We start from the raw sequence: 104597 nt of genomic DNA, 5'->3' as shown, positions 1-104597 counted from the left end.
GCTTCACGGCCGAGGACTTCACCGAGGTCGCGGACGTGATCGCTGCGGCGCTGAAGCCGTCGTACGACGTGGACGCCCTGAAGGCCCGGGTCAAGACGCTGGCCGACAAGCACCCGCTCTACCCCAGCCTGTAACCGACACCCTCCCGCAGGGGCGTGCCGCATCCTCGGCACGCCCCTCCAAGTCGCACGGAGTATGGCGTGGCAATCAGCGTCTTCGACCTGTTCTCCATAGGCATCGGACCGTCCAGTTCGCACACCCTCGGTCCGATGCGCGCCGCCGGGATGTTCGTGGCCCGGCTGAAGCAGGACGGCGTGCTCGCCCAGACCGCCGCGGTGCGGGCGGAGCTGTTCGGCTCCCTCGGCGCCACCGGCCACGGCCACGGCACCCCCAAGGCGGTGCTGCTCGGCCTGGAGGGCAACCAGCCGCACACGGTCGACGTCGCACGGGCCGACCTGGACGTCGAGCGAATCCGCTCCACCGGACGCATCCGTCTCCTCGGCACCGAGATCGGTACGGCCCACGAGATCGACTTCCACGCCTCGACCCAGCTGGTCCTGCACCGTCGGCGATCACTGCCGTACCACGCCAACGGCATGATCCTCTTCGCGTACGACGGCGACGGTGTGCCGCTGCTGGAGAAGACGTACTACTCCGTGGGCGGCGGCTTCGTCGTCGACGAGGACGCCGTCGGCGCGGACCGGATCAAGCCCGACGACACGGTACTGGCCCACCCGTTCAGCACCGGCGACGAACTGCTGCGCCTCACGAAGGAGACCGGCCTGTCGATCTCCGCGCTGATGCTGGAGAACGAGAAGGCCTGGCGCACCGAGGAGGAGATCCGTGCGGGCCTGCTGGAGATCTGGCGAGTCATGGAGGCATGTGTCGCACGGGGGCTGGGCCGCGAGGGCATCCTCCCCGGCGGTCTGAAAGTCCGCCGGCGGGCCGCGGCGGCGGCCCGGGCGCTGCGCAGCGAGGGCGACCCGGCGAGCCGAGCCATGGAGTGGGTGACCCTCTACGCGATGGCCGTGAACGAGGAGAACGCCGCGGGCGGCCGGGTCGTCACCGCCCCGACGAACGGCGCGGCCGGCATCATCCCCGCCGTCCTGCAGTACTTCCTCCGCTTCGTGCCGGGCGCCGACGAGGACGGCATCGTCCGCTTCCTCCTCGCGGCGGGCGCCATCGGGATGCTCTTCAAGGAGAACGCGTCCATCTCCGGCGCCGAGGTCGGCTGCCAGGGCGAGGTCGGCTCGGCCTGCTCGATGGCCGCCGGTGGTCTCGCCGAGGTGCTCGGCGGCAGCCCCGAACAGGTCGAGAACGCCGCCGAGATCGGCATGGAGCACAACCTCGGCCTCACCTGCGATCCCGTAGGCGGGCTCGTCCAGATCCCGTGCATCGAACGCAACGGCATGGCCGCGGTCAAGGCCGTCACCGCCGCGCGGATGGCGCTGCGCGGCGACGGCCGCCACCACGTCTCCCTCGACAAGGTCATCAAGACCATGAAGGAGACCGGCGCCGACATGAAGGTCAAGTACAAGGAGACCGCCCGCGGCGGCCTCGCCGTGAACGTCATCGAGTGCTGAGGAGCCGGACGGAGCGCACGGGGACGAAGCCGGAGAAAGGGCGGCAGCCATGCTCATCGACAGCTACGGTCGCGTCGCCACCGACCTGCGGGGCGACGAGGCCGTAGGGCTGGTCCGGATCGCGGTCATCCGACTCGGCGTGGAGGAGGTCCGCTTCACCGGCGGCGAGCCGCTGCTGCGCCCCGGCCTCGCCGGGATCGTCGAGCGGTGCGTCGCCCTCGCAGCGCGCCCTGCCGTCTGCATGGCCCTGATCCGGCGGGACCGCGGCCACGACGTGCCTGAGGGCTTGGCCGCGGCTCGCGCCGCCGGGCTCACCCCGGTGAAGGTCAACGCCGTCCTGATGCCCGAAATGAACGACGACGAGGCACCCGAACTGCTCGCCTGGGCAACGGAGAAGGGCTGCGAACTCCGGTTCGTCGAGCAGATGCCGCTCGACGCCCAGCACGGCCGGCGGCGCTCACCCCCGAGCCGGACGAGGCCCGCGGCTCCGCGCTCACGGGACGCCGGCTCGTCGACGGCGGCCCGGCCCGGTCGGCGTCATCGCCTCCGTCACCCGCCCCTTCTGCCGCGCCTGCGACCGCACCCGGCTCACCGCCGGCGGCAGGTGTGCACCTGCCTGTTCGCGTGGGAGGAGGGCCGGCTCCGGCCCCGACGAGCCGTCCTTCCTCCAGCCCGACCGGCCGATGTCGGCCATCGGCGGCTGACACCCCGGGCGCAGAGCGCAACGACGTCCACAGACAGAACCAGGAGTGAGGCCATGGGACGGGTCACTGAGCGACGGCGCGTGGTCCGGGTGCGGGACGGTGCGGTGAGCACGCGTCCGGACACGCTGGTGGCGGAGGAGCCCCTGGAGATCCGGCTCGGCGGCAAGCCGCTGGCCATCACCATGCGCACGCCCGGGGACGACTTCGCGCTCGCCGCCGGTTTCCTGGTGAGCGAGGGCGTCGTGAGCCGGGCCGATGACGTGGCGAACATCGTGTACTGCGCGGGTGCCACGGACGACGGTTCGAACACCTACAACGTGGTGGACGTGCAGCTCGCCCCCGGTGTGCCGCTGCCCGACATCACGCTTGAACGGAACGTGTACACCACGTCGTCGTGCGGCCTGTGCGGCAAGGCCAGCCTGGACGCCGTACGGACCACGACGCGGTGGCCGATCGACGACACGCCACCGGTCCGGGTCGCCCCCGGGCTGCTGGCCGCCCTGCCCGACCAACTGCGAGCCGCGCAGAGGGTGTTCGACCGCACCGGCGGACTGCATGGAGGTGATCAAGTTCGTGACCCGCTTCGAAGGGCTCCACAGCCGTACCGTCCGTCCCACCTCCAGCCCCGCCCACAGCGACACCCTCGTCGGCCCGCCCCGACGCGGCCACCCGGCGCCCACAGCCGGCCCCGCCGCGTCGCCATGCTCAGCGTGCACACCTCACCCCTGCACCAGCCCGGCACCGGGGACGCCGGCGGGATGAACGTCTACATCGTCGAGCTCGCCAAGCGACTTGCCGTCACCGGTATCGAGGTGGACATCTTCACGCGGGCGACCTCCACCGCGCTACCGCCCGTCGTGGAGCTCGCCCCCGGCGTCCTGGTCCGGCACGTGGATGCCGGGCCCTACGAGGGCCTGGCCAAGGAGGACCTCTCCACCCACCTGTGCGCCTTCACGCACGGCGTGACCCGCGCCTGGGCCGACCACCACCCCGGCCATTACGACCTGGTCCACTCCCACTACTGGCTCTCCGGCCAAGTCGGCCGCCTCGTCTCCCAACGCTGGGGCGTCCCACTCGTGCACGCCATGCACACCATGGCCAAGGTCAAGAACGCCTCGCTCGCCGAGGGCGACACCCCCGAGCCGACGGCCCGCGTTCTCGGCGAGACTCAAGTCGTACGCGCGGCCGACCGGTTGATAGCGAACACCGAGAAGGAGGCGGAGGAACTCCTCCGCCACTACGACGCCGACACCGGCCGGGTCGCCGTCGTACATCCAGGAGTCAACCTGGAGCGTTTCCGCGTCGGCGCCTCCGGTGTCGAGGCCGGCCGGGCCGCGGCCCGTTCCCTCCTCGGGCTGCCGCAGGACGCGCTCATCCCCCTGTTCGTGGGACGCATACAACCGCTGAAGGCCCCGGACGTCCTGCTGCGCGCCGTGGCCCGGCTGCTGGAGCAGCGACCACGGCTGCGCGAGCGGATGGTGTTGCCGGTCGTGGGAGGGCCCAGCGGCAGCGGTATGGCGAGGCCCGAGGGACTGCAGAAGCTGGCCGCTCACCTCGGCATCTCGGACGTCGTGATGTTCCGGCCGCCGGTCCGTCACGACCAGCTCGCCGACTGGTACCGGGCGGCGTCCGTCCTGGTCATGCCCTCCCGCAGCGAGTCCTTCGGCCTGGTGGCCGTCGAGGCGCAGGCCTGCGGCACCCCGGTGATCGCTGCCGAAGTCGGCGGCTTGCCGGTGGCGGTTCAGGATGGGGTGAGCGGCGCTCTCGTGCCGGGGCACAACCCGGTGGACTACGCGGCGGCGCTGTCCGGCTTCGCCGACGACCCCCGACGCTCCAACCGGATGGGCGACGCAGCCTGGCATGCCCGCTCCTTCGGCTGGGATACGGTCGCGGCGGCGACGGCGGACGTGTACGCCGCGGTCCTGCACGAGCGTAGGCACTGCCGCATCTCGTGACTCTCCCCGTCCCACTCTCGTACGCGTACGAAGAGCTGGTCGACTTCCCGAAACGGCTCGCACTGCCCCACATGCGCGACGACCTCGGATCGGTCATCGCGCACCGACGCGACCGTGCCGCCCGCAAGCGAGTCGCCGGATAGCGGCGGTCGCTCGTCGTCCCCGGGTCAGACGATCCGCTCCCGCACCACCGGCGCCACCGATGCCGTAGGCGTCGAGGGGGGCAGGACGCCGGACGACGGGGCCTTGATCATGTGCTGCCCTCAAGAAGGCCCGCTTGGGATGGCTGATGCGTTCGCGCCGCCTCGCAGGATCAGCCCGTTGGCAGGGCGTTTCAAACGCCCTCTAGCGGCGGGCTTTTACTGCCAGTACAGGGCGTTCGGCTCCCAGCAGGATCTGCTGGGCGGTGCTGCCGAGCAAGAGTTTCCCGACGGAGGTGCGTCTGCGCAGCCCGATGACGATTACTGAGGCGTTGACTTCCTCGGCGGTTTCGAAGAGCAGGTCGGGGAGTTCACCGCGGTGTGGGGTCGTTCGGAGGTCTATGGATACGCCTGCCTGTTGTGCGCGGGCCTGGAGCATGTCGATTTCATCTGGCGCGGGTACTTCCGTGCTGACGAGGGCGCCGTCCCGGGGGGAGCTCAGGACGACAAGGGCCTCGCGTCGTCGTGCCGCTTCGTCCAGGGCGGCCGAGAACGCGGCGTTCCCTTCGAGGGTGGGCAGGTAGCCGACGAGGACGGTCATACAGGTTCCTTGCTGTGTTGGTGGTCGGTTCCGCGGTTGCGCCGGATCGCCCGGGCGGCCGGCACCAGCGCGACGGCGAGGAAGAGCGCGAACAGCGTTCCCGAGATCGGGCGGGTGAGGAAGCCTCCGGGGTTGCCTTCGAAGAGCAGCAGTGAGCGGCGAAGTGAGCTTTCCAGGAGTGATCCGAGGACGAATGCGAGGACGAGCGGGCCGGGGTCGAATCCGAGTTTCTTCATGAGGTATCCGAGGACGCCGAAGAAGACCACGAGTCCGATGTCGAAGACGCTGTTGTTGACGGTGTAGGCGCCGATGAGGGTGATGAGGACGGTGAGGGGCGCGAGGATCGTCGGGCGTACGCGCAGGATGCGTACGAACAGTCCTACGAGCGGGATGCTCATGATGAGCAGAAGGATGTTCCCGATGTACATCGAGTTCACCACGCCCCAGAACAACTCGGGGTGCTCGGTGACGAGTTGGGGGCCGGGGGTGATGCCCTGGATCAGGAGGGCGCCGAAGATGACCGCCATGGTGGCGTTGGCGGGTATGCCGAGGGACAGCAGCGGGATGAACGAGGATGTGGCGGCCGCGTTGTTGGCGGTCTCGGGTGCGGCGACACCCTCGACGGCGCCGCGGCCGAAGCGCTCCGGGGTGGGAGACCGGCGCTTTTCCAGGGCGTAGGCGGCGAGCGAGGCGAGGACCGCGCCGCCGCCGGGCAGGATGCCGAGGACGAAGCCGATGACGCCGCCCCTGCCGATCGCGCCGGAGGACTGACGCAGGTCGGAGCGGCTGGGCCAGACGTTGGCGACCTTGGTGGGGGCATGGGGTGCCCGGTGGCGTTCTTCCAGGGTGTAGAGGATCTCGCCCAGGCCGAACAGGCCCATGGCGATGGGGACGAAGTCCAGGCCGTCCGCGAGTGACAGGCTGTCGAAGGTGAACCGTTCGGCGCTGGTGAAGCCGTCTCGGCCGACGGTGGCGAGCAGCAGGCCGACGGCGGCGGCGATGAGGGCCTTGAGCATGCCGCCGCCTGAGACGGTGGCCACCAGCAGGATGCCGAGGAGCGCCAGCATCGTGTATTCGGGTGGCCCGAAGTCCAGGGCGAATTCGGCGACCAGCGGGGCGACCAGGCTGAGGGCGACGATGGCGAGGGTGCCGCCGACGAAGGAGCCTATGGCGGCGATACCCAGGGCGGTGCCGGCCTTGCCCTGGCGGGCGAGTGCGTGGCCGTCGAAGACGGTGACGACGGAGGATGCCTCACCGGGTAGGCGCAGCAGTACGGAGGTGATGGTGCCGCCGTACTGGGCGCCGTAGAAGATGCCTGCCACCATGATGATCGCGGTGACGGGTTCGAGGCCCAGGGTGATCGGAAGCAGAATGGCAATGGTGGCGGCCGGCCCCAGGCCGGGCAGGACACCGATCAGCATGCCGATGACGACACCGACGAGGCAGTACAAGAGGTTGGTCGGCTCGAGGACGACGGCGAAGCCGTCGAGCACGGGGGACACGTCCAACGATCCTCCCAGGCGGGTCGCGGTGTGCGGTCAGAACAGGTGCGGGATGGTGACCTTCAGCGCGCCGACGAACAGGGCGTAGAACGCGCAGGTGGCGGCGAGGCTGATGACGATGGAGGTCCGCCAGTTCTCCCGGCCCAGGATCCGCAGCCAGAAGAAGGCCAAAAGGGCTGTGGGGATCTCGAAGCCGATCACGCCGATGACCGCTACGAAGGCCACCATGGTCCCGACCGCCACGATCACCTGGAAGCTGGTGCGGGTGAACTGCTCGGCGTCGTCCGTGCGCCGGGCGGCGAAGGCCAGGAGCACGCCGAGAACGATCAGTGCCGTACTCACCAGGGCCGGCCAGGTGCCGGGCCCTGGTTTCGAGGGGCTGCCGATGCCCAGGCTCAGTGCTCCGGCGAGTGCCGCGCCACCGAGAAGCACGACGACGGCGGCCGTGACGAGGTTGGTCACCGTGCCCGCTGCCGGCGGCCGGGTGTCGTCGGAGGGTCCGTCGGCGGTCGACGGGTTCTCGGTGGACACGGTCCTCAGTTCCCGCTCATGTCGATCTTGTACTTGTCGGCGAGGGCGCGGTACTTGTCCAGCGAACCGGTCCACTGCTTGAGCAGCTCGGCGCCCTCGACCTCGTTGGGTGTGAGCAGCCGCTGGCTGTTGAAGTCCTGGTACTTCTTGTCCTCGAACGCCTTGCCGAACGCCGTCCGCAGCCGGTCGACGACCTCCTTGGGAGTGCCCTTCGGGGCGACGACGGCACGCGACTGCTGCACCGGGACGTCATAGCCGGCCTCGACCGCGGTGGGGATGTCGGCCATGTACGTGGGCCGCTTCTCCGCGAAGGTGACCAGTGGGGTGATCTTCCCGGCCTTGATCTGGGGCTGGGCCTCACCGAGTTGGATCGACGCGACGTCGACCTGGCCGCCCAGGACGGCGGTGAGCGTGGGGGCTCCGCCGTCGAACGGCACGGCGGTCGCCTTCACCTTCGCCTGGGAGAACAGCAGCGCCTGGCTGAGGTGGCTGCCCGTGCCGACGCCAGTCGTGCCGTACTTGATCGAGCGGTCGGCGTCGACGATGTCCTTGACCGTCTTGAAACCGGACTTGGGGCTGGCGACCAGGACATAGTCGTCCTGGGACAGGCCGGTGACGACTTCGTAGTTGTTGATGTCGACGGCTTCGTCGGCAGATACGGCCAGGGGCGTGATGTAGGCCAGCGAGCCCACGAAGAGCATGAGGGTGTGGCCGTCGGCCTTGGCGCCGGCCAGCTCCTTGGCGGCGACGGCGCCGTTGGCGCCGGGCTTGTTGACCACGGTGATGGTCTCGTCGAGGTCGGCGCCGGCAGGTTCGGCGGCCGCGCGGGCGGTGAGGTCGGTGCTGCCGCCGGGGTCCTGCCCGACGAGCAGGGTGATGGCTTTGTCCGGGAATGAGGTGTCGTCCTTGGATTCCCCACTTCCGACGTTGCCACCGCAACCGGGCAACGCGATCATGGCGGCGACCAGGGCGATCGCGGCTGTGCGGCGGTGAACCCGAAGCCTGGAGTGCATGAGCGTCTCCCTCAAGCGAGTGGGGTGGAGATGTGATGCAGATCTCGCTCCACGGTGCCGCGCAGCCTATGACCGCCTGTCATGCCTGTCCAACTCCGTTAGCGCATAGGCTGATACCTTTTTTGCATGACCTATACCTTGGAGCAGTTGCGTGGGTTGGTCGCTGTTGCCGAGGAACTTCACTTCGGCCGTGCGGCGGCACGACTGCGCATGACCCAGCCGCCGTTGAGTCGTCAGATCCAGAAGCTCGAAGCGGCCGTTGACGTGCGCCTCCTCGACCGGGACAAGCAGCGTGTGGCTCTCACGCCGGCCGGTGAGGCGTTCCTGGTCGAGGCCAGGCGCATCCTGGCGATCGCCGAGGCCGCCCCGGACCTGGCCCGCCGCATCCACTCGGGTTCCCGTGGCGTGGTGCGGCTCGGCTTCACCGCCGCGTCCACCTTCGGCACGCTCGGCCGCATCCTCAACCGGCTGGAGCAGAGCCTGCCGGAGGTCCGCATCGAGCTGTTCGAGATGGTGACGCGCGAGCAGATCGACGCCCTCGCCGGCGAGGACATCGACGTCGGGCTCGCCCGCCCGCCGTTCGACTCCGAGCTCTTCGACTCGCGCCTGATCCAGCAGGAGGCGCTGTTGCTGGCGGTGCCCGACGGACACCGGCTGACCGGCCTGGACCGGCCCGCCCGCGCCGACGACCTGGCCGGCGAACCGCTGATCTTCCACTCGCAGCGCAAGGCGCGGTACTTCTACGACCTGATGGTCAGCATGGTCCCGCTGGCCCAGGAACGGGTGGTGCACAGCGTGAGCCAGATCCTCACCATGCTGTGGCTGGTCTCCGCCGGGCGGGGCGTCGCCTTCGTGCCCGCCTCCGCCACCCTGCTCCGCATCCCCCATGTCACGTTCATCCCGCTGGCCACGCTTGTGCCACGGCCGGTCGAGCTGCATCTGCTGTGGCCGCGTCATTCGCGCAATCCCGCCCTCGCGAGGGTGCTGGCCGCGCTCGAGGACCTGGACCCGCGGGAGCACTCGAGCGGGCCGGTGCTTTCGCCCCGCGCCGGCGAGGAGACTTTGTCTCGGACGTGAACTGTGCCTGGCTGTAGCCCGGGTGGGATTCGGCGGCGGGTCACGGTGTGTTCAGGAGGAGGACGCAGGTGGCGACGGCCGTCACTGCGGCAACGCGACGGTCAAACGAAGTTGACGATCCGGCCGGCCTGCGCCCTTCAACACCGCTTATGTCCCGGGGTTTTATGAGCTTGGTCGGGTGCGCGACTGTCCTGGGGTCCGTGGCTGGGGCGCCGGTCGGTGACGGCGGTCATCCGATGCTCGGCTCAGTGCACTGTCGGAGATCTGGGCCGCCGCCCTGGTGATCCTTGTGCGCGCGGCGGTGTGCTGCGTATCTGCGGGGTGGCCGGGCCCCGGTTGACTGGTGCGGGTATCCGCTTGGCCGAACTCGTTGAAGGAGTCGTACACCTCGAACTCGGCGGCTCGGGGCGGCACACAACCTCCGGTGTCGAGGCGTCTTCGCACGACCGCAAGGGCGCAGGCCCTCCTCGTTCTCCGGTGATGAGTTTTCGCGCCCGGCCCCGTCACACCTACGACGGGACACGACGAGCCGGAAGGATGACGTGATGAGTGCGGACACGCGACTGGAGGAGCTGGGCGTGAGCGGGCTGGGCGAGGTCGACGAAGCGGCGTTCTCGGGGCTGGCGGAGCGGCACCGGCGGGAGCTGCATGTGCACTGCTACCGGATGCTGGGGTCGTTCGAGGATGCCGAGGACACCGTGCAGGAGACGTTCCTGCGGGCCTGGCGGCGGCGCGAGACCTTCGAGGGGCGGTCGACGTTCCGGGCCTGGCTGTACCGGATCGCCACCAACGCCTGCCTGGACCTGCTCGCCAAGTGCCGTCCGGAGCCCGCGACCGGCGGCGAGGTGCTGTGGCTGCAGCCCTACCCGGACCGGCTGCTCGACGAGCTGCCCGCGGGCGGCGCGGACGAGCCGGAGACCGTCGCGGTCGCGCGGGAGACGATCGAGCTGGCGTACCTGGTCGCGGTCCAGCACCTCGCGCCGCGCCCACGGGCCGTGCTGATCCTGCGGGACGTGCTCGGCTGGCCGGCGAAGGACGTCGCGGAAGCCCTCGGGGACTCCGTGAACTCCGTGAACAGCGCTCTGCAGCGGGCCCGCGCCGGCATGCGGGAGCACCTGCCCGCCGAGCGGCAGGACTGGACCGGCGGCGAACAGGACGCCGGGACGCGCGAGCTGGTGCGCCGCTACACCGACGCCAGCGTGGCCACGGACATCGACAGGCTCACCGCACTGCTGCGGGACGACGTCCGCTGCTCGATGCCGCCCACACCGGGCCTGTACGTCGGCCGCGACGCGGTGGTGAACGACTGGGTCGAGAACGGCTTCGAGGGTATGAAGGGCCTGCGCGCCGTCCCCACCTCCGTGAACCGGCAGCCCGCCGTGGCCTTCTACCTCTGGCGGCAGCGGGAGGGCGCGTACCTGCCGCTGACGATCGACGTCCTGCGTGTCACCGGCGGGGCGATCACCGAGATCGTCACGTTCCACGACGACCAGTTCCCGCGGCTCGGACTGCCGGAGCGCCTGCCCGCGGACGGCACGGAGTAGCCCGGTGCGGGCGCTCGCACTGCCGGTGCCGGGCCGAACCCGCGCAAGTGGCGGCCACGCGCCGCTAGTTGGAGTGCACCGGAGGAGAGGGACGTACCGCCGGTTCGTCCGTGTCGGCGACGGCGGTGGTCTCCCGTCGCCGCAGGCCGGCGACCAGGCCCACGATCACCACGGCGATGCCCAGCCACACCCACGGCCCCGGCACCCCGGCGCCCGAGACGGCGCCGACGACCGCCGCGGCCAGGGGCGCGATACCGGTGAGCAGCCCGGCCCGCCCGGCGCCGACGGAACGTACCGTCGAGTACCACAGGACGAAGGCGACCGCCGTCACCATCAGCGCCAGGTAGCCGGCGGCCGCCCACTGCTCCCCGGTCAACTCCCGTGCGGCCGAAGGGCCTTCCATCGTCAGGCCGAGGACGGCCAGCATCACCCCGCCTAGCCATGTCGCGTGCACGGACACCCCCCACGGTGAGTGCCGACCCAGCACCGGCACTGCGAGCAGTGTGAACCCGGCCTCGCAGGCCAGGGCCAGCGCCGCCCAGGCCACCCCGACGGCATCCGTGCGGCCCGTCCCCTGCACCAGCACCGCGCCCGCCATGACCACGGGCGCCGCGAGCAGGACCTGCCGACTCGGCCTGCGCCCCTCCAGCAGCGGGCCCACCACCCCGAGAACCAGCGGTACGCACGCCACCGCGACGGCGATCACCGCGGGCTCGGCATGCGCGACGCCCCGGACCACGGCCACGTTGAACAGCACCAGACCGCTGAGGGCGAGCCCGGTCAGCCACAGCCACTCCCGTCCGCGCGGCCACACCGGGCGGGCACCGGCGAGGCGGGCGAAGACCAGGAGGATCGCGGTCGCGGCCGCGTAGCGGACGGCCTGGGTGGTGAACAGCGGGGCGTCCACGAGATGGCGGGAGACGGTGACGCTGCTGCCGACCAGCACCATCCCGACCATGCCGGGAACGAGCTGGGCGAACGAGGCGGAAGGGGTGTCCATGCGGTCCACCCTGTCTGCACAATGGACGCCATGGGCAGATCCAAGAAGTCATCGGTCGAGGGGTCCAAAACGGGAGCGATGAGCCCCGGCCTGTCCCCGTCCCCCGCGGACCGCACGTCGGCCGTCGGTTCGGACTTCCTTCAGCTGGACATCGGTCAGGCGCCGACCGGTGGCCGTACCGCCTGGCTCGCCGACCAGCTGCGGTCTGCGATCGCCGACGGTCGGCTGCCCGTCGGAACCCGGCTGCCCGCAAGTCGGGTGCTGGCCGAGGAACTGCGCGTGACCCGGGGCGTGGTCACCGAGGCCTACCGGCGGCTCGGCGAGTCGGGGCAGATCGCCGGACGCGGCCGACTCGGCACGGTGGTCGTGGCGGCCCCCGCGGAACGGCTCCGCAGAACGAACGGCTCCGCACTCGCGGCTCGGCCCCCCGGCGAGGCCGCCACAGAGCCGCGCGAGCACCCTCACAGTCCGCCCGGCTCGACCAACCGTGAGGGCCCGCACGGTCCCACTGACCCCACACCCCGTGATCACCCCCACGACTCGCCCGTTTCCGGACCCCATGACCCCGCCCCCGGCGCCTCCATGGCCTCCGGCCCCACCCTGTTCACCTCGGCCGTCCGCGACGGCGTCGTCGACGTCCTGCGTGCCCAGCCGTGCCGTATCGATCTCTCTCCCGGCGTCCCCGACCTCGCGGCCTTCCCCCGCACCGCCTGGCTGCGCGCCGAGCGAGCCGTCCTGGCGGGAGTCACCCCGTCGGACTTCGCGTACGGCGATCCCCGCGGCGCCCTCGCACTGCGCCGCGCCGTCGTCGGCTGGCTCGCCCGCAACCGGGGTATCCGCGCCGATCCGGACGAGGTCGTGGTGGTCGCCGGTGTGGCGCAGGCCCTCGCCCTGCTGGGTCGGCTGCTGTGGGAGGAGGGGATCCGCCGTATCGCGGTCGAGGACCCCGGATCGCTGGGCGCGCGCCAGCAGTTGGAGTACGGCGGCCACACCGCCGTTCCCGTCCCCGTGGACGAGGGCGGCCTCGACGTCGGCGTGCTCCGCGCGAGCGGTGTCCGGGCGGTGCTGTCGACCCCGGCCCACCAGTTCCCGACCGGCGTGGTCCTGGACGGGGAACGCCGACGCGAGCTGCTCGGCTGGGCGGCCGACGGCGGGACGGTCATCGAGGACGACTACGACGCCGAGCACCGTTACGACCGCCCGCCGGTGCCGGCCCTGCGCTCGCTCATGCCCGACGGCGTCTGCTACGCGGGCAGCGTCTCCAAACTGCTCGCGCCCGCGCTTCGGGTGGGCTGGCTGCTCGTGCCGCCGGAGCGGCTGGACGCCGTCGTGAGGGCCAAGCGCTACGCCGACCTCGGCACCGGCATCCTCACCCAGCTGGTCCTCGCGCGGCTGATGGACTCCGGCGAGCTGGAACGACATCTGCGTCATGTCCGGCTACGTCATCGTCGGCGCCGGGACGCGATGCTGCGGGCGGTCGAGACGCACCTGCCCGGCGCCCGCGTCCACGGGGCCGCCGCCGGTCTGCACCTCATGCTGACCTTCGACGACCGGGGGACCGGCCTGCGCGACACAGACCTCGCCGCGGCCGCTCTCGCCCGGGGCGTCAAGGTGCACCCCTTGTCCTGGCACCGGATGAGCGCAGGATCTCCCGGCCTGGTCCTCGGCTACGCGGCCGGCCCCGCCCACGAGATCGACGAGGGCATCGCGCTCATCGGCGAGGCCCTGGGCGGTCTGCGCTCCGCCCGGTAAGAGCCCCGTCGGGGCGGATCACCGGCGGTCGTCGAGATGCCGCAGGAGATGGCCGGTCAGCCCGGCCAGCCGGGCCACCTGCTCGGCGGACAGCGCGTCGAAGACCAGTCGGCGGACCGTTTCCACATGTCCCGGAGCGGCCTGTTCGATGGCGGCCCGACCGGCCGGGGTGAGACGGAACGTGGCGCCGCGCCGGTCGCTGGCGCAGTCCTCCCGCTCGACCAGGCCCCGGCGCTGCATCCGGGAGAGCTGGTGGGACAGGCGGCTCTGTTCCCAGGCCAGGGCCGCGCCGAGATCGCGGGCGCGCAGTCCGTCCTCGGCGGCGTCGTGCAGTCGGCCGAGCACCTCGTAGTCGGCCACGGAGATACCGTGCGCGTCCTGGAGCTGCCGGCCCATCAGGGTCTGCAACCGGGAGTTGAGCTGCATCAGCCCGCGCCAGGCCTGCTGTTCCTCGTCGGTCAGCCACTGGGTCATGGGAGCAGTCTAGGGGAATGCATGATGGGTCATGTAAGTTGGATGATGCGTCATGGAACCGGCCGCGGCTCGGCCCGGCAGGCAGGGAGCGCCCCATGAAGACCGTCACCGTCGCCGCGTTCGGGGCGGCCCCCGTGCTGTGCGACGTCCCGGAACCGGCCGTGGGCCCGGGACAGGTCCTGGTGCGGGTGGCGGCCCCGTCGGTGAACTGGCTAGACGCGGGCATCGCCCACGGCATGTTCGCGGGCACCGCCCCGCACCGGCCGCCGATCACCCTCGGCCGTGACTTGGCCGGTACCGTCGAAGCGGTGGGAGAGGGTGTCCGCTCGGTCCGGACCGGCGACGAGGTCTTCGGAGTCGTCCCGATGGGGCACACCGGCCGCGACGGGGCGTGGGCCGAACTCATCGCGACCGGCGAGCACACCCTGGTCCGCAAGCCCGTCGGCGTCGACGCCCTGGAACTCTCGCCAGGCGACACGGTCCTCGTGCTCGGCGTGGCCGGCGGTATCGCCGTACAGCTCCCCCGCTCGGGCGGTGCGACCGTCCTTGCGCCCGGACTCCCCGAGGACGAGGAGTGCCTGCGCGGCCTCGGTGTGAGCGAGGTCCTGCCGCGCGGCGGGGATGTCGCGGCGGCCGTACGCCGGCCTCTCCCCGAGGGGGTCGACGCGCTCCCGGACGCCGTCACCCCGTACGAGATCACCCCCTATGCGCCGGCCTCGTCGAGCCGGGCGGCCGTACCAACGTCCAGTACGTCCCATGCGCGGAGATCCTCGCGCACCTCGCACAACACCCCGCCGACGGCACGGTCACCGTGGCCGTCCAGCAGACCTACGCCCTCGCCGAGGCGGCCGAGGCCCTGCGCGCGCCGGCCACCCGGCACACCGGCGGCAAGCTCGCCCTCCGCGTCGCCTGAACCCCTCAAGGAGCAGTCATGACCTCACAGTCGACGAAGCAGCGGATCGTCACCCGTGTCACCGACAAGCAGGAACTGGGCCCCGACGCCCAGGTCGACGACAAGGCCCTCGTCTTCGTGCCGACCGACCCGGCGCTGACCGACCCCTTCCTGGCCCTGGTGGAGGACCGGTTCTCCACGCCCGGCTTCGAATGGCACCCGCACCGCGGCCTGGAGACCGTCACCACGGTGGTCGGCGGTGTCCTCGAACACGGCGACAACCTCGGCCACGCCGGAGCCCTGGAGCCCGGCGAGGTGCAGTGGATGACCGCAGGCCGCGGCATCATCCACCGCGAGCTCGCCTACCGCGACGAGCACGCCCACGTCCTCCAGATGTGGCTCAACCTGCCCGCCGAGAAGAAGCTGACGCCCTCCCGGTACCAGGACCTCACCAACGCGGCCATGGCCCGCGTCCACGCGCCAGGCGTGCGTATCGACGTCCACGCGGGCACCGTCGACGGCGTCACCGGCACCGCGAACACCCATCACCCGGTGCAGGGAGTGGTCGCCACCCTTGACCCGGAGTCCTCCTACGACCTCGAAGTCCCCGCAGAACACCGCCTGTTCGCCCATGTCATGGACGGGCGCCTGCTCGTCGGCGGCCGTGAACTGCGTGCCGGACAGACCGGCTGGTCCGACCCGGTCACCGGCCCGGCGACAACCGCCCTGCAGCTCACGGCAGTCGATCCCGAGCGGCCCGCCCGCGTCATGGTGTACAGCGGTACGCCCCTGCGTGAACCCGTCGCGCTCGGCGGCCCGTTCGTGATGAACACCAAGGCGGAGATCACCAGGGCCTTCACCGACTTCCACTCCGGCGCGTTCGGCCCGGTACCGCGCCAGGCGCGTCTCGCGTACGACCGCTGAGTGGCGGAAGGCGGTCGCAGGGCCCCTGGGTAACCTGATCGCCGCCTCCGGCACGCTCTCATACTAGTGAAGTACTCGTGAAGTACTCGTGAAAGGCAGAACCCCCGCATGCCCCTCCACTGCGCCGTACTCGACGACTACCAGGGCGCCGCCCTCACCTCGGCGGACTGGAGCCCCCTCGCCGACCGGGTCGAGGTACGCACCGTCCGCGACCACATCGCCGACCGGGACAAGCTGGTCGCCGAACTCGCTGACTGCGAGGTCGTCGTGGCCATGCGGGAGCGCACGCCCTTCGACGCCGACCTCCTGAGCCGACTGCCACGGTTGCGTCTGCTGGTGACCACCGGAATGCGCAACGCCTCCATCGACCTCGCCGCGGCGGCCGCGCGGGGCGTGACCGTCTGCGGGACGGGCAGCAGCGCCACCCCGCCCGGCGAGCTGACCTGGGCCCTCCTCCTCGGTCTGGCCCGGCATGTCACCACGGAGAACCGCACCCTGCGTGAGGGTGGCCCCTGGCAGTCCACCGTCGGCCAGGACCTCCACGGCCGGACCCTGGGCGTGCTCGGACTCGGCAGGATCGGCACCCGGGTCGCCCGCGTCGCCACCGCCTTCGGCATGGAGGTCCTCGCCTGGAGCGAGAACCTCACCGCGGAGCGCGCGTCCGACGCAGGTGCCCAACTCGCCGTGAGCAAGGAGGACTTGCTCCGTCGCAGCGACTTCGTCTCGATCCACCTGGTGCTGTCCGAGCGCACCCGCGGCCTGATCGGCGAGCCGGAACTGCGGGCCATGCGCCCACACGCCTACCTGGTCAACACCTCCCGTGCCGCCATCGTCGACCGCACGGCACTCCTGCGCGCCCTGCGCGAAGGCTGGATCGCCGGGGCGGGACTCGACGTCTTCGACACCGAGCCGCTCCCCGCCGACGACCCCCTGCGCTCCCTGCGCTCCCTGCCCAATGTGTTGGCCACCCCGCACCTCGGCTATGTCACCGAGGGCAACTACCGGACCTTCTACACGGAGGCGGTGGAGGACATCACCGCCTTCCTGGACGATGCTCCGGTCCGGGTTCTGACGGACGGCGGCGCCTGACGCACCGGTCTCAACGCCCCGGCGCCGGCCCGCTGCTCGCACGGACGACGAGGTCGACCGGGACCAGCGACTCGGGCCGGGGCGGCTCCGCCGACCCGTCGATCCGGCTCAGCAGCAGCCGCAGCGACCTGGTGCCGATCTCCGCGAAGTCGGTGCGTACGGTCGTCAGCGGCGGCAGTAGATGCGCGGCCTCGGGGATGTCGTCGTAGCCCACCACACTGACCTCGCCCGGGACCGAACGGCCCGCCTCGTGAAAGGCGTGCAGGACGCCGAGGGCCATCTGGTCGTTGGAGACGAACACCGCGGTGACATCCGTGCGCCGGACCAGCCGTCGGCCCAGGTGGTAGCCGGAGTCGGAGCTCCAGTCCCCGACCAGCGGCTCGGGGATCCGCGCGCCGGCGGCCTCCAGCGTGGAGCGCCAGCTCGCCAGCCGGTGGTCGGCGGAGGTCCAGCCGCTGGGCCCCGCGATGTGCCAGACGGTCGAGTGGCCGAGCCCCAGGAGATGCTCGGTGGCCTTGCGGGCGCCCTCCCGCGAGTCGCCGGTGGCCCGCTCGGTCTCGGGGTCGAAGCCGTTCTCCAGCACCACCAGCGGGGTGTCGAACCGGGTGTCCGCCAGGGCGTGCCCCACCCACAGCTGCGGGGCGATGGCGATCACCCCGTCGGCGCCCTCGGCCGAGAGCCGGTCGACGGCCTCGACGACCGTGTCGTGCTCGGCCGTGTCCAGCGCGATGGCGCTGACCAGGTAACCGGCCTCCTGGGCCGCCGTGTTGATCGCGGTGAGGATCGAGGCGGGTCCGTAGCGGGCCGCGTCGAAGGTGATGACCCCGAGCATCCGGGTGCGACCGCTGGCCAGTGAACGGGCGCTGCGGCTGGGGCGGTAGCCGAGTGTCCGCATGGCCGTCAGGACCGCCTCGCGGGTCTGCGGCCGGACCGAGGGATGCTCGTTGAGCACCCGGGACACGGTCTGCTTGGACACACCGGCCAGCCGGGCCACGTCGTCCATCACCGGGCGCGAGCCGGCGAAGTTGCGTCGGCTGCGCCCCTTCGGAACGGCTCCTTCGGCGGCGCTTGGGCTCATGGTGGCGGTTTCCTCGGCGTGATGGTTGCGGTGCTACGGCGGTCCCGACCCGCCCGGGGAGCACAGCATAGGCGGGCCGGTCCCGGGGAATCCGGCGGTGGCACCAGGACCCATGGAGCAGATTCACGGGCAGGTCAGCCCGCCCGGACCGCACGGACGCGGTGGCTGATCAACTCGCCGTGCGTGACGACGGCCGTCTCCCCGGCACCGCCCGCCCGCTCCGGCAGATGGACCGGCGCCTGCGTGTGCAGGGGCAGCACCCGCACGCGCAGTCCCTCGGTCCGCGGCGCCTGCGCGGGCAGCCGGTCCAGGCCGATGTCCCAGACCCGCCCCGCCCAGAACTGGTCGGCCACCAGCGTGTCTCCCACGTACGCCCGCCCCACGTCCCCGCTCCAGTGCAGCCGCAGCAGCGTCCCGGGCGGCAGCGCGTCCGGCACCTCGACGCGGTACTCGGCGGCCACGGTGTCGAAGTACTTGTCGGCCGGCGCGCTCGCCCGTCCCTGCACACCGGTGACGGGCTCCGGGGCGGGCCCGGCGGCCCGGACGAGAGTCACTTCGACAGGGGAGTCCGCGCCGGCAGACGCTGCCGGGACCGTGTAGCGGGTGAACACCCCGTCCGCGACCGGCTCCGCCGTCACCCCGTCCACCACGGGTGCCCGCTCCGGGGCGGGCAGCACGGCGAACGACGTACCCGAGCCGTGCAGCCGTACCTCGTCCCGGTCGAAGACCACACCGTCACCGCTCAGCACCAGCCGCTCGGCACCCCACGCCTCGCCCCGGTAGGCGGTACGGGCTGTCGCCGCGTCCAGCACCAGCAGTCCGACCTGCCCGCCGTCGGCCGTGTCCACCTCCACGAGCGCGTCGGTGCCGGGGCGAAGCCCGGTCACCAGCAGGCGGTCGCCGACCGGTGTGACATCGCCGGTCGGGGTGCGGACGGCCGCCACCGTGCCGGTGTCCAGGGCGAGTTCGGGCACGATGCCGTCCGTCGCGGCCAGCACCAGGACCGTACGGCCCTCGACGTCGACCGTGCACACCGGCTGGGCGGTGGCCCACTCCAGCCGCAGACCGGCCACGTCGAGGCGCAGCGGCCAGCAGAAGTACGCACCGGTCGGCACAGTGACAGGAGCGCTGGGCAGGGTCAACTCGCCGCCCGTGGACGGGAACTCGACCGTGAACGACGTCTCCGGGTGCTCCGGCAGTGGCTCGTGCGGCTGGTGGTTGTTGACGAACAGGAAGCCCGAGCCGCCGTCCCCGCGCACCGCCCACCGCAGGGTGTCCCGGTCGTACTGCCCGTCCGGCTGCCGCTCGGGCAGCGCGGACTCCATGGGCGCGATCAGGTGTCCGAAGTCCGCCAACAGCAGGTGCTGGAGCCGGAGTTCGTGGTAGGTGCGCCGGTACTGACCGTACTCGCCGAGCGGTGCCTGGAAGTCGTACGTCAGGACGGGCAGGTCGTTCGGATAGCCGGTGGCGTGCGACTCCTGGAGGGTGCTGAGCCCACCCGCGGGGTTGGTGCCGCCGTGGAACATGTAGTAGCCCTGCCAGACCGAGCCGCAGCCGATCTTGGTGAGGCCGAGCGCGCCGATGTCGTCGGGGTCGACGTACGGGCGCCGGTGGTACGACACCGCCATGCCGCCGCCCAGCTCGCAGGTGGCCCAGGGGAACCGGTCCGCGAAGGCGTCCGGCTCGCTGCCGCGTACGGTCACCGGCCGCAGGTCGGACCCGATGCCCTCGTCGTCGCGCTGGTGGGTGAAGAAGAAGTGCTTGCGGCAGGTGTCGGGCCAGCCGCCGTCGGCCTCGGTCCAGAAGGTCTCGGTGTAGCCGCCGTAGAGCGGAAGCAGCTCGTCCGGCGGGAGTTGGACACCGCCCCACGCGGTCGAGGTCCACAGGGGAGCGCTCAGTCCGGCCTCCTGGGCCATCCGCTTCAGCGTCAGCAGATGGCCCGGCTGGTCGTAGAGCTCGTTCTCGATCTGGATCGCCACGATCGGGCCCCCGTGCGCCCGGTCGAGACCGCTCAACTGCTCGGCGATCGCCGCGAACCAGGGGCGTACGGCGTCCAGATAGGCGGGGTCGTCGGTGCGGGGAGTGCCGGCACGGGCCAGCACCCAGTCGGGCAGACCGCCGTTGCGTACCTCCGCGTGGGACCAGGGGCCGATGCGCGGGATGAAGTCCAGTCCGTGGCGGGCGCACAGCTCGGCGAATCGGCGCAGGTCGCGGTCGCCGTCGAAGCGGACGCGGCCCTCGGTCTCCTCGTGGTGGATCCAGATGATGTAGCTGGCGACAGCCGTGACCCCGCCCGCCTTCATCTTCAGCAGCTCCTCCTCCCACTCCCCGGCGGGGTAGCGGGAGTAGTGGAACTCACCGGAGACCGGAAACCAGGCACGCCCGCCCCGCGTGAGCCAGCGGCTGGTGACCTCGATCGGGTCGGGCACCCCGGGGGCGTCCGAGAAGGGCAGGTGCCCGGTCAGCGGAGGCCCCGCGGGGGAGGGGACGCGCAGGTGGTGCGGGTGGGGCATCAGTCGCTCTCCGGTCCGAGGTCGGGCGTGTCGGTGAGCTGGGCGCGGGTGCCGGTGGTGGCGTGCAGTTCGAGCACTACCAGTTCGTTGGCGCCGGGGCGCAGGACGGGCGCGGGCACGTACAGCGTGTGCTGCGGGCCCCGGTTCCAGTAGCGGCCGAGGTGGAAGCCGTTGACCCAGGCCTGGCCCTTGGTCCAGCCGGACAGCGACAGGAAGGTGTCCGCCGGGGTGTCCACCTCGAAGGTGCCCCGGTGGAAGGCGGGTACGGCGTCGGTGGTCGCCTCGGACGGGCCGAACGGCACGTCGGCCAGATCGTCAAGGGGCACGGCCCGGCACTCCCACCCCAGCAGTTCGGCACCACGGAAGGACACCGGGCCGAGCAGCCCCTTGGGCGCGCCGATCCGCGGCCCGTAGTTGACCCCGCCCATGTTCTCCACGAGCACTTCGAGCACGGCACCCGTGTGCGGCACGCGCACGGGCACTGTCTCGTCGTGCCGCTCCCGCTCCAGTACGCCGACGCAGGCGCCGTCGACGAAGACCTGGGCGCGGTCGCCGACCCCGCCGGGGAAGTGCAGCAGACCGTCCCCCGAGCCGGGAAGCGTGGTGCGGTAGAGCGCGTAACCCGTGTGCGCGCCCAGGTCGTTCATCGTCACCGGGTGCTCGGTGCTCACCGAGGAGAGACCGCGCACGTACGGCAGCAGCGGCGCCCGGTGGCCCAGGTCGACGTCCGTCACCGGGAGCTTGGGCGCGGGCGCCGGCGCGGGCTCCTCCGGTGCGGCCGTGTGGCGGGCGATGACCTCACGGAACGCGTGGTACTTGGGGCCGGGGTCGCCGCTCTCGGTGAGCGGGGCGTCGTAGTCGTACGACGTGATGGTGGGCTCGTAGGCGTGCTTGTGGTTGGCGCCGTTGGTGAAGCCGAAGTTGGTGCCGCCGTGGAACATGTAGATGTTGACCGAGGCGCCGGCCGACAGCAGCCGGTCCAGGTCGGCCGCGGCGTCGGCGGCCGGGCGTACGTGGTGCGGGCCGCCCCAGTGGTCGAACCAGCCGATCCAGAACTCCGAGCACATCAGCGGACCTTGGGGCTGGTGGGCGCGCAGGGCGGCCAGGTTCTCCTCGACCCGGCTGCCGAAGGTGACCGTGGCGAGGGTGCCGGGCAGGGTGCCGGCCGACAGGTGCTCGGCGTTGGCCTGGTCGCAGGTGTACAGCAGCTCCTCGACGCCCCGGTCCCGCAGCGACTGGTGGACGTGCTTGAGGTACGCGGTGTCGTCGCCGTACGCCCCGTACTCGTTCTCCACCTGTACGGCGATCACCGGCCCGCCGTGCGCGGCCATGAACGGGCGCAGTACGGGCAGGAGTTGGTCGAGGTAGCCGTCGAACGCCTCGGTGAAGCGCGGGTCGCTGCTGCGCAGCCGGATGTCGGGGTCGGTGAGCAGCCAGGAGGGCAGACCGCCGTCGTCCCACTCGGCGCAGATGAACGGACCGGGGCGCAACAGGACGTTGAGGCCCTCGTCCTGAGCCAGTCGCAGCCACCGGGGCAGGTCGAGGAAGCCGTCCAGGACGAGCCTGCCCGGCTCCGGCTCGTGGAGGTTCCACGGCAGGTAGGTCTCAATGGTGTTGAGGCCCATCAGGCGGGCCTTGCGCAGCCGGTCGGTCCACTGGTCGGGATGGATACGGAAGTAGTGCATGGCCCCGGAGATGATCCGGAACGGCTTGCCGTGCAGGAGGAAACCGTCGGAGGACGTCGTCAGAGCGGGCATGCGGGGCATCCCTTCAAGTCAGTGGGAATTCAATGGGGTTCGGGTGCTGCGGACGAGCCAGAGCGTGGCGGCCAGACACACCGCCGAGACACCGCTCAGCAGCAGCGGAACAGCCCGGATCCCGGACCATTCGATGGCCTTGCCCAGCGCCGGTCCCGCCGCCACTCCGCCGATCATCGAGGCGGCGATGACCAGGGCACCGGCCCGGCGGGCGCCGGGGGCGGCCCGGTGCAGCCAGGGCAGACCGGTGGGGAAGACCGGCGCGATGAACAGACCGACACCGGCGTACGCGTACGGTGCCAACTCCTTCACCGACGCGAGCAGTAGACAGGCCGTCATACCCGCGCAGGAGACCGTGATGATGGTCTGCGCCGAGAACCGGAGCGCGACCGGGGCGACCAGGAAGCGGCCCACGGTCATCATCAGCCAGTAGACGGAGGTGGCGGTCGCGGCCACCCCGGCGCCGTACCCCACGGCCTCCAGATGGGTGGGCTCCCAGCCGCCGACGCCCGCCTCGATACCCACGTGCAGGACGTAGAGCGCGACGAATACCGAGAGCACCGAGGCAAGGCTGCGACTGAGTGTCCCTCGGGCGTCGGGTCCCGTGTCGCAGGGCTGTGGCGCCCGGTTCTGAACGCCCTTCAGGCACAGCAGCAACGGCAGGTTGACCAGGGCGAATCCGAGAAAGACCGCCGGATAGCGCCCGGAACCGACCGCGCCGATGAGCGCGGGGCCGAGGATCGCGCCCACGCCGAAATGCGCGTTGAGGATGTTCAGCATCGCGGTGGAGTGGTGGCCGAAGCCCACCGCGAACAGCTGGTTGAGGCCGTAGTCGATGCCGCCGAACCCGAGGCCGGCCAGCAGCGCCGCGGTGAGGGCGGTCGGCCAGTTCGCAGCCAGCGCGAATCCCGCCGCACCGACGGCCATCAGCAGATACGAGCTGCCCAGGAGCCGCCGGTTGCTGATCCGGCCGTAGAGCCGGTCGAAGAGCAGCACACCGGCCACTCCGCCGACGAAGTGCGCGCTCAGTCCGAGCCCGGCCCCGGAGGGAGACAGGCCGAACTCCTTGCGGAACGCGGGGATCGCCGGGCCGTACAGGGCCTGGAGCGCGCCGATGAGGACGAACCCGACGCAGGAGGCGACCACTGCGGCCGGAGTGAAGACCGGAGAGCGGGAGGGCGCCAGTGTTGCGGACATGGAGGTTGATGTTACCGGTAACATTCCGGCCGTCAAGATCCTTGGGCGAATGAGGGGAGGCGGCAAGGCTTTGGACTGTTGGTCCAGCGATTGGACTGCTAGTCTATAGAGACTGCTGGAGGAGGGAGGGTTCGATGGATGCCGAGCGGGACGCGATCCTCGCCGCGCTCACCCCGGTCGTCGACGGGATCGCGGCGACCTTCGGCCCGGTGTGCGAAGTGGTGCTCCACGACTACCGGAATCCGGAGAAGTCCGTGACGGCCATCGCCGGAGCGGTGACGGGGCGCACGGTCGGTGGGGCCATGAGCGAGATCGGCATGCGCATGGTCGCCCGGGGTGACGAGGCGGCCGACGAGCTGAACTACGTCACCCGTACCGACAACGGGAAACTGGTCAAGTCCTCGACCATGCTGCTCCGAGACTCCTCGGGGGCGGTCTTCGGAGCCCTGTGTGTCAACGTCGACGCCGGCGCGGTGAGCCAGGCCCACGCCCTGCTGGGCGCACTGGCAGGGATCGGTGCGACCCCTGCCGAAGCTCCCGTCACCACCTTCGGGGACGACATCGACTCCGTGGTGGACGTCATGCTCGACGCGCACCGGCACCAGTCGTGGGCGCTGCTCGACCGCACCGGGCGCCTCGACCTGTTCCGGAGCCTGGACGAACGGGGCGTGTTCGCGGTGCGCCGGGCGATCGAACAGGTGGCGGGACGCCTCGGGATCTCGCGGGCCTCCGCCTACAGCTATCTGTCCCAGTCCCGCAAGCAGGCGCACGACGGAGGACACTCGTGACGACCACCACCCCACCGGTCACCCTCGACGACGTCCTGGACGCGGCCGCCCGGCTCAAGGGCGTGGCGCACCACACCCCGGTCCTGCGCTCGCGGACCTTGGACGCCCTGGTCGGCGCCGAGATCTTCCTCAAGTGTGAGAACTTCCAGCGCGTCGGAGCCTTCAAGTTCCGCGGCGCCTACAACGCGGCCTCCCGGCTGACCCCGGATCAGCTCGCCCGTGGCATCGCCGCCTACTCATCCGGGAACCACGCCCAGGCCGTCGCCCTGGCCGCCCGAGAGCTCGGCACCACCGCGGTGATCGTCATGCCCGAGGACGCCCCGCGCTCCAAGAGAGCGGCCACCGAGGGCTACGGCGCCGAGATCATCACGTACGACCGCTACACCGGCGACCGCGAGGCCATCACCGAGGCGCTGGCCGCCGAGCGGGGCCTGACCCTCATCCCGCCGTACGAACACCCGCACGTGATGGCGGGACAGGGCACGGCCGCGCTCGAACTCCTGGAGGAGACGGGCGAGTTGGGCGCCCTTCTCGCTCCGGTCGGCGGCGGCGGACTGATGGCGGGGAGCGCGACCGCCGCCAAGGGTCGGTACCAGGGGATCCGCATGATCGGCGTGGAACCCGAGGCCGGCGACGACACCAGGCGGTCCCTCGAAGCGGGGCGGCGCGTCAGCATCCCGGTGCCGAAGACCATCGCCGACGGACAGGCCCTGCACATGCCCGGAGAGCTGACCTTCTCGGTGAACCGGCGGCTCGTCGACGAGGTCGTGCTGGTCTCCGACGACGAGATCCGCGCCGCCATGCGGTTCGCCTTCGAGCGGCTGAAGATCGTCGTCGAGCCCAGTGGCGCCACTCCGCTGGCGGCCCTGCTCAGCGGACGGGTGAGCGGCCTGCCTGACCGGGTCGGGGTGATCGTCTCCGGCGGCAACGTCGACGCGGAGCGGTTCGCACGGCTCTGCGCGGGCGGGGACTGACACCTCGGCCATCGCGAGGGCGGCGTCCGCACACCACCGGCTCCGCGTCGGCAAGGCCTGCCCCCGTCACTCGAATGGCAGTCCCGGCTGGACAGGCGGACCATGGAGGGATGGGGCCCGGCCCCCGCCGGTGCCGCCCAGGAAGGGTGGGAGACGGAGACCGGCCCCGGCCGTACCGCAACACGGCCGGAAGGGAGAGCCGTCATGTTTGAGGTGAAGACGCTCGACAAGCCGGACGAGCGCCGCGATTTCCCGCGTGGCCACCTCGAAGCGGTCCACATGAGCGGACTGGACTTCGCCGTGGGCACCTTCGAACCGGGCTGGCGCTGGTCCGAGTCCGTGGCGCCCATCGCGGGCACCACGAGCTGCGAGGTCCACCACAACGGCTACGTGGTCCAGGGCCGCATGCACATCCTCATGGACGAAGGCGGCGAGGGCGAACTGGGCCCCGGCGACATCTTCGTGGTGTCACCCGGGCACGACGCCTGGGTCGTCGGCGACGAGCAGTGCGTGGTCTACGACTTCGCCGGTGGCATGGCGAAGGACTACGCGAAGGGCAAGTGAGACCAGCCCGTCCCGGACCGTCGACGCTCACACCGTGACGACGATCTTCGCGCGCGCGTGCTCCACCTCCAGATGCCGGATGGCCTCGGCCGCCTCGCTCAGCGGATACATCCGCTCGACGGCCGGGGCGATCTTTCCCGCGTCGGCGAGTTCCCGCAGGACCGTCAGGTTCTCCTTGCGTGCCTTCGCCGGGAGTTGTAGCACCCGTTGCCGGACGAAGGGGGAGAGGAGCACTCCCCGGAGCGTGAGCCGGACCGGGCCGAGGGCGCTGCCGCCCTCGTACACGCCACCGCCGGACAGCACGACTGTTCCGGCCGGAGTCGTCGCGCGCCGCAGATCGCGCAGTGAACGGTTGCCGACCAGATCCAGTACGACGTCGTAGCGGTGTCCGGCGCGGGCGAAGTCCTCGCGGGTGTAGTCGACGATCTGGTCCGCCCCGAGCGACCCGACGAGCTCGACGTTGCGTGCGCTGCACACAGCGGTCACCTCGGCGCCGTACGCCTTCGCGATCTGCACGGCGAAGGTGCCGACGCCGCCCGACGCGCCGTTCACCAGGACGGACTGCCCGGGCTTCAGACCGGCCACGTCCCGCAGTCCGATGAGCGCGGTGTTGGCGGCCAGCGGCATCGCGGCGGCCTGTTCGAAGGTGAGCCCCGCGGGCTTGAGGTCCGTCTCGGCGTCCTTGGCACACACGAACTCCGCGAACGTACCGTCCGCCTCGCCGTACACCTCGTCGCCGGGATGCAGCCCCTTGACCTCCGGGCCGACCGCCTCGACGCGGCCCGCGAAGTCCCGGCCCCGGATCCGTACCTTCGGCGCCCGCAGCCCGAACGCCAGCCGGGCGATCTTCGGGTCGCCGCGCAGATAGTGCCAGTCGTAGGCGTTGACCGAGGCCGCGTGCACCCGCACCAGCACCTCTCCGGCGGCCGGCACCGGCTGTTCGACCTCCCGCAACTCCAGCGTGTCCACCGAGCCGTAGCCGTCCTGGACGACTGCCTTCATGGGACCCCCTCCGTCCTTTCGGAGCGTAGGGAAGAGGCATCGACTTGCCATCGGAAACCGAACGGTTTACCCTTCTGGGCGTAGATAAACCGATCGTTTTTTCCGACGTTACTGGAGAGTTCCCCCCATGACCACCATCGAAGGTTCCGTCGCCCTGGTCACCGGTGGCAGCCGCGGCATCGGCCGGGCGCTGGTGTCCGCCCTCTACGAGCGCGGAGCCAAGAAGGTGTACGCCACCGCCCGTGACCCGCGGACCGTCACGCACCCCGACGCCGTCCCGCTGGCCCTCGAGGTGAGCGACTCCGCCTCCGTCGCGGCCGCCGCCGAGCAGGCACAGGACGTCACCCTGCTGATCAACAACGCGGGCGCGTCCGTGGGCGCGAGCTTCCTGGACGCGCCCGTCGAGGACGTCCGCCGGGAGTTCGAGACCAACTTCTACGGCCCGCTCCTCGTAACCCGCGCCTTCGTCCCGATCATCGAGCGCAACGGCGGCGGCCACATTCTCAACGTCCACTCGGTGCTCTCGTGGCTCGGCGTCGCAGGCTCCTACAGCGCCTCCAAGGCCGCCCTGTGGTCGCAGACCAACTCCCTGCGCCTGGACCTGAAGCCGCGCGGCATCGAGGTCACCGGCCTGCACGTCGGATACGTCGACACGGACATGACCACGGGGATCGACGCCCCGAAGGTCACTCCGGAGAGCGTGGCGGCCCAGGCCCTCGACGGCATCCAGTCCGGCGCCTTCGAGGTGCTCGCCGACGACCTGACCCGCCAGGTGAAGGCCGGACTCGCGGCCGATCTCAGGGCGCTGTACCCGCAGTTGGCGGCCTGAGTCAGCGGAGGGGGCGTGGGGCGGTCCGCCGGTGGATGCTCCCGCCGGGCGCGTACCAGCCCGCCTTCTTCCGGACCGCCGGGCTCGGGTCCCCGGCGCGACTGGCCTCCAGGGCGGCGACGGCACGGCCGTCGGTGTGGGCGAACTTGCCGACCAGTTCCGCGGCCCTCATCCGCACCCGCGGATCGGGATCGCCGGCCAGATGCCGCAGCGCGGGTTCGAGGACCTGCTCCGCGCCCGGCGCACAGGTGTCGCCCTTGCACCGGTCGCAGGCGAGCGCGTGGAACGCGGCGATCCGGACCCGGGCGTCCGGGTCGTCGGCCATGGCGGTGAGCTCGCCCATGGACTCGGTGTCGACCAGGTGGTCGAGGAGACGGCAACAGCCCTCGCGGACGGCCGCGTTCGCGTCTCGCAGGCCGGCACGGACGGCGGTCAGCGCGGCCGCGTCGCGCCTGAGCAGCTCGTGGTAGGCCGCGACGGCTCGCTGCGGGTCGCCCAGGCAGGAGACGAGGGCTTCGTTGTCGGTCCTGACGAATCCGAGCATGACCTCAGTGTCGAACCGCAACGCCGGGCCCGGCAAAGGGGTTTCGGCGACCCGCTCAGATCGGCAGCAGCCGTCCCACGAGCGCGCTGAGCTGCCGGACGTTGCGGCACTCGTGCATCTCCACCAGCTCGGCGTACTCGTACGCCGCCGAGTCCCCCGTGCCCCACTGCGCCCGCGCCTCGGGGTTCAACCAGTAGACACGACGCGCCCGTTCGGTGATCTCCCGTACGGCGGACAGGTTCGGGTCGCTCATGTTGGTGCGGGCGTCACCGAGCACGAACACCGTGGTGCGCGGGCTCAGCGCGTCGCCGTACCGCGACGCGAACTCGCCCAGTGCCACGCCGTAGTCGCTGCTGCCGTGCCAGCCCGTGAGGGTGGCCTCGGCCCGGATGCGGGCGCTGAGTCCCTCCGCGTCGGCGGCGCCGTGTTCGAGGAGCCGGGTGACCTCGTCGAGCCGGTTGACGAAGGCGAACACCCGCACCTTGCTGAACTGGTCGTGCAGCGCCTGCACCAGCAGCATCGTGAAGTCGGAGAACCCCGACACCGAGCCCGACACATCGCACAGCAGCACCAGTTCGGGACGGGCCGGCCTGCGCCGCCGCAGTACCGGCTTCATCGGCACCCCGCCCGTCGACAGGGAACCGCGCAGAGTCCGCCGTAGATCGATACTGCCCCGCGCGGCACGACGGCGACGCGCCGCGAGCCTGGTGGCGAGCTTGCGGGCCAACGGCTGGACCGTGCGCCGCAGTTCGGCCAGCCGGTCCTTGCCCGCGAACAGGAAGTCGACCCGGTCGGTCGTCGGGGCCACCGCCCGTCGCGCGATCTCGTCCGTACCCCGCCGCTCGGCGACCCGCCGCCGGGCCTCCGCCGCCACCAGCGCACGGAACGCCTCGATGCGCCGCCGGATCTCGTCCTCCAGCAACCGGTCGGTGAACCCCGACATGCCCTGCTGCCCCCGCACATCGTCGCGGACGCGCGCGAGCAGGGTCTGCGGGCGCAGCCGGTCGAGGGTCTGGTACGACGACCAGCCGTCCGAGGAGGGGGAGTTGCCGTATCCGCCGAACCCGTCGACCGCCTCCGTCGCGAGGCGTGCCATCAGGGTCTCGTCGTTCGCGGCGAGAGCCTGGGCGAGCCGCTCGCGCAGATCCTCCCGGTCCGCGGGTTCGCCGCCGGGCGCGCCGACGCCCCGTGGGAAATACAGGTCGAAGACCGGGTCGAACACCTTGCGCTGGGCCGGTCCGTGCAGCAGCGTCGCCGCAAGACCCTCCCGCAACAGCTCGCGGTCCGCGAACCCCAGCGCCTCGACCGCCCGCCCCGCGTCCACGGTCTCGCCGGTCCCGATCCGCACCCCGTGCGCGCGCAGGGCGCCGACCAGGGAGGTCAGCCGGTCGGCGGTGCTCACACCGCGTCCAGATCGAGCTTGGCCCCGGCCTTGAGGATGTCGTCCTGGTGCTTGAGCAGTACGCCCAGGCTGTCCCGTACGACCGTCTCGTCGAGGTGGTCCGCGCCGAGCGCGAGGAGCGTGCGCGCCCAGTCGATGGTCTCCGCGACCGAGGGCACCTTGCGCAGGTCCATCGCCCTGAGCGCCCCCACGACCCGGACCACGGACTTCGCCAGCGTCTCGTCGAGGCCCGGCACCTTCAGCCGTACGATCCGCCGCTCCAGCTCCTCCTCCGGGAACCCGATGTGCAGGAACAGGCAGCGGCGGCGCAGGGCCTCCGACAGCTCACGGCTGGCGTTGGAGGTGAGGACGACGAAGGGGCGGCGGGACGCGGTGATCGTGCCCAGTTCGGGGACCGTGACCTGGAAGTCGCTCAGGACCTCCAGGAGCAGCCCCTCGACCTCCACGTCTGCCTTGTCGGTCTCGTCGATCAGCAGCACCTTGGGCTCGTCGCCGCGGATCGCCGTCAGCAGGGGCCGGGAGAGCAGGAACTCCTCGCTGAAGATGTCCGTGCGGGCCTCGTCCCAGGTCTCGTCCCGGCCGGCGCTGATCCGCAGCAGCTGCTTGGCGTGGTTCCACTCGTACAGCGCCCGGGACTCGTCCACGCCCTCGTAGCACTGCAGCCGCACCAGCTGCGCCTGCGCCACCTCGGCCACCGCCTTGGCCAGTTCCGTCTTGCCGACCCCGGCGGGGCCCTCGACCAGGAGCGGCTTGCCGAGGCGGTCGGCGAGGAAGACGGTCGTGGCGACCGCGGGGGAGGCGAGGTAGCCGGTCTCGGCGAGGCGCACGGAGACGTCGTCGACGGATGTGAACAGCAACGGGGCCTCCAGCGCGGTGCGAACTCGTTTCCAACTATCTAAGCGCTTGTTCACCTCTTCTGTCACGTGGTCGAAGCCCAGTGGACGCGGCCGACGGGCAGGAGGAAGGGGCGTCACCGAAGTGACGCCCCTGGACCGACCGCCGCCCTTCACGCCGCCAGACCCACCGCCTCCACCGCCGGAGCGCGCAGTACCCTGCGGGCGGTGGCCACAGTGGTCCCGACCGTCGTCGCCGCCGCGATGGACACCATCGCCAGCCAGATACCGAGACCCTGGTGGGGCAGTACCGAGTCGGTGCGGACGACGGTGAACGGAATGATCCCCGCCAGCGCGGCCAGCGTGCCGAAGAAGAGCCCGACGGCCGTGAGGATCAGCGACTCCGCGCCCACCGTGCCCAGCACCTGCCCCGGCGTCGCCCCGGCGAGGCGCTGCTGCCCGAACTCCCGGCTGCGGTACGTCGTCGCCGCGTACAGCGAGTTGACCAGCATCACGCAGACGAACACCACGATGATGCCGACGACCGTGAGGTTCAGTGTCTGCAGGTTCTTCGCCTCGACCGTCCGCACCGCGCCCGAGGCGTCCATGGCGTCACTCTCCACGCCCTGCATGTACAGCGTGGCGACGGACACCGCCGTGAACAGCACCAGAGACATCAGGACCCCGGCCAGATGATCCGCCCGTCGACGCAGGTTCCGCACGGCCAGCCAGCCGCTCGCGCCGGTCAGCGGCAGCCGGTCCAGGACGCCCTTCAGCAGCCGGGGCGCGAGCAGTGCGAACCCCACGGACAGCAGGATCGCCCCGTACGCCGGCGCTGCCATGAGCGCCTCGTCCGACGCCGAGAAGGCGAACGTGGAGGTGGCCGACAAGGCACCGGTGCCGAGAGCGCCGTACGCGAGGAACGTCCGCGCCCGGCCCCGTGGCCGACGCGTGCGGGTGGCCCGTCGCACGGCGAGGAACGCGGCGCCCGCGGCGGCCACCAGCGTGATGTCGACACCCGACAGCAGCGCCACGGGACCGAAGGAGTGTTCGACGTTCGCCGCGACCTGGCCGCTGTCCTGGAAGGCGCCCAGCAGCGCCTGCCCGCCGAGCATCGCCGGACCGATCGCCAGCACGGCACCGATCAGAGCGACCGCCACCGCCTCACCCACGACCATCCGCCTGATCTGCCCCGGAGTCGCCCCGGAGCACCGCAGCAGCTCCAACTCGCCCGCCCGCTGGCGGACGTTGACCGTCAGCGTCGACGCCACGGCGAAGAACACCAGGAGGGTGCCGTAACCGCCGACGACACTCGCCGAGGTGGTCAGGGTCTCCGAGCTCACCGTGTCGACACCGGGCTGTCCCGCCGTGTCGTACAGCGAGTTGAACGTCATGATGATCCCCGCGCCCAGGAAGGCGGCCAGCAGGGTCGCGAGGAACCGTCCGGGTCGTTGCCGTATCGACCGCATCGCCAGCATGAACATCGCTCACACCCCCACCGTCACGTCGTCAGCCAGGTGTGCGAGGCGCTCGGCCACCGCGTCCGGTGTCGGCGCGTCCATCCGGCCCGCGAGCCGGCCGTCCGCGAGGAACAGCACGGAGTCGGCGTAGGAGGCGGCGACCGGATCGTGGGTCACCATCACCACGGTCCGACCGTGCACCCGCACCGCCTCCTGGAGCAGCAGCAGCACGTCCCGCGCGCTGCGGGTGTCCAGGGCGCCGGTCGGCTCGTCCGCGAAGATCACCCGGGGGTCGGTGACGAGCGCCCGGGCGATCGCCACGCGCTGCCGCTGCCCGCCGGAGAGCTGGTCGGGCCGGTGACCGAGGCGGTCACCGAGCCCCACGGAGGTGAGGACCTCCCGGGCCCGCCGCCGGTTCACCTTGCGACCCGCGAGCTTCAGCGGCAGCACCGTGTTCTGCGCGACCGTCAGCGTCTCCAGCAGGTTGTACTGCTGGAACACGAAGCCGACCCGGCCGCGCCGGAACCGCGTCAGCTCGGCCTCGCCGCCACCCGTCAACTCCGTACCGTCCACCCGTACGATCCCGCTGTCCGGCCGGTCGAGACCGGCCGCGCACTGCAGCAACGTGGACTTCCCGGACCCCGAAGGCCCCATGACGGCGGTGAAGGTGCCCCGGCCCAGGCTCAGCGTGATCCCGTCCAGCGCGGTCACGGCACTGTCGTCCGTGCCGTACGTCTTGCTGACCTTGACCAGCCGCAGCGCCTCGGCGGCGGGTCCCGTGTCGTGCGTACGTCGTGAGCCTGTGCGAAACATCGTCGTCCCCCTTCGTCCGGCACTCCGTGTGCCTCGCTGAAGAACCTACGGAGACGGCGGGCCGGGCACATTGGGCGCAGAACCCGTCTTCAGGGGTGTACTCAGTGACACCCACTGGCGGATACGGCAGGCTTGATCACCATGACCGACGGAATAGCCTGGCTCGCCGAACCGGAGTCCATCGCCTGGGGCGGCTACAGCATCGTGATGGCGCGCGACCTCGAATCGGAGTCCCTGGCGCGGCGGGTGGCCGCCACCGCCTTCCGCGGGAGAACCAGAACCCGCTCCCTGGGCGAACTCACCGGCCGCCAGGTGCAGGACGTACTGGAAGGCGTCTTCGAATACGGCCACCAGGAGATCGCCCTGCGCCACGGAGAGCTGGGGGAGTGGTCGTATGTGATCAAGTACGGCGGCTGGCAGGCGGAGTTCGGCCCCACCCCCGCCATCGACCGCGGTGAACTGCACGTCTTCCACCTGGAGTTCGAGGAGGAGAACGGCAAGCCGGTGCCCCCGTCCTTCGCCTACCGGTACGACGAGCGACTGATGTGCACGTTCAACCTGCACCTGGACGGCAGTTGGGGAAACGGCAGCCCCGAGGGCGACCCCGAGACGGTCGCCGCCGTGCACGAGCGGCTCACCGCTGCCGGACTGCCCGACGACGACCTCGACGACCGCCTCGTGCACCGGGCCTGCCTGAAGGTCCTCCAGGATCACTTCGGCCTCTCGCTGCCCCGTCGGCAGATCCTGGAGGAAACGCTCCCCACGCTGCTGTTGAAAGACTCCTGACCCTCGGACGGCCAGGCCCAAGGCGCAGCCGCCGCGAACCGCCGGGTGCGATGGACGCGTGACCGCGCCCCGCACGGCCGCCTCGCGCGACGCGAGTGGACCGCCCTGCCCCTCGCGGTGCTCGCCCGCCGCTGGGGCTGGGCGGCCGGACCCGTCCTCGTCGACGGGGCGATCCTCTGCACGATCCCGTCCCTGGCGACGTTCCGCCTGCTCCTGCCCGGCTACGGCCTCTCCGCGACTTCGGCCTGTTGCCGGCCGACGAGAGGCGCCTCCAGAACGCCGACTACGAGGTCCCGGTCGTGAGCCGCTCCTGAACAGGCCGACAGTTGGCGGCGATTGCCTCCGACGCGGCGTTGTCAGTGGGGCGCTGTACGTTTCGAGGCATGGGGATCTATCTGGTGAGCGTCGGGGCGCGGGAGTGGTTCGACGAGGACGAGGACGAAGGCGGCAGGGGCGCCCTCGCCTCGGCGCTCGGCGAGGAGCTGAGCCGGCGCGGCCTGCCGCCGTACGAGTCCGTGCCGGAGAGACCGGAGCGGCTGGTGCGCGGGGCGGGGCTGTCGTTCGAGGAGAAGCTCGTCCCTCCCATGGACGGGTTCGAGGCGCTGTGCCGGACGCACCTGTCGCCCAAGGAGTACGAGGTGCTCTGCGGCTGGTCCGTGCTGGTGCCGATCTCCCTCGACGAGGAGATCTGGCTGTCGGTCCCCACCTCGTACACCGACACGACGATGGTGGCCGGAGCGCCTCAGGTGCTCGCCCTGGCGGAACGCCTGGCGGGGGCCGTCGCGCTGCCGGTGGACGAGATACCGGCGGCCTGCGACAACCTCGACCTGACCATGTGGTTCCTGGAGGGCCCGGCGAAGGACACCGCCGCCGCCCGGCCCGGACCGTGGGGCGAGGACCTGGACGCGGCCTTCTACGTGGCGCTGTTCCTGCGCGCCGCACAGCACTCCCTGCGGCGCGGCTGCCCGATCGTCTACTGCTGATGTTTCGCCTCCGTGACGTCGGTGACCGTACTGGTGCGGTGCCGGGCCTTCACGGTGCCCGCCACGCCCGGTACACCCGGTTCATGGGGGACAACAACGGGGGACGCCGCCGGTGGTGGCGTCAAGTGAGAGAGACGTTCGGCGGGGCGGAGATCGAGCGGCGGCCCAAGCGGCTCGCCGATCTCGTACGGCGGCCCGACGACGAGGTGGCCTACAAGGCCTTCTGCGAGGCGTATCCCGCGCAGCACCTGGGCATGGAGCGAGCGCTCGGCACCGCACAGTGCGCGTTCGACCGGGCGACCCGCCAGGCCGTCCAGCAGACCCTGACCAGGGCCCTGCGCAATGTCCTGGACGACAACGGCCCGCAGTCCGGTGACTACGTGCGCGCCTACCTCGACCAGGAACTCGCGGACGTGCACGCCTGGCTGGACCAGGACCGGGTCACCGCGGTCGGCCGCGGGCTCAACATCGGCCTGGGCCTGGGCGCCCTCGCCGGAGTCCTGCTGCTGGCCGTGCCGCTCCTGGCCGGCCTGCCCGCCCTGCACCTCCTGGGCGTCACCCTCGACTGCGGCAACCGCTGGGGCCTGCTCGGTGTGTTCGCCGCGGGCGGGGTGGGGGCCCTGGGAGCGGTCCTCAGCGTCCTGGTCCGACTGCGCCTCAGCGTCGAGGAACTGACCTGCCGCCAGGCCACGGGCCCGGGAGGCATCCAGGAACCGGCCCGCCAACTCGCCCGTCGTATGCGCCACGAGGGCGTCTACCGGGTCATCGTCGGCTGGATCCTGGCGATCGCCGTCTATCTGGTCCTCAGCGGCGGCATCGTGCCGGTCATGGAGATCCCGACGACGGCGTCGGAGGTATGTGCCTCCGCAGGACAGCCGAGCCCGCCGGTGACGGGCACCGAGTTCTGGGGTTTCTGGTGCGCCATCGGCTTCGTGGCCGGCTTCAACGAACGCTGGGCGTTCGGCATTCTGAGGCGGGACATGACCCACCGTAGCGCTCGGTGAAGGGGTGGTTCCGATTCTGAACGGTTTCAATCCCTTGCGTCGGCCCAGACGGTGGACACCCGCCCCATTCGTCACTTAGCTTCAACGGCCGATGAACTGAATCGATACAACTCCGAGCAGCCGAAGGGACACGGCATGACCGACGGAGTCGACAGCACGAACGGCGGGCCGGTGCGTCGCGGGACGGTTCCGGGGACCGCGCCGGCCGCCGACCGCACCGCCGTCGAGGGCCTCACCGTGGAGCACCGCACCAATCCGCTGGGCGTGGACGAGGTCCGCCCGAGATTCGGCTGGCGTACCGCGTCCCGGGTCCGCGGCCGCCGCCAGACGGCCTACCGCGTCCTCGTCGCCACCACCCCCGACCGCCTCGCGGACGGCCACGCGGACGTCTGGGACAGCGGCCGCGTCGACTCGGCGGACTCGGTCGCGGTCCGCTACGAGGGCCCGGAACTGCGCGCCTCGACGCGTTACCACTGGACGGTCCGGGTCTGGGACGAGAACGGCCGCGAGGTCCCCGAAGCCCCCACGGCCCGCTTCGAGACCGGACTGCTCAGCACCGACGGCATCACCGGCTGGGACGGCGCCCGCTGGATCACCATGGCGGGCAAGGCGGCGAACAGCCCCGGTGCGCCCTTGCTCCGGAGGCAGGCGGAGCTCGCGCACGCACCCGTACGCGAGGCCCGGCTCTACGTCTCCGCGCTCGGCGTGTACGACGCCTATGTCAACGGCTGCCGCGTGACCGTGCCCCAGGACGGCCGCACCACCCACGAACTCCTCGCCCCCGGCTGGACCAACTACGACGCCACCGTCAGTTACTTCGCCTACGACGTGACCGGTCTGCTGGCGGGGGAGCGGCAGGTCACCCTCGCGGCCGTACTGGGCAACGGCTGGTACAACAGCCGCGTCTCCGAGAACAGCGCCTACTACTCGCAGGACGGCAACCGCCTCGCTCTCAAGGCCAAGCTGCTGATCCGCCATGACGACGGCTCGACCCGGACCGTCGTGACAGCGCCCGGCGACGACTGGCGGGCCACGGACACCGGCCCCTACCGCGCCGACGACATCTACGACGGGCAGACGTACGACGCCCGTGCGGAACTGCCCGGTTGGGCGGCCAACGGCTTCGACGCCTCCGCCTGGACCGGTGTCGAGGAGCACGACTTCACCACCCGTTTCCCCGAGTCCCGACTGGTCGCCTACCCGGGCGAGTCGGCCCGCCTGATGCCCCACTGGGACCGCAGGCCACAGTCGATCACCGTCTACACCGGCGGCAGCGACTTCGTGGTCGACCCCGCCCGGACGATCACCGGTCCCACCGAGGCGGCCACCGCCGCCGTCACCCTGCACCCCGGCGACACCGCCGTGATCGACCTGGGCCAGAACATGGTCGGTGTTCCCCGCTACACCCTCCACGGCCCGGCGGGCGCCGAAGTCGCCTTCAGGCCGGGGGAGATGCTCAACGACAGGAGCGCGGGCGCCGACGGCCCCGAGGGCTCCGTCTACCGGGCCAACCTCCGCACGGCGAAGGCCACCAGCACCTACATCCTCAAGGGCGACCCGGCGGGCGAGACCCACCAGGACTCCCTGACCTTCTACGGCTTCCGCCACCTCTCCGTCACCGCGACCGCCACCGTCACCCTCACCGACCTGACCGGCAGGGTCGCCACCTCCGCCCTCCACGACATCGGCGACCTCACCACCGACGACCCGGACGTCAACCAACTGATCAGCAACGTCCGTTGGGGCCAGCGCGGCAACTACCTATGGGTGCCCACCGACTGCCCGCAACGCGACGAACGCTGCGGCTGGACCGGAGACACCCAGCTCTTCTCCCAGACCGGCCTCTACAACACCGACGCGGTCGCCTTCCTCAGCCACTTCCAGGACATCCTGATCGACTCCCAGCGCACCTACGGCGCGGACGGCGCCCAGTTCACCTGGATCGCGCCCGGCGCCCGCTACAACGAGCCGGTTCCGGCGAGCGGTTGGGCGGACTGCGGGGTCGTCGTCCCCTGGACGGTGTGGCAGATGAGCGGCGACACCACCATCGTGGACCGCAGCTGGGACGCCATGACGGCCTACATGGACTGGATCCACGCGCGCACCGGCGACACCTACGCCGGTCAGGGCGCGATCTTCGGCGACTGGCTGGCCTTCCAGGTCACCAGCACCCAGCTCATCAGCGACGCCTACTACGCCTACAGCGCCCGCCTCATGGCCGCCATGGCCCGCGCCACCGGCCGGACCGCCGAGGCCCACGCCTACGACAAGCTCTTCGACCACATCAAACGGGCGTTCGTCACCAGGTACCTCAGCACCGAGGGCGGCCGCCTCACCGTGCGTTCCAGCCTCGGTTCCCCGCCGCCCTGGACCCCGGGAGGCAGCCCCACCCGGACCGAGGACGACAGCCAGACCGCTCTGCTCTGGGTCCTCAAACTCGGCCTGTACGACACCGAGGTCCAGCGGCGCGCCGTAGTCGAGCTCCTCGTCCAGAACATCGGCAACTGCGCCGCCTACAAGGCCGCCCACCCCGACAGCACCCGCGTCGGACACGCGGAGAACACCCTCTCGGTCGGCTTCCTCGGCGTGAACGTCCTGGCACCCGTCCTCACCGACGAGGGCAAGGTGGAGCTGGCGTACGAGGTGTTGCACCAGGGCGCCATGCCGTCCTGGCTGTACTCGGTGAAGAACGGTGCGACGACCGTCTGGGAGCGCTGGAACTCCTACTCGAAGGAGGACGGTTTCGGACCGGTCGAGATGAACTCGTTCAACCACTACGCCTACGGCGCGATCATGGAGTGGATGTACGAGAGCATGGCCGGCATCGCCAAGGACCCGGCCCACCCTGGCTTCAGGCACTTCTTCCTGCGCCCGCACCTCGACCCCACGGGCCGGATCACACAGGTGAGGGGTTCCCACCGGTCGCCGTACGGTGAGATCGTCAGCGAATGGGCGGTACGGGAGGGCGAGTTCACGCACCGGGTCGCGGTCCCCGCCAACAGCACCGCGACCCTGCTCATCCCCACCAGTGACCCGGACTCGGTGCGCGAAAGCCGTACACCCCTGTCCAGCGTCAAGGGGGTGAAGTACCTGGGCTTCGAGGACGGCACCGCGTCCTTCGAACTCCCATCAGGGCGCTACGACTTGACCTCCACGCTCGCCTGACCGTCCACCAGCACCACCTCCAGGGTGCGCGGACCGTGCACCCCCTCGACCCGGTCCAGCTCGATGTCACTGGTCGCCGACGGACCGGAGATCCATGTCAACGGGCGTACCGGGTCGAGCCGTTCGAGAGCCTGCGGGACGGAGGAGACCACCTGGTCCGGGACCCGTACTACACAGATGTGATGGTCGGGGACGAGGGTGATGCGGCGGCGGCCCTGGTCGGGGGAGCCGTCCAGGACGATGGTGCCGGTCTCGGCGACGGCCACCGCGCACGCCGTGACCACACTGTCGATGCGGTCCAGCTCGTGCGGGGTGCTCTCGATCCGGTCCAGGACCTGCTCGGCGTCGGCGTCGGCCAGCCAGGCCCGCTCCAGGCCGGTCGGCACGAGCACCGTCCTCGAACCGTGGGCGGCCAGCATCCCGGCGAGCGTCGCCGGCAGGTCGGCCGCCGTGCAGCGGTGCACGATCGCCCGGTAGTCGGCCAGGTTCTCGGCGAGCAGCTCCACGGTCTCCTCGACACTGCGCTCCCCGTGCTCCCGCAGATACGCGCGCTCGATCGGGGCGTCCTCGCCGGGGGCGTCGGCCAGCGCGCGCCGCACCCGGCCCAGGATCCGGTCCCTGCTGCTCACTTGCCGCCCTCCTTGCCGCCGTTGGTGCGCTGCCACCAGTCGCGGAACGGTTCCGCGGGGACGGCGGGCAGATCCCGGGTCCCGCTCCACGCCTTCCCGGGACCGGGAAGCGAGCGGGGATGGATGCGCCGGGTGCGTGAGGCCATCCGCTGCCCGGTGCGCAGGGCGCCGGGATGGGCGAACGCCCATCGGGCCGCCCGCATCGCCGCCCTCTCGGCCGCGTGCCCCTTGGCGGGCTTGAGGACGACCTTGTTGCCCTCGCGGACCACAGGGCCGCCCTGCACCACCCGTTCCCGCAGATGCACCAGCACCTCGGGGATGTCGATGGCGACCGGGCAGACCTCGTAGCAGGCCCCGCACAGCGTCGAGGCGTACGGCAGCGAGGCGTCGATCTCGCTCGCTGTGCCCCGGAGCTGGGGGCTGAGGATGGCGCCGATCGGGCCCGGGTAGACCGAGCCGTAGGCGTGGCCGCCGGCCCGCTCGTACACCGGGCAGACATTCAGGCAGGCCGAGCAGCGGATGCAGCGCAGGGCCTGGCGGCCGACCTCGTCGGCGAGGGTGTCGGAGCGGCCGTTGTCGAGGAGCACCAGATGGAAGTTCTGCGGGCCGTCCTCGTCCGTGGTGCCGGTCCACGTGGAGGTGTAGGGGTTCATACGCTCGGCGGTCGAGGAGCGGGGGAGCGTCTGGAGGAAGACCTCCAGGTCCTGCCAGGTCGGCACGATCTTCTCGATGCCGACGACCGAGATCAGCGTCTCCGGCAGGGTCAGACACATGCGTCCGTTGCCCTCGGACTCCACGACCACCAGGGTGCCGGTCTCGGCGACCATGAAGTTGGCGCCGGAGACGCCGACCTTGGCGCGCAGGAACTTCTCCCGCAGGTGCAGCCGGGCCGCCTCCGCCAGTTCAGCGGGCGTGTCGGTGAGGCCCTCGGGGGCGGGGCGGCCCCACTCGCTCATCTCGCGCTCGAAGATGTCCCGGATCTCGCCCCGGTTGCGGTGGATCGCCGGGACGAGGATGTGCGAGGGCCGGTCCTTGCCCAACTGCACGATCAGCTCGGCGAGATCGGTCTCGTAGGCGTGAATGCCCTCTTCGAGAAGGGCCTCGTTGAGCCCGATCTCCTGCGTGGCCATCGACTTGACCTTCACGACCTCCGACTCGCCGGTCATCTTGACGAGTTGGGTGACGATCTCGTTGGCCTCGTCGGCGTCGGCCGCCCAGTGGACGGTGCCGCCCGCCGCCACGACCGACTCCTCCAACTGCACGAGATAGCGGTCGAGATGACGCAGCGTGTGGTCCTTGATCTGCTTGCCCGCCTCGCGCAGCTCCGCCCAGTCGGAGACCTCGGCGACGGCGTTCGCCCGCTTGGCGCGGATGGTGTGCGTGGCGTGGCGCAGATTGCCGCGCAGCGTCTTGTTGTTGACCGCTTCGTGCGCGGCCTTGGGGAAGGCCGGCATCCCCACGAACGTCCCGCTCATACGGCCGGCTCCTCTTCCGTGCTCGCCAGGATCTCCGCGATGTGCACCGGCCGCATCCCCGACTCCAGCCGTCCCATCGTGCCCCCGATGTGCATGAGACAGGAGTTGTCGGCGGCGCACAGCACCTCGGCACCCGTCGACTCGGCGTTGCGTACCTTGTCCGTGCCCATCGCCGCCGAGACATCGGCGTTCTTCAGTGCGAAGGTGCCACCGAAGCCGCAGCACTCGTCGGCACCCGGAAGCTCCTTGAGCTCCAGCCCCTTGACCGCCTGGAGCAGCCGCCGAGGACGGTCGCCGAGCCCCAGACCACGCAGTCCGTGACAGGTCGGGTGGTAGGTCACCGCGTGCGGGTAGTACGCCCCGACGTCCGTCACCCCCAGCACGTCCACCAGGAACTCGGTGAGCTCGTACGTCTTGGGCACCACGGGGGCCAGTGTGGCCGCGAGGCTCTCCCCGCGCCCCTCGGCCCGGGCCCGCTCACCCATCCGCGGATACAGCTCCCGCACCATCGCCCCGCAGGACCCGGACGGCGTCACGATCGCCTCGTAGTCCCGGAAGACATCGGAGAAATGCCGGGCCAGCGGTTCCGCCTCATGCCGGTAGCCGGTGTTGTAGTGCGCCTGCCCACAGCAGGTCTGGGACATCGGGAAGTCGACCTCGACGCCCAGCCTGGTCAGCAGTTTCACCACAGCGCGCCCGGTGTCCGGATAGAGCGTGTCGTTGACACAGGTCAGGAACAGGGCGACACGCATCGCGGCTCCTTGTGGTCGGTCATCGGATGGGTGAAGCGTAGTCCGGGGGTGAGATCCGGGCGAGACCCCGGTCAGGCCCGGGCGAGCCGGGCCTGCGCCTCGCGCCAGCGCGCGGTGTCGCCCTGGGGCTCGTACCGCGTGAGCGGCTGGGTCCGGGTGAGCAGCTCACGCCCGCCCGCCAGGTCACCCACGAGCCCGTGAGCCCGCGCCTGGACCAGCACGTTCCCGAGCGCGGCCGCCTCGGTCGGCCCCGCCACCACCGGCAGCCCGCAGGCGTCGGCGGTCAGCTGGCACAGCAGGGCGTTGCGCGTCCCGCCCCCGACGACGTACACCACGTCCACGGGGTGGTCGGCCAGTCGCTGCGCCTCCTCGACGGCCTTGCGGTGGGCCAGCGCCAGCGAGTCGAGGATGCAGCGCGTGACCTCGGCGGGGGTGCCGGGCACCGGCTGCCCCGAGGCACGGCACGCCTCGGCGATCCGCTCCGGCATCCGCCCCGGCGCGAGGAACATGGCGTCTCCCGCGTCCACGACCGACCGCAGCGCCGGCACCTTGGCCGCGTCGAGGAGCAGCTCGCCCAGGTCGGGGTCGCCCCAGGCCCGTACGCACTCCTGGAGCAGCCACAGCCCCATGATGTTCCGCAGATACCGGACCGTGCCGTCCAGCCCCAGCTCGTTGGTGAAGTTGGCGGCCCGGCTCTCCTCCGTCAGCACCGGCGCGTCCAGCTCAAGGCCCGCGAGGGACCAGGTGCCGGTGCAGATGTACGCGAACCGGTCGCCGGACGCGGGCACGGCGGCCACCGCGGAGGCGGTGTCGTGCGACCCGACGGCCGTCACGGGCACGGGCCCGCGGAGTCCGGTCTCCTCCAGCACCTCGGGCCGCAGCAGCCCCGCCGGATCACCTGGCTGCCGTAGCGGCGCGAACAGCTCCAGGTCGATCCCGACCCGCTCGGCGATCTCGTACGACCACTCGCGCGTCCGGGGATCGATCAGCTGGGTGGTCGAGGCGTTGGTCAGCTCGGTGCCCTGCTCGCCGGTGAGCCAGTACGTGAGCAGGTCGGGGATCATCAACAGCCGCTGTGCGCCGCCGGGTCCGTCGGCGACGAGCTGGTACAGCGTGTTGAAGGGCGCGTACTGCAGGCCGGTCGCCGCATAGAGCTCGGGCGCGGGCACGGTCGCCCACACCTTCTGCGCGATGCCCTCGGTCCGGGAGTCCCGGTAGTGCACCGGGTTGCCCAGCAGCGCCCCGTCGGCGTCCAGCAGCCCGTAGTCCACGGCCCAGCTGTCGATGCCCACGGAGTCGACCTGCCCGGCGGACTTGAGCCCGTCCAGGACACCGCCGTAGAGCGAGAGGATGTCCCAGCGCAGCCCCTCCGGGACCCGCACCGGCCGGTTCACGAACCGGTGCGCCTCGGTCAGTTGCAGGCTGTCGGGGCCGACGCGACCGACCATGACACGTCCGCTGGACGCACCGAGGTCGACCGCGGCGTACGACTTCACGGACGCGCTCATCGCAGGAAGGCGGCCGCGACGCCGGCGTCGACGGGGACGTGCAGACCGGTGGTGTGGGTCAACTCCCCGCCGGTCAGCGCGAAGACGGCGTTGGCCACGTGCTCGGGCAGCACCTCGCGCTTGAGGATGGTCCGCTGGGCGTAGAACTCGCCGAGCTTCTCCTCCTCCACGCCGTACACGGCCGCCCGCTTGGCGCCCCAGCCGCCGGCGAAGATGCCGGACCCGCGCACCACGCCATCGGGGTTGACACCGTTGACGCGGATGCCGTGCTCACCCAACTCGGCTGCCAACAGCCGCACTTGGTGGGCCTGGTCGGCCTTGGTGGCGGAGTAGGCGATGTTGTTGGGACCGGCGAACACGGCGTTCTTGGAAGCGATGTAGACGATGTCGCCGCCCAGCTTCTGCGCGATCATCACCCGGGCCGCCTCCCGCGACACCAGGAAGGAACCGCGAGCCATGATGTCGTGCTGGAGGTCCCAGTCCTTGGCGGAGGTCTCCAGGAGCGGCTTGGAGATGGAGATCCCGGCGTTGTTGACCACGAGGTCCACCCCGCCGAAGGCCAGCACCGCCGCCCGGAACGACTCGGCGATCTGCTCCTCGGAGGTGACGTCGACCGTCACGGCGACGGCCTTGTCGGGTCCGCCCAGCTCCTCGGCGACCGCGGCCGCGTTCTCGCCGTTGAGGTCGGCGACGACGACACACGCGCCCTCGGCGACCAGCCGCTGCGCGATGGCCTTCCCGATGCCGCTGCTGGCCCCCGTCACGAGCGCGACCCGCGTCGCGAGCGGCTTGGGCTTCGGCATCCGCTGGAGCTTCGCCTCCTCCAGCGCCCAGTACTCGATGCGGAACTTCTCGGACTCCTCGATGGGCGCGTACGACGAGACGGCCTCGGCGCCCCGCATCACGTTGATCGCGTTGACGTAGAACTCACCCGCGACCCGGGCGGTCTGCTTGTCCTTGCCGAAGGAGAACATGCCGACACCCGGGATCAGCACGATCGCCGGGTCGGCGCCGCGCATGGCGGGGGAGTCGGGCAGCGCGTGCCGCTGGTAGTAGGCGGCGTACTCCTCGCGGTACTCGGAGTGCAGCTCGTCGAGCCGCGCGATGGCCTCTTCCAGCGGAGCCGTCGGCGGCAGGTCGAGGACGAGCGGCCGCACCTTGGTCCGCAGAAAGTGGTCGGGGCAGGAGGTGCCTAGGGCGGCGAGGCGCGGGTGCTCGGCCCGGGCCAGGAACTCCAGCACCGGCTCCGAGTCGTTGAAGTGCCCGACCTGCGGCTTGTCCTGGGAGGCCAGGGCGCGGACGTACGGCGCGAGCGCTGCGGCCCGCTCCCTGCGCTCAGCCTCGGACAGGGCGCCGTACCCCTCGATGACGGGCCCGAAGGGCTCGGCCTTGCCGCGCTCCTCCAGGAACTTCTCGGCGGTCCGGATGATGTGCAGCGAGTTCCGCTCGCACTCCTCGGCGGTGTCACCCCAGGCGGTGATCCCGTGCCCGCCGAGGACGACACCGATCGCCTGCGGGTTGGCCGCCTTGATGGCCGCGATGTCCAGCCCGAGCTGGAACCCGGGCCGGCGCCACGGCACCCAGGCGACGGTGTCCCCGAAGCACTCGGCGGTCAGCTTCTCCCCGTCGGCCGCACAGGCGAGCGCGATACCGGAGTCGGGGTGCAGATGGTCGACGTGAGCGGCCTCGACGAGCCCGTGCATGGCGGTGTCGATGGAAGGAGCGGCCCCCCCCTTCCCGTGCAGGCAGTAGTCGAACGCAGCGACCATCTCGTCCTCGCGCTCGACACCCGGGTACACGTCGACGAGCGCCCGCATCCGATCGAGCCGCAGCACGGCGAGCCCGGCCTCGGTCAGCGTCCCGAGGTCACCACCGGACCCCTTGACCCACATCAGTTCGACGTCCCCGCCGGTGACGGGATCGACGGAGGTGCCCTTGGCGGACGCGTTGCCCCCGGCGTAGTTGGTGTTACGGGGATCGGAGCCAAGCCGACGGGACCGGGCGAGAAGGGCGGCGGCTTCGGGATGGGTAGCCATGACGTTCGGTTCCTTCTGGAGAGAGGGGAAGTTTTCCTACCTAGGGGCGCGGGGCCCTATCAATTTGCGGCTACCGCCGCGCGGGCGCGACCCTCACGCCCCCCAACCAGCCTGTTCCCCACCAACCCGCGAGGCCACGATCTTCTCGGCCCACCCGGACCGCTTGTACGCAGCGATGGGATTCGCGTCGAGCCCCATCTCCTCACGCACCTCCGCAAGCAACGGCCGCACATCGGTGTTGTACGCATCCATCAACACCGCGTTCGCCTCAAGAACGTCGCCGGAAGCCTGCGCATCGGCCAGAGCGACGCGGTCGACCAGCAACGCCTTCGCCGTCGCCTCCTGCACGTTCATCACCGACCGGATGATCGCCGGGATCTTCGCCTCGATGTTGTGGCACTGGTCGAGCATGAACGCCACCTCGGACGAGAACCCACCCCCACGCACCACCTCGTACATGATCCGGAACAGCTGGAAGGGATCAGCCGCCCCCACCATGAGGTCGTCGTCGGCGTAGAACCGCGAGTTGAAGTCGAACCCGCCGAGCTTCCCCTCCCGCAGCAGGGTCGCCACGATGAACTCGATGTTGGTCCCCGGCGCGTGGTGCCCGGTGTCGACGACGACCTGCGCCTTGGGGCCGAGCTTGAGGCAGTGCGCATACGCCGTGCCCCAGTCCGGCACGTCGGTCGAGTAGAACGCCGGCTCGAAGAACTTGTACTCAAGCAGCATCCGCTGCTCTTCCCCCAGACGGTCGTACACCTCGGAGAGACCTTCGGCGAGCCGGTCCTGCCGGGCCCGCAGATCGTCCTGACCGGGGTAGTTCGTACCGTCGGCGAACCACAGCTTCAGGTCCGTGGACCCCGTGGCGTCCATGATGTCGACGCACTCCAGCAGGTGATCCAGAGCCTTCCGCCGCACCGCGGCGTCCGGATGGCAGATGCTGCCCAGCTTGTAGTCGTCGTCCTGGAAGGTGTTGGAGTTGATGGCGCCCAGCTTCACGCCCCGCTCCTCGGCGAACTTCGCCAGCGCGCCGTAGTCCTCGACCTTGTCCCACGGGATGTGCAGCGCGACGGTCGGCGCGACGCCGGTCACGGCGTGAACCTGCGCGGCGTCCTCCAACTTCTCCTGCGGTGTCCGTGGAACGCCTCGCTGGGCGAACACCTTGAAGCGGGTTCCCGAGTTCCCGTACGCCCACGACGGCGTCTCGACGGCCTGGGTCTTGAGAGCGGCCTTCACCGCGGCGAGCTCGGTCACTTGAGGGCTCCTGTGACGTCGGGTCCGAAGGGCTTGCGAACTGCTTCACTGTGAAACGATTCAAGACGGGAAAGTATGGGGACCTCGCAGGGGTGTCAACCCCTGCGACCAAGGCTGTTGCCCGTGACCCCCCTGTGACCTGAGTTCATCGAAACTTTTTCGACACGCACCCATTGACGTGACATGCGCTCCATGCCTAACGTCCCGGCAACCAAGTTGAAACCTTTCACGACGCCGTGAGGGCCGTCCCGCCGGCGTCGTCGAGGAGCCCCCAATGACCCACCCGTCCACCACGGGTCCGGCCCCGGTTCTCGCGCTCAGGGACATCTCGAAGTCCTTCGGCGCGGTTCGCGCCCTGCGGGACGTCTCCCTGGAGCTGTTGCCCGGGGAGGTACACGCCCTCGCCGGCGAGAACGGCGCGGGGAAGTCGACCCTCATCAAGACCCTCGCGGGAGTGCACCGGCCGGACACCGGCCAGGTACTGCTCGACGGCGAGCCGGTCGTCTTCCACGGTCCCGGCGACGCCCGTGACGCCGGTATCGCCGTGATCTACCAGGAGCCCACGCTCTTCCCCGACCTGTCGATCGCCGAGAACATCTTCATGGGCCGCCAGCCCCGGCGCGCCCTCGGCCGGATCGACCACAAGGCCACCCACGCCGCGACCCTGGCCCTGATGCAGCGCCTCGGGGTCGAGCTCGACCCCGACCGCCCGGCGCGCGGCCTGTCCATCGCCGACCAGCAGATCGTCGAGATCGCCAAGGCGCTGTCCTTCGAGGCCCGCGTCCTGATCATGGACGAGCCCACGGCCGCCCTCACCGGCAGCGAGGTGGCCCGCCTCTTCGGTGTCGTCAAGACCCTGCGCGAGCAGGGCGCCGCGGTGCTGTTCATCTCGCACCGCCTCGAAGAGATCTTCCAGATCTGCCAGACGGTCACCACCCTGCGCGACGGCGCCTGGATCTCCAGCGAGCCGATCGAGGGCATGACCGAGGACGACCTGGTCCGCCGTATGGTCGGCCGCGACCTCGACGAGCTCTACCCCAAGCAGGACGTACGCGCCGGCGAGGTCGCGCTCACGGTGAGCCGACTGACACGGGAGGGCGTCTTCACCGACGTCTCGTTCGAGGTCAGGCGAGGCGAGATCGTCGGGCTTGCGGGACTCGTCGGAGCGGGCCGTACCGAAGTCGCACGGGCCGTGTTCGGCATCGACCGCTGGGACGCCGGCGAGGTCGCTGTGGACGGCAAGGCGCTGGTCAACGGCGCCCCGTCCACCGCGATGGCCGCGGGCCTCGCCCTGGTCCCCGAGGACCGGCGCGCCCAGGGCCTCGTGATGGACATGTCCATCGAGCGCAACATCGGCCTCACCGGACTGCGTACGACCGTCAAGGCCGGCCTCATGGACCGCGGTGCCGAACGCAGCCGCTCCCTCGACTGGGCCGTCAAGCTCCAGGTGAAGTACGCCCGGATCGCCGACACCGTCAACACGCTGTCGGGCGGCAACCAGCAGAAGGTCGTCCTCGCCAAGTGGCTGGCCACCGGCCCCAAGGTACTCATCGTCGACGAGCCGACCCGCGGCATCGACGTCGGCACCAAGGCCGAGGTGCACCGGCTGCTCAGCGAGCTGGCCGCCGACGGGGTGGCCATCCTGATGATCTCCTCCGACCTGCCCGAGATCCTCGGCATGGCCGACCGCGTGCTCGTGATGCACGAGGGCCGCCTCACCGCCGAGATCCCGCGCTCCGACGCCACCGAGGAAACCGTGATGGCCGCAGCCACCGGGAGGGCCGCCGCATGACGGTCACCACCCCTCAGCAGGCCCCTCCCGCCGAGGTGCCGAAGTCCAGCGGCACCCGCCTGGTCGACCGCGTCTTCAAGATGCGCGAGCTCGCCATCCTGGTCGTCTTCCTGGTGATGATCGTCGTCACCCAGATCGGGAACAGCGACTTCCTCACCGAGCAGGGCATCAAGGACCTGCTGCTGAACGCCACCATCCTGGTCCTGGTCGCCACCGGACAGTCGCTGGTGGTCATCACGAGGAACGTCGACCTCTCGGTCGGCTCCACCCTCGGGATCAGCGCCTTCGCCGCCGGTACCTACCTCCAGGGCGGCGGGAACCCCGTCGTGGCGATCGGGCTCGCGGTCCTGTTCGGCATCGGCTTCGGCCTGCTCAACGGCCTCCTCGTCAGCCTCGGCCAGGTGCCCGCGCTCGTGGTCACCCTCGGCACGCTCTACATCATCCGGGGCATCGACTCCATCTGGGTCGGCTCCCGCCAGATCACGGCGGCCGACCTCCCGGACAGCTTCGTGAACTTCGGCTCAGGCGGTATCTCCGCGGTGCCCTACCTGGCTCTGATCGCGCTGGCGGTGCTCATCGCCACCGCCTACTACCTCAAGCACTTCGGCAGCGGACGCGAGCTGTACGCGCTCGGCTCCAACCCCGAGGCCGCACGGCTCGCCGGCATCCCGGTGCGCAAGCGGATCCTGGCCGCGTACACCTTCTGCGGCGGCCTCGCGGGACTCGCCGGGGCGATGTACCTGGCCCGGTTCGGCAACGTCGACTCCGGGACCGGCAACGGCTACGAACTGACCGTCGTCAGCGCGGTCGTGGTCGGCGGTGTCGTCTTCACCGGCGGCTCCGGCAGCGTCTACGGCGCGGCCCTCGGTGCCCTGCTGCTGACCTCCATCAACAGCGTGCTGCCCGCCCTCGGCGTCAGCTCGGTCTGGGTGCTCGCCATCAACGGCATCCTGCTCATCCTCGCCATCGCGGTCGACCGGGTCGTCGCGCTGCGCGTGGCCTCCGCCCTGAAGAAGAGGAACGCCCGCCATGCCTGAGTCCCTCAGCCGCGCGATCCGCTGGGACACGGTCGTCGGCACCCTTCTGATCGTGGTCCTGCTGCTGTCCTTCGGCACCGTCGATGGCTTCGGCAACGCCCTCAACCTGTCGTTCCTCATCGGCAACACCCTGCCGATCGCCCTCATCGCCCTGCCCATGACCCTGCTCGTGGTCTCCGGCGAGATCGACCTCTCCGTCGCTTCCACCGCCGGCCTGTCCGGCGCGGTCATGGGCGCCCTGTGGAACCAGGGCCTGACGATCGAGGTGATCATCCCGATCTGCCTGCTGCTCGGTGTGGTCTGCGGGCTGATCAACGGCCTGCTCGTCACCCGGCTCGGGCTGCCCTCGCTCGCCGTCACCATCGGCACCCTCGCCGCCTACCGGGGCATCGCGCAGATCGTGCTCGGCTCCGACGCGGTGACCGACTTCCCGACGCAGTACCTGGACTTCGCGGCCGGGCGGATCGGGGACACGTTCATCCCGCAGGCCTTCCTGCCCTTCCTGGTCCTGCTCGCGATCGCCGTGGTCGTCCTGCACGCCACGCCGTTCGGCCGCTCGGTGTTCGCGACCGGCGCGAGCGAGGAGGCGGCGCGGTTCGCCGGCATCCGGGTCAAGCGCCAGAAACTCATCCTGTTCACGGTGACGGGCCTGATGGCTTCGCTCACCGGCATCTTCTGGGCACTGCACTACGCCAGCGCCCGCTACGACAACGCCACGGGGCTCGAACTCTCTGTCGTGGCAGCCGTGTTGCTGGGCGGCATCGACTTCGACGGCGGCAAGGGCACGCTCGGCGGCGCGATCGCGGGGGTCTTCCTGCTCGGCGCACTGCAGAACGTGATGAGCCTCCAGGACGTCTCAGCGCAGTCCCAGATCGTCGTCACCGGTGTGTTGCTCGTGTTGTCCGTTCTCGGCCCCAGGGTCGCGCGTCAGGTCGCTGTGGCGAGGGCCGCGCGTTCTTCCACTGGATAGGCCGTCGGTCGGCTGCGGGCCCGTTGTGGCTGGTCGCGCAGTTCCCCGCGCCCCTAGGGCGCTTCCGCTCACCTTCTTTCAAAGGAAACTCCGTCATGCGTAAGTCATCCCTCCGGCGTGCCTGCGTCGCCCTCGCCGCCGTCGGCTCTCTCGCCCTCACCGCCACCGCGTGCGGCGGCACCACCAAGAAGGACGTGCAGGACGAGGGCGCCTCGGCGGCCTCCACGGCCAAGGCAGACCCGAACGCGGCCACCAAGAAGGGCCTGACCGTCGGCTTCCTGCCCAAGCAGGTCAACAACCCGTACTTCACCTCCGCCGACAAGGGCGGCGAGGCGGCCCTGACCGAGCTGGGCTCGAAGTACAAGGAGGTCGGTCCGTCCAGCGCCACCGACACCGCCGGGCAGGTCTCCTACGTCAACACGCTCACCCAGCAGCAGGTGAACGCGATGGCCGTGTCCGCGCAGGACCCGGGCGCCCTGTGCACCGCCCTCAAGCAGGCCATGTCGAACGACATCAAGGTCGTCACCTACGACTCCGACACCAAGCCGGAGTGCCGCAACGCCTTCGTCTCGCAGGCCTCCGCCGAGGACCTGGGCCGCACGGAGGTGCAGCTGCTCGCCGAGCAGATCGGCTACAAGGGCGAGATCGCGATCCTGTCCGCCGCGCAGACGGCGACGAACCAGAACACCTGGATCGACTTCATGAAGGACGAGCTCAAGGACCCGAAGTACAAGAACATCAAGCTCGTCAAGGTCGCGTACGGCAACGACGACGCCCAGCAGTCCTTCCAGCAGACCCAGGGCCTGCTCCAGGAGTACCCGAACCTGAAGGGGATCATCTCCCCGACCACCGTCGGCATCAAGGCCGCCGCCCAGTACCTCTCCGGCTCCAAGTACAAGGGCAAGGTCAAGCTGACCGGCCTCGGCACCCCCAACGACATGCGCAAGTACGTCAAGAACGGCACCGTCGACGCCTTCGAGCTGTGGGACCCGGCGAAGCTCGGCGCGCTGGCCGCGCAGACGGCCGTGGCCCTGGTCTCCGGCCAGATCACCGGCAAGGAGGGCGAGACCTTCAAGGCCGGCGGCACCACGTACACCATCGGCAAGGACGGCGTGATCAACCTCGGCAAGCCGACCGTGTTCGACGCCAAGAACATCGACCAGTTCAACTTCTGATCTCCCCCTTAAGGAGCGGTACTTCATGCAGCGCGTCTGTTTCCTCCTCAAGGTCCGTGAGGACCGACTCGCCGAGTACCGCGAACGCCACGCCGCCGTGTGGCCGGAGATGCTCGAAGCACTCTCGGCCACCGGCTGGCACAACTACTCGCTCTTCCTGCGCGACGACGGCCTGCTCGTCGGCTACCTGGAGACCGAGGACTTCGAGGCCGCCAAGGCCGGTATGGAAGCCACCGAGGTCAACGCCCGCTGGCAGGCCGAGATGGGCGAGTTCTTCGAGTCCCTCGACGGAGCCCGCCCCGACGAGGCGATGAAACCGCTCACCGAGGTGTTCCACCTCGCCTGAGCCTCCCCATCAGGCCCCACCAGGCCCGATCAGGACAGCAGGAGCCGCTCCATGAAAAGACGCACGCTGCTCGCAGGTGCCATCGTGTCCGCCATGTCCACCTCCGCGCTCACCGGCGGCACCGCCCGCGCCGCCGACCCCGGTCCCTCCGTCACCCGGACCGGCACCACCACGCTCGACAACCAGGCCGTCTTCTTCGTCTCCTACGACGGCCTCGTCAACAACAACTCGTTCCAGAAGAACGGCCTGTTGACCTACAAGGGCTACCAGTACGCCGTCTGGTACACCGCCGACAAGAACGCCGTCGTCGGCCGCCGTGTCCTCGGCGGGAGCACCTGGTCCGCCGTCCGGGTCGGACACACCCTCAAGGCCAGCGACTCCCACAACGTCATCTCCATGGGCGTCTCCAAGGTGGACGGCCGCCTCCACCTCAACATGGACTCCCACAGCGACGGCTTCACCTACGTCAAGTCGGTCGCCGGTCTCATGGACAACCCGTCCGGACTGAGCTGGACCGCTGCCCGCTTCGGCGCCCCCCAGTCCACCCTTGACGGCCTCGCCCTCACGTCGCAGTTCACCTACCCGCAGTTCGTCAACACCCCCGACGGCAAGCTCCAGTTGAGCTACCGGGTCGCGATCTCCGGCAACGGCCGCAACGCGCTCGCGGAGTACGACGGTTCGACCTGGACCAACCTCGGGGAGTGGTCCAGCTCCACCGGCACCTACACCAGCGAGCACGGCTCCTCGACGGCCCGCAACATGTACCTGCACGGCATCGACTACGACAGGAACGGCCGGCTGCACTCCTTCTTCACCTGGCGTGAGCAGAACGGCGCCGTGATGTGCTCCAGCGGCGGCATCACCAACCACGACACCGGCTACGTCTACTCCGACGACCGTGGTCGCACCTGGCGCAACAACGCGGGCACCGTCGTCGGCACCACCGGCGGCTCCGACAAGGTGGCCGTCACCGACTCCGGCCTGGTCATCGACGCGCTGAACCCGGACCACTCCCTGATGAACCAGGAGAGCCAGTTCACCGACTCCTCGGGCCTGCCGCACGCGATCATCTCGTACGTCCCCGGCCGCTTCGGCCAGTGCACCACGAACTACGTCTCCGACCGCACCGCCAACGGTCGCGCCTTCCACGTCCGCAAGAACTCCTCGGGCACCTGGCAGAAGACCGAGATCCCGGTCGTGCTCGGCTCCAGCCAACGCACCAAGCTGGTCCTGGACAAGTACGACAACGCCTACGCGATCTTCCCGTTCGGCCGGATCGCCGGGGCGTCCAAGGCGTCCGGCCACACCGACTGGAAGATCCTCTTCGACGGCAGCGGCCTCAACGCCTTCGGCGAGGTCGTGATCGACGAGATGCGGGTCGCCCAGGACAACGTGCTGTCGTTCATGTACCAGGAGAAGTCGAGCGGTACGACGCCCTCGCCGCTCCACGTCGTCGACTTCGCACTGCCCGCCTGACCGTGATCGGTGTGGGGGGCCGACTCGACGATAATGTGAAGGTCGTCCTGCCGCCCCCCTCGTCCCCCTGGAGGTCCCTGCCCGATGGCCCAGTCGGTGGGTATCAAGGACGTCGCCCGCGCCGCCGGAGTCTCCGTCGGCACGGTCTCGAACGTCATCAACCGCCCGGACTCCGTCGCGACCGAGACCCGGGCGCGCGTCCTGTCCGCGATAGACCGGCTCGGCTATGTCCGCAGCGAGTCCGCGCGCCAGCTTCGAGCGGGCCGCAGCAGGATCATGGGCCTGCTCGTCCTCGACATGGGCAACCCCTTCTTCGTCGACGTCGCGCGCGGCGCCGAGCGGGCCGCCCGCGAGGACGGACTCGGTGTGATGGTCTGCAACAGCGCCCAGAGCGCGAGCGAGGAGGCCGAGTACCTCTCCCTCTTCGCCGAGCAGCGGGTCCGTGGCGTCCTGCTCACCCCGACCGACGCCTCCGGCCGCAACATCGACTCCTTCCGCCGTCACGGCATCCCCTTCGTCCTCGTCGACCGGGTCGCCGAGGGGACCACCGAGTGTTCGGTCTCCGTCGACGACGTCGCGGGCGGCGCCCTGGCGGTACGCCACCTGGTGGACGCCGGGCACCGCTCCATCGCGTACGTCAGCGGCCCACCCGGCCTCAACCAGGTCCGCGACCGGCGCACCGGCGCCATGAACGCGCTCGCCGAGGCGGGCCTGGACCCTGAGCGCCTGCGCGAGCTGCCCACCGAACGGCTCGACGTGGCCGCGGGCCGGGACGCCGGCGCCCGCCTTCTCGGCCTCGCCAACCGCCCGACCGCCGTGTTCTGCGCCAACGACCTTCTCGCCCTCGGCGTCCTGCAGGCCATGTACGCGGCGGGGGTCACGGTCCCCGACGACCTCGCCATCGTGGGCTACGACGACATCGAGTTCGCGGCCGCCGCGGCCGTCCCGCTCACCTCGGTCCGCCAGCCCGCCGTCACCATGGGCGCCCTGGCCGCGGAACTGCTCCTGGAGGAGACGGAGGCCGAGACCACCGGCAAGCGGCACGAGCACCGACGCGTGGTGCTCCAGCCCGAACTGGTGGTGCGCCGCTCCAGCCTCGGGGCCCGCTGATCCGCGATTCAGTACGTTTTCATGATCGAAGGGGCCCGGCGGCGGACGAACATGTGCTGAAGTGGGACGCGCCCTGAAAAATCCGTCCGTCCCGGGAGCCCTGTTGACCGCGACCTACCGCCAGCCCGGCCTGGTCCTCACCGACCGCCGCTTCACCGTCCCCCTCGACCACGCCGACCCGGCCGGGGAGACGATCGAGCTCTACGCCCGCGAGGCCGTCGCGAGCGACAAGGCGGGCCAGAACCTGCCGTGGCTGGTCTATCTCCAGGGCGGCCCGGGTTTCGGGGCGAACCGGTTCGTCGGCAAGGGAGCCTGGTTCGGCCGGGCTCTCAAGGAGTACCGCGTCCTCCTCCTCGACCAGCGCGGCACCGGCCACTCCACACCCGCCAACCGTCAGACGCTCCCGCTGCGCGGCGGCCCCGCCGAACAGGCCGACTATCTGGCCCACTTCCGCGCCGACTCGATCGTCCGGGACTGCGAGGCGATCCGCCCCGAGGTCACCGGCGGCGTCCCCTGGACCCTCCTCGGCCAGAGCTTCGGCGGCTTCTGTGCGACGACCTACCTCTCCCTCGCCCCCGAGGGCCTCGCCGGAGCCCTCATCACCGGCGGTCTGCCCTCCCTGGACGCCCACGCCGACGACGTCTACCGGGCCGCATACCCGCGCGTGGAGCGCAAGGTCACCGCGCACTACGCCCGCTATCCGCAGGACGTCGAGCGGGCCCGCCGTATCGCCGACCACCTGCTCACCCACGAGGTGACGCTGCCCAACGGCTACCACCTGACCGTCGAGGCCTTCCAGTCCCTCGGCATCCTCCTCGGCGGCGGCGAGGGCAGCCACCGCCTGCACTTCCTCCTGGAACATGCCTTCGTCCGCACCCCGCAGGGCCCGGAACTCTCCGACGCCTTCCAGGAAGAGGTCCAGGGCCTCCTGTCGTATGCGGCCCACCCGCTCTACGCCCTCGTCCACGAGGCCATCTACGGCCAGGACGAGCGGCCCACCGCCTGGTCGGCCGAGCGCGTGCGGGCCGAGTTCCCGCAGTTCGACGCGGCCAAGACCCTCGCCGGCGACGAGCCGCTGCTGTTCACGGGGGAGTCCGTCCACCCCTGGACGTTCGACGTCGACCCGGCCCTGCGGCCGCTGCGCGAGACCGCCGAACTCCTCGCCGCCCGCACCGACTGGCAGCCCCTGTACGACCCGGCCCGCCTCGCCGCCAACGAGGTTCCGGTCGCCGCGGCCGTCTACCACGACGACATGTACGTCGACACGGCCCACTCCCTGCGGGCGGCCCGCTCGATCCGCGGACTGCGCACCTGGGTGACGGACGAGTTCGAGCACGACGGCGTCCGTGCGGGCGGCCCCCGCGTGCTGGACCGGCTGCTCGCCCTGGCCCGCGACGAGGTCTGACGACGACGGCCCGGGCGGTGGGTGATCGACGACATGCCCTGCTCCTGAATCCGGCATAGGGTTCATTTCGGTCGGGTGTCGACGCCGGAGCCGAGAGGACGTCACCGATGAGCACACCGTCACCCCACGGACGGTCCCGGATCGCTGCCCTCGCCGTGGCCCTGGCCGCCGCGAGCACGCTCACGCTGGTCGCGTGCGACGACGACTCCGGTGGTTCGTCGACCTCCTCGGCGACCCCCACCGCCCCGGACACGGCGTCCTTCTCCGGCAACGCCGCCTCCGCGCTCGCGTCCGCGGAGGCCTCGGTGCGCGCCGAGGCCTCCGAACGGGCCGCCTCCGCCTCGGCTGCCGCCTCCTCCTTCGAGGCCTCTGTCTCCGCCGAGCTGGAACGCGCGAACAAGGCCGCCGAGACCGAGCTCGCCAAGGTCGACGGGCGGGGCAACGCGCTGTCCGACGTCACCATGACCGGCAAACCGCGCTCCGGGACCGGCGGCCTGCTCGCCGTCGTCGTCACCATCACCAACAAGACCGACGAGACGGCCTCGTACGCCGTCCAGGTCGACTTCCTCGACTCCTCGGGCAAGGCCGTCGAGACGCGCTACGTCGGCGCCGAGGACCTCGAGCCGGGGGAGAAGGTCCAGCCCGTCGCCGTCAGCCGGAAGCCCGCCGAGCCGGTGCTGACCCCCAAGCTGGCGAAGGCACAACGCTATTGACCTTCGCCGTGCATGATGTGATCGTCTCGCTTTCACGGACGACACGGGGGTGGCGTGAACGGAACGGATCTGCTCGCGGAGCGCTTCCAGGCACACCGTGGGCAGTTGAGAGCAGTGGCCTATCGCATGCTCGGCTCCCTGAGCGGGGCCGAGGACGCGGTCCAGGAGACCTGGCTCCGGCTGAGCAGCGGCGACCCGGACGGGATGCGCGGCCCGGACGGCGGTTTCACCACGCTCATCGGCCGGATCTGCCTCGACCGGCTGCGCTCGCGCACCGCGCGCCGCGCGGACACCTTCGTCCCGGACCCCGTGATCGGGCCCCTGTCCCCGACCGACCCGGAACAAGAGGCCCTGTACGCCGACGCGGCCGGACTCGCGGTCCTGCTGGCGCTGGAGAACCTGGAGCCCGCGCAGCGCCTCGCGGTCGTCCTGCACGACATGTTCGCCGTCCCTTTCACCGACATCGCACCGATCCTGGAGCGCACCCCGGCCGCGACGAGACAGCTCGCGAGTCGCGCCAGGCGACGGGTGCGGGAGGCCGCCCCCGCCGCGGAACCCGACTCGGGCAGGCAGCGCGAGGTGCTCGAAGCGTTTCTGGCGGCCGCCAAGGCGGGGGACGTGGAGGACCTGGTCGCCGTGCTGCACCCCGATGTGGTGCTCTGCACCGACTCCGGGCCGCGGGACTCCAGAAGGGTCCGCGGTGCGCGGGCCGTGGCCGAACAACAGGCCTTGGAATTCCGTCAGTTCGCCAACTGCGCCCGCCTCGCGCTCGTCAACGGCGAGGTCGGGATCGTCAACCTGCCCGAGGGGCGCCCCCTCTCGGTCGTAGGCGTCACCGTCGCCGAGGGCAGGATCGTGGCCCTGCACATCCTGGCCGACCCCGAGCGGCTCGCCCGGCTCCGGCTGCCGGGCACCGCCCACTGACTCAGGCCGCCACGGCCAGGGTGCCCAGCGTGCGGTGCGGGCCGACGACCCGCCCGTCGGGCAGCAGCTCACCGGTGTCGTCGAAGACGACGACGCCGTTGCACAGCAGGCTCCAGCCCTGTTCGGGGTGGGCCGAGACGATCACCGCGGTGTGGTGGTCGGGGCTTTCGACGGTGGGGCACGGGGGCTGGTGGCTGCACATGACGTCTCCTCGATGCGTTCGGCTCCTGCCTCGTTCGGCCGATGTCTCTGTGGTAGCCGAGCTTGTTTTCCGTTGTGTGTGGAGACCCCCACACCGCAGAGAACTCATCGGTGAGTTCGTGTCAGGCCACCCGGTGCGGCGGGCCGTTAGGCTGGGCGGTGATGCAAGAACAGATGATCGAACTGCGTGGCGACTGCGAACAGTGTTTCGGACTGTGCTGTGTCGCCCTGCCCTTCGCCGCCTCCGCGGACTTCGCCCTCGACAAGCCGGCCGGCACCCCCTGCAGGAACCTCCGGGACGACCACCGGTGCGGCATCCACGCGAGACTGCGGACCGAGGGCTTCACCGGATGCACGGTCTACGACTGCTTCGGCGCCGGCCAGAAGGTCTCGCAGGTCACCTTCGGCGGCCGTGACTGGCGCACCGGACCCCGGGACGACGCTCGCCGCATGTCCGAGGTCTTCCCGGTCGTGCGCCAGCTCCACGAACTGCTCTGGTACCTCACCGAGGCGCTCACCCTGCCCGCGGCCCGCCCGGTCCACGACGACCTGCGCCGCCTGCTGGAACGGACCGAGGCGCTCACCCGGGAGACCGCCGAGGAGCTCACCGCACTGGACGTGCCCGCGCACCGGCAGGAGGTCAACGTCCTCCTGCTCCGGACCAGCGACCTGGTCCGGGCCGGCACCAAGGGCAGGAAGAAGGACCGCAGGAACGCCGACCTGATGGGCGCCCGCCTCAAGGGCGCCGACCTGCGCGGGGCCACTCTCCGCGGGGCCTACCTCATCGCGGCCGACCTCACCGGCGCCGACCTGCGCGGCGCGGATCTGATCGGCGCCGACCTGCGCGACGCCGATCTCACGGACGCGGACCTGACCGGCGCGTTCTTCCTCACCCAGCCCCAGCTGAACGCGGCCAAGGGCAGCGCCGGCACCAGGCTGCCGGACTCAGTCACCCGCCCGGTGCACTGGACAGCGTGACTCCGAGGCCGGAGCCTCGTCGGGTTCCGTCACCGGGGCAGCCGTGGCGCTAACGCCCTTCCGCCGCTCCAGGTGCAGTCGCAGCCCCTCCGGCATCAGCGTCAGCCGCTCGGTCACCGTGAGCCGGTAGTCCGGGTCGGCCCGCAGCTCGTAGCGGCGCAGCAGCAGACCGAGCACCAGTGTCGCCTCGTGGAGCGCGAACTGGCGCCCGATGCAGGCCCGCGCCCCGGTGCCGAAGGGCTTGAAGACATGCGGGGGACGCGACCGTACGGCCTTGGGGTCGAAGCGGTCCGGGTCGAACCGCTCGGCGTCGGCGCCCCACACCTCGGGATCACGCTGGAGCATCGGCGTCAGCACCAGCGTCCACGCACCGCGGCGCATCGGATGCCTCCCGGCCAGCACCGTGTCCTGGACGGCCTCCCGGGCGAACGCGGGCGCCGTCGGCCACAGCCGCAGCGACTCGTCGAGGACCCGGCGCACATAGCGCAGCTTCGCCACCTGGTCGTAGCCGGGCGTGGCGGCGGAACCCCACACCCGGTCCACCTCCGCACGCGCGCGTGCCGCGACCTCGGGGTGGCGGGAGAGGTGGTGCAGGGCGAAGGAGAGCGCGCCCGAGGTGGTCTCGTGGCCCGCCACCAGGAAGGTGATGACCTGCCGGCGGACGTTCTCCGGAGACAGCCGCGCACCGGTCTCCGGGTGGGCCGTCTCCAGCATCCGGTCCAGCAGGTCGCCGTCCCCGCTCTCGGCGCGCCGGGCCCGGACCAGGTCGTCGACCATGCGGTTGAGGTAGGCGATGTCGGCCGCGTTGCGCTCCGCGGCCCGCCGTAGAAGAGCGGGAAACGGAACGGAGTTGAGCCGCTGCGCGTAGGTCAGGGTGCCCACCATCGCGGTCACGAAAGGGTGCGGCTGCTCCCGCTCGAAGGAACCGAAGTCATGGCCGAACCCCGTCCGCGCGATGGTCTCCAGGGTCAGCTTGGTCATGTCCCCGGGGACGTCCACCGAGCGGCCCGCCGCCAGCTCACGGTCCCAGGCGTCCGTCAGCCGCCCGGCCACGGCCAGCATCATCGGGTGGTAGGCCGCCATCGCCTCCCGGCTGAAGCCCGGGGCCAGCACGTCATGCGCCAGCTGCCAGTTCGGTTCGTGGTTGTACGCCGTGAACAGCCCGTCCCCGGCGACCGGCCGCAGGTTCGCGACCCCGAGACCCACATGCTTGGCGAACCGTGACTCGTCCGCCAGATCCGCCACCAGGTCGGCGCCCCAGGTGAACACGAACTCCCGGTTGAAGACCTTGCGCCGGTAGATCGGCCCCAACTGGCGGGCGAAGCGCAGGGAGTCCTGGAGCGGAGTCGCCCGGTTGGCGCCCAGCACGTCACCGAGCAGCGGGAGTCTGCGTGGCGGATGCGGAATGCGGTGCAGCTCCGGCCAGCCCAGCTCGGCACTGCGGAAACCCCTCGGCTGCGCGGCCCTTGTCGTCGTCTCCGCCATGACGAGATCTCCCTTGGTCCAGCGGCAGTTGAGCGCGTTGTACGTGGGTTCAATAACGCGCCTCAGTCTGATCCCGTTGTTGAACCGACGTCAAGTAAAGTGCGGGCATGGCCGGGAAGCAGGGCGAGCGCACGCGCCGCAGGCTCAGCACCGAGGAGCGCAGGGAGCAGCTCCTGTCGGTGGGGGCGAGGCTGTTCTCGGAGAGTCCGTACGACGAGGTGTGGATCGAGCAGGTCGCCGAGATCGCCGGGGTCTCGCGCGGGCTGCTCTATCACTACTTCCCGACGAAGCGGGACTTCTTCGCGGCGGTCGTCGAGCGCGAGAGCGAGCGGATGCTGGCCATGACCGCGGCGGTGCCCGGCATCCCGGTCCGCGAGCAGCTCACCGCCGGGCTGGACACGTATCTGGAGTACGTCCACGCCCACGCGCACGGCTTCCGCGCCTTCCATCGCGCCGACGCCGCAGGGGACCAGGCCGTGCGCCGGGTCTACCAGCGGGCGCTGGCCGTGCAGGAGCGGCAGATCCTGGCGGCGCTGGTCGCGGACCCGGAGTTCGGGCCGTCTGCGGGGGAGCGCCCCGATCTCCAGCTCGCCGTCCGCGGCTGGCTCGCCTTCACCACCGCGGTCTGTCTGGAGTGGCTGCGGGGCTCGGACCTCTCCCGGGAGCAGGTGCGGGAGCTGTGCGCCCGGGCACTCCTGGGTGTTCTCAAGCCCTGACCGCAAGTCGCATGTCCGTCGCCCGTCCCAGGCTTGGCTTCGCCGCCGATCTTCGATAGGTTAGGCAAGGCTTACCTAAGGAGGCAATGGATGGGTGACAGCCAAACCTGGACGGCCGCGCCTTCCGCGGCGGAACACGCCCGGTCGGTGCTCGCCGCCTCGTGGTCCTGCGCGGTGACCGCCGAGGGCGGCCGCGAGGAGTTCGTCGGCGCGCACAGCGTGGCCGAGGACGGGCGGGTGACGCTGGACGTGCCCGAGGACAGCACCCTGCTCACGGCCGCGATCTGCGCGCCCCGCGGCGAGCCGTCCGCCGTCCTGGAGTTCGCCGACGTGGCACCCGTCCCCCTGCGCAACCGTATCCGCGCCCGACTGTGGATCGCCGGCTGGTTCGTCCCCGGGGACGGCGAGCGGCGGCTGGAGTTCAAGGCCACGCGCGTGGTGCTGCGCCGCCCCTCCGGTGCCGTCGTCGTCGACCTCGACGAGTTCGCCGCGGCCGAGCCGGACCCGCTCGCCACCGCCGAGGCCCGGCTGCTCACCCACCTCGCCGACTGCCACCCCGACGCGATCGAGCGGCTCACCCGGCTCGTCGACTCCGGCAGCCTGCACGGCGCCGTCCGGGTCCAGCCCCTCGCGGTCGACCGGCACGGACTGACGCTGCGCATCGAACGCACGCGCGCCCACGGGGACGTACGCCTGTCCTTCCACGCGCCCGCCGACGACGTCGCGCGGCTCACCGAGCGCATGCACGTCCTGCTGACCCGGGCGAGCGCCGCGTCCTGCCCGCGTGCCCTACAGCGGCAGCGCACAGACGGCGACGGGTGACGCGAACGGCTCGCCGGTCGGCCGCAGTTCACCGCTCGCCCGGTTCACGTGGAAGACGCTGACGGTGCTGGACTTCTGGTTCGCCGCGAAGAGCAGCGTTCCGTCCGGCGAGAAGGCGATCTGCCGCGGGAAGTCACCGGCCACCGGGACGGTGTCGAGCAGCCGGAGCCGGGCGCCGTCCGCCTCCACCGCGTAACGCGTGAGGCTGTTGTGGCCGCGGTTGGCGAGATAGGCATAGGAGCCGTTCGCGGTGACCAGGAGCTGCGCCGGGTAGCTGGTGCCCGAGCCCGTGCCCGTGGACTGCGCCGCCCCGACGGAGAGGCGGCCGGTCTTCCGGTCGTAGGCGCAGACCGCCACCGTGTTGTCGACCTCGTTGGCCAGGTACGCGTACCGGCCCCCGGGATGGAAGGTGAGGTGGCGCGGCCCGGCACCGGCCCGGGTGTGTGCCCGCGAGACCTCCGTGAGCGCCCCGGTCCGTTCGTTCAGGCGGTAGCTGTAGATCGTGTCCGTGCCCAGGTCCACGGCGAGCACATGGCCGCCGTCGGGACTGGTGAGGAACTGGTGGGCGTGCGGGCCGTCCTGGCCGGGACCGGGCGCCGGACTGGAGTGCGTGACCGTCTCCCTGCGTTCGCCGAGCGCTCCCGAGGAGTCGATCGGGTGCACGGCCACACTCCCGGAGCCGTAGTTCGCGCTGAGCAGCCAGCGCCCGCCCGGATGCACCGACAGATGACACGGCCCCGCCCCGCCGGTGCTCCGGCTTCCGAGGACCTTGCGGTCGGACAGGCGGACAGCGGTCACCGCACCGGCGTCCTGCTCGGCGACCGCGTACAGCGTGCGGCCGTCGGGGTGCACTGCGAGGTACGACGGGTTGGTGACGCCGGTGAGCGTTCCGGTGCCTTTGATACGGCCGCTTTCGGCGTCGTAGGTGGCCAGGCCGATGCCGGTGCCGCCGCCCTCGACGGAGGTGTAGGTGCCGAGGTAGAGGGGGCGGGGGCCGGTCGGGGCCGGGCTGGAGGGTGCTTTCGACGGGCCCGGCGAGGGACTGCCGGGCGCGCTCCCGGAAGCCTCCTGGGCCGCCGACTCGGACGACGACCCCGGCGAGGACGAGCAGCCCGCGGCCGAGGCCACTCCCGCGAGAACGCCGACGAAGCGGCGCCTGCTCCAGCCGCCGTTCGCATGGCCCATGCCTGCGCACCCCAAGTGATCGTTCGTCTCGGTCGTGAACAGCCACCTTCACCCGGATCGCTCGCCCCATGCAACCCGGGGCGCCGCGCGCCCGCTACCAGTCGCCGTCCGCCACCGGCTTGCCCGGCGCGTCACCCAACGGCTTGACCTGGTCTGATGTGGGCTCCTGCCAGGGCTCGTGATCGTCCCCGAGCCAGTCGCCGACCGGTTTCACGCCCTCCAGAACGTCCGTCGCGGCGAGATCCTCGGCGTCCTGGTCGTAGTAGTCGTACCAGGGCAGCCCCGCGCTGGTGTAGGCGGCCCGGTCCACGGGGGACGGCGGGGGAGCCTCGCCGGTGATGCGGCGCCACTCGGGCGGTGTCACCAGGTGCACGAAGACGCGTCCGGCCGGGGTGTCGGCCCAGTCGGACAGGGGACGCTCGTCCCGGTAGACCTCCTGGCGCATCGAACCGCCGACGCCGAGCCCCATCGCGGGAGCGCTGCGGGGTGCCGCCGCCGGCGCGGGCGCGGCCACCGCCATGGGCATGGCCGCTCCGTACCCCATGGCGGGCCCGCTCGCCGACCGCAGCCGCCGCTGCGCCTCCCGCCATCCGGCCAGCCGTTCCTCGGTCAGCGCGAACGACTGCAGCTGTACGCCGCCCCACACCTCCTCGCCGGTGACCTGCCCCTCGACGGTCGCACCCAGCCCGAGCGGTACCGCCACGAACTGGCGGACCGTGCCCTTGCCGGAGTTGATGCCGTCCAGCCAGGGCTGGCGGGGCAGCACCACGTAGTTCTGCGGGTCCCGGGCCAGGCGGTTGCTCCAGGGCCTGCCGGAGACCGCGCACACCTTGCCCACCCCGACCTGGAGGGCGGCGGGCTCCGTGGTGCTTCCGAAGCTGAGCCACATCGCCTCGCGCAGATACACCGGCAGCATCACCCCGCCGCGGGCCCGCCACTGCTCCGGCACGGTGTCCGGGTAGTCGGAGACCCGGCGCACCGGGAACTCGCCGAGCCCAGGCGGCAGCGGATGCGTGCCCGTCTCGGGCAGCCGCAGGGTACGGATGAACCGCACCGCCGCACCGCCCGGCAGTCGCAGTGTGTTCCCGTCGATCCGCACGCTCGTGTCGCTCATCGGCCTGCCCCCTTGCTCGCTGTGCCTACCTCACCCAGAACGACGGGCGAGCGCCTGTCGGTTCCTGCGCCACTGCTCCTGGAGCCGGGTCAGATGAGGCATCCGCTCGCGCTGCTCGCGGGCGGCCCGGTCCAGCTCCTCCAGGAGGCGGCGCGAGCGGTGCTCGGTGTCCAGTTCGTCGAGGATGCGGTTGACCTCGGTGAGGACCGCGCCGTGCAGCTGCCAGTGCCGGGAGTCGCGCTGGATCTCCTCAAGGAGCAGCTGGGCCAGCTTGTCCCGGGTCGCCGAGGCCTGGCGCAGCTCGGCGGTGAGCCGGGCCTCCGCGGACTCGGCGCTCTCGCTGGCATGGGTGGTGACCAGCACGGCGAAGCTGACCACCGCGTCACCGATCTCCGACAGCAGCCGCTCCACCGCGCGGCCGGTCTCAGGACCGAACAGCGGCTCGGGGGCCTGCCCCTCGTCGGCCAGGTCCGGTTCCTCCGCGAAGGGGTCGCGTTCCTTCGCGAGGTCGGTGAGGGTGCGGGCGAGGACCCGCAGCACGACCGTGCAGATCTCCAGCGTGTCCAGGCCGGTGCGCAGCACCACTCGGTGCAGCAGGCCCTCCTTCACCCTGGGGTTGAGCTTGAGGCTGTCCTCGGCCTGTTTGAGGGCCGCGTCCACCTCGACGATGTCGTGGTCGAGTTCGCGCGCCTCGTACAGCCGGGCCGTCGCGAGCTCCACGGGCGTCCGGCCCGCGGCTTCCTCGCCCATCCGCAGCATCAGCCTGCGCAGCCGGCGGGCCAGGCCCTCGATCGACTCGCCCGCCTCGTCCACCCACACCGGGGGAGCGAGCAGCAGATTGCAGGCGAGCCCGACGACCGCGCCGATCAGCGTCTCCACCACCCGGGCCCAGGCGGTGTCGCCGACGGTTGTCACCCCGAGGACCAGCATCGCGCTGATCGCCACCTCGGGCACGAACTCCTCGACCCGCACCAGCCGCCCGACCACCAGCGAAGCCACGATCAGCAGGGCAAGACTCCACCAGGTCAGACCCACCAGCAGGCTGAAGGCGATGGCGACGAGAACGCCGGTCACCACCGAGTTCACCCGGCGGATACCGGTGGTGAGCGTGGAGTAGAGGGTGACCTGGACGACCAGCAGCGCGGTCAGGGGTGCGGTGAGCGGCGCGGCCTCGGGGCTGAGCCGCAGCGCGATGACGTACGCGATCGTCGCCGCGGCCGCCGACCGCAACGTCTGCACGACCACGGGGTCCCGGCGCCGTTTCACAAACCGCACCAGGGACGCCGTCCACTCCCGTACATCTCGCATCCTCAGTGTGTTCCTCTTCCCACAGAAGCGTCCGGTGCACTCATTGCGGACCGTATCCGTCCGCGAGCGTGCCCACCTTGTGGGGTGGGGCCGGTCGGCGGCAAGAGGAGAGGGCAGTGACGGCGGACACCGCTGGTTCACCGCGTGGCGGCGGCCCGGCTGCGGGAGCGGTAACCGGCGATCTTCGCGAGGTTGCCGCAGCGGTCCATCGAGCACCAACGGCGGCGCCGGGCCTGGGAGTCGTCCAGGAACAGCAGTGAACAGGCCGGGTTCTCACACTCCTTGACCCGCTCCAGGAGCGGACCCCGCACCAGGAGTACGGCGTCCCGCGCCACCGTCGCCAGGGCTGCGCGGGCCGGACTGCGGGCCGTCCAGCGGGCCGGGCCCAGTTGGGGCGCGAGGTCGGGCTGCGCGGCGGCCGCGTTGACCCGCTCGACGTCGGCCGGGGCCGGCTCCTGTCCGGCCATCGCGGTGCGGACCAGGCCGTACACGGCCTCGCGCAGTTGCCGGGCGTCCGTCAGGTCGCGCGCGGTGACCCGCACCGGGCCCTCGCCGACGGCCAGCTCCGCCTCCGAGAACCAGCGGGCGAGGGCAGCGGGGTCGGGGATCCGCTCCAGCGGTGTGGTGTGCCGTTTGCCGAGGGTGGCCGCGAAGTCGAGACAGGGGCGACCCCCGATGAACGGGAACGCGAGGGCCGGGTCGGCGGGGGAGGAGCTGCCGGTCATGCGTCGAGCGTACACCGGTTCATGGGGTGTCGGACCGGTGTGCCCACCCTCTTGACACCGGTTGAGGAGGTGTCGGATGGTGACACCACTTCAACCGGTGTCGGTCGCTCGGGCGGCTGTGGCAGAGAGCGGGTGCGGGATGCGCGCGGTACGGATCGATGAGTTCGGCGGACCGGAGGTACTGGTGCCGGTCGAGGTGCCCGACCCGGTGCCGGGCGCCGGGGAGGTACTGGTGCGGGTCGCCGCCGCCGGGGTGAACCGGGTGGACGCCCTGCTCCGCGCCGGCCGCTACCACCGGGCCGGGCGCCCACCGCTGATCCCGGGCGGCGAAGCGGCGGGTGTCGTCGTCGAGGTGGGGGAGGGGGTGACCGGGTTCGCCCCCGGGCAGCGGGTGATGGCCCTGGACGGCGGCAGGTCGTCCGGCTTCTACGCCGAGTTGGCCACGGTGTCCGCCGACAACGTGGTCGAGCTCCCGGACGGCCTGGACCTGACCCGGGCGGCCACCCTGCCGATCGCCTGGCTCAGCGCCTGGTACTGCGTGCGCCGTCTCGCCCGCGTCTCCAAGGACGACACGGTGGTGGTGAAGGCGGCCGCGAGCGGCGTCGGCACCGCGGCCGTGCAGATCGCCGCCGAGGCCGGGGCGCGGGTCATCGCCCTCGCGGGCTCGGCCGAGAAGGCCGCGTGGGCGGGGGAGTTCGGCGCCGACGTCACCGTCGACACCTCCGCCCACCCCGACGAGGCCGAGGTCGAGGAGGTGCTGCGGCTCACCGACGGGCGCGGCGCCGAGGTCGTCCTCGACACCGTCGGCGGACAGGCGTTCGGGCGCAGCCTGCGTGAAGTGGCCTACGGCGGCCGGGTCGTCGCTCTCGCCAACGTCGCCCTGGAACCGAGCACCGTCGACACCCGCGACTTCTATCCCAAGAACGCCTCGATCCTCGGCTTCCAGCTCACCAACCTGCAGATCCACGGCTACGACCCGCGTCCCGACCTGCGGGAACTGGCCGAGCGGGTCGCCGCCGGCGCCTACCGCGTGCCGATCGAGACCGTCGTACCCCTGGAAGAGGCGCGGGCCGCCCATGAGCGGCTGGCGCGGCGCGACAACCGGGGCAAGATCGTGCTCGCTGTCGGCCAGTGACTCGTCAAATCGGATGCGGGCGGCCTTGTCGATGGGTGATCATCCGGTGAGTCGTGGGTAGGAGGCGCCGGTGAGTCCCGTCGGATCAGCACGAGCGCGGGCCGCGCTGAGTCATGTGGCGGCCGTCTCGGAGGGGCCGGCCGTCGCACCGGACCTGCGTGTCACGCTGAACTTCCACCCGGACCGCCTGACACGCGGCCTGCCCCTCCTCCAGGCGCTCGCCCAGGACGGCGTCTACCACTCGCAGTTCGTCACCGGCACGAGCAACGGCGGACTGACCGCGCATCCCGGCGGCGACCGCTGGCGCTGGGAGAGCCGGATCTTCGGCGGCGCCTACGACGACGCGGACGCGCACGAGCGGCCGGTGTACGGCGCGCTGAACTTCCGCCGTCAAGTGGTGGGCGCCGCCCCGCGGTTCGGGTCCTCGCACTTCCGGCTGACCGGCGAGCCCCTCGCCCGCGCCACCTTCTGCTATCCCGACAGCGCCGCCGAGCCGGTCCACTTCGGCGTCGCCACCGGCATGTCCCTGATCGCCCTCGCGGAGGCCGACGAACAGGACGCCCTCAACGACTACATCGAGGTCCAGGTGCACGGCGGGATCGACCTGGCCCGCGATGTGGAGGCGCTCGTCCTGGACGCGAGCTACCGGAACACCCCCGTCGAGGCGGCGGCACACCTGCTGCCCGTCCCCGTCGAGTGGCATCCCGGCTACCGGATCACCGTCGCCGAACTGTTCCGGCACGCCGACTACCGCGGACCGCAGTACGCGGAGCTGGGCGCGGGCATCGCCGAGGACGGACTGGTCGACCCGCGGATCATCGGTGACGCGGCCCGGACGGGTCGTCACGAACTCCAGGACCTGAAGATGGTGTGGCACACGCTCGCCCGCTTCGGGGCGCCGGAGGGGGCGGGGACGGCCTGCTCGGGGGAGACCGCGGTCGGTCGAAGTCCGGTGGCCAGTACTCCGAGCGGGTAGGCGAGGGATCACGATGGGCCCCCGGCGTCCGGGACGCGTTCCGTACCCTGTTCCGGGACCAGCGGTGGCCGGACGGACCGGTGCGGGACGGGCGGTACGTGGAGGACGTGTACGCCGCCGGGTGACGGAAGGGGCGGAACCTTGGTGGACTCCTGGGAATGGGCTCGGCGTGTGCTGGAGGGCGCGGGCCTCGACCCCGACCGGCTCGCCGGCCTCCGGCCGTTGAGCGGCGGCACCTACAACACCGTCGAGGAGATACGCCTCACCGACGGCATCCGGTACGTCCTCAAGGTCCCGCCCGCGTCCACCGTCCCCGGTCTGCGCTACGAGCGTGAACTCCTCGTCTCCGAGGCGGAGTTCTACCGCGCGGCCGCCACCGCCGAGGTCGCGGCGCCGCACGTCGTGGCCGTCGGCGACGGCACCGCCGTACCGCATCTGCTGATGACGGCGTGTCCGGGCGAGCCCTGGGACGCGTCGGTCACCGACGCCGAACGGACCCCGCTGCGCGGGGAGTTGGGCCGCCAGGTGGCCCGGCTGCACACGGTGACCGGGCCGGGCTTCGGCTACCCCTCCGGTGCCCTCGGCCCGCTCGCCCCCGACTGGCGGACCGCGTTCACGAGCATGATCGAGGCCGTCCTGGACGACGCCCTGGACTACGGGGCCCGGCTGCCGCGCTCCGTCGACCAGGTGGCGGACGCCCTCCGGGCCGGCTTTCCCGCCCTCGACGAGGTCACCGCCCCCGCACTGGTCCACTTCGATCTGTGGGACGGGAACATCCTGCTGGACCGCCCCGCGGGCGGCGAGCCGCGCATCGGCGGACTCATCGACGGGGAGCGGATGTTCTGGGGCGATCCCCTCGCGGACTTCGTCTCCCTCGCGCTGCTCGGGGACATCAAGGACGACCAGGCATTCCTCGCGGGGTACCGAGAGGCGGGCGGCCGGGCCGAGTTCGATGTCCCCGCCCGTCTGCGCCTTGCCCTCTACCGCTCCTACCTCTATCTGATCATGCTCACGGAAACGGTCCCACGGGCGGTGGACCAGGACCACGAACGCTGGGTCCAGGCGGCGGTGGCACCGGAACTCGTCGCAGCCCTGGACGAGATCGAGGCCCTCGCCCGGATCGCGGGAGCCTGACTGCCCTGACCCTCCGAGTACCTGGGCACAGGCCTGTCCGACCTGATCAACGTCACCGTCGGCGCGGCCGGCCGGGCGGACGGCGGCCCTGGGGGAACGCGGTCCGCGCTGACGTTTCGCCGACCTGCGCCAAGGTACTCGCGCTCCCGCCGAGAACGTGAAGGGAGGACGCCGTGGACCACCGACTCGAAGGACCCGGCGAGAACGGTGATCCCGTCCCGCGGGATCTGCCGGACCAGCAGGCGGGCGAGGGCGAGGACCCCTGGGAGGTCGCCGACGTGCCGGGGGAGGGGGAGCCCGGCCCCGAGGAGACCGGCCCGTCCGACGACGTGCCGGACACCGACGAGGCGGGCACCAGCCGGCAGGGGGCGCCCCGATCGGACACCGTGCACCCGGAGCACCCGGGAGCCCAGGAGTCCTCCGGCTGATCCGTGGGGCGGCCGGGCACCAGCCGCGAGGGGGCGCCCGATCGGACACCGTGCACCCGGAGCACCCGGAGCACCCGGAGCACCCGGAGCACCCGGGAGCCCAGGAGTCCTCCGGCTGATCCGTGGGGGCGGCCGGGCCTCAGCCGACCTGGCGGCCCTTCATCGGCTCCGTCCGCGCCCCGACCCCCTGCTGCATCCCCTGCAGGAACTCCTCGAGCACCTCAGCAGCTGTGTGCTCGGGGTGCCAGCCGAGTTCCGTACGCGCGCGCGTGCAGTCCATCAGGGGCAGCCGCAGGACCGCGTCGAACAGGTGCGGGGACGCGGGCAGCAGATGCAGGCCCCACGCGGCCGCGATCGCCGACCGGGCCGCGGTGCGTGGCAGCCGTACGGGACGGGCGTCGAGCATCCCGCCCAGCATCTCCGCGTCGACGGGCGGCTCGCCCGCCAGGTTGAAGGCGCCCCGGACGTCCGAGTGCACCGCCAGCGCATAGGCCCGGGCGGCGTCGTCGGTGTGCAGGGCCTGGACGCGCAGGCCGGGGATGTCGGGGAGGAACGGCAGCAGCTCGGGCCGGGCCAGCTGACCGGGCAGGAAACGGCCGCCGAAGATGCGTCGCTGCTCGCTCGCCGACTCCCGCTTGAAGAGGAACGCGGGACGCATCCGTACGACTCGGACGGCCGGGTGGTCGCGCTCGAAGGTGTCCAGGGCGCGCTCCAGGTACGCCTTCTCCCGGCAGTACGCGGCGTCCGGCCAGCCGTGCGTCGGCCACGACTCGTCCACCGCGTGCTCCTTCGGCCCCGGAGAGTAGGCGCCGACGGACGAGGCGTGCACCAACGCCGGCACCTTGGCCGCGGCGACCGCCTCGAACACGCGGATCGACCCGAGGACGTTGGTGCGCCAGGTCGTCGCCGGGTCGTGCGTCGGCTGGAACGCCCACGCCAGATGGATCACCGCGTCGGCGTCCGCGAACTCCTCGGCCAGATCGGTACGTTCCGAGGCGAGGTCGACCGCGGACCACTCAGTCCGGGCGGGCGACCAGTCCGGGATCCGCCGGGCCAGGCCCCGTACGGAGCCCACCTCCGGATCCTGGGAGAGAAGGCGCACCACGCTCGTTCCCACGTTGCCGGTGGCGCCCGTGACCACGATCCTGCTGCCGCTTGAAGTGCTCACCTTCGGCTCCTTCGCACCGCTGGGGCGGGGAACCGTCCGAGTACCCGGCCCTCGGCGATACACGCGGTGCACGGCACCGACTCCGGCCACGAGGTGATCACGGGAAAACTCCTCGTGGACTTCCGCGACCACCTGCTCGCGACGCAGGCCGTGCTGCCGGACGGGCTGCGTCTCATTTCGTCGAGGGATACCGGCCGCCGGCCCTCCAGCGGCCTCGGTGCGGTCGGCTGCGGAAGCGGTGCCGACCGACCGGGGCCGACTGGAGGAGTCGGCGAGTGACGACAACGCGGGCTCTGGGGGAGTGCGTGGCGGCCCCCGTCACTCCGGCATGAACCGTCGGAGACCCTGGCGCCGCCGGCTCAGGCGAACGCGTTCACGCCCGTGAGCTCCGCCGACAGTGTCCACAGGCGCTCCGCCTGCTCCGGGTCGGTTGCCCAGGCCCGGACGCCGCTGCTCTCGTCGCCGTCCACGGCGGGCTCGGCGATGTCGCAGTCCTCCAGGTAGACCCCGCCCATCCCCGCGAGCTGGGGCGAGGCCGCCGCCCACACCTGCGTGGCCGCGCCCTGCTCCGGGCTCTTGAAGCCAGTGGGGTTGAGTGGGTTGCCCTGCTCGTCGATCCAGCCGCGCTCCACCATCTCCGCCTTGGCGAGGTGGCGCTGCAGCGGGGTGAGGATGCCGCCCGGGTGGAGCGAGAAGGCCCGTACCCCGCGCTCGGCGCCGAGCTTGTCGAGGTGGACGGCGAACAGGACGTTGGCCGTCTTCGCCTGGCCGTACGCCTGCCACTTGTCGTAGCCGCTCTGCCAGTGGACGTCGTCCCAGCGCATGCCGGAGAAGTGGTGGGCCCGCGAGGACACGGACACCACGCGGGCGCCGCCCGGCTCGATGGCCGGCCACAGCCGGTTGACGAGGGCGAAGTGACCGAGGTGGTTGGTCGCGAACTGCGCCTCCCAGCCGGGCCCGACCCGGGTCTCCGGGCAGGCCATGATCCCGGCGTTGTCGATGACGAGGTCGACCGTGCGGCCGGAGGCGAGGAAGCGCTCGGCGAAGGCGCGCACGCTGTCCAGGTCGCCGAGGTCGAGTGTGTCCAGCTCGACACCGTCGAGACCGGCGAGGGCCTCCTTCGCGGTGTCGGGACGCCGGGCGGGCACGACGACCCGGGCGCCGGCCTTCGTGAGTGCCTTGGTGGTCTCCAGACCCAGCCCGGAGTAGCCGCCGGTGACGATCGCGAGCTTGCCGGACAGGTCGACACCCGCGAGGACGTCGTCGGCGGTGCTGTGGGCGCCGAACCCCGAACCGATCTTGTGCTGTGCAGTGGTCATGCCGGGAACGCTACGAATTGAAGTGCTCTCGAAGTCAAGTCGCGCTGTGGACCACCATGAGGAAGCCCCGACCGGACGGGGGAATCACGGTCGGGGCGGTCAAGTGGTGGGGCATGGATGGCGGTCGCCCTTAGGCGAAAGGCTCCACATGCCCACGGTCTGTTCAACGGGCAACCACCCTTTCGTGTTCCTCCGCAGCAGACGATGCGGGGTGATCCGCGTCACCCCTTCCGGCCGGTCGGAACGGTCTCACTCCACAGGTTCTCGGCCTGGAGCAACAGGGTCCCGAGGACCGTGGTGCCGTCGGCCCCCTGCCCCGCGTGCTCCCGCAGCCCGTCCTGGAGCCGCTCGCGCAGTTCCCGCATCGCCGTCTCGGTCCGGTCGTCCGGGCGCCCGTCTCCTCCTGACGCCAGCAGCCGGTCGCTCTCCGCGTGGCAGGCGTCGCCGATCAGTTCCAGGAGGCGGGCGTACGAGTCGAGCACCGGTCCGGCGGGCGCGATCGGGGCGCGGTCGTCGTCGGCCGCGACGGCCAGGGTCCGGGTGAGCGCGCGGATGTGCCCGGTGACGCGGCTCCAGCGCTCGTCGTCCCGCTCCGGTGGGGCCGGCGCGGGAGGCCGCCGTACGGCACGCAGCGGGGCCGCGGTCAGCCGCAGGCTCTCCCGGCTCCAGCCGCGTGCCGAGCGCAGCGCCTCCAACCGGTGCTCAAGCCGGGCCGAGGCATGTGACCAGTCCTGTGTGTCCCACTCGCCGTCCCGCAGGTCACCGGCTACGGAATGCAGGACGTCACCCGCCTCCCGGGCCAGCGCCGCGAGGTTCTCCCGGACGTCCCGCAGATGGATCGGCGGCAGCACGAACGCGTTCACCGCGAGCCCGATGACGGCGCCGAGCGCTGCCTGTCCCACCCGGTGGCCCACGGAGGCGGCCCCGGCGGCGCCGGTGGCGAGGGTGAACAGCGCGGTGGTGGCGCCGTAGATCCCCTGGTCGCCGAAGCGCGGCCAGTTCGCGAGGAGCATGAGCAGGGGTACCGAAAGCGCTACTGCGCCCAGCGTGTTCCCGGTGAGGGCCAGCGCCATTGACGCCAGCAGGGCCCCGCAACAGATCGCCGCGAACTGCCGCGCCGCCTGCATCAGCGAGCTGTACACAGTGGCTTGCACGAGTACCACCGCGACCCAGGGCGCCATCAGGGCCATCGGATCACCCATCCACACGCCCGCCACGAGCCAGGCGAGGATCGCGGCGGCCGAGGCCTTGAGCGACTGCACGAGCAGATCGCGCTCGCGCCCGGGCCCGTGCCAGGCGGCCCGGGCGGCGCGGCGCACGGCCTGGGCTTCGTTCCGTAGGGCATGCGTCGGCCGGGACCGTGGCCGTGCAGCTTCGATCACACGAGTCATCCCCGGGTCCCGGCCCGTCAAGCCAAAGGACTGTCCGCCAAGGACGCCAACAGCCGGGCCGGATCGGCGTAGATCGCCTGCGCGCCCGCCTCCTCCAGATCGGCGCGGGGGATACCGCCGCACAGGACGCCGACACAGCGCACGCCGGCGCGGGTGCCGGCCTGCATGTCCCAGACGGTGTCGCCGACGAACACCGCCCGCTCGGCGGGCACCCCGGCCAGCTCAAGGGCGTGCTCGACGGGCTCCGGGGCGGGCTTGCCCTCCTCGACGTCGTCGGCGCTCGCGGTGGCCGTGATGGCGTCGTCCGCGTCGATCGCCCGGCGCAGCGCGGACAGTTCCGCCCCGCCCGCCGAGGTGGCGAGCACCACCCGCCAGCCGTCCCGGTCCAGTCGGCGCAGCAGCCGGCCGGCGTCCTGGAGCGCGGGCAGCCGGTCGAAGTACTGCCCGTACAGCGCCTTGTGGGCGGCGCTCAGCTCGTCGTCCTGGTCCTTGTCGCGGTCCTCACCGAGCAGATGGGCGACGAGGTCGTCGGAGCCGAGCCCGATGGCCCGGTGCACGGCGTGCATCGGCACCCGGTGCCCCGCCTGCCGCAGCGCCTCCCACCAGGTCGTCACATGCAGGTGGTTGGTGTCCACCAGAGTGCCGTCGACGTCGAACACTGCCGCCCGTTCCATGTACCGCCCCTTTCCTGTCGTGCCGCCCGGGTACCACGTCAGACGTCCGCCACTCGGGACGGCACCCGGCCCTCCCGGGACCAGGCCAGCAGCTCCTCCAGACCCCAGGTGGTCACGATCCGCTCGGCCGGGACGCCGCACTCCTCCGCCCGCGCGCACCCGAGGATCTGCCAGTCGAGCTGGCCGGGCGCGTGCGCGTCGGTGTCGACGGAGAACAGCACGCCCGCCTCCACGGCCGCGCGCAGCAGCCGGCGCGGCGGGTCCAGCCGCTCCGGACGGCTGTTGATCTCCACCGCCGTGCCCGACTCGGCGCACGCGGCGAACACCTCGTCCGCGTCGAACTCCGACTCGGGCCGCCCCCGCACGGTCACCAGGCGTCCCGTGCAGTGCCCGAGGATGTTCGCGCGCGGATTCCGTACGGCGGTCACCATGCGCCGGGTCATCGAGCGGGCGTCCATGCGCAGCTTGGAGTGCACGGACACCACCACGACGTCCAGACGCTCGAGGAGTTCCCGTTCCTGGTCGAGGGAGCCGTCGTCGAGGATGTCGCACTCGATGCCGGTCAGCAGGCGGAAGGGCGCCCAGGTCTCGTTCAGCTCCGCCACCACGTCCAGTTGCTGTCGCAGCCGGTCCGGGGAGAGGCCCCGGGCGACCGTCAGGCGGGGGGAGTGGTCGGTCAGCACCGCCCACTCGTGGCCGAGTTCCGCGGCGGTCCGGCCCATCTCCTCGATCGGGCTGCCGCCGTCCGACCAGTCGGAGTGCAGATGGCAGTCGCCCCGCAGCAGCGCCCGCAGCTTCTCGCCGCCCTTATCGCTGTCGCGGGCTCGCTCCGCGCTCGCCTCGCCCTCCAGTTTCTCCAGGTAGCCGGGCACGCCTCCGGCCAGTGCCTCGCGCACCACCTGGGCCGTCTTCGGGCCGAGGCCCTTGAGCGACGCCAGCGACCCGGCCTCCGCCCGCTCGCGCACCTCGTCCGCGGGGAGCCCGGTCAGCACGCGGGCCGCCGTACGGAAGGCGCGGACGCGGTACGTCGGCGCCAGGGACCGCTCCAGCAGGAAGGCGATCCGGTCCAGGGCTTCGACGGGATCCATCGCCACCTCCGCTTCCAGGGTTCACCAGGGCGGCGGGGCCCGCACGACGGGAGAGCGGTTTGTGCCTGAACGAGGCGCTGGGCAGGCTGTCCGGCACGGACTCCCCCAGCTCTCGGCTTCGCTCGACCCGGGGACCCCCATCGCCGAGGACTGCCGGACCTGGCGCGCCACGGTCCTGGCCGCAGTCGCCCTCGCGGTCACCGCTGAGGACGACCGGTCGTCCCCGCGCTCACCCGGCCGGGCGAACACGGGGACTTCGGGCGTCCGGGCACCCAGGGCGCGGTCGCGGCCGCGGTCCTCGCCCTGGGTGGCGGGTGACGTACGGCTCTCCCTCCCGCACATTGCGTTCTACGCTCTATGCATGACCGAAATCGGGAGCCCACACATCGCGAGCCCGCGGATCCTGGTACTCGGGGTCCAGCCGACCACACCGCCCTTCCGGATCGTGGAGATCGACGGGGAGATGGTCGGCGAGGCGAGGACAGTCACCGACGTCCTGGAGGCGGCCGCCGCCTTCGGCATCACGGTCCACGACCTCGACGACCCGGACGTGGTCCGCTGGGTGGGCGGCGACAAGTTCACCTGGACCCGGCACTGACCCACCGACTCAGCCGACCGTCCACTTCGGGTTGACGGCACCCGTGCAGGTCCACCGCTGCGGCCCGGTGCCGGCGGCCGAGCTGCCGCCGGTCACGCCCAGGCACCTGGGATTCCCTACGACTTCTTCGCCGGCTTGTGCACGGCCCGGCTGAGCCGCCGCCCCAGCAGCAGATAGCCGATCAGAGCACCGGACGTGTTGAGGATGACGTCGTCGATGTCGAAGGCCCGCCCCTCCACCAGCGCACCCTGCGCGAACTCGACCAGCAGCATCACCACGGCCGTCAGCAGCAGGATCCTCAGCAGCCCGCGGGTCTTCGGGGCGATGATCGGAACCAGGATGCCGAACGGGACGCCCAGCAGGATGTTCCCGCCGATCTGCTTGACCGCGTCCCGCATCTCGGGCTGGTCCAGATAGGCCCTGAGGGAGGCGCCGGGATGCAGGTTGGTGTGGGTCAGGTCCACCGACGCGGGCGAGGGCTCCAGGGTCAGCCGGGCCAGCACCACGGCGAACGCCACCATGAACGCGAACGCGAACACCATCGCCACGAAACGGACGACGAGGGAGAGCGGATTGCGCCGAGGGCGGGCGGGCTTCGCCGCGCGCTCGGTCTTCGCGGTGGCGGTGTCCGACCCCGCTCGCGAACGTGACGGCGCCCAGGCCATTGGGTTCTCCACTCTTCCACTCTTCAACTTCCCTCTGTCGTAAGGCGATTACCCCTCAACGGCCCGACAATGCCGCCGCGCCCCAACCGGCCCCGGTTTCTCTTCGTACGGTCGGGGCACTCCGGGCTGAGAACCGCGCGCGTCGCCACCGCACGCCGGCCCTGACCCTGACCGATGTCGTCGTAGGTGCCACGGTCACCGCCCTGTTGCTCGCCCTCGTCGTGCAGATCTCCAAACGGCACGGCACGGTCGACCCCGACGAACTCTCCGAGCTGCGCGGCTGATGGACGCACTGCTGCCCCTGCTGGTGGCCGTACCGCTGCTCGGCGCCGCCCTGCTGGTCGCCGGCGGCCGCCTGGTGCCCCGGCCCGTCGCCGAGACCGTCGGCTGCCTGGTCTCCGCGGGCACGGCCGCCCTCGCGCTCGTCCTCCTGCTGCACTCCTCCCCGCCCTTCCTGGAGTGGGCCGGCGGCTGGACGCCCGTGGACGGCCGCAGCGTCGGCATCGTCCTGATCGGGGACGGGCCAGGGCTCGGCATGGCCGCACTCGCCTCCCTGCTCACCCTGGCGGCGCTGGCGTACTCCTGGCACTACTTCGACGAACCGCCGCACGGCCACGCAGGGTCGTTCCCCGCGCTCCTGCTGCTCTTCCAGGGCGGCATGTGCGGGTTCGCGATCGCGGGCGACCTGTTCAACGCGTTCGTGTGGTTCGAGCTGATGAGCGTCGTGGCGTACGCCCTCACCGGCCACCGTGTCGAGGCGGCCAGGGCGGTGCAGGGCGCGCTGACCTCCGGGGTCGTCACCTCGCTCGGCGCCTACGCCATGCTCATGGGCATCGGGCTGCTGTACGCGCGCACCGGCGAGTTGGGCATGCACCGGATCGGGCGGGGGCTCGACGCGCACGGGCCGCCCGACGCCCTGGTCCTGGCCGCGTTCGTCCTGGTCATGACCGGGCTGCTGGTCAAGGCGGCCGCCGTCCCCTTCCACTTCTGGCTGCCGGACGCGCACGCCGTCGCCCCCACCCCGGTGTGCATGCTGCTGTCAGGGGTGATGGTCGAACTCGGCACCTTCGGCGTCTGGCGCGTGTACGGCACCGTCTTCGCCGGACCGGGGGGCGTTCCGGCCCCGGAGTTCCAGCGCGCCCTGGTGGCGCTGGGTGCCGCGACGGCCGTGATCGGCGCGGTGATGTGCTGGTACCAGCGGCACATCAAACGACTGCTGGCCTACTCGACCGCCCACACCGGGCTCTTCCTCATCGGCATCGGCGTCCTTAAACCCGAGGCCGACGACGGCATCGCCCTGTACGTCCTCGGCCACGCCGGAGTGAAGGCGGCCCTGTTCGCCTGCGCCGGGATCCTCCTCGACCGGTACGGCAGCGTCGACGAGCCCGCGCTGCACGGGAAGGCACGCGAACTGAAGGGCGTCGCCGTGCTGTTCACCCTGGGCGCCCTCGGCCTCGCGGGGCTGCCGCCCCTCGGCACGGCACTCGGCAAGTCCGTCGCGGAAGAGGCCGTAGGAGGTCCGCTGACCGTGCTGTACGTGGCGGCGAGCGCGGTGACCGCGGCGGCGGTCCTGCGGGTCGCCGCCCGGGTCTTCCTGGGCCTCGGTCCCAAGCCCGAGGCCGGGGCCGGATACGAGACGACCGGCTCCGGCGAGCGGCCGGAGACCCGGCACCGGATCGGCCGGATCCCGGACACCATGACGGCGGTGCCCGCCGTGCTGCTCGCCGGGGCCCTCGCCGTCGGCGTGGCCCCCGGCTTCGCGGAGGTGGTGGCCCGTTCCGTGAACGAGACCGGATCGGCGGGGGTGCCCGCCTCCGCCCACTGGACGTCGACCGGAGTCCTGCTGGGTCTGCTGTCGACCCTGCTCGCCGGCGGCCTCGCCCTTCTCCGTGACCCGCCCGAAGCGGTTCGCCGCACCGGACCGGGCGCTGCCGCTACGGCGCCTGCAGTCCGGGCACGTCGGCGACTACGTGGCGTGGGTACTGGTCGGCACCACGGTGCTCGGTGCCCTCACCCTGCGGGCATGATCGGCGGCTGATCAGGTGCCGTAGGTGACCTCGACCTTCTTGAAGCCGAGCGAACCCAGCAGCCCCTTGAGCATGTTGGTGGTGTTGGTCTCGGCCCGCTTGGTCAGCTCGCTCTCCTTCGCCGCCTCGGTGATGTGCTTCACCGCGAGCTTCTGCACGGCCTGTTCGCTGTTGGGGTTGTCGGAGAAGAAGTCGCCGAGCCGGTCGAGCAGACCACGCTGCTTGGAGACCGCGTAGGAGCGGTCGGCGTCCAGCGTGGCCTTGCCGAGCTGGGCGTGCGGCAGATGAAGGGTGGCGGCCGTGCGGTCCCCGTTGACCGTCACGTCGTTCTTGGCCACCTTGCCGAGGTCGACGTAGGCGTCGACGGCGCCCGCCCCGACATACAGGGTGCGGGAGCCGCGGATCGCGTCGGGCAGGAACTTGGTGTCCTTCTCCAGGTCCACGACGACCTGGAAATTGCCGGAGGCGGCGTCGTAACGGCTGATGTCCTGGATGGACTCCAGAAGTGCGGGACCCGAACGGTCATGGGTCTCCGTGCCGAACAGGTCCTTGAGGCCAGGGAGCACGCTGAACCGGATCCCGGCGAAGAACACCACGAGCACCACCACTACGGCGGTCAGTATCTTCGCCCAGCCGGGCATGCGCCTGGACACGCGCCTGATGGGAGTCGTCATGCGACGGCCCTCCTTCCTACTGGCACGGATGCCCAGGGATGACCCCCAAAAGCCCCTGCCGGACCGTCTTGTTGGCTGATTGGGACACTGCCGGTACACACCGGGGAGCACTAGCGTGGAGAACTCCGCCTGCAGGCGTGTCTGGAGACCCTCATGAGCACGGACAGCACGTCCCGGACCCATCGTCCCATGCACCGCATCCCCCTGCCCGAGTCCGGGCCGCCCCGGCTCACCGCCCTGGCCACCGGCACCCCCGTGTGGCTCGTGACCCGCTACGCCGATGTGCGCCAGGTGCTCATGGACCCGCGCTTCAACCGCAAGTCCCTCAAGGACGCCGACGCCCCGCCGCTGCTCGTCGTACCGAACCTGCTGGACTCCCCGGACGGCCTCCTCAACCAGGACGGCCCGCCCCACCAACTGCTGCGCGGCACGGTCCAGCGGGCCTTCACCCCGCGCGCGATCGCCCGCTGGCGGCCCTGGACCGCCTCCGTGGTGGAGTCCCTCCTCGACGACCTCGCCGCGCAGCCCCGACCCGCCGACATCGTCGAGGGGTTCACCCGCCGCCTTCCGGTGTCGGTGATCTCCCGGCTGATGGGCCTGGAGCACGCCGACTGGGAGCGCATCCGCGACTGGGCCGACCACGCCCTGTCCGGCGGCGCGCACACCGCCGAGGAAGTCGGCGCGGCCATGAGGGAGTTCGGCCTGTTCTGCGCGGAGCTGGTCGCCGAGCGGCGCAAGGAGCCGGGCGACGACCTGGTCAGCGCGCTGGTCGCCGCGGGCGACGGCCTCGGCATCGAGGAGTCACGCCTGGTCATCCTGGTCCTTGGCCTGGTCGTCGCGGGGCACGAGACGACCATGACGGCCCTCGGTAACATCGTCGTCCACCTCCTCACCGACGGGCAGCCGGCCTGGCCGGGCCTCGCCGAGAGCCAGGAGGCGGCGGAGACCGCGGTCGAGCAGCTCCTGCGCACGATTCCGTTGAGCGAGGGCCGGGTGCTGCCCGGGCTGATCCGGCGGGCCGTCGAGGAGGCCGAGGTCGGCGGGGTGACGATCCCGGCGGGGGCGGTGGTCGCGGTGCAGACCAACGCGGCGAACAGGGACCCGGATGTGTTTCCGCAGCCCGGGGAAACGGACCTGTTCGCACCGTTGACCACCCCCAGCGTGGTCTTCGGCGCGGGCCCCCACCACTGCCTGGGGGCCTGGCTGGCCCGCTTGGAGCTGGGCCTGGCCCTGCACCGCCTGGCGGTCCGGTTCCCGGGCCTGCGGGCCGAGTTCACGACGGAGACGATCGAGTGGCGGGAGGGCCAGATCACGCGGGGGCCAAGGAGGCTACCGGTGTCTTGGTAAGAGGGGGCTAGAGCGCTCCTTCAGGGGCGCGGGGAACTGCGCGACCAGCCCCCACCGGCCGGTCACCCGCCAACCGAGACCACCACACCCCTTCGCCATGCGTCAGTCCCGGCAACCGCAGCTCAATCCCACGCACCCGCCGTGCCGGAAGCCTTCCGGTGATCACCCACGCCGTCTCCCCACCCGACGTACCCGTGAACTCCGCTCCTGCCGAAGCGAGTTGAGCGGTGACGGGAGCGAGCGCATCCAACGGCACCTCCACCTCGAACGCGTGATACGGCTCGAACACCCGCGTCCTCGCCCGCTCCAGCGCCCGCCGCAGCACAATCGGCGTGAGTCCGCGGAAGTCCGCGGCCGTGCTGACCGGTGCGACGAAGCCGGAGCGGACCAGGGTGACCCGGTAGTCCGTGACGACGGCCCCCGTAAGCCCGGACCGCATGCTCGCGTGGACGCTCTCCTCAATGGCCTGGTGGAACGCCCGGGGAAGCGCCCCGAGTTCCGTCTCGTACGCGAACACGCCGCCGGAGTCACGATCGCCCGGCTCGACCCGCAGCCCGATCGTCGCCCAGTAGCGGGTCCCGAGATGCCAGGGATTCTCCTCGCCCGCTTCCCCCGTACCGCACGGACGCTCCAGATACCTGACCCGGGCCGGCTCGAACTCCGCCTCGACGCCGAAGTCCTGGACGAGGGTCGCCGCGAGCACCTCCATCTGGACCTCGCCGTAGAGGAGCAGCGTGGTGGCGCCGGAGTGCGTGGGGCGGGCGTGGATCAGGGGATCCTGGTCGGCGAGGGTGAGCAGCGCCGAGCGGAGCCGAGCCGCTAGTTCGGGGTGGCGGGCGGTGACCAGGGTCTCCAGGGTCGGGGGCGCGAACTGCGGTGCGCGGTCGGTGAGTTCGCCGAGCCGGTCGCCCACGCGCAGGCCGGAGGAGAACGTCAGCGCGGCGATGTTCCCCGCGGTGAGGGGCCCGCTGAGACGCGTGACCCGCCCGGAGACCCGACTGGTCGCGCCGTCGGCCTCACGCCTGAGGAACGTGAGTCGCTGACGCTCCGTCACCTCACCGCCGTAGAGCCGCAGATGCACGTTGCGCTCCCCGCCGGGTCCGGGCCGTACCGCGAACACCGTCCCGCGCGGGTCGTCCGTGGGGGTGACGGGAGTGGGTGGGATCAGCCGGATGATGCCCTCGACCAGGTCGGGGACGCCCTGGCCGCCGAGGGCGGAGCCGAAGAACACCGGGTGGAAGGAGCCGTCGGCGGTGCGGGCGGCGAGGGCCTGGCGGAGGTCGTCCGGGGTGGGCTCGGGGCCGTCGACGAGCGCCCTCAGGATGTCGGGGTCCACCTCGGCGAGCGCCTCGGCCAGATCGCCTTCGGGGCGGACCGTCACGCGGGCTTCGGACGTGCCGATACCCGTCACTTCCGTCAGCGGGGCGACGTACGGCGTCAGCCTGCGCCGGATGTCCGAGAGCAGGCCGTCGGCGCGCGCGCCCGCCCGGTCGATCTTGTTGACGAAGACCAGCGTGGGCAGCCGCAGCTCCCGCAGGGTCCGCATCAGGACCCGGGTCTGCGCCTGTACGCCCTCGACCGCGGACAGCAGCAGGACCGCGCCGTCGAGGACCTCCAGGGCACGCTCGACCTCGGCGATGAAGTCGGAGTGGCCCGGGGTGTCGATGAGGTTGATCCGGGTGTCGCCGACGGTGAAGGAGGCGACCGCGGAGCGGATGGTGATGCCGCGCTGCCGCTCGATCGCGCCATCGTCCGTGCGGGTGTCACCGGTGTCGACGCTGCCGAGCCGGTCGATCGCGCCGTGGTCGAACAGCAGGCGCTCGGTGAGGCTGGTCTTACCGGCGTCGACGTGGGCCAGAATGCCGATGTTCAGGGTGTGCATACGGGGTCGAGTCCTCGAAAGCCGTGGGCCGAAGGGGGCACTGGGTGACTTCGAGGAGTCGGCGCATGCGAGGGATCCTGACGTGAGGGAGACGGACGTGGCCATGATGGCGTCCGTCGACCGGGGCACCGCAACCGGATTTCGGTGGCCAGTAGCATGAGCCCGGCAGCCCGAGATGATCATCCGAGGAGCAGGCCCGTGCGAGACATCGCCGTGTTCAGCGGTAGCGCCCACCCCGAGCTGGCGGCGGAGGTCTGCGCGCATCTCGGTGTGCCGCTCAGCCCCACCCGGGTCAGCCGGTTCGCCAACGACTGCCTCGAGGTGCAGCTTCAGGCCAACTGCCGGGAACGGGACGTCTTCCTCATCCAGCCGCTGGTCAAGCCCGTCCAGGAGCACCTGGTGGAGCTGCTGCTGATGTGCGACGCGGCACGCGGTGCCTCGGCGCGCCGGATCAGCGTCGTCATGCCGCACTACTCCTACGCGCGCTCGGACAAGAAGGACGCGCCCCGGATCTCGCTGGGGGGCCGCCTCGTCGCCGACCTCATGGTCTCGGCGGGCGCGAGCCGCGTCCTCGCCATGACCCTGCACTCCCCGCAGGTGCACGGCTTCTTCTCGGTGCCCGTCGACCATCTGCACGCCCTGCGTGAACTGGCCGCGCACTTCCGGCAGTACGACCTCTCGCGGACCACCGTCGTCTCCCCGGACCTCGGCAACGCCAAGGAGGCGGCCGCCTTCGCCCGGCTGATCGGCGCCCAGGTGGCCGCCGGCGCCAAGCAGCGGTTCGCCGACGACCGGGTGAGCATCAGCGATGTCATCGGAGAGGTCGCGGGCCGGGACGTCATCGTGCTTGACGACGAGATCGCCAAGGGCTCGACAGTTCTCGAACTCCTGGGCAGGCTGCGCGAGTTGGGACCGCGGTCGATCCGGGTGGCGTGCACCCACGGCCTGTTCGCGGACGGCGCCCTCAAGCGCATCGGCGAGCAGCCCGACGTCCTGGAGATCGTCTGCACCAACACCGTCCCGGTCCCCGACGAGGAACGCACCGACAAGCTGCGGATCCTGTCCATCGCCCCCGCGCTCGCAGAGGCCGTACGGCGCATTCACAACGGTGAGTCCGTCAGCGCCCTGTTCGACGCGCCGCGGAGCGAATAGACAGGAAGGAGTGCAAGGCGACCCCGGCATCATCCAGGTGACCAGGAGGGCCCCGCAGTGGCGAAGGCGAAGTTCGAGCGGACCAAGCCGCACGTGAACATCGGCACCATCGGTCATATCGACCACGGCAAGACGACGCTCACGGCGGCCATCACGAGGGTGCTGCACGAGAAGTTCCCCGACCTCAACCCGTACACGCCGTTCGACCAGATCGACAAGGCGCCCGAGGAACGGCAGCGCGGGATCACGATCTCGATCGCCCATGTCGAGTACCAGACCGAACGACGGCACTACGCGCACGTCGACTGTCCCGGACACGCGGACTACATCAAGAACATGATCACCGGCGCGGCCCAGATGGACGGGGCGATCCTCGTCGTCGCGGCCACCGACGGGCCGATGCCGCAGACCAAGGAACACGTGCTGCTGGCCCGGCAGGTGGGCGTGCCGTACATCGTCGTCGCGCTCAACAAGACGGACATGGTGGACGACGAGGAGATCCTGGAGCTGGTGGAGCTGGAGGTACGCGAGCTGCTCACCGAGTACGAGTTCCCGGGCGACGAGGTCCCGGTCGTCAAGGTCTCCGCGCTCAGGGCCCTGGAGGGCGACCCTGGCTGGACGCGGTCGGTCCTCGACCTGCTGGACGCGGTGGACTCGACGATCCCGGAACCGCAGCGTGACGTGGACCGGCCGTTCCTCATGCCGATCGAGGACGTCTTCACCATCACCGGACGCGGCACCGTCGTCACCGGCCGGATCGAACGCGGCACGCTGAAGGTCAACAGCGAGGTCGAGATCATCGGCATCCACCCGCAGAAGACCAGGACGACCGTCACCGGCGTGGAGATGTTCCGCAAGCTCCTCGACGAGGGGCGGGCCGGGGAGAACGTCGGGCTGCTGCTGAGGGGCGTGAAGCGGGAGGAGGTCGAGCGCGGACAGGTCGTCATCCGGCCCGGATCGGTCACCCCGCACACGGAGTTCGAGGCCCGCGCGTACATCCTGTCCAAGGACGAGGGCGGCCGGCACACGCCGTTCTTCCACAACTACCGCCCGCAGTTCTACTTCCGCACCACCGACGTGACGGGCGTGGTCACCCTGCCCAAGGGCACCGACATGGTCATGCCGGGCGACAACACGACCATGCATGTGGAACTGATCCAGCCCATCGCGATGGAGGAAGGGCTGAAGTTCGCCATCCGTGAGGGCGGGCGGACGGTCGGAGCGGGTCAGGTCACCAAGATCGTGAAGTGACCCGCCGTCATAACGAGCCGGACGTGGCCTCGGACTGCCCCAGGGCCGCGTCCAGTGACGGCAGCGGCGGAAGCAGCCGGGTCAGGCCGGTCACCCGCATGATCCTCAGGGTGAGCGGGTGCGTGCAGACCAGGAGCAGCCGGCCGTCCCGGTCGAGGACCCGGGACCGGGCGCGGTAGAGCAGCCGCAGCCCGGAGCAGTCCAGGAACTCGACGGGGCTCAGGTCGATCACCACGCGTACGTCGGGCTGCGCCGTGACCCGGTCCAGATGCGGCAGGATCTCCGTGGCCGCGGCGATGTCGATGTCCCCGTGGAACTCCAGCACGGTGTGACCGCGCTCCTGGTGGATGCGCAGATGCCGGGTCGGCGGCGCAGGTTCCTGCTGCACGACGACAATCGCCTCCATCCGGCTCCTCAGCGGCAAGGGGGCCAGGTCACCTGGGGCCGGGGTGACGACGTCCTGCGAGCGTAGACGCGTGACCGGGCCCCGAGGATGTTCAAATCCGTTCCCCGCCCTGCAAGTTACCCTCGATCGAGTGAATTTGAGCATGTTCGATTGACATATGTCTTCGAATTGCGACCGGCGGTTCGCGACGTGTTCACGCGGGGCTCGCGCCCGGCTCACGACAGGGCGTGCCAGGCCCTGGTCAGTGCCTGCCGGAACTGCTCGGTCTGATGAGCGGTGAGGTCCCGCACCATCCGCTCCTCCAGCTCCCGCACGGGACCTTCGTGCCGCGCGAGCAGCGCGCGGCCCTCCTCGGTCAGCAGGATCAGCAGCTCGCGGCGGTTCTTCGGGTTGCGCTCCCGGCGCACCAACCTGCGCGTCTCCAGGGAGCGCACCAGATCGGCGATCGACTGGGCGGTGACGAAGGAGTCCCGGGCCAGCTGGGCGGCCGACAGCCCGTCGTGCCGCTCCAGGACCGTGAGGGCCGTGTACTGCAGGGCGGTGATCCCGGACGGCCTGACCAGCTCGTCCAGGTGTGAGCGGACAACGAGCTCCACCTGCTTCACCATGTAGAGGAGAGACGGGGGCGCCTTGGTCGCCTGTGTGTCGAGCATGGGTTCAGGCTAGAGCATTGACAGGAAACCTGTCTGTAAAGAGACTGCGAACCAACAGGAATCCTGTTGATTGAAATCTTGGCGACGATGCTGAGGAGCGGTGATGTCCCCCACCGAGATCCAACCCGGACGGCTGTTCATAGGCGGCCAGTGGCGCGAGGCCGCCGACGGCGCCCGCATGGAGGTGGTCGACCCGTCCCGGGGTGCGGTCGTCACCACCGTCGCGGAGGCCGGCGCCGCCGACGTGGACGCGGCCGTGCGCTCCGCCCGGGAGGCCTTCGACGACGGCGCCTGGTCGGGCCTGAGCGGCCGGGAGCGGGGGCGCGTCCTGCACCGGGTCGCCGAGCTGATCCGGGAGAACGCCGACGAACTCGCCCAGCTGGAGAGCCTGGACGTCGGCAAGCCGATCTCCCTGTGCCACGCCGTGGACGTGACCAACACGGCCAACGACTACGAGCACTTCGCCGCCCTCGCCCACCAGATCGACGGCGCGGTCCGCGACACCCCGATGAACGCCCTCGCCTACACCAAGCGCGGCCCGCTCGGGGTGGTCGCCGCGATCACCCCCTTCAACTTCCCTCTGGTCCTCGCCGGCACCAAGATCGCCCCGGCGCTCGCCGCAGGCAACACGGTCGTTCACAAGCCGGCCGACGAGACCCCGCTCAGCGCCCTCTACATGGCCGCACTCCTCCAGAAGGCAGGCGTGCCGGACGGCGTGGTCAACGTCGTCACCGGCACCGGCCCGGTCGCCGGTGACGCCCTGCTGCGCCACCGCGGGATCGACAAGGTCGCCTTCACCGGCTCCACCGCGATCGGCCGGCACGTGGCCGCCACCGCCGGCGAGGCCCTCAAGCCCGTCAACATGGAACTCGGCGGCAATGCCGCCAACATCGTCTTCGAGGACGCCGACCTGGAGAAGGCGGTCGGCGCGATCATCAAGGCGTTCGTCTTCAACACCGGCCAGTTCTGCATGGGCGGCCCGCGCCTGCTCGTGGCCCGTCCCGTCCTCAGCACCCTGCTCGGCATCCTCGCCGACGCCGTCCCCGGTGTGCCGCTGGGCGACCCGCGCAACCCGGAGACCGTGGTCGGGCCGATGGCGGGGGAGAAGCACCTCAAGAAGGTCGAGGAGTACGTCGACCTCGCCCGCAAGGAGGGCGGCCGGATCGTCTGCGGCGGTGAGCGCCTGGACCTCGACGGCGGCTTCTACTACAAGCCCACGGTGATCGCCGACCTCTCCAACGACTCCCGGGTCGTACAGGAGGAGGTCTTCGGACCGGTCCTGACGGTGCAGCCCTTCGACTCCGAGGACGAGGCCGTCGCCCTCGCCAACTCCACGCCCTACGGCCTGGCCTCTGGCGTCCAGACCTCGAACCTGGCCCGTGCTCACCGGGTCGCGGACCGTCTCCAGGCGGGCGTGGTCTGGGTCAACGACTGGGCGATGCTCGACCCCGCGATGCCCTTCGGCGGGGTCAAGGACTCCGGCTACGGCCGCGAGTACGGCCCCGAGGCGCTCGACGCCTACACCAAGGTCAAGTCCGTCGTCGTCTCGCTCGACTGAGCACCTTCCAAGGAGTTCCTGCGATGTCCATCACCACCCGTGCCGCGGTCGTCGAGTCCGGTGGCGCACCCTTCACCCTCTCCGACGTCACCCTCGACGAGCCGGGACCCCGCGAGGCGCTCGTCCGCATGGTCGCGACGGGTCTGTGTCACACGGACCTCGGCGTGGCGAGCGGCGGTCTTCCCTTCCCGCTGCCCGGAGTCCTGGGCCACGAGGGCGCGGGAGTCGTCGAGGCGGTCGGTTCGGCCGTCACCGGAGTCGCCCCCGGTGACCACGTCGTCCTGTCCTTCACGTCCTGCGGCGACTGCCGCAACTGCGACGGCGGTCACCCGGCCTACTGCGCCACATGGCTGCCGCTGAACCTCCTCGGCGGCCGCCGCGCCGACGGCACCAGCACCATCAGCCGGGACGGCGAGCCGCTCGGCGGGCACTTCTTCGGCCAGTCCTCCTTCGCCGAGCGCGCCCTGGTCGACGAGCGCAGCCTCGTCAAGGTCGACCAGGACGTCCCGCTGGAGTCCATCGCCCCGCTGGGCTGCGGAGTCCAGACCGGCGTCGGCGCCGTGTGGAACGTACTGAAGCCCGTCACCGGGTCGACGATCGTCGTCCTCGGCGCCGGAGCCGTGGGCCTCTCCGCGGTCATGGCCGCCGCCCTCACCCCGGCCACGGCGATCGTCGCCGTCGACCGGGTCGGCGAACGCCTCGAACTGGCGAAGGAACTGGGCGCCACCCACACCGTCAACGCCGGCGAGCAGGACCTCGGCGAGGCGCTCGCCGCCATCACCGGCGGGCAGGGCGCGGACGGCATCGTGGAGACCACCGGCAACGTGGGCGTCCTGCGCCAGGGCGTCGACGCGCTCGGCGCCCGCGGCACCGTGGTCGTCGTCGGCGCCCCGCCGTTCGGCACCGAGGTCTCCCTCGACGTCAACGGGCTGCTCGGCGGCAAGCGCGTCGTCGGCCTGACCCTCGGTGACGCCGAGACGCAGAGCTTCATCCCCGCCCTGGTCCGTCTGGTGAAGGAGGGACGACTCCCGCTGCACCGCCTGATCAGCACCTATCCGTTCGCGGACATCGACCAGGCGGTGCGGGACATGGGCGCGGGCAAGGCGATCAAGCCCGTGCTGACATTCTGAGCGGTCAGTCGACCACCAGGACCAGCTTCCCGGTCGTACGGCCGGTGTCGCCGAGCTCGTGAGCCTCGGCGGCACCGGCCAGCGGGAAGGTGCCGGCGATCGCAGGGCGCAGCTTCCCCGCGTCCACCAGCTCCGCGATCGCCTCCATCCCCGCCCGGTCGGCGTCCACGAGCATGCGCACGGCCCGTACGCCGAGCCGCTCGGCCTCCTTGTCGAACTCGTCCGAGCCGACCGGCAGGATCGACACCACGACTCCGCCCGGCCGCAGCACCCGCAGCGAGCGCACGGACGTCTCCTCACCGAGCGTGTCCAGCACCACGTCGACGTCCTTCACGGCCTCGGTGAAGTCGGTCTCCCGGTAGTCGATCACCTCGTCCGCGCCCAGCTCGCGCAGGAAGTCGTGCTTACCGGCGCTCGCGGTACCGATCACGTACGCGCCCCGTGCCTTGGCGATCTGCACGGCCACATGACCCACCCCGCCGGCCGCCGCGTGGATCAGCACCCGCTGCCCCGGCCGGAGGTCCGCGTTCTCGACCAGGGCCTGCCACGCGGTCAGCGAGACCAGCGGCAGCGCACCCGCCTGGATGTGGTCGATCGAGGCCGGCTTGTGCGTGAGGGCCCGCACCGGCGCGAGGACGTACTCGGCGTGCGAACCGTGCCCGTAGGGGTACGGCAGCAGGCCGAACACCTCGTCACCGGGCTTGAAGGCCGCCACCCCGATGCCGACCGCCTCGACCACACCGGAGACGTCCCAGCCCAGGACGAACGGCGGCTGCCCGAGGAAGCCGCCGGTGGCGCGGTGCTTCCAGTCGGTCGGGTTCAGTCCGGCGGCCCGTACCCGGACCAGCACCTGGTTGGCCCACGGCGTGGGACGCTCGACCTCGATCTCCTTGAGGACCTCGGGACCGCCGAGGGTGTCCTGGCTGATGGCTCGCATCGTGTTCTCAGTGCTCATGGTCAGCAAGCCTGCCCGGGACCGCCCGCTCAGAAAATGGCATGATTGCCAACCTTCGATAGGATCGTGCCATGAGTCGTACGGAGCGGGTCGTGGTGCTGGCCCTGGACGGTGTGTACCCCTTCGAGCTGGGCATCCCCAGCCGGATCCTCGGCGCCGCCGACGGCCGGTACGAGGTGCTGACCTGCTCGGTCGACGGCCAACCGGTGCGCAGCAACGCCGACTTCACCATCGGCGTCGAGCACGGACCGGAGATCCTCGCCACGGCCGACACCGTCGTGATCACCCCCGTCTCGCCGGAGCGGATGCCCGCCGAGCTCCCGGAGGACGTGCGCCGGGCCCTCGCGTACATCCGCCCCGACGCCCGCATCGTCTCCATCTGCACCGGCGCCTTCGTCCTCGCCATGGCCGGTCTCCTGGACGGCCGCCGGGCCACCACCCACTGGCAGCTCGCCGGCCAGTTCCGGCGCATGTTCCCCCACATCGACCTCGATCCCGACGTGCTCTTCGTCGACGACGACCGCATCCTCACCTCGGCCGGAGCCGCCTCCGGTGTGGACATCTGCCTGCACCTCGTCCGCAAGGACCACGGCAGCGAACTCGCCAACACGGTCGCCCGCCGCTGCGTGGTCCCGCCGTTCCGGGACGGCGGGCAGGCCCAGTACATCGAGCAGCCGGTCCCGGAACAGGGCGCCACGAGCACGGCGGGGACCCGGGCCTGGGCCCTGGAACGCCTCGACGAGCCGCTGACCCTGGCCGATCTCGCCGCACACGCCCGGATGAGCCTGCGCACCTTCGCCCGCCGCTTCAACGACGAGGTCGGCCTCAGCCCGGGCCGCTGGCTGATCCAGCAGCGTGTTGCCCGCGCCCGGCACCTCCTGGAGTCCAGCGAGCTGTCGGTCGACCAGATCGCCGGCCATGTCGGCTTCGCGACCGGCGCGTCCCTGCGGCAGCACCTGCACGCGGCGATCGGGGTGTCGCCGCAGGTGTACCGGCGGACGTTCCAGGCGGCGGCCCACTGAGAATTCCGGGCTGAACGTTCCGGGCCCCCACGGCGTCGGAGGATCATGAACGAACGTGCGGGGATACGTGGAGTGCTCTGGGTGCTCCTGGTCGCGATGGCGGCGGTGGGGTGCGGTCCGGGGGAGGACCTGGTCGTCGAGGGCACACCCGCCGCGACGCCCTACGACGGTCCGCTGAACATCCCCACCAAGGAGCTGGACGAGTACACCCCGCGGGCCACCCGCCTGGCCTCCGGGGCGGCGGGACGGGCGTTGGAGTGCGCGGGGGAGATCCATGTGGGCAACGGGCCCGAGGGCTGGAGCGAGGGCGACGGAGGGGAGGGTCCGCAGGATGGTCTGAGGCTCTACTTCGACCTGTTCGACCCGGGTGTGCCCCGCGCCGGCTACCGCGTGGAGCGCCGGGAGACGGACCGCGTGCTCTACTCCTACGACGTCGACGGCCGCACCAAGGTGGCCGTCGTGGTCGCCAAGGACCAGCAGGGCAGGCCCGGTTGGGGCCCGGAGACCAGCGCGTCCTGCGACCCGTCGGAGCTCCCGGCCTCGTACACCGACTCCCAGGGCGTCGAGATCTGGACGGACCGCGGAGGCGACCGGGTTTCGACCACGCGGGTGCGCAGTGGGGCCGGGGACGATCACTGCGACTGGCAGAAGGTGCACTTCCTCCACCTGGGAGACCGGACGTACGCCCGCGACCCCGAGGCCCTGCTCGAACCCGGCATGCTCACGGCCGCCTACAACGGCGCGGCCGAGATGCCGGCCACCGCGCAGGACACCGGATACCGCTACCAGGACTGGCGGTTGTGGCTGACGGACGACCGGCGGACGGCGTACGTCCGCACCCCTGACGGCGTGGAGGCCTGGCCCCGGCTCAAGGCGAACGTGGCCTGCAAATAGGAGCGTTCATCGGCTCGCGTGCAACGCGACCAGCAACTGCCAGACCTGGTCGGCGATTTCGCCCGGGTCGGCCTCCAGCAGGCCGTGCAGCCAGTCGCCCAGCACGCCCGCGAAGGTCGCCGCGACCGCGGAGGCCACCAGCGGGGCGTCCGCCGCGCCCGCGAGTGAGCGTTCCCGCAGGCTGTAGGCGCGCAGGTCCCGGTGCAGGACCCGGCCCAGCGGGCCGCCGCCACCGGGTGCGAGCAGGGACCGGTACAGGGCGGTGTGCGGGGCGAGCGAGGCGAAGAACTCCGCGAGCGCGGGCGGCGCGTGCACCGGGTCGGGCCGCCCCCGCCAGGCGTGCAGCGCCTCCACGGCGTCCCGTACGACATCCGCGCAGGCGTCGACGGCGAGCGCCTCCAGGCCGTCGTAGTGCACGTAGAAGGTGGCCCGCCCCACCCCGGCCCGGCGCACCAGCGCGGCCACGCCGACCTCCTCCAACGGCCGCTCGGCGCACTCCGCGAGCAGCGCCTCCCGCAGCCGGGCCCGGGTGCGGGCCGCCCGCGGGTCCTCGGGCGCCGCGCGGGTCACCGGGCGACGAGGACGGCGGCCAGGGCGAGGGCGCCGGGCAGCGCCTGCGCGGCGAGGATCCGGACGTTGGCGGTCACGGCTCCGTACACACCGGCGACGATCACGCACACCAGGAAGAACACCTGTGCCCGGAAGCCGGTCGGATCAGCGGCGACGAGGCCCCAGACCAGGCCCGCCGCGAGGAAGCCGTTGTACAGGCCCTGGTTCGCCGCCATGGCCGCCGTGGCCCGGGCCATGTCCTGGTCGAACCCGTGGAAGGACATCCCCGGCTTCTTCTGCCACAGGAACATCTCCATCACGAGGATGTACAGGTGCAGCGCCGCCACCAGGCCGACCAGCACGTTCGCCAGGATCGCCATGAGCACTTCTCCCACTTCTTGGACGTGTGTCCACTATAGATGGACATCCGTCCAGGAAGTCTCCTGGGGTCCTAGGCCGAAAGGCGGAGGTGCAGACCGGGCCGAACAGCCAGACTGGAACCGTCAGTTGACATCTCCAGGAGGACGCCCACCTCATGCCGGCGCAGCCCGCACGCCCCGCCAAGCAGCGCAAGCAGGACACCCTGTACCGACTGGAGCACGACGAGGACGTATGGGTCGCCACCGCCCCGGCCGACGACTCGGGTGTGCCCTTCCTCGTCCCGCTCTCGTTCCTCTGGGACGGCTCCACCATCCTGCTGGCCACCCCGGCCACCAGCCCCACCGGCCGGAACCTGAAGGCGACCGGCCGAACCCGCCTCGGCATCGGACCCACCCGGGACGTGGTGATGATCGAGGGCACCGTCGACACCGTCCCCCAGGACCGGCTGAGCCAGGACGAGGGCGACCGGTTCGCCGCCCGCACCGGCTTCGATCCCCGGCAACTCACCACGCCCTACCTGTACTTCCGGGTCCGGCCGCAGCGGGTGCAGGCCTGGCGGGAGGCCAATGAGCTCACCGGGCGTGAGCTGATGCGGGACGGGGAGTGGCTGGTCGCCGACTGAATCGGCCGTGCCGGGATAACCGCAAGGTAGAGGGCCGCGGCGTCGACGCCGCGGCCGGATCCTTCGGAGGAGACATGGCACTGGTGAAAGCGGGGGTCGTCGTGCTCGACTGTGCCGAGCCCGAGAAGCTCGCCGTGTTCTACAAGGAACTGCTGGACGCCGAGGAGACGGACGCGACCGCCAACCGCGTGGAGATCAGGGGCGCCGACGGGATCCGGCTGGGGTTCCGCCGTGATGTGAAGGCGACCCCGCCGAGCTGGCCACGCCCCGAGAACTCCCTCCAGGCCCACCTCGACTTCGTGGTGGACGACCTCGACGCGGTCGAGCGCAAGGTGGTGGAGCTCGGCGGACGCCCCCTGGAGACGAAGGACGCATCGGGGCCGTACGAGGAACGCGGGTACGCGGACCCCGCCGGCCACTCCTTCACCCTGCGCATGGTCACACCGACCGCGCCCAAGCAGGGCTGATCCTGTCCCTGTCGGTTCAGTCCCGGCCGCCCTTCTCGGAGGCCGGCCAGACGCCGGTGGACCGCTCGATGGCCTTGGCGCCCGTGCGGTCCACGGCACTGCGCACCGCGGCGAAGATGGCGCCCTGGATCGCGGCCGCCAGGAGGATCTCCCCCCAGCCGCGGTCCCGGTCCAGGGCGTCGGGCGCGTCCTCCTCGTGCCGTAGCGCCATCCAGGTCTTGCGGAAGGCGAGCCCCGCCAGCCAGCCGCTCGACCAGCCGAGCGCGAACCCCAGGGGCTGGTAGGCGAGGGGCAGCTTCATCTTCTTCTTCTTGGCCATGTGGGTCTCCTTGGTTGTGTGAGCCGTTGTGCGATCAGTTGATCCAGTTGATCAAGGACGTCCGGTGTCCGCCACCCGCTCCGCCGGGAGCGGCGGCCCCGGCGGGGTCCCCTCGCCGAACGGACGGCCGCCGAGCTCCGCACGGTGGTGTGGGGTCAGCCAGCCCGCCAGGTCCGGCCCGAGCGGGACGATGCCGGTCGGGTTGATGCCGGTGTGCACCTGGTAGTAGTGCCGCTTGATGTGGTCGAAGTCGACCGTGTCACCGAAGCCCGGCGTCTGGTAGAGGTCGCGGACGTACGCCCACAGCACCTCGTTCTCCGCCAGCTTCCAGCGGTTGCACTTGAAGTGGCCGTGGTAGACGGCGTCGAAACGGACCAGCGTGGTGAACAGCCGGATGTCCGCCTCGGTGATGGTGTCCCCGACGAGATAGCGCTGCCGGGCAAGGCGCGGGGTGAGCAGGTCGAGCCGACGGAACACTCCCGCGCACGCCTCCTCGTACTCCTCCTGCCCGGTGGCGAAACCCGCCCGGTACACACCGTTGTTGACGTCCTCGTAGACGTCCGCCATCACCGTGTCGATCTCGTCGCGCAGCGCCCGCGGGTACAGGTCGGGCGCCCCCTCCCGGTGCAGGGCCGTCCACTCGGTGGCCAGGTCGAGGGTGAGCTGCTGGTAGTCGTTGGTGACGAGCTTCCCGCTGGGCACGTCCACGAGCGCGGGCACGCTCACCCCGCCCGGATAGTCGCTCTCCCGGCGGTCGTACGCCTCGCTGAGGTAGCGGATGCCGAGAACCGGGTCGCGGCCGTCCGGGTCCAGGGTGAAACGCCAGCTGCGGTCGTCCTGGATCGGATCGGCGATCCCCATCGACAGGGCGGCCTCCAGACCGAGCAGCCGCCGCGAGATCACCGCCCGGCTCGCCCAGGGACACGCACGGCTGACCACCAGGCGGTAGCGGCCGGCCTCCACCGGCCAGCCGTCCCGCCCGTCGGTGGTGACCCGGTCCGCGAAGTGGCTCTTGGACCGCTTGAACGCCTTCCGGCCGTACGCGCTGTTCCCGCCGTCGGCGCTGCCCATGCTTCCTCCCTGAGTACACCTGTCCTGGTGGACGCGTTCCCCGTTTTCGGGAGTCGGCACGGTGTGAGTGCCGGGGACCCGGGCAGTCGGCGGAGGTGAGCGGGACATCTACGAACAACTCAGCGGACCGGAAAACACGTGTGACCGTCCTCGTGGCGCTCGCGGCGAACCTCGTGATCGCGGTCGCCAAGGCCGTCGGCGGCCTCCTCGCGGGCTCGCCGGCGCTGCTGTCGGAGGCGGCGCACTCCGTGGCGGACAGCCTCAACGAGGTCTTCCTGCTGGCGGCGCTGCGCCGCAGCCGCCGCCCCGCCGACCGGCGCCATCCCTTCGGCTACGGCAAGGAGCGGTTCTTCTGGTCGCTGATCGCGGCCGTCGGGATCTTCGTGATGGGCGGCTGCTTCTCCTTCTTCCAGGGTATCGAGGCGCTCCACAACGGCGCCGAGGAGAAGCTCAGCGGCTATGTGGCCGGCCTGGTCGTGCTCGGGGTGGCCTTGCTCGCCGAGGGGGTCTCCCTCATGCGGGCGCTGCACCAGGTGCACAAGCAGGGCGGAGCCGCCAAGGGCATGCGCGACCCGGCCCTGCGCACCGTCGTCGCCGAGGACGGCACGGCGGTGCTCGGTGTGACCCTGGCCATGGTGGGCATGGCGCTGCACATGGTCACCGGGCAGGTGGTGTGGGAGGCGTCCGCCTCACTGGCCATCGGCGCGCTGCTCGTGTACGTCGCCTACCGGCTAGGGCGCGAGGCCAAGGGACAGCTGATCGGCGAGGCCGCGGACCCCGAGGCCAGCGCACGGATCCGGGCACTGCTGGACGCGCAGCCCGAGATCGACAGCGTGGAGGCGCTGTTCACCATGAAGATGGGGCTGGACTCGGTCCTGGTGGCCGCCCGCGTCGATCTGGTGCCGGGCCTGGACAGTGAGCGGGTCGAGGAGGTCGCCGTACGCATCAAGCGGTCCGTCGGGCGGACCGTGGCCGAGGCGGACCAGATCTTCCTCGACGTCACCGACCGGCCGGCCGAGGAGGCACGAGAAAGCCCCGCCGCGACGGGGGAACGCGGCGGGGCCTGAGGCTCGGGTGCCCGGCGACATCCGGTTCATGCGCACCCTGTTGAAGATTTTTTCCGAGCCGGTCAGTCGCCGTCGACGGGCTCCAGGACGAAGACCGGTATCACCCGGTCCGTGTTCTTCTGGTAGTCGGCGTAGGACGGGTACGCGGCGACGGCCCGCTCCCACCACTCGTCCTTCTCGGCGCCGGTCACCTCACGGGCTGTGAAGTCCCGCTTCACCGGCCCGTCCTGCAGTTCGACGTGCGGATCGGCCTTGACGTTGTGGTACCAGACCGGGTGCTTGGGCGCGCCGCCCAGCGAGGCGACCGCCGCGTAACGCCCTTCGTGCTCGACCCGCATCAGCGGCGTCTTGCGGATGACACCGCTCTTCGCGCCCCGGGTCGTCAGCACGATGACCGGCAGCCCCGTGTCCATGAGCGTGGTGCCCTTGGTGCCGCCGGAGCTCTCGTACAACTCCACCTGGTCACGCACCCATTGCGTCGGGCTGGGCTGGTACTCGCCCTCAAGAGGCATGGTTTCCGTCTCCTCGTCGTCTGCTACGGGGGTCACGCACGGGATTTCAACGCCGCCGCGCCTGAGATTCATCCCTACCCGATCTCCGGCGACCGATCCAGGTCACGACAGGACCATCCGCACGGCCAGTAGCGTGATCACCGCACTCGACACCAGAGCCGTGGCCAACCGCCCCCGGTGACCCGTCAGCGCCCGCCCCAGCAGGGCGCCGCCGCCGGCCAGCAGGAGCTGCCAGCTCGCGGACGCGGCGAACGCCGCGAGGACGAACACGCCCTGTTCCAGGGGGCGTACGGCGTTTTCGGCGTGGGTGCCGAGGACCAGGGCCGCGAAATAGATCACCGTCGTGGGGTTCAGGAGCGTGATGCCGAGCAGGGACAGATACGCCCGGGCGGGGCTCGGGGGAGGCGGTGTCGAGCGGGTGGCGAGGCGGTGGTCGCGGTACTGGCGTACGGCGGTGACCGCGCCGCGGGCCACGAGCACCACCAGGACCAGGGCGGCCGCCCAGCGCAGCGGTCCGAGGACCGGCCGCAGCAGTGCGGCGACGGCGGAACCGCCGACCGTGGCCACCAGGGCGTAGAGCCCGTCGGCGGTCGCCACGCCGAGCGCGGCGCACCCACCGGTGCGCAGGGACGTGCGGGCGGTGAGGGAGACGAGGTAGGTCGCGACCGCGCCGACGGGAACGGCGATGCCGTAGCCCGCGAGCAGCCCCGCGACGAGCGCGGCGGTCACGAGCGCGGAAGCGTGGGCCCCACGGTCGGCCGGGCTGCTGCTGGCCGCGCACCGGAAGGACGGCGGTGGCGGTCGGCGGCAGGAAGGCTTCGGTCATCGACATGGCCAGATAGTGCGGGCGGCGGGCGGACGGCCGCAACCGGAATTCCCATCTGCGGGGCGGTCGGCGCCCAGGCCGGCACGCTGGGGGCGGGGCGTCAGGACGGCCGAGTTGGTCGGGTGGGCGCAGGCGGGTCGAGTACCCCCAGTTCCACCCGCCGCAGCCGCTCCGGCTCGGCGACGACGTCGTACGCCGTGATCCGCCCGCCCTCGACGGTGACCGTGAGCGCGAACAGCAGCCGCCCGTGCGGGGCGACGACGAGGCCGACGTCTCCGTCGACCAGGGCGAGGGCCGCGAACCGGGACCGCTCGCGCAGCGCCACGGTCCCCTCGGCCACCGCCCTGGCGCCCCGCAGCTCCACCGGGACTCCGGGCGGCAACGCGGCCGGATCGGCACGGCGCACCACGTCGGGTGCCAGCACCTCCAGCAGCCCGCCCAGATCACCGCCCCGCGCGGCAGCGAGGAACGCTTCCACCAGCCGTCGATGCCGGTCGAGCTCGGCCTCCGGGACCGCGGGAGTGCCCCGGACCTTGCGCCGAGCCCGGCTGGCGAGCTTCTTCGCGGCGGGCAGGGAGCGGTCCAGAATCCGGGCGATGCGGTCGAACGGCACCCCGAACAGGTCGTGCAGCACGAACGCGACCCGCTCGGCGGGTGCCAGCCGGGCGAGCACCACCAGCAGGGCGACGCCCACCGCGTCGGCCAGCACGGCCGCGTCCTCGGGGGAGTCCGAACCGGTCCTGTCCGGCACCTCCACGCCGTACGGCTCCTCCCGCCGGGTCGCCCGCGAGCGCAGCATGTCCAGGCAGATCCGCGAGACCACGGTCGTCAGCCAGCCCCCCAGGTTGTCGATGCCGTCGCCACCGGTCCGCTCCAGCCGCAGCCAGGCCTCCTGAACGGCGTCCTCCGCCTCGTCGGGCGAGCCCAGCATGCGGTGCGCCAGCGTCCGCAGCCGCCCCCGCTCACCCTCGAACCGCCACGCAGGACCGTCGTGCCCGTCCATCGGTCACCTTTCTCCGTCGTGCCCCGTCACTCCACTGACGATTCCCGGAGCACCGAGGTGACCGACATGCCCCTCCTGCACATCGACTCCAGCGCCGACACGGCCGACGACTCCGTCAGCAGGTACCTGACCGGCCTGTTCGCGAGAACCTGGCGGGCCCGCAACGGCGCGGGCCCCTACCGCCACCTGGATCTGTGCGCAGACCCGGTCCCCGCGCTCGGCCCGGCGTACACCTCTCTCGGCCGCCGCGTGGAACGCGAGGGCTTCGCCCCGCCGGAAAAGGTGCCGGCGCTGATCGAGAACGCTGCCGAGGAACGCGAGTGGGATCTCACCCGGCCCCTCATCACCGAACTGCGCGCCGCGGACACGGTGTTGCTCGGTGTCCCGATGTACAACTTCTCGATCCCCGCGTCCCTGAAGGCCTGGATCGACCGCGTGACCTTCCCCGGCGCGTACGCCGACCCCGACACCGGCGAGAGCCTGCTGCGGGACACCCGTGTGGTCGTGGTCATGGCGCGGGGCGGCGGCTACGGCCCTGGCACACCGCGGGAGTCGTACGACTTCCAGACGCCCTACCTCAGGTCCTACTTCGGCGAACTCGGCGTACGGCAGCTGCATTTCGTGGCCGCCGAACTCACCCTCGCCGCTCTGCTGCCGCATCTGGCGCACCTGGAGGACCTGGCCACCGACTCGCTCACCAGGGCCCGCGCGGAGCTGACCGCACTCGCCACCGCCTGACCTCAGCGGGACTCCAGCAACAGCCGGGCCGCCTCGCGCGCCTCCGTCGCCGGGTGCGTGCTCCGTGTGATGCCCGCCGTCACCATCGCGCCCTCCGTGAGCAGGAACAGCGGCCCGGCGAGCGTGGCGGGCCGTCCCGCGTCGGCCACGAGTGCGGCGAGGTAGTCCGCGAACGCCCCCTTGTGCGCCCGGACTTGGGCCGCAACCCGGTCCGAGGTCGCGCCCAGTTCGCCGTACGAGTTGATCCACGCGCACCCGCGGAACCCCTCCTCGCCGAACCACTGCTCCAGCCAGTCGAAGACGGCCAGGATCCGCTCCTCAGGGGTCGGGAGGAGTTCCACGAACGCGGCGAGCCGCGTCCGCCAGCGCCCGTCCCGTCGCTCCAGATAGGCCTCCACCAGCTGCTCCTTCGCCGGGAACAGCTGGTAGAGCCGCTTGAGGGAGACACCGGACGCGCCGCGGATGTCGTCCATGCCGACGGACTGGATGCCCCGCCCGTAGAACAGCTCCTCGGCGGCGTCCAGCGCCCGTTCGCGGGCCGCTGCGCTGTCCATGGACGACCACTCCTTGACGTGAGAACGTTCGTTCTCCTACGTTAGCAGGCATCCGGAGAACGCACGTTCTCCCATGGCTGTGCCGGAGGATGACATGACCGCCCGCCCGCCCCTGCCGCCCTTCACCCGCGAGACCGCCGCCCGGAAGGTGCAGGCCGCCGAGGACGCCTGGAACACCCGTGACCCGCAGCGGGTGGCGCTCGCCTACTCGGAGGACTCCGTGTGGCGCAACCGCGGCACCTTCGTCACCGGCCGTGCCGGGATCGTCGATCTCCTCACCGCGAAGTGGGCGCGCGAGCGCGAGTACGCGCTGCGCAAGGACCTGTGGGCGTACGACGGCAACCGCATCGCGGTCCGTTTCCAGTACGAGTGCCAGGACTCCGAAGGACAGTGGTGGCGGTCGTACGGCAACGAGCTGTGGGAGTTCGACGAGCACGGGCTGATGACCCGGCGCGAGGCCAGCATCAACGACGTGCCGATCGAGGAGAAGGAGCGCCGGATCCGCGGACCCCGGCCCGAGGCCGAGCGGGGGCTGTCCTTCCCGCTTGAGTAGGGTTCCGCCGTGACCGAACAGGACGAGACACCGCCCTTTCTCTACGTCGTCGTCTGCGCCGCGGGCATCGCCGCCGAGGTCGGCAAGCTGATCACCGCCGCGCAGGAGCGGGAGTGGCACGTCGGGGTCATCGCGACGCCGACCGCCATGAACGGCTTCTTCGACACGGCGGCCGTCGAGGCGCAGACCGGCTATCCGATCCGCTCGGCCTGGCGTCGCCCGGGTGAGCCTCGGCCCTTCCCCGAGCCCGACGCGGTCGTGGTGGCCCCGGCCACCTTCAACACGATCAACAAGTGGGCCGCCGGGATCGCCGACACCCTCGCCGTGGGCACTCTGTGCGAGGTGGCCGGCCAGGGCGTCCCGATCGGCGTCCTGACCTGTGTCTCCGACCACCTCGCCGGTCACCCCGCCTACCAGGACAGTCTGATACGGCTGCGGGGGATGGGCGTGCGGTTCGGGTACCCCTACCAGGGCGCCGAAGGCGAGGAGTTCGGGTGGGAGCGGGCGCTGGACCTGGTGGAGTGAGTCAGACCTCGACCCCCAGCGGGGTGCCGGGTGTCAGCCAGCGGAAGCGGGTGCGGAGGCCGGCGGGGGCGTGGCCGAGTTCGGCCTCGACGGCTTCGCGGCCCTCCTGGAAGTGCGACCAGCCCTCGTAGTGCACGGGCAGCACGGTGTGCGGGCGCAGCAGGCCGCACAGTTCGAGCGCCGGGGCCGCGGTCATCGTGTAGCGGACCGGGCCGCTCAGGGGGAAGCGCACCCCGCCCAGGTGGAGCAACACCGTGCCCACGTCGATCCGTCGGGGCACCTCGCGCACTCCCGCGTACAGGACCGTGTCGCCGGTGATCCACAGGGCGCCGTGCCGCTGGCCCTCCCAGCGCAGCGCGAAGCCGGTGACGTCCCCGACCAACGGGTGGGACAGGGGCGGGCCGTGCCGGGCGGGGGTGGCCGTGACCTCGACGGCGGGGCGGCCAGGTGACTCCAGGCGCCAGGTGGTCCAGGCGGCGAGACCGCGGGCGTTGCCGCCGAGCCGGCCTGCCCCGGGCGGTGTGGTCAGGACGGTGTCCGCGGTGGGCAGCAGGGCCCGACCGGCCGTGTCCAGGTTGTCGGCGTGGTGGTCGTGCGTCAGCAACACCGCGTCCAGCCGCGGGAGTTCGGCGGCCTTGAGGGCCGGCCCCGCCGTCTTGCGGGACGAGGTGCCCCAGCCGAACGAGTAGCGCCGGCCGGGCGGGTCGAACGTCGGGTCGGTCAGCAGCCGCCAGCCCGCCGCCTCGATGAGCGTGGTCGGCCCGCCGATGTGGGTGATGCGCGCCTCGGTCACGGGCAGGTCCCTTCCGGAAGCCCGGGGCGGTGGTGGTCCGCCCCGGACCCACCGACTACTTGGCGTGCGACAGAGCCCAGTCGAGGACGTGGTCGGCGATCTCCTCCCAGCCAGGTGCGGCGGGCAGGAGATGCGGCCTGCCCGCGTACTCCTCGATCTCGGTGATCGTGTTCGACTTGTAGTGCCGGGCGTTGGACTGCTGCACCTTCGGCGGCATCAGATGATCGTGCTCACCCGCGACGAACAGCAGGGGAGCCCGGTTGTCGTTGGCGTAGTCGACGTAGGTGCTCTGGTGGCCGGGGCGCAGGGTGGCAAGGGCGCTGTCGAAGAAGATGCTGCCCGAGGCCGGGACGGCGTAGCGCTCGTACAGCGCCCGGGAGTCCTCCTCGGAGAACGTGTTCGTGAACGCGTAGTGCCACTGCTCGAAGTTGAGGGCAACCGCCCGATGCCGGTTCGCCGGGTTCCTCAAAACCGGGAAAGCCGCCTTGACCTGGGTCAGCGGCACCACCGCGACGCCTTCCGTCGGCGCCGAGTTGAGGGCGACGCCCGCCGCCCCGTACCCGCGGTCCAGCAGAAGCTGCACGAACACGCCCCCGGCGGAGTGGCCGATCAAAACCGGGGGCTTGTCCAGGCCGCCGACCACGCTCTCCAGGCTCTCGACGATCTGTGGGACGGTGACCTTCTCCACCGGTGTCGGATCGGCGTTCAGGGATTCGACCTCGACCTCGAAGCCCGGGTAGGCGGGCGCGAGGACGCGGTAGCCGCGCTTCTCGTAGTGGGCGATCCAGTGTTCCCAGCTCCTCGGGGTGACCCAGAAGCCGTGGATCAGGACGATGGTGTCCGGAGCGCTCATGGCCCCTCCTCGGGGGTGTCAGCGAGTGGCGCGGTGGGCGGCCTCGATCTGCCGGACGACGGCGTCCGGGCGGGACATCATCACGACGTGCGAGGCGCCCTCGACCTCGACGACCCGGCTCTTCGCCCGCTTCGCCATGAAGCGCTGAGCGGCGGGCGGGATGACCCGGTCGGCGGTAGCTACGACGTACCAGGACGGCAGGGACCTCCACGCCGGTACACCACTGGCGGAGTCCAACCCGAGCAGGCTGCCCGGGCGTTGGGCCACCGCCAGCACCCGGGTGAGCGACCGCGGCAGGTCCTGGGCGAAGACGTCATGGAACTTCGCCGGGTCGACGTAGCCGTCGATGCCCGGGGTGGGGCTGCCCGGTACCGGGTACGGGCGGATCAGCAGTGCACTGGGCAGCCGGCTGCCCGGGAACTGTCCGGCCAGCTGGAGCGCGGTCTCACCCTCGTCCGGTGCGAACGCGGCTACATACACAAGGGCCTTGACGTTGGCGCGGCCGCGCCCCGCGTTGGTGATGACCTCGCCGCCGTAGGAGTGGCCGACCAGGATCACCGGGCCCGGAATCGTGTCGACGACGCTGCCGACGTACTCCGCGTCACCGGCTGGGTCGCGCAGGGGGTTGGCCGGTTCCGTCGCGGCGCGGGACGCGTACGCCGTGGCCCGCATCTCGTCGAACGTCGTGAGGGCGGCGCGCAGGTGCTGCCGGGCGTCCTTGCGGCGCTTGCGGCGGCGCAGCCACTCGCCGAACAGGAGATGGGACATCGCCAGGTCGGACCGCGCCCGGGTCCCGGACAGCAGGGCGATCGCCTCCCGGTACAGGTCCTCGGCGTCGCCCACCGGGGCCAGCAGGGCCCGGCAGCGGGCCAGCAGGCCCAGCGCCCAAGGGGTCGCGGTGGCCCCCGCCCGGGAGGCGAGCGTACCCAGGGCGGCCGTGGCCAGGACGCGGTCGCCGCAGCGGACGGCGGCCTCGATCAGCGGGGGCAGCAGACGGGAGTGCACCCCGAGCAGGTCCTGCTCCATCAGCTCGTGGGTGAAGGAGCGGGCCCGCGCGTAGTCGCCGCCGCCGAGGGCGAGGATCACCGTGCCGATCCGCGCGATGGACTCCACGGCGCCGTTGCCCAGCCAGGTGCCGGCCTCCATCGAGCCGCGCAGCACCACCTCCAGGTTCTCGGAGTCGGCGTGCCAGGCGAGCAGTTCCGGGTGCCGGTACAGCTCCCACATCTCGTCGCTCGCACCGATCGCCGACCGGATCTGGCGGCCCTGGGCGTTCAGGTCGTCCGCGAGCGAGAGATGGCCGAGGATCGTCTCGTGCATCACCGCGCAGTACAGGGCCATGTCCAGCTGCTGAAGCGCACCCGTCGCGCGGGCGACGTCCGCGGCCCGTTCCACGACCGCGCTCTGGGCGTCCTCGTCCCACAGCATCATCGAGAGCGTGACCGTGGGCAGAAACGCCTGCAGCACGTCCGCGTCGGAGGTCCGCGGGTCGAGCAGCATCGCATGGGCCCGCCGCATGTCGGGCACCGCGCGTTCGTACCCGTCGGTCACGAGGACCGCGAAGGCACGCAGCACCAGGTCCACGCCGGTCGCGGGGCGGGTGCGGGGGAGCAGGTCGTCGACGGCCCGGGCTATCTCGGCCACCGTCGTGTCCCGGATCAGGTGTTCCGCGGTGATGGCACGGTCCACCGCTCTCAGGAGGGCCTCCCGGGCGAGCTCCGGCGCCCCGTCCGCGAGGGCCCGGGCGGCTCGCAGACACAGGGCGGCCGCCGGCGCGAAGGAACCGGCGTCGCCCAGGAAGGCCACCGCGTTCGCGCGCACCAGCAGCGCCCGGCCCCGGCCCACGTCACCCAGCAGCCCGACGTCCAGCGCGTCGAGCAGCGACTCGGCCTGGAGCGGGGCCCCGGCGGTCAGCGCGGCCTCCGCCGCGGCGAGCAGCCGGCCGGTGCGCACGGCATCGTCCGGCGTCATCTCGGCGGCCCGGGTCAGGAACGTGGCGCGGGCCGCGTGACCGCCGCGCGCCCCCGCCCGGTCGGCGGCGTCCTCCAGGCCCGCGGCGACGGACTCGTCCGGTCCGATCGTCGCCGCGGCCCGGTGCCAGGCCCGCCGGTCGGTGTCCGCGGGGCGGTCGGTCACCTCGGCCAACGCCCGGTGCGCGCGCCGCCGTTCCACGCTGGTGGCGCCCCCGTACACCGCGGACCGCACCAGCGGATGCCGGAACACGACACTCTGGCGCAGGGTGACGAGCCGCGCCGCCTCGGCGGGTTCGGAGTCCTCGGGTCCGGCTCCGAGCCGACGGGCCGCGGCCGTCACGTAGGCGAGGTTCCCGCCGGGCTCGGCCGCAGCCAGCAGCAACCAGGTACGGGTCGGGCCGGGCAGCGCACGCACCTGCTCCAGGTAGTGCGCCTCCAACCGGCTTCCCACTGGCAGTGGTTCGGGCAGCGCGAGGGACCCGGAGAGCTGGTCGGCGGAGAGCTCCCGGCCGAGGTCGGCCAGCGCGAGCGGGTTCCCGGCGGTGGCGGCCACGATGCGGGCGCCGACCCGGACGTCCACGGGGTGGTCCACGGCCTCCCGCAGCAGCTCCAGGGCGAACTCCTCCTCCAGGGCACCGACTTCGGTCACCGGGAG

At 71.3% G+C, this 104597-nt stretch carries 99 protein-coding genes and 7 pseudogenes (1 of these 106 running past the window's edge); 56 read left to right on the top strand and 50 right to left on the bottom strand.

Annotated features, from left to right (window positions below; translation table 11 throughout):
* The 6 genes and pseudogenes from AB0D34_RS22910 to AB0D34_RS22885 all read left to right on the top strand — a co-directional run.
* A pseudogene (locus AB0D34_RS22910) lies at positions 1 to 134 on the top strand (serine hydroxymethyltransferase); the annotation flags it as partial.
* Between the two features lie 66 nt (positions 135 to 200).
* Positions 201 to 1583: an L-serine ammonia-lyase gene (locus AB0D34_RS22905; protein WP_362664139.1), complete on the top strand. Its 1383-nt coding sequence runs from the start codon at positions 201 to 203 to the stop codon at positions 1581 to 1583.
* 49 nt (positions 1584 to 1632) lie between these two features.
* Positions 1633 to 2287 (top strand): annotated as a pseudogene (locus tag AB0D34_RS22900) (hypothetical protein).
* A 53-nt stretch (positions 2288 to 2340) separates the two neighbouring features.
* Positions 2341 to 2835, top strand: a pseudogene (locus tag AB0D34_RS22895) (formate dehydrogenase accessory sulfurtransferase FdhD); the annotation flags it as partial.
* Positions 2836 to 2838: 3 nt separating this feature from the next.
* Entirely contained in the window at positions 2839 to 4242 is a 1404-nt protein-coding gene (mshA, locus tag AB0D34_RS22890; protein ID WP_362664171.1) for a D-inositol-3-phosphate glycosyltransferase, read from the top strand.
* Complete coding sequence (locus AB0D34_RS22885) at positions 4239 to 4385, top strand: hypothetical protein (protein ID WP_362664137.1); 147 nt, start codon at positions 4239 to 4241, stop codon at positions 4383 to 4385. Before mshA ends, AB0D34_RS22885 begins: the two co-directional genes overlap by 4 nt.
* Positions 4386 to 4587: 202 nt before the next feature.
* Here AB0D34_RS22885 and AB0D34_RS22880 read toward each other — a convergent pair whose 3' ends face one another.
* The 4 genes from AB0D34_RS22880 to AB0D34_RS22865 are packed head-to-tail and all read right to left on the bottom strand — an operon-like array spanning position 4588 to position 8029.
* Complete coding sequence (locus AB0D34_RS22880) at positions 4588 to 4983, bottom strand: universal stress protein (protein WP_362664135.1); 396 nt, start codon at positions 4981 to 4983, stop codon at positions 4588 to 4590.
* Positions 4980 to 6485, bottom strand: a complete 1506-nt coding sequence (locus tag AB0D34_RS22875) for a tripartite tricarboxylate transporter permease (RefSeq protein WP_362664134.1) — start codon at positions 6483 to 6485, stop codon at positions 4980 to 4982. Before AB0D34_RS22875 ends, AB0D34_RS22880 begins: the two co-directional genes overlap by 4 nt.
* Positions 6486 to 6521: 36 nt before the next feature.
* Positions 6522 to 7016 carry a tripartite tricarboxylate transporter TctB family protein gene (locus tag AB0D34_RS22870; RefSeq protein WP_362664132.1) on the bottom strand — a complete coding sequence of 165 codons (495 nt, stop codon included), beginning with the start codon at positions 7014 to 7016 and terminating at the stop codon, positions 6522 to 6524.
* Positions 7017 to 7021: 5 nt separating this feature from the next.
* Entirely contained in the window at positions 7022 to 8029 is a 1008-nt protein-coding gene (locus AB0D34_RS22865; RefSeq protein ID WP_362664130.1) for a tripartite tricarboxylate transporter substrate binding protein, read from the bottom strand.
* 126 nt (positions 8030 to 8155) lie between these two features.
* On the opposite strand from AB0D34_RS22865, the gene AB0D34_RS22860 reads away from it, so the two are divergent.
* A complete protein-coding gene (locus AB0D34_RS22860; RefSeq protein ID WP_362664129.1) occupies positions 8156 to 9106 on the top strand; it encodes a LysR family transcriptional regulator in 951 nt (316 codons plus the stop codon).
* Positions 9107 to 9651: 545 nt separating this feature from the next.
* On the top strand, positions 9652 to 10650 hold the full coding sequence (locus AB0D34_RS22855) for an RNA polymerase subunit sigma-70 (RefSeq protein WP_362664127.1): 999 nt from the start codon (positions 9652 to 9654) through the stop codon (positions 10648 to 10650).
* A 64-nt stretch (positions 10651 to 10714) separates the two neighbouring features.
* On the opposite strand, the gene AB0D34_RS22850 is transcribed toward AB0D34_RS22855, so the two are convergent.
* Positions 10715 to 11650, bottom strand: a complete 936-nt coding sequence (locus AB0D34_RS22850; protein WP_362664125.1) for an EamA family transporter — start codon at positions 11648 to 11650, stop codon at positions 10715 to 10717.
* Positions 11651 to 11671: 21 nt separating this feature from the next.
* On the opposite strand from AB0D34_RS22850, the gene AB0D34_RS22845 reads away from it, so the two are divergent.
* Positions 11672 to 13402 carry an aminotransferase class I/II-fold pyridoxal phosphate-dependent enzyme gene (locus AB0D34_RS22845; protein WP_362664123.1) on the top strand — a complete coding sequence of 577 codons (1731 nt, stop codon included), beginning with the start codon at positions 11672 to 11674 and terminating at the stop codon, positions 13400 to 13402.
* Between the two features lie 18 nt (positions 13403 to 13420).
* Here AB0D34_RS22845 and AB0D34_RS22840 read toward each other — a convergent pair whose 3' ends face one another.
* Entirely contained in the window at positions 13421 to 13876 is a 456-nt protein-coding gene (locus tag AB0D34_RS22840) for a MarR family transcriptional regulator (protein ID WP_362664121.1), read from the bottom strand.
* A gap of 17 nt (positions 13877 to 13893) precedes the next feature.
* On the opposite strand from AB0D34_RS22840, the pseudogene AB0D34_RS22835 reads away from it, so the two are divergent.
* The 4 genes and pseudogenes from AB0D34_RS22835 to AB0D34_RS22820 form a co-directional block, all read left to right on the top strand.
* A pseudogene (locus AB0D34_RS22835) lies at positions 13894 to 14220 on the top strand (alcohol dehydrogenase catalytic domain-containing protein); the annotation flags it as partial.
* A 47-nt stretch (positions 14221 to 14267) separates the two neighbouring features.
* A complete protein-coding gene (locus AB0D34_RS22830; protein WP_362664169.1) occupies positions 14268 to 14789 on the top strand; it encodes a zinc-binding dehydrogenase in 522 nt (173 codons plus the stop codon).
* A gap of 18 nt (positions 14790 to 14807) precedes the next feature.
* Positions 14808 to 15692 carry a pirin family protein gene (locus tag AB0D34_RS22825; protein ID WP_362664120.1) on the top strand — a complete coding sequence of 295 codons (885 nt, stop codon included), beginning with the start codon at positions 14808 to 14810 and terminating at the stop codon, positions 15690 to 15692.
* A gap of 108 nt (positions 15693 to 15800) precedes the next feature.
* Entirely contained in the window at positions 15801 to 16781 is a 981-nt protein-coding gene (locus AB0D34_RS22820) for a D-2-hydroxyacid dehydrogenase family protein (RefSeq protein ID WP_362664118.1), read from the top strand.
* A 10-nt stretch (positions 16782 to 16791) separates the two neighbouring features.
* Here AB0D34_RS22820 and AB0D34_RS22815 read toward each other — a convergent pair whose 3' ends face one another.
* The 4 genes from AB0D34_RS22815 to AB0D34_RS22800 all read right to left on the bottom strand — a co-directional run bounded on the left by AB0D34_RS22815 (position 16792) and on the right by AB0D34_RS22800 (position 23326).
* Complete coding sequence (locus AB0D34_RS22815) at positions 16792 to 17859, bottom strand: LacI family DNA-binding transcriptional regulator (protein ID WP_362664116.1); 1068 nt, start codon at positions 17857 to 17859, stop codon at positions 16792 to 16794.
* Between the two features lie 134 nt (positions 17860 to 17993).
* Positions 17994 to 20372 carry a beta-galactosidase gene (locus AB0D34_RS22810; protein WP_362664114.1) on the bottom strand — a complete coding sequence of 793 codons (2379 nt, stop codon included), beginning with the start codon at positions 20370 to 20372 and terminating at the stop codon, positions 17994 to 17996.
* Positions 20372 to 22129 (bottom strand): glycoside hydrolase family 35 protein, encoded by a 1758-nt coding sequence (locus AB0D34_RS22805; RefSeq protein WP_362664113.1) that lies wholly within the window; start codon positions 22127 to 22129, stop codon positions 20372 to 20374. Before AB0D34_RS22805 ends, AB0D34_RS22810 begins: the two co-directional genes overlap by 1 nt.
* 18 nt (positions 22130 to 22147) lie before the next feature.
* Entirely contained in the window at positions 22148 to 23326 is a 1179-nt protein-coding gene (locus tag AB0D34_RS22800; RefSeq protein WP_362664111.1) for an MFS transporter, read from the bottom strand.
* Between the two features lie 134 nt (positions 23327 to 23460).
* Between AB0D34_RS22800 and AB0D34_RS22795 the strand changes: the two genes are divergently transcribed.
* The 3 genes from AB0D34_RS22795 to AB0D34_RS22785 all read left to right on the top strand — a co-directional run bounded on the left by AB0D34_RS22795 (position 23461) and on the right by AB0D34_RS22785 (position 25652).
* On the top strand, positions 23461 to 24114 hold the full coding sequence (locus AB0D34_RS22795) for a PAS domain-containing protein (RefSeq protein WP_362664109.1): 654 nt from the start codon (positions 23461 to 23463) through the stop codon (positions 24112 to 24114).
* On the top strand, positions 24111 to 25088 hold the full coding sequence (locus tag AB0D34_RS22790) for a threo-3-hydroxy-L-aspartate ammonia-lyase (protein WP_362664107.1): 978 nt from the start codon (positions 24111 to 24113) through the stop codon (positions 25086 to 25088). Before AB0D34_RS22795 ends, AB0D34_RS22790 begins: the two co-directional genes overlap by 4 nt.
* A gap of 204 nt (positions 25089 to 25292) precedes the next feature.
* Positions 25293 to 25652, top strand: coding sequence for a cupin domain-containing protein (locus tag AB0D34_RS22785; RefSeq protein ID WP_362664105.1), 360 nt, complete (start codon positions 25293 to 25295; stop codon positions 25650 to 25652).
* Between the two features lie 27 nt (positions 25653 to 25679).
* On the opposite strand, the gene AB0D34_RS22780 is transcribed toward AB0D34_RS22785, so the two are convergent.
* Positions 25680 to 26654, bottom strand: a complete 975-nt coding sequence (locus AB0D34_RS22780) for an NAD(P)-dependent alcohol dehydrogenase (protein ID WP_362664103.1) — start codon at positions 26652 to 26654, stop codon at positions 25680 to 25682.
* Positions 26655 to 26781: 127 nt separating this feature from the next.
* Between AB0D34_RS22780 and AB0D34_RS22775 the strand changes: the two genes are divergently transcribed.
* The gene (locus AB0D34_RS22775) at positions 26782 to 27483 is read left to right on the top strand and encodes an SDR family oxidoreductase (protein ID WP_362664102.1); all 702 of its coding nucleotides are present in this window, start codon (positions 26782 to 26784) and stop codon (positions 27481 to 27483) included.
* 1 nt (position 27484) lies between these two features.
* Here the strand turns inward: AB0D34_RS22775 and AB0D34_RS22770 are convergent, their stop codons facing one another.
* The 5 genes from AB0D34_RS22770 to AB0D34_RS22750 all read right to left on the bottom strand — a co-directional run bounded on the left by AB0D34_RS22770 (position 27485) and on the right by AB0D34_RS22750 (position 32535).
* The gene (locus tag AB0D34_RS22770) at positions 27485 to 28027 is read right to left on the bottom strand and encodes a HEAT repeat domain-containing protein (RefSeq protein ID WP_362664100.1); all 543 of its coding nucleotides are present in this window, start codon (positions 28025 to 28027) and stop codon (positions 27485 to 27487) included.
* Positions 28028 to 28082: 55 nt separating this feature from the next.
* Positions 28083 to 29429 carry a VWA domain-containing protein gene (locus AB0D34_RS22765; protein WP_362664098.1) on the bottom strand — a complete coding sequence of 449 codons (1347 nt, stop codon included), beginning with the start codon at positions 29427 to 29429 and terminating at the stop codon, positions 28083 to 28085.
* Entirely contained in the window at positions 29426 to 30283 is an 858-nt protein-coding gene (locus tag AB0D34_RS22760) for a MoxR family ATPase (protein ID WP_362664167.1), read from the bottom strand. The genes AB0D34_RS22765 and AB0D34_RS22760 overlap by 4 nt, the downstream gene beginning before the upstream one ends.
* A 152-nt stretch (positions 30284 to 30435) precedes the next feature.
* Positions 30436 to 31746, bottom strand: coding sequence for an FtsX-like permease family protein (locus AB0D34_RS22755; protein ID WP_362664096.1), 1311 nt, complete (start codon positions 31744 to 31746; stop codon positions 30436 to 30438).
* Positions 31747 to 31749: 3 nt separating this feature from the next.
* Positions 31750 to 32535 (bottom strand): ABC transporter ATP-binding protein, encoded by a 786-nt coding sequence (locus AB0D34_RS22750; RefSeq protein WP_362664094.1) that lies wholly within the window; start codon positions 32533 to 32535, stop codon positions 31750 to 31752.
* Positions 32536 to 32676: 141 nt separating this feature from the next.
* Here AB0D34_RS22750 and AB0D34_RS22745 point away from each other — a divergent pair, with 141 nt between their 5' ends.
* From AB0D34_RS22745 to AB0D34_RS22725, 5 genes and pseudogenes are all read left to right on the top strand, one after another.
* Positions 32677 to 33321 (top strand): hypothetical protein, encoded by a 645-nt coding sequence (locus AB0D34_RS22745; RefSeq protein WP_362664092.1) that lies wholly within the window; start codon positions 32677 to 32679, stop codon positions 33319 to 33321.
* A 45-nt stretch (positions 33322 to 33366) separates the two neighbouring features.
* Positions 33367 to 33561, top strand: a pseudogene (locus AB0D34_RS22740) (hypothetical protein); the annotation flags it as partial.
* Positions 33562 to 33704: 143 nt separating this feature from the next.
* On the top strand, positions 33705 to 34304 hold the full coding sequence (locus tag AB0D34_RS22735; protein WP_362664090.1) for a hypothetical protein: 600 nt from the start codon (positions 33705 to 33707) through the stop codon (positions 34302 to 34304).
* A 125-nt stretch (positions 34305 to 34429) separates the two neighbouring features.
* Entirely contained in the window at positions 34430 to 35308 is an 879-nt protein-coding gene (locus AB0D34_RS22730; RefSeq protein WP_362664088.1) for a hypothetical protein, read from the top strand.
* 135 nt (positions 35309 to 35443) lie between these two features.
* Complete coding sequence (locus AB0D34_RS22725; RefSeq protein ID WP_362664087.1) at positions 35444 to 38473, top strand: family 78 glycoside hydrolase catalytic domain; 3030 nt, start codon at positions 35444 to 35446, stop codon at positions 38471 to 38473.
* Here AB0D34_RS22725 and AB0D34_RS22720 read toward each other — a convergent pair.
* From AB0D34_RS22720 to rhaI, 6 genes are all read right to left on the bottom strand, one after another.
* Positions 38446 to 39102, bottom strand: a complete 657-nt coding sequence (locus AB0D34_RS22720) for an LUD domain-containing protein (protein ID WP_362664085.1) — start codon at positions 39100 to 39102, stop codon at positions 38446 to 38448. The genes AB0D34_RS22725 and AB0D34_RS22720 overlap by 28 nt on opposite strands.
* Positions 39099 to 40577 carry a LutB/LldF family L-lactate oxidation iron-sulfur protein gene (locus tag AB0D34_RS22715; RefSeq protein WP_362664083.1) on the bottom strand — a complete coding sequence of 493 codons (1479 nt, stop codon included), beginning with the start codon at positions 40575 to 40577 and terminating at the stop codon, positions 39099 to 39101. The genes AB0D34_RS22720 and AB0D34_RS22715 overlap by 4 nt, the downstream gene beginning before the upstream one ends.
* Positions 40574 to 41329: a (Fe-S)-binding protein gene (locus AB0D34_RS22710; protein ID WP_362664081.1), complete on the bottom strand. Its 756-nt coding sequence runs from the start codon at positions 41327 to 41329 to the stop codon at positions 40574 to 40576. Before AB0D34_RS22710 ends, AB0D34_RS22715 begins: the two co-directional genes overlap by 4 nt.
* 71 nt (positions 41330 to 41400) lie before the next feature.
* On the bottom strand, positions 41401 to 42837 hold the full coding sequence (locus AB0D34_RS22705) for a rhamnulokinase family protein (RefSeq protein ID WP_362664079.1): 1437 nt from the start codon (positions 42835 to 42837) through the stop codon (positions 41401 to 41403).
* On the bottom strand, positions 42834 to 44873 hold the full coding sequence (locus AB0D34_RS22700; protein WP_362664077.1) for a bifunctional aldolase/short-chain dehydrogenase: 2040 nt from the start codon (positions 44871 to 44873) through the stop codon (positions 42834 to 42836). The genes AB0D34_RS22705 and AB0D34_RS22700 overlap by 4 nt, the downstream gene beginning before the upstream one ends.
* Before the next feature lie 93 nt (positions 44874 to 44966).
* Complete coding sequence (gene rhaI / locus AB0D34_RS22695) at positions 44967 to 46127, bottom strand: L-rhamnose isomerase (protein WP_362664075.1); 1161 nt, start codon at positions 46125 to 46127, stop codon at positions 44967 to 44969.
* 274 nt (positions 46128 to 46401) lie between these two features.
* Between rhaI and AB0D34_RS22690 the strand changes: the two genes are divergently transcribed.
* The 10 genes from AB0D34_RS22690 (at position 46402) to AB0D34_RS22645 (ending at position 57075) form a co-directional block, all read left to right on the top strand.
* A complete protein-coding gene (locus AB0D34_RS22690) occupies positions 46402 to 47919 on the top strand; it encodes a sugar ABC transporter ATP-binding protein (protein WP_362664073.1) in 1518 nt (505 codons plus the stop codon).
* Complete coding sequence (locus AB0D34_RS22685) at positions 47916 to 48956, top strand: ABC transporter permease (protein ID WP_362664071.1); 1041 nt, start codon at positions 47916 to 47918, stop codon at positions 48954 to 48956. Before AB0D34_RS22690 ends, AB0D34_RS22685 begins: the two co-directional genes overlap by 4 nt.
* Positions 48949 to 49926, top strand: a complete 978-nt coding sequence (locus AB0D34_RS22680) for an ABC transporter permease (protein WP_362664069.1) — start codon at positions 48949 to 48951, stop codon at positions 49924 to 49926. The genes AB0D34_RS22685 and AB0D34_RS22680 overlap by 8 nt, the downstream gene beginning before the upstream one ends.
* 95 nt (positions 49927 to 50021) lie before the next feature.
* Positions 50022 to 51101, top strand: coding sequence for a rhamnose ABC transporter substrate-binding protein (rhaS, locus tag AB0D34_RS22675; RefSeq protein ID WP_362664067.1), 1080 nt, complete (start codon positions 50022 to 50024; stop codon positions 51099 to 51101).
* 25 nt (positions 51102 to 51126) lie between these two features.
* On the top strand, positions 51127 to 51447 hold the full coding sequence (locus tag AB0D34_RS22670) for an L-rhamnose mutarotase (protein WP_356599333.1): 321 nt from the start codon (positions 51127 to 51129) through the stop codon (positions 51445 to 51447).
* A gap of 51 nt (positions 51448 to 51498) precedes the next feature.
* Positions 51499 to 52923, top strand: coding sequence for a BNR repeat-containing protein (locus tag AB0D34_RS22665; RefSeq protein ID WP_362664065.1), 1425 nt, complete (start codon positions 51499 to 51501; stop codon positions 52921 to 52923).
* An 84-nt stretch (positions 52924 to 53007) separates the two neighbouring features.
* Positions 53008 to 54033 carry a LacI family DNA-binding transcriptional regulator gene (locus AB0D34_RS22660; RefSeq protein ID WP_362664063.1) on the top strand — a complete coding sequence of 342 codons (1026 nt, stop codon included), beginning with the start codon at positions 53008 to 53010 and terminating at the stop codon, positions 54031 to 54033.
* A 103-nt stretch (positions 54034 to 54136) separates the two neighbouring features.
* A complete protein-coding gene (locus tag AB0D34_RS22655; RefSeq protein ID WP_362664061.1) occupies positions 54137 to 55438 on the top strand; it encodes an alpha/beta fold hydrolase in 1302 nt (433 codons plus the stop codon).
* Between the two features lie 107 nt (positions 55439 to 55545).
* The gene (locus tag AB0D34_RS22650; protein ID WP_362664059.1) at positions 55546 to 56151 is read left to right on the top strand and encodes an FxLYD domain-containing protein; all 606 of its coding nucleotides are present in this window, start codon (positions 55546 to 55548) and stop codon (positions 56149 to 56151) included.
* 54 nt (positions 56152 to 56205) lie between these two features.
* Complete coding sequence (locus tag AB0D34_RS22645; protein WP_362664057.1) at positions 56206 to 57075, top strand: sigma factor; 870 nt, start codon at positions 56206 to 56208, stop codon at positions 57073 to 57075.
* 1 nt (position 57076) lies between these two features.
* Here AB0D34_RS22645 and AB0D34_RS22640 read toward each other — a convergent pair whose 3' ends face one another.
* Positions 57077 to 57277 (bottom strand): DUF5999 family protein, encoded by a 201-nt coding sequence (locus tag AB0D34_RS22640; protein WP_362664055.1) that lies wholly within the window; start codon positions 57275 to 57277, stop codon positions 57077 to 57079.
* A gap of 161 nt (positions 57278 to 57438) precedes the next feature.
* Between AB0D34_RS22640 and AB0D34_RS22635 the strand changes: the two genes are divergently transcribed.
* Entirely contained in the window at positions 57439 to 58254 is an 816-nt protein-coding gene (locus tag AB0D34_RS22635) for a pentapeptide repeat-containing protein (protein ID WP_362664053.1), read from the top strand.
* On the opposite strand, the gene AB0D34_RS22630 is transcribed toward AB0D34_RS22635, so the two are convergent.
* Positions 58222 to 59739, bottom strand: coding sequence for a cytochrome P450 (locus tag AB0D34_RS22630; protein ID WP_362664051.1), 1518 nt, complete (start codon positions 59737 to 59739; stop codon positions 58222 to 58224). The two genes, AB0D34_RS22635 and AB0D34_RS22630, sit on opposite strands and share 33 nt — an antisense overlap.
* 107 nt (positions 59740 to 59846) lie before the next feature.
* Between AB0D34_RS22630 and AB0D34_RS22625 the strand changes: the two genes are divergently transcribed.
* Together AB0D34_RS22625 and AB0D34_RS22620 are read left to right on the top strand one after the other, a co-directional pair.
* Positions 59847 to 60455, top strand: a complete 609-nt coding sequence (locus AB0D34_RS22625; RefSeq protein ID WP_362664049.1) for a TetR/AcrR family transcriptional regulator — start codon at positions 59847 to 59849, stop codon at positions 60453 to 60455.
* A gap of 90 nt (positions 60456 to 60545) precedes the next feature.
* Complete coding sequence (locus AB0D34_RS22620; protein WP_362664047.1) at positions 60546 to 61277, top strand: DUF2470 domain-containing protein; 732 nt, start codon at positions 60546 to 60548, stop codon at positions 61275 to 61277.
* On the opposite strand, the gene AB0D34_RS22615 is transcribed toward AB0D34_RS22620, so the two are convergent.
* The 4 genes from AB0D34_RS22615 to AB0D34_RS22600 form a co-directional block, all read right to left on the bottom strand.
* A complete protein-coding gene (locus tag AB0D34_RS22615) occupies positions 61245 to 62462 on the bottom strand; it encodes a lactonase family protein (protein WP_362664045.1) in 1218 nt (405 codons plus the stop codon). The two genes, AB0D34_RS22620 and AB0D34_RS22615, sit on opposite strands and share 33 nt — an antisense overlap.
* A gap of 94 nt (positions 62463 to 62556) precedes the next feature.
* Positions 62557 to 63576, bottom strand: coding sequence for a hypothetical protein (locus AB0D34_RS22610; RefSeq protein WP_362664043.1), 1020 nt, complete (start codon positions 63574 to 63576; stop codon positions 62557 to 62559).
* A 30-nt stretch (positions 63577 to 63606) separates the two neighbouring features.
* Positions 63607 to 64884: an aromatic acid exporter family protein gene (locus tag AB0D34_RS22605; RefSeq protein ID WP_362664041.1), complete on the bottom strand. Its 1278-nt coding sequence runs from the start codon at positions 64882 to 64884 to the stop codon at positions 63607 to 63609.
* 137 nt (positions 64885 to 65021) lie between these two features.
* A complete protein-coding gene (locus tag AB0D34_RS22600) occupies positions 65022 to 65609 on the bottom strand; it encodes an ABATE domain-containing protein (protein ID WP_362664039.1) in 588 nt (195 codons plus the stop codon).
* Positions 65610 to 65685: 76 nt separating this feature from the next.
* Between AB0D34_RS22600 and AB0D34_RS22595 the strand changes: the two genes are divergently transcribed.
* The 4 genes from AB0D34_RS22595 (at position 65686) to AB0D34_RS22580 (ending at position 69282) form a co-directional block, all read left to right on the top strand.
* Positions 65686 to 66744, top strand: a complete 1059-nt coding sequence (locus tag AB0D34_RS22595) for a zinc-binding dehydrogenase (protein WP_362664037.1) — start codon at positions 65686 to 65688, stop codon at positions 66742 to 66744.
* A gap of 70 nt (positions 66745 to 66814) precedes the next feature.
* Positions 66815 to 67720: a DUF3626 domain-containing protein gene (locus AB0D34_RS22590; protein WP_362664035.1), complete on the top strand. Its 906-nt coding sequence runs from the start codon at positions 66815 to 66817 to the stop codon at positions 67718 to 67720.
* Positions 67721 to 67861: 141 nt separating this feature from the next.
* Positions 67862 to 68854 carry an aminoglycoside phosphotransferase family protein gene (locus AB0D34_RS22585; RefSeq protein WP_362664033.1) on the top strand — a complete coding sequence of 331 codons (993 nt, stop codon included), beginning with the start codon at positions 67862 to 67864 and terminating at the stop codon, positions 68852 to 68854.
* A gap of 173 nt (positions 68855 to 69027) precedes the next feature.
* Complete coding sequence (locus AB0D34_RS22580; protein ID WP_362664031.1) at positions 69028 to 69282, top strand: hypothetical protein; 255 nt, start codon at positions 69028 to 69030, stop codon at positions 69280 to 69282.
* Positions 69283 to 69421: 139 nt separating this feature from the next.
* Here AB0D34_RS22580 and AB0D34_RS22575 read toward each other — a convergent pair whose 3' ends face one another.
* Positions 69422 to 70450: an SDR family oxidoreductase gene (locus AB0D34_RS22575; protein WP_362664030.1), complete on the bottom strand. Its 1029-nt coding sequence runs from the start codon at positions 70448 to 70450 to the stop codon at positions 69422 to 69424.
* 66 nt (positions 70451 to 70516) lie between these two features.
* Between AB0D34_RS22575 and AB0D34_RS22570 the strand changes: the two genes are divergently transcribed.
* Entirely contained in the window at positions 70517 to 70729 is a 213-nt protein-coding gene (locus tag AB0D34_RS22570) for a hypothetical protein (RefSeq protein ID WP_362664028.1), read from the top strand.
* Between the two features lie 80 nt (positions 70730 to 70809).
* On the opposite strand, the gene AB0D34_RS22565 is transcribed toward AB0D34_RS22570, so the two are convergent.
* The 4 genes from AB0D34_RS22565 to AB0D34_RS22550 form a co-directional block, all read right to left on the bottom strand.
* The gene (locus AB0D34_RS22565) at positions 70810 to 71769 is read right to left on the bottom strand and encodes an SDR family NAD(P)-dependent oxidoreductase (RefSeq protein ID WP_362664026.1); all 960 of its coding nucleotides are present in this window, start codon (positions 71767 to 71769) and stop codon (positions 70810 to 70812) included.
* Positions 71770 to 71990: 221 nt separating this feature from the next.
* Positions 71991 to 73160, bottom strand: coding sequence for an aromatic acid exporter family protein (locus tag AB0D34_RS22560; RefSeq protein WP_362664024.1), 1170 nt, complete (start codon positions 73158 to 73160; stop codon positions 71991 to 71993).
* A 17-nt stretch (positions 73161 to 73177) separates the two neighbouring features.
* A complete protein-coding gene (locus AB0D34_RS22555) occupies positions 73178 to 73834 on the bottom strand; it encodes an HAD family hydrolase (protein WP_362664022.1) in 657 nt (218 codons plus the stop codon).
* A gap of 38 nt (positions 73835 to 73872) precedes the next feature.
* Complete coding sequence (locus tag AB0D34_RS22550; protein WP_362664020.1) at positions 73873 to 74922, bottom strand: PHP domain-containing protein; 1050 nt, start codon at positions 74920 to 74922, stop codon at positions 73873 to 73875.
* A gap of 361 nt (positions 74923 to 75283) precedes the next feature.
* On the opposite strand from AB0D34_RS22550, the gene AB0D34_RS22545 reads away from it, so the two are divergent.
* Complete coding sequence (locus tag AB0D34_RS22545; protein ID WP_362664018.1) at positions 75284 to 75520, top strand: hypothetical protein; 237 nt, start codon at positions 75284 to 75286, stop codon at positions 75518 to 75520.
* A 116-nt stretch (positions 75521 to 75636) separates the two neighbouring features.
* Here the strand turns inward: AB0D34_RS22545 and AB0D34_RS22540 are convergent, their stop codons facing one another.
* Positions 75637 to 76185: a VanZ family protein gene (locus AB0D34_RS22540; protein ID WP_362664017.1), complete on the bottom strand. Its 549-nt coding sequence runs from the start codon at positions 76183 to 76185 to the stop codon at positions 75637 to 75639.
* 158 nt (positions 76186 to 76343) lie between these two features.
* Here AB0D34_RS22540 and AB0D34_RS22535 point away from each other — a divergent pair.
* Together AB0D34_RS22535 and AB0D34_RS22530 are read left to right on the top strand one after the other, a co-directional pair.
* Positions 76344 to 76469: pseudogene (locus AB0D34_RS22535) on the top strand (NADH-quinone oxidoreductase subunit K); the annotation flags it as partial.
* Positions 76469 to 78212 (top strand): annotated as a pseudogene (locus AB0D34_RS22530) (complex I subunit 5 family protein). The pseudogenes AB0D34_RS22535 and AB0D34_RS22530, both read left to right, overlap by 1 nt.
* Positions 78213 to 78223: 11 nt before the next feature.
* On the opposite strand, the gene AB0D34_RS22525 reads toward AB0D34_RS22530, so the two are convergent.
* Positions 78224 to 78886, bottom strand: coding sequence for a DUF4230 domain-containing protein (locus tag AB0D34_RS22525; RefSeq protein ID WP_362664015.1), 663 nt, complete (start codon positions 78884 to 78886; stop codon positions 78224 to 78226).
* 153 nt (positions 78887 to 79039) lie between these two features.
* On the opposite strand from AB0D34_RS22525, the gene AB0D34_RS22520 reads away from it, so the two are divergent.
* Complete coding sequence (locus AB0D34_RS22520) at positions 79040 to 80233, top strand: cytochrome P450 (protein ID WP_362664013.1); 1194 nt, start codon at positions 79040 to 79042, stop codon at positions 80231 to 80233.
* A gap of 7 nt (positions 80234 to 80240) precedes the next feature.
* On the opposite strand, the gene otr(A) is transcribed toward AB0D34_RS22520, so the two are convergent.
* Positions 80241 to 82115 carry a tetracycline resistance ribosomal protection protein Otr(A) gene (gene otr(A) / locus AB0D34_RS22515; RefSeq protein ID WP_362664011.1) on the bottom strand — a complete coding sequence of 625 codons (1875 nt, stop codon included), beginning with the start codon at positions 82113 to 82115 and terminating at the stop codon, positions 80241 to 80243.
* Between the two features lie 198 nt (positions 82116 to 82313).
* Between otr(A) and AB0D34_RS22510 the strand changes: the two genes are divergently transcribed.
* A complete protein-coding gene (locus AB0D34_RS22510) occupies positions 82314 to 83267 on the top strand; it encodes a ribose-phosphate pyrophosphokinase (protein ID WP_362664009.1) in 954 nt (317 codons plus the stop codon).
* A 57-nt stretch (positions 83268 to 83324) separates the two neighbouring features.
* On the top strand, positions 83325 to 84518 hold the full coding sequence (gene tuf, locus AB0D34_RS22505; protein WP_362664007.1) for an elongation factor Tu: 1194 nt from the start codon (positions 83325 to 83327) through the stop codon (positions 84516 to 84518).
* 7 nt (positions 84519 to 84525) lie between these two features.
* Here the strand turns inward: tuf and AB0D34_RS22500 are convergent, their stop codons facing one another.
* Both AB0D34_RS22500 and AB0D34_RS22495 read right to left on the bottom strand, forming a co-directional pair.
* On the bottom strand, positions 84526 to 84924 hold the full coding sequence (locus tag AB0D34_RS22500; protein ID WP_362664005.1) for an anti-sigma factor antagonist: 399 nt from the start codon (positions 84922 to 84924) through the stop codon (positions 84526 to 84528).
* A 215-nt stretch (positions 84925 to 85139) separates the two neighbouring features.
* Positions 85140 to 85577, bottom strand: coding sequence for a MarR family transcriptional regulator (locus AB0D34_RS22495; protein WP_362664003.1), 438 nt, complete (start codon positions 85575 to 85577; stop codon positions 85140 to 85142).
* Between the two features lie 103 nt (positions 85578 to 85680).
* On the opposite strand from AB0D34_RS22495, the gene AB0D34_RS22490 reads away from it, so the two are divergent.
* Both AB0D34_RS22490 and AB0D34_RS22485 read left to right on the top strand, forming a co-directional pair.
* Entirely contained in the window at positions 85681 to 87135 is a 1455-nt protein-coding gene (locus AB0D34_RS22490; protein ID WP_362664001.1) for an aldehyde dehydrogenase family protein, read from the top strand.
* A gap of 23 nt (positions 87136 to 87158) precedes the next feature.
* The gene (locus tag AB0D34_RS22485; protein WP_362663999.1) at positions 87159 to 88265 is read left to right on the top strand and encodes an NAD(P)-dependent alcohol dehydrogenase; all 1107 of its coding nucleotides are present in this window, start codon (positions 87159 to 87161) and stop codon (positions 88263 to 88265) included.
* A gap of 4 nt (positions 88266 to 88269) precedes the next feature.
* Here the strand turns inward: AB0D34_RS22485 and AB0D34_RS22480 are convergent, their stop codons facing one another.
* On the bottom strand, positions 88270 to 89220 hold the full coding sequence (locus AB0D34_RS22480) for an NADP-dependent oxidoreductase (protein ID WP_362663997.1): 951 nt from the start codon (positions 89218 to 89220) through the stop codon (positions 88270 to 88272).
* Positions 89221 to 89291: 71 nt separating this feature from the next.
* Between AB0D34_RS22480 and AB0D34_RS22475 the strand changes: the two genes are divergently transcribed.
* Together AB0D34_RS22475 and AB0D34_RS22470 are read left to right on the top strand one after the other, a co-directional pair.
* Positions 89292 to 90242, top strand: coding sequence for a helix-turn-helix domain-containing protein (locus AB0D34_RS22475; protein ID WP_362663995.1), 951 nt, complete (start codon positions 89292 to 89294; stop codon positions 90240 to 90242).
* Between the two features lie 45 nt (positions 90243 to 90287).
* On the top strand, positions 90288 to 91136 hold the full coding sequence (locus tag AB0D34_RS22470) for a hypothetical protein (protein WP_362663993.1): 849 nt from the start codon (positions 90288 to 90290) through the stop codon (positions 91134 to 91136).
* A gap of 6 nt (positions 91137 to 91142) precedes the next feature.
* Here the strand turns inward: AB0D34_RS22470 and AB0D34_RS22465 are convergent, their stop codons facing one another.
* Both AB0D34_RS22465 and AB0D34_RS22460 read right to left on the bottom strand, forming a co-directional pair.
* On the bottom strand, positions 91143 to 91706 hold the full coding sequence (locus tag AB0D34_RS22465) for a TetR/AcrR family transcriptional regulator (RefSeq protein WP_362663992.1): 564 nt from the start codon (positions 91704 to 91706) through the stop codon (positions 91143 to 91145).
* Positions 91703 to 92065, bottom strand: coding sequence for a DUF1304 domain-containing protein (locus AB0D34_RS22460; protein ID WP_362663990.1), 363 nt, complete (start codon positions 92063 to 92065; stop codon positions 91703 to 91705). The genes AB0D34_RS22465 and AB0D34_RS22460 overlap by 4 nt, the downstream gene beginning before the upstream one ends.
* A gap of 155 nt (positions 92066 to 92220) precedes the next feature.
* Here AB0D34_RS22460 and AB0D34_RS22455 point away from each other — a divergent pair, with 155 nt between their 5' ends.
* Complete coding sequence (locus AB0D34_RS22455; protein WP_362663988.1) at positions 92221 to 92688, top strand: pyridoxamine 5'-phosphate oxidase family protein; 468 nt, start codon at positions 92221 to 92223, stop codon at positions 92686 to 92688.
* 74 nt (positions 92689 to 92762) lie between these two features.
* Entirely contained in the window at positions 92763 to 93155 is a 393-nt protein-coding gene (locus AB0D34_RS22450; protein ID WP_362663986.1) for a VOC family protein, read from the top strand.
* Positions 93156 to 93171: 16 nt separating this feature from the next.
* Here the strand turns inward: AB0D34_RS22450 and AB0D34_RS22445 are convergent, their stop codons facing one another.
* A complete protein-coding gene (locus AB0D34_RS22445) occupies positions 93172 to 93474 on the bottom strand; it encodes a DUF4235 domain-containing protein (RefSeq protein WP_362663984.1) in 303 nt (100 codons plus the stop codon).
* 51 nt (positions 93475 to 93525) lie between these two features.
* A complete protein-coding gene (locus tag AB0D34_RS22440; protein ID WP_362663982.1) occupies positions 93526 to 94545 on the bottom strand; it encodes a glutathione S-transferase C-terminal domain-containing protein in 1020 nt (339 codons plus the stop codon).
* Positions 94546 to 94640: 95 nt separating this feature from the next.
* On the opposite strand from AB0D34_RS22440, the gene AB0D34_RS22435 reads away from it, so the two are divergent.
* Positions 94641 to 95612 (top strand): cation diffusion facilitator family transporter, encoded by a 972-nt coding sequence (locus AB0D34_RS22435; RefSeq protein ID WP_362663980.1) that lies wholly within the window; start codon positions 94641 to 94643, stop codon positions 95610 to 95612.
* Positions 95613 to 95674: 62 nt separating this feature from the next.
* On the opposite strand, the gene AB0D34_RS22430 is transcribed toward AB0D34_RS22435, so the two are convergent.
* The 3 genes from AB0D34_RS22430 to AB0D34_RS22420 all read right to left on the bottom strand — a co-directional run bounded on the left by AB0D34_RS22430 (position 95675) and on the right by AB0D34_RS22420 (position 97953).
* Positions 95675 to 96124: a nitroreductase family deazaflavin-dependent oxidoreductase gene (locus tag AB0D34_RS22430; protein WP_362664165.1), complete on the bottom strand. Its 450-nt coding sequence runs from the start codon at positions 96122 to 96124 to the stop codon at positions 95675 to 95677.
* A gap of 102 nt (positions 96125 to 96226) precedes the next feature.
* A complete protein-coding gene (locus AB0D34_RS22425) occupies positions 96227 to 96853 on the bottom strand; it encodes a LysE family transporter (RefSeq protein ID WP_362663978.1) in 627 nt (208 codons plus the stop codon).
* A gap of 197 nt (positions 96854 to 97050) precedes the next feature.
* Entirely contained in the window at positions 97051 to 97953 is a 903-nt protein-coding gene (locus AB0D34_RS22420; RefSeq protein WP_362663976.1) for a sigma-70 family RNA polymerase sigma factor, read from the bottom strand.
* A gap of 66 nt (positions 97954 to 98019) precedes the next feature.
* Here AB0D34_RS22420 and AB0D34_RS22415 point away from each other — a divergent pair, with 66 nt between their 5' ends.
* On the top strand, positions 98020 to 98691 hold the full coding sequence (locus AB0D34_RS22415; RefSeq protein ID WP_362664163.1) for an NAD(P)H-dependent oxidoreductase: 672 nt from the start codon (positions 98020 to 98022) through the stop codon (positions 98689 to 98691).
* A 2-nt stretch (positions 98692 to 98693) separates the two neighbouring features.
* On the opposite strand, the gene AB0D34_RS22410 is transcribed toward AB0D34_RS22415, so the two are convergent.
* Entirely contained in the window at positions 98694 to 99245 is a 552-nt protein-coding gene (locus tag AB0D34_RS22410; RefSeq protein WP_362663974.1) for a TetR/AcrR family transcriptional regulator, read from the bottom strand.
* Positions 99246 to 99339: 94 nt separating this feature from the next.
* Between AB0D34_RS22410 and AB0D34_RS22405 the strand changes: the two genes are divergently transcribed.
* A complete protein-coding gene (locus AB0D34_RS22405; protein WP_362663972.1) occupies positions 99340 to 99798 on the top strand; it encodes a nuclear transport factor 2 family protein in 459 nt (152 codons plus the stop codon).
* A gap of 9 nt (positions 99799 to 99807) precedes the next feature.
* Positions 99808 to 100323 (top strand): flavoprotein, encoded by a 516-nt coding sequence (locus AB0D34_RS22400; RefSeq protein ID WP_362663970.1) that lies wholly within the window; start codon positions 99808 to 99810, stop codon positions 100321 to 100323.
* Position 100324: 1 nt separating this feature from the next.
* Here AB0D34_RS22400 and AB0D34_RS22395 read toward each other — a convergent pair whose 3' ends face one another.
* The 3 genes in view from AB0D34_RS22395 to AB0D34_RS22385 are tightly spaced (at most 55 nt apart) and all read right to left on the bottom strand, a layout consistent with a single transcriptional unit that may run on beyond the window.
* Positions 100325 to 101116, bottom strand: a complete 792-nt coding sequence (locus AB0D34_RS22395; protein ID WP_362663968.1) for an MBL fold metallo-hydrolase — start codon at positions 101114 to 101116, stop codon at positions 100325 to 100327.
* 55 nt (positions 101117 to 101171) lie between these two features.
* Complete coding sequence (locus AB0D34_RS22390) at positions 101172 to 101969, bottom strand: alpha/beta hydrolase (RefSeq protein WP_362663966.1); 798 nt, start codon at positions 101967 to 101969, stop codon at positions 101172 to 101174.
* Positions 101970 to 101987: 18 nt separating this feature from the next.
* Positions 101988 to 104597, bottom strand: the 3' portion of a protein-coding gene (locus AB0D34_RS22385; protein WP_362663964.1) for an alpha/beta fold hydrolase. Its footprint extends 525 nt past the window's final position; only the last 2610 of its 3135 coding nucleotides appear in the window; its start codon lies beyond the right edge, outside the window; its stop codon occupies positions 101988 to 101990.

The organism is Streptomyces sp. NPDC048420 (genome assembly GCF_040651535.1).
GTDB lineage: Bacteria > Actinomycetota > Actinomycetes > Streptomycetales > Streptomycetaceae > Streptomyces.
Note: the sequence above shows the minus strand (reverse complement) of the source record. Positions and strands in the feature narration are given on the sequence as shown.

What these genes read in the sequence shown, in the direction of transcription:
- AB0D34_RS22680 (WP_362664069.1), top strand. Translation starts at nt 48,949, where the DNA reads ATGCCTGAGTCCCTCAGCCGCGCGATCCGCTGGGACACGGTCGTCGGC.
- AB0D34_RS22635 (WP_362664053.1), top strand. Translation starts at nt 57,439, where the DNA reads ATGCAAGAACAGATGATCGAACTGCGTGGCGACTGCGAACAGTGTTTC.
- AB0D34_RS22495 (WP_362664003.1), bottom strand. Translation starts at nt 85,577, where the DNA reads ATGCTCGACACACAGGCGACCAAGGCGCCCCCGTCTCTCCTCTACATG.
- AB0D34_RS22855 (WP_362664127.1), top strand. Translation starts at nt 9,652, where the DNA reads ATGAGTGCGGACACGCGACTGGAGGAGCTGGGCGTGAGCGGGCTGGGC.
- AB0D34_RS22490 (WP_362664001.1), top strand. Translation starts at nt 85,681, where the DNA reads ATGTCCCCCACCGAGATCCAACCCGGACGGCTGTTCATAGGCGGCCAG.
- AB0D34_RS22540 (WP_362664017.1), bottom strand. Translation starts at nt 76,185, where the DNA reads ATGGCCTGGGCGCCGTCACGTTCGCGAGCGGGGTCGGACACCGCCACC.
- rhaS (WP_362664067.1), top strand. Translation starts at nt 50,022, where the DNA reads ATGCGTAAGTCATCCCTCCGGCGTGCCTGCGTCGCCCTCGCCGCCGTC.
- AB0D34_RS22405 (WP_362663972.1), top strand. Translation starts at nt 99,340, where the DNA reads ATGACCGCCCGCCCGCCCCTGCCGCCCTTCACCCGCGAGACCGCCGCC.
- AB0D34_RS22455 (WP_362663988.1), top strand. Translation starts at nt 92,221, where the DNA reads ATGCCGGCGCAGCCCGCACGCCCCGCCAAGCAGCGCAAGCAGGACACC.
- AB0D34_RS22550 (WP_362664020.1), bottom strand. Translation starts at nt 74,922, where the DNA reads ATGGATCCCGTCGAAGCCCTGGACCGGATCGCCTTCCTGCTGGAGCGG.
- AB0D34_RS22665 (WP_362664065.1), top strand. Translation starts at nt 51,499, where the DNA reads ATGAAAAGACGCACGCTGCTCGCAGGTGCCATCGTGTCCGCCATGTCC.
- AB0D34_RS22450 (WP_362663986.1), top strand. Translation starts at nt 92,763, where the DNA reads ATGGCACTGGTGAAAGCGGGGGTCGTCGTGCTCGACTGTGCCGAGCCC.
- AB0D34_RS22565 (WP_362664026.1), bottom strand. Translation starts at nt 71,769, where the DNA reads ATGACCACTGCACAGCACAAGATCGGTTCGGGGTTCGGCGCCCACAGC.
- AB0D34_RS22625 (WP_362664049.1), top strand. Translation starts at nt 59,847, where the DNA reads ATGGCCGGGAAGCAGGGCGAGCGCACGCGCCGCAGGCTCAGCACCGAG.
- AB0D34_RS22770 (WP_362664100.1), bottom strand. Translation starts at nt 28,027, where the DNA reads ATGCTCGGATTCGTCAGGACCGACAACGAAGCCCTCGTCTCCTGCCTG.
- AB0D34_RS22820 (WP_362664118.1), top strand. Translation starts at nt 15,801, where the DNA reads ATGCCCCTCCACTGCGCCGTACTCGACGACTACCAGGGCGCCGCCCTC.
- AB0D34_RS22470 (WP_362663993.1), top strand. Translation starts at nt 90,288, where the DNA reads ATGAACGAACGTGCGGGGATACGTGGAGTGCTCTGGGTGCTCCTGGTC.
- AB0D34_RS22460 (WP_362663990.1), bottom strand. Translation starts at nt 92,065, where the DNA reads ATGGCGATCCTGGCGAACGTGCTGGTCGGCCTGGTGGCGGCGCTGCAC.
- AB0D34_RS22840 (WP_362664121.1), bottom strand. Translation starts at nt 13,876, where the DNA reads ATGACCCAGTGGCTGACCGACGAGGAACAGCAGGCCTGGCGCGGGCTG.
- AB0D34_RS22410 (WP_362663974.1), bottom strand. Translation starts at nt 99,245, where the DNA reads ATGGACAGCGCAGCGGCCCGCGAACGGGCGCTGGACGCCGCCGAGGAG.
- AB0D34_RS22845 (WP_362664123.1), top strand. Translation starts at nt 11,672, where the DNA reads ATGGACGCCATGGGCAGATCCAAGAAGTCATCGGTCGAGGGGTCCAAA.
- AB0D34_RS22800 (WP_362664111.1), bottom strand. Translation starts at nt 23,326, where the DNA reads ATGTCCGCAACACTGGCGCCCTCCCGCTCTCCGGTCTTCACTCCGGCC.
- AB0D34_RS22555 (WP_362664022.1), bottom strand. Translation starts at nt 73,834, where the DNA reads ATGGAACGGGCGGCAGTGTTCGACGTCGACGGCACTCTGGTGGACACC.
- AB0D34_RS22775 (WP_362664102.1), top strand. Translation starts at nt 26,782, where the DNA reads ATGACCACCATCGAAGGTTCCGTCGCCCTGGTCACCGGTGGCAGCCGC.
- AB0D34_RS22715 (WP_362664083.1), bottom strand. Translation starts at nt 40,577, where the DNA reads ATGAGCGGGACGTTCGTGGGGATGCCGGCCTTCCCCAAGGCCGCGCAC.
- AB0D34_RS22865 (WP_362664130.1), bottom strand. Translation starts at nt 8,029, where the DNA reads ATGCACTCCAGGCTTCGGGTTCACCGCCGCACAGCCGCGATCGCCCTG.
- AB0D34_RS22560 (WP_362664024.1), bottom strand. Translation starts at nt 73,160, where the DNA reads ATGACTCGTGTGATCGAAGCTGCACGGCCACGGTCCCGGCCGACGCAT.
- AB0D34_RS22815 (WP_362664116.1), bottom strand. Translation starts at nt 17,859, where the DNA reads ATGAGCCCAAGCGCCGCCGAAGGAGCCGTTCCGAAGGGGCGCAGCCGA.
- AB0D34_RS22520 (WP_362664013.1), top strand. Translation starts at nt 79,040, where the DNA reads ATGAGCACGGACAGCACGTCCCGGACCCATCGTCCCATGCACCGCATC.
- AB0D34_RS22620 (WP_362664047.1), top strand. Translation starts at nt 60,546, where the DNA reads ATGGGTGACAGCCAAACCTGGACGGCCGCGCCTTCCGCGGCGGAACAC.
- AB0D34_RS22420 (WP_362663976.1), bottom strand. Translation starts at nt 97,953, where the DNA reads ATGGACGGGCACGACGGTCCTGCGTGGCGGTTCGAGGGTGAGCGGGGG.
- AB0D34_RS22795 (WP_362664109.1), top strand. Translation starts at nt 23,461, where the DNA reads ATGGATGCCGAGCGGGACGCGATCCTCGCCGCGCTCACCCCGGTCGTC.
- AB0D34_RS22860 (WP_362664129.1), top strand. Translation starts at nt 8,156, where the DNA reads ATGACCTATACCTTGGAGCAGTTGCGTGGGTTGGTCGCTGTTGCCGAG.
- AB0D34_RS22850 (WP_362664125.1), bottom strand. Translation starts at nt 11,650, where the DNA reads ATGGACACCCCTTCCGCCTCGTTCGCCCAGCTCGTTCCCGGCATGGTC.
- AB0D34_RS22660 (WP_362664063.1), top strand. Translation starts at nt 53,008, where the DNA reads ATGGCCCAGTCGGTGGGTATCAAGGACGTCGCCCGCGCCGCCGGAGTC.
- AB0D34_RS22525 (WP_362664015.1), bottom strand. Translation starts at nt 78,886, where the DNA reads ATGACGACTCCCATCAGGCGCGTGTCCAGGCGCATGCCCGGCTGGGCG.
- AB0D34_RS22710 (WP_362664081.1), bottom strand. Translation starts at nt 41,329, where the DNA reads ATGCGTGTCGCCCTGTTCCTGACCTGTGTCAACGACACGCTCTATCCG.
- AB0D34_RS22640 (WP_362664055.1), bottom strand. Translation starts at nt 57,277, where the DNA reads ATGTGCAGCCACCAGCCCCCGTGCCCCACCGTCGAAAGCCCCGACCAC.
- AB0D34_RS22475 (WP_362663995.1), top strand. Translation starts at nt 89,292, where the DNA reads ATGAGTCGTACGGAGCGGGTCGTGGTGCTGGCCCTGGACGGTGTGTAC.
- AB0D34_RS22500 (WP_362664005.1), bottom strand. Translation starts at nt 84,924, where the DNA reads ATGGAGGCGATTGTCGTCGTGCAGCAGGAACCTGCGCCGCCGACCCGG.
- AB0D34_RS22690 (WP_362664073.1), top strand. Translation starts at nt 46,402, where the DNA reads ATGACCCACCCGTCCACCACGGGTCCGGCCCCGGTTCTCGCGCTCAGG.
- AB0D34_RS22630 (WP_362664051.1), bottom strand. Translation starts at nt 59,739, where the DNA reads ATGGCGGAGACGACGACAAGGGCCGCGCAGCCGAGGGGTTTCCGCAGT.
- AB0D34_RS22650 (WP_362664059.1), top strand. Translation starts at nt 55,546, where the DNA reads ATGAGCACACCGTCACCCCACGGACGGTCCCGGATCGCTGCCCTCGCC.
- AB0D34_RS22595 (WP_362664037.1), top strand. Translation starts at nt 65,686, where the DNA reads ATGGTGACACCACTTCAACCGGTGTCGGTCGCTCGGGCGGCTGTGGCA.
- AB0D34_RS22545 (WP_362664018.1), top strand. Translation starts at nt 75,284, where the DNA reads ATGACCGAAATCGGGAGCCCACACATCGCGAGCCCGCGGATCCTGGTA.
- AB0D34_RS22610 (WP_362664043.1), bottom strand. Translation starts at nt 63,576, where the DNA reads ATGAGCGACACGAGCGTGCGGATCGACGGGAACACACTGCGACTGCCG.
- AB0D34_RS22390 (WP_362663966.1), bottom strand. Translation starts at nt 101,969, where the DNA reads ATGAGCGCTCCGGACACCATCGTCCTGATCCACGGCTTCTGGGTCACC.
- AB0D34_RS22880 (WP_362664135.1), bottom strand. Translation starts at nt 4,983, where the DNA reads ATGACCGTCCTCGTCGGCTACCTGCCCACCCTCGAAGGGAACGCCGCG.
- AB0D34_RS22725 (WP_362664087.1), top strand. Translation starts at nt 35,444, where the DNA reads ATGACCGACGGAGTCGACAGCACGAACGGCGGGCCGGTGCGTCGCGGG.
- AB0D34_RS22485 (WP_362663999.1), top strand. Translation starts at nt 87,159, where the DNA reads ATGTCCATCACCACCCGTGCCGCGGTCGTCGAGTCCGGTGGCGCACCC.
- AB0D34_RS22745 (WP_362664092.1), top strand. Translation starts at nt 32,677, where the DNA reads ATGACCGACGGAATAGCCTGGCTCGCCGAACCGGAGTCCATCGCCTGG.
- AB0D34_RS22445 (WP_362663984.1), bottom strand. Translation starts at nt 93,474, where the DNA reads ATGGCCAAGAAGAAGAAGATGAAGCTGCCCCTCGCCTACCAGCCCCTG.
- AB0D34_RS22810 (WP_362664114.1), bottom strand. Translation starts at nt 20,372, where the DNA reads ATGCCCCACCCGCACCACCTGCGCGTCCCCTCCCCCGCGGGGCCTCCG.
- AB0D34_RS22825 (WP_362664120.1), top strand. Translation starts at nt 14,808, where the DNA reads ATGACCTCACAGTCGACGAAGCAGCGGATCGTCACCCGTGTCACCGAC.
- AB0D34_RS22780 (WP_362664103.1), bottom strand. Translation starts at nt 26,654, where the DNA reads ATGAAGGCAGTCGTCCAGGACGGCTACGGCTCGGTGGACACGCTGGAG.
- AB0D34_RS22750 (WP_362664094.1), bottom strand. Translation starts at nt 32,535, where the DNA reads ATGTTTCGCACAGGCTCACGACGTACGCACGACACGGGACCCGCCGCC.
- AB0D34_RS22705 (WP_362664079.1), bottom strand. Translation starts at nt 42,837, where the DNA reads ATGAGCGCGTCCGTGAAGTCGTACGCCGCGGTCGACCTCGGTGCGTCC.
- AB0D34_RS22600 (WP_362664039.1), bottom strand. Translation starts at nt 65,609, where the DNA reads ATGACCGGCAGCTCCTCCCCCGCCGACCCGGCCCTCGCGTTCCCGTTC.
- AB0D34_RS22430 (WP_362664165.1), bottom strand. Translation starts at nt 96,124, where the DNA reads ATGCCTCTTGAGGGCGAGTACCAGCCCAGCCCGACGCAATGGGTGCGT.
- AB0D34_RS22605 (WP_362664041.1), bottom strand. Translation starts at nt 64,884, where the DNA reads ATGCGAGATGTACGGGAGTGGACGGCGTCCCTGGTGCGGTTTGTGAAA.
- AB0D34_RS22785 (WP_362664105.1), top strand. Translation starts at nt 25,293, where the DNA reads ATGTTTGAGGTGAAGACGCTCGACAAGCCGGACGAGCGCCGCGATTTC.
- AB0D34_RS22735 (WP_362664090.1), top strand. Translation starts at nt 33,705, where the DNA reads ATGGGGATCTATCTGGTGAGCGTCGGGGCGCGGGAGTGGTTCGACGAG.
- AB0D34_RS22480 (WP_362663997.1), bottom strand. Translation starts at nt 89,220, where the DNA reads ATGAGCACTGAGAACACGATGCGAGCCATCAGCCAGGACACCCTCGGC.
- AB0D34_RS22440 (WP_362663982.1), bottom strand. Translation starts at nt 94,545, where the DNA reads ATGGGCAGCGCCGACGGCGGGAACAGCGCGTACGGCCGGAAGGCGTTC.
- AB0D34_RS22755 (WP_362664096.1), bottom strand. Translation starts at nt 31,746, where the DNA reads ATGTTCATGCTGGCGATGCGGTCGATACGGCAACGACCCGGACGGTTC.
- AB0D34_RS22670 (WP_356599333.1), top strand. Translation starts at nt 51,127, where the DNA reads ATGCAGCGCGTCTGTTTCCTCCTCAAGGTCCGTGAGGACCGACTCGCC.
- AB0D34_RS22700 (WP_362664077.1), bottom strand. Translation starts at nt 44,873, where the DNA reads ATGGCTACCCATCCCGAAGCCGCCGCCCTTCTCGCCCGGTCCCGTCGG.
- AB0D34_RS22615 (WP_362664045.1), bottom strand. Translation starts at nt 62,462, where the DNA reads ATGGGCCATGCGAACGGCGGCTGGAGCAGGCGCCGCTTCGTCGGCGTT.
- AB0D34_RS22415 (WP_362664163.1), top strand. Translation starts at nt 98,020, where the DNA reads ATGCCCCTCCTGCACATCGACTCCAGCGCCGACACGGCCGACGACTCC.
- AB0D34_RS22685 (WP_362664071.1), top strand. Translation starts at nt 47,916, where the DNA reads ATGACGGTCACCACCCCTCAGCAGGCCCCTCCCGCCGAGGTGCCGAAG.
- AB0D34_RS22805 (WP_362664113.1), bottom strand. Translation starts at nt 22,129, where the DNA reads ATGCCCGCTCTGACGACGTCCTCCGACGGTTTCCTCCTGCACGGCAAG.